Origin of the sequence: Pseudomonas sp. W2Aug9 (assembly GCF_023127755.1) — a bacterium.
GTDB lineage: Bacteria > Pseudomonadota > Gammaproteobacteria > Pseudomonadales > Pseudomonadaceae > Aquipseudomonas > Aquipseudomonas synxantha_A.
On the sequence record NZ_SPKL01000020.1, the window covers coordinates 302,045 to 417,387 of the forward strand.

Below are 115,343 nucleotides of genomic sequence, written 5' to 3' on the forward strand. Positions count from 1 at the left end.
TTCTGCACTTCACCTTGGACGTTTTCAGTGCCCATGCTGCCCAGGACGCCGCCCAGTGCGCCTTTGGAAACGGCGTGGCTGATTTCCTTGCAAGCACGCGCCACCACTTCGATAAGGAAGCGCAGATCGGCAGGCGTGTTGTTGCTGCGGGTCTGCTCGATCAAATAGCGACTCAGGGTAACGCGGGACATGGAAGGCTCCGGAGAATGGGGGGCTGAAAACCCGCGCAGTTTAACGCGAGTCGAGGGTTATTTCCTCTAATCAGAGGATTTAACGCCAATAGAGTTCACGACCTGGCGCCACGACCCTCTCCAACATCGCAGAACCCATGTGGGAAGGGGCTTGCCACCTCCCACATTTTTTAACCGCAGTGGTCAGTCGAGGGCTTTCCAGATCTCGGTGGCGTACTCGCGGATGGTCCGGTCCGAGCTGAACCAGCCCATGCGCGCGGTATTGAGCACCGCCGAGCGCCACCATTCCTTGGAGTCGTGCCAGTGGGCTTCGACCCGCGCCTGGGCATCCCAGTAGGAGTCAAAGTCGGCACACACCAGGAAACGGTCGTAGTCGATCAGCCCATCGATCAGGCCCACATAGCGCCCCGGATCATCCGGCGAGAACACCCCGCCACGGATCGCTTGCAACACGTCGTTCAAGCGATGGGACGCGGCGATGTCCGGCCCGGCGTTGAACTCACCGGCGTGCTTGCGGGCTTCCACCTGCTGGGCACTGAGGCCGAAGATAAACATGTGCTCGGCACCGACCCGCTCGTGCATCTCCACGTTGGCGCCGTCCATGGTGCCGATGGTCAGCGCGCCGTTGAGGCCGAACTTCATGTTGCTGGTACCCGATGCTTCAAAGCCGGCAGTGGAAATCTGCTCCGACAAGTCCGCCGCCGGAATGATGCTCTCCGCCAGGCTGACGTTGTAGTTGGGCAGGAACACCACTTTGAGCAAACCGCGCACGGTCGGGTCGTTGTTGACGGTGCGGGCGATGTCGTTGGTCAGCTTGATGATCAGCTTGGCCTGGTGGTAGCTGGCTGCAGCCTTGCCGGCGAAGATTTTCACCCGTGGCACCCAGTCGGTGCCCGGCTCGGCGCGGATCGCCTGGTACAGCGCCACGGTGTGCAGCAGGTTGAGCAGTTGGCGCTTGTACTCATGAATGCGCTTGACCTGCACATCGAACATCGCCGCCGGGTTGATCGCGATACCCAGGCGCTCATGGATGATCTGGGCCAGTGCCCGCTTGCTGTGCAGGCGCTGTTCAGCGAAGGACTTGCGGAAAGCCTGCTTCTCGGCGAACGGCTCCAATTCGATCAAGCGCTGCTCGGGCTGGTCGAGAATATCCGGCCCCAGGGCTTCCACCAGCATATCGGTCAGCTTGGGGTTGGCCTGGTACAACCAGCGGCGGAAGGTGATGCCGTTGGTTTTATTGTTGATGCGCTCGGGATACAGCTTGTGCAGCTCGGAGAACACCGTGCTGCGCATCAACTGGGTATGCAGGCCCGATACACCGTTGACGCTATGGGAGCCGAGGAATGCCAGGTTGCCCATGCGCACGCGGCGGCCGTTGTCCTCTTCGATCAGCGAGACGGCGCGCAGTACGTCGAAGTCGTGGATGCCCTTGGCGCGCAGCGAGTCGATGTGTTGGGCGTTGATCAGGTAGATGATCTGCATGTGCCGGGGCAACATGCGCTCCATCAGACCTACGGGCCAGGTTTCCAGCGCTTCGGGCAGCAAGGTGTGGTTGGTGTACGACAGGGTTTCGACGGTGACATCCCACGCGGCTTCCCACGGCACGTCATGCAGGTCGACCAGTTGGCGCATCAGCTCGGCCACGGCGATGGACGGATGGGTGTCGTTGAGCTGGATCGCGGCGTGTTCGCCCAGGCTCAGCACCGAACCGTGCATGTTCTTGTGGCGGCGCAGCAAATCCTGCAAAGACGCCGAAACGAAGAAGTACTCCTGGCGCAGGCGCAGTTCCTGCCCCGCTTCGGTGCTGTCGGCCGGGTAAAGCACGCGAGAGATGCTTTCGGCACGGGCTACTTCGGCGACGGCGCCCAAGTGGTCACCGGCATTGAAGCGCTCCAGGTGCAAGTCTTCCACTGCCCGTGCACGCCAAAGGCGCAGGGTGTTGACGCTGGCGCCACGCCAGCCGACTACCGGGGTGTCATAGGCAACAGCCCTGACAGTTTCGTTGGGCGACCACACCTGGATCATCTTGCCGGAGGCGTCCGCCAGGGTTTCGACGCTGCCGCCAAAGCCGATCGGGTAAATCACTTCGGCGCGTTCGAACTCCCAAGGGTTACCAAAATCCAGCCAGCGTTCGGTCTGCTCCTGCTGCCAGCCATCAACGATGGCCTGGCGGAACAAGCCGTGCTCATAGCGAATGCCATAGCCATGCCCGGCAATCCCCAAGGTCGACATGCTTTCCATAAAGCACGCCGCCAGACGGCCCAGGCCACCATTGCCGAGCGCCGCGTCGGGCTCAAGCAGGCGGATGCGCTCCAGATCGACGCCCAACTCCGACAGCGCTTCACGGGCGATCTCCAACACGCCCAGATTGCTCAGGCTGTCGTACAACAGACGGCCAATGAGAAATTCCAGCGAGAGGTAATAAACGCGCTTCTGGCCTTTGCGATAAATACGCCGCGTGTGGTCCATCCAGTGATCGACCATCTGGTCGCGGGCGGCCAGGGCAATGGCTTCGAACCAGTCATGGTCAAAGGCGTGATCCGGGTCTTTGCCCACCGCGTAGGTGAGTTTGGTCAAGACAGCATCGCGGAATGCGGCTACCTCTGCTTCTCGTGCAAGCGGTTCCTGAGACATCGGTGCGACCTCGGGCGAGATTGAAGGAGTTGCTAGAGCCTAGTCGGTCTGACAGACGGTAGACGTGCTGGTTCGGCAGTTTTTTAACTCATTCACCATTGGCTGAATTTGATGCAGGGGTCGTGCCCGATCAGGCCGCGGCGAAGCCTTTGAGCTGAAACCTGCAAAATATTGTTCAAAAAACCACCAATCCCGGTATGATCCCGCGCCCGTATACCGCCCCACCCTGGAACCCTGATGAAGCCTCAACTGATCGCCGCCGCGGAACTCGACCGTCTCGAAACGTGGCAGAAATATTCCGCCCACATGTGCGGCGGCTGCGTGTCCAGCTGTTGCACCCTGCCGGTTGAGGTGAAGATCAAGGACCTGATCCGCATTGGCATCGTCGACGAGTTCGAGCGCGGCGACCCGCCGAAGAACATCGCCAAGCGTTTGCAGAAAGAAGGCATCGTCGAGCGCTACAACAACAAATCCGAGATTTTTACCCTGCAGCGCATGAGCAACAACGACTGCCTGTATCTGGATCGTAAGACGCGCTTCTGCACTATTTATGACAAGCGCCCGGATACTTGCCGCAACCACCCGAAAATCGGGCCGCGGCCGGGGTATTGCGCTTACAAGCCCAAGGAAGTGGTACGCGAGACCAACTTCAAGACTCTCGATAAATTCTGACTCGGGTTTTGTAGTGTTCTGAAGGGCCTCATCGGGGGCAAGCCCCCTCCCACATTTTGATTTGGGAACACATTCAACTGTGGGAGCTGGCTTGCCTGCGATGGAGCCAGTAAAGACGACACACAAACTGCGGGCACAAAAAAACGCCCCCGGCCTTTCGACCGGGGGCGTTTTTCATTCAGCCTGAGTTAACTCAGTTCTTGGCTTTCTTGGCAGCGCGGGTACGCTCGCCTTCGTCCAGGATCTTCTTACGCAGGCGGATCGACTTAGGCGTGACTTCGCACAGCTCGTCGTCCTGGATGAATTCCAGGGCCTGTTCCAGGGTGAAGCGAACAGGTGGGACCAGAGCGATGGTTTCGTCTTTGCCCGAAGCACGCATGTTGTCGAGCTTCTTGCCTTTGGTTGGGTTGACGCCCATGTCGTTGTCACGGCTGTTCAGACCAACGATCTGGCCGTTGTAGATCTCTTGACCGTGTTCAACGAACAGCTTGCCACGCGCCTGGAGGGTTTCCAGGGAGTAGGTCAGCGCCTTGCCGGTTTCTACCGATACCAGAACACCGTTCTGACGGCCGGACATGTCGCCGGACTTCATGGTGTCGTAGCGATCGAAGATCGAGGTCAGGATGCCAGCACCGTTGGTCAGGGTCAGGAACTGGTTACGGAAACCGATCAGACCACGAGCAGGGATGTTGTATTCCAGACGTACACGGCCTTTGCCATCCGGCACCATGTTGGTCAGGTCGCCCTTACGCAGGCCCATCTCTTCCATGACCTTGCCCTGGGATTCTTCAGGGGTGTCGATGGTGACGTTTTCGAACGGTTCCTGCTTCACGCCGTCAACAGTACGGATGATCACTTCCGGACGACCAACACCCATTTCGAAGCCTTCGCGACGCATGGTTTCGATCAGTACCGAGAGGTGCAGCTCACCACGGCCGGAGACCTTGAACTTGTCAGCCGAGTCGCCTTCTTCAACGCGCAGAGCAACGTTGTACAGCAGCTCCTTGTCCAGACGCTCCTTGATGTTACGGGAGGTCACGAACTTGCCTTCTTTACCGCAGAACGGCGAGTCGTTTACCTGGAAGGTCATGGAAACGGTTGGCTCGTCAACGGTCAGAGGCTTCATCGCCTCAACGTTGTCCGGCTGGCACAGGGTGTCGGAGATGAACAGCGAGTCCATGCCGCTTACGCATACGATGTCGCCAGCGAAAGCTTCTTCAACGTCGATGCGGTGCAGACCGTGGTGACCCATCAGCTTCAGGATACGACCGTTACGCTTCTTGCCGTCGGCGCCGATAGCGACAACCGGGGTGTTCGGCTTGACGCTACCACGAGCGATACGGCCAACGCCGATAACACCCAGGAAGCTGTTGTAGTCCAGTGCCGAGATTTGCATCTGGAACGGGCCGTCACGGTCAACTTTCGGCGCGGGTACGTTGTCGACGATCGACTGGTACAGCGGGGTCATGTCTTCAGCCATGTCGGTGTGGTCAAGACCAGCAATACCGTTCAGGGCCGAGGCGTAGATGACCTGGAAGTCCAGCTGTTCTTCGGTGGCACCCAGGTTGTCGAACAGGTCGAAGATCTGGTCCAGAACCCAGTCCGGACGCGCGCCTGGACGGTCAACCTTGTTGATGCACACGATCGGACGCAGGCCGGCTTCGAAAGCCTTCTTGGTCACGAAACGGGTTTGCGGCATAGGGCCGTCTTGAGCGTCAACCAGCAGCAGAACGGAGTCAACCATCGACATTACGCGTTCTACTTCGCCGCCGAAGTCGGCGTGGCCCGGGGTGTCCACGATGTTGATGTGGTAGCCGTTCCAGTTGATGGCGGTGTTTTTTGCCAGGATGGTAATACCGCGCTCTTTTTCCTGGTCGTTGGAGTCCATCACGCGCTCGTCGTTGAGCTCGTTGCGCTCCAGGGTGCCGGATTGACGCAGGAGTTTGTCTACCAGGGTGGTTTTACCATGGTCAACGTGAGCAATGATGGCGATGTTACGTAGATTTTCGATCACTTGTGTATCTCGATCAGAGGATTCGGTGTGCTGACAGGTCGTGGCAGCGATTAACAGTAGAGTCAGGCCTTGCCGTTACAGCTTGACGGCAGAGTCGGGGGGCCGGTGACGCAGGCCACAGGCAAACAGCCCCGGGCTCTTAGCTCGGTCGATAAACGCGCACATTGGCATGCCCCTCACTGAGCAAATGGTGGGCATGCAGGCGACTCATCACGCCTTTGTCGCAATACAACAGGTACTGACGGCTGTTATCCAGTTCCTTGAAACGCGCGTTCAGTGCGTAGAACGGCAGCGTTTGCACGTCGATGCCGGCGATTTCCAGCGGCTCATCCTCAGCGGCATCCGGGTGACGGATGTCGATGACGATCTGGCCGGCCAGGGCTTCGCTGACTTCTTCGATTTTTACATCCTGGCCCAACTCGTCGATCACCCGATCGATTGGGACCAGCTTGGCGTTCTCGAGCGCACGCTCCAGAATCGCCATGTCGAATTCTTTCTCTTCATGCTCCACGCGGTGACGCTTGGCGTGGGTCTTGGGGTTCACCGAGATGACCCCACAGTACTCGGGCATGTGCTTGGCAAAGTCGGCGGTGCCGATTTGCTCTGCCAGGTCGATGATGTCCTGCTTGTGGCTGGCGATCAGCGGGCGCAACACCAGCTTCTCGGTGACGCAGTCGATGATCGACAGGTTCGGCAGCGTCTGGCTGGACACCTGGGAAATCGCCTCGCCGGTCACCAGCGCGTCGATCTGCAATTGATCGGCGATTCGGGACGCGGCGCGCAACATCATACGCTTCAATACCACGCCCATATGACTGTTATCGACTTTGCCGAGAATTTCGCCCAGCACTTCCTCGAACGGCACGCTTACAAATAGCACGCGCTGGGAGCTGCCGTACTTCTTCCAGATAAAGTGCGCAACTTCCATCACGCCCAATTCATGGGCACGCCCGCCCAGGTTAAAGAAGCAGAAGTGGCTCATCAGGCCGCGGCGCATGATCTGGTAGGCCGCCACCGTGGAATCGAAACCGCCGGACATCAATACCAGGGTCTGTTCCAGGGCGCCCAGCGGGTAGCCGCCGATGCTGTTGTGCTGGCTGTGGATCACAAACAACCGTTGGTCGCGAATTTCCATGCGCACTTCAATTTGCGGCGCTTTAAGGGAAATTCCAGCGGCGCCGCACTCGCGACGCAGCTTGCTGCCGACGTATTTCTCGACATCCATGGAGCTGAAGGTGTGCTTGCCGGCACGCTTGCAGCGCACCGAAAAAATCTTCCCTTCAAGCGCACTGCCGTAGTGCTGCTTGCACTTTTCGGTGATGTCGTCGAAGTCGCCCAGCGGGTACTCATCCACCTGCAGGAAATGCGCGATGCCCGGCATGCAGCTCAGGCGCTCGGTCATGTCCTTCAAGGCTTTGGCGTCGGTAATGCGGGTTTCCAGCTCGAGGTTGTCCCACACGCCGTTCACCACCACAGCCGGGTCCAGGTCACGGAGCACGGCACGGATGTTCTTGGCCAACTGACGGATGAAACGCGTCCGTACCGGTCGGCTTTTGATGGTGATCTCGGGGAAGACTTTAACGATTAATTTCATGGAAACAGCGCGCGCCGGGCCTGCTGAAAAAGGGGGGCGCGGATTATAGCGGAAATCGCTCAAGGTTTAACCAGTTAATATGCATCGAACGTGCAACGCACCAAAACAGGTCATTTACACAAATAAACGCTACATTGCAGTGCGCTATTTCTCGCGCTTTGGCCTATTGCACCGCTATAGGGGCCATTTTGAGGCAAAAAGACCATGTTGGCGCACTGGCATGTAATTTGCTCTCTTGTGAGGCAGGTTGCCTTGGCGGAGTATCCGCGCCGGCATCACCCACATTCTAAGGGCTAACTCCACTACCCAAGCCCGAAGCCACCCGGAGGACACCATGTCGAAGTCGGTTCAACTCATCAAAGATCATGACGTTAAATGGATTGATCTGCGCTTCACGGACACAAAAGGCACTCAGCACCACGTGACCATGCCGGCTCGCGACGCGCTGGATGATGCTTTCTTCGAAGAAGGCAAAATGTTCGACGGTTCCTCCATCGCCGGCTGGAAAGGCATTGAAGCTTCCGACATGATCCTGATGCCGGACGACAGCACTGCCGTGCTGGACCCGTTCACCGAAGAGCCGACCCTGATCCTGGTCTGCGACGTGATCGAACCGTCGACCATGCAAGGCTACGACCGCGACCCACGTGCGATCGCCAAGCGTGCCGAGGAATACCTGAAGTCCACCGGTATTGGTGACACTGTATTCGTGGGCCCGGAGCCAGAGTTCTTCATCTTCGACCAGGTGAAGTTCAAGTCCGACATCTCCGGCTCCATGTTCAAGATCTACTCCGAACAAGGTTCGTGGATGTCCGACCAGGACGTGGAAGGCGGCAACCATGGCCACCGTCCAGGCATCAAAGGCGGCTACTTCCCGGTTCCACCGTTCGACCACGACCACGAAATCCGTACCTCCATGTGCAACGCCATGGAAGACATGGGCCTGGTCATCGAAGTGCATCACCACGAAGTGGCGACTGCCGGCCAGAACGAAATCGGTGTGAAGTTCAACACCCTGGTGGCCAAGGCTGACGAAGTTCAGACCCTGAAGTACTGCGTACACAACACTGCCGTCGCTTACGGCCGTACCGCTACCTTCATGCCCAAGCCTCTGTACGGCGATAACGGTTCGGGCATGCACGTTCACCTGTCCATCGCCAAAGAAGGCAAGAACACCTTCGCAGGTGAAGGTTATGCCGGCCTGTCCGACACCGCCCTGTACTTCATCGGCGGCATCATCAAGCACGGTAAGGCCCTGAACGGCTTCACCAACCCGTCGACCAACTCCTACAAGCGTCTGGTCCCAGGTTTCGAAGCTCCGGTAATGCTGGCCTACTCGGCGCGTAACCGCTCTGCCTCGATCCGTATTCCTTACGTGTCCAGCCCGCGCGCTCGCCGTATCGAAGCTCGCTTCCCGGACCCGGCTGCCAACCCATACCTGGCCTTCGCTGCACTGGTCATGGCCGGCCTGGACGGTATCCAGAACAAGATCCACCCTGGCGACGCCGCCGACAAGAACTTGTACGACCTGCCGCCTGAAGAGGCCAAAGAGATCCCACAAGTGTGCGGCAGCCTGAAAGAAGCCCTGGAAGAGCTGGACAAGGGCCGTGCGTTCCTGACCAAAGGCGGCGTGTTCAGCGACGACTTCATCGACGCTTACATCGCCCTGAAAAGCGAAGAAGAAATCAAGGTGCGCACCTTCGTACACCCACTGGAATACGAGCTGTACTACAGCTGCTGATCCGGTAGCGTTGCTAAGGTAGCGTGATGAAAAAGACCTCCTTCGGGAGGTCTTTTTTTTGCCTGGGCGTTATGCAGCTTCAAATCTGCAAACCCAATCAAAAAGGTGGGAGGGGGCTTGCTCCCGATGGCAGAGTGTCAGGCAATATGTGTGTTACTGACACACCGCCATCGGGAGCAAGCCCCCTCCCACAAGGAGATCTGCGTTGAAACATAAATTCGTGTTCGCCCTGCTGTTCGTCAGCGCCGGTGTTTACGCCGCCCCACCTACCTTGGAGCCACTGCTCAACAGCATCGCCGAACGCCTGGAGATTGCCGATCAGGTGGCCTTGAGCAAATGGGACAGCCACAAACCCGTCGAAGACAAAAACCGCGAGCAGGAAGTGATCGCCAGCGTCGTCGCCCAAGCCCCGAGCTACAAGCTTGACCCCGCCGCCGCCGAGCAGTTTTTCTCGGCACAGATCGAAGCGAACAAACTGGTGCAATACACCCACCTGTCCGACTGGCAGTTCCAGGGTAAAGCCCCAGACGAGCCGCGCCCGGACCTGATCAAGCAGATTCGCCCGCAGCTGGATGAGCTGCAAAAACGCCTGCTGCAACAACTGGCCGACTTCACCCCGCACCGTGCCGATCCACAGTGCCCCCAATGGCTGGCCACCGCCGTGCATGAGCCGCTGAATGATCCGCTGCGCCAACTGGCAATGATCCGCGCCACCGCCGAACTCTGCATCTACAAAGGTTAATGACTGCAAACCCGGTAAAAATGTGGGAGCAAGCCCCTTCCCACATTTGGACTGTATGCATTCAGGGCCATCTCTGGCAGCTTCCTGAACAACCTTCACAAAACCGCACTATATTGGTGCGATAGGTTGCACCCTTACTCCAGCCACAGCCCATTTTGGTTCGAATCTTCCCGACAAAGCTGGCAGAACGCCACAGTTTCGCGCCACAAACCCCTATTTCAGGGCTTTAACGCTTCTTTTCGGAGCCTTGGTTTGGTTTTTGCATTTTCCTTGTATCAGCGTGTGCCTCAAGCCTGCGCCTTGCTCCAAAAGAGGTCCCGATGACCATCAGCGATGCACTGCACCGTTTGTTACTCGACAACCTGACCACCGCGACCATCCTGCTCAATGCCGACCTGCGCCTTGAGTACATGAACCCGGCGGCGGAGATGCTCCTGGCCATCAGCGGCCAGCGCAGCCATGGGCAGTTCATCAGCGAGCTGTTCACCGAGTCGGCCGAAGCCTTGAGCTCGTTGCGCCAGGCCGTGGAGCAGGCACATCCGTTCACCAAGCGCGAAGCGATGCTCACCGCCCTCACCGGCCAGACCCTGACGGTCGATTACGCCGTAACCCCCATTCTGAGCAATGGCGCCACGCTGCTATTGCTCGAAGTACACCCCCGCGACCGCCTGCTGCGCATCACCAAGGAAGAGGCGCAGCTGTCCAAGCAGGAAACCAGCAAGATGCTGGTGCGCGGCCTGGCTCACGAGATCAAGAACCCGCTCGGCGGGATTCGCGGCGCCGCGCAGCTGCTGGCCCGCGAGCTGCCCGAGGAGCATCTCAAGGACTACACCAACGTCATCATCGAAGAAGCCGACCGCCTGCGTAACCTGGTGGACCGGATGCTCGGCTCCAACAAGTTGCCGTCATTGGCGATGACCAACGTGCATGAGGTGCTGGAGCGCGTCTGCCAACTGGTCGAGGCCGAAAGCCAGGGCTGTATCACCCTGGTACGCGACTATGACCCAAGCATTCCCGATGTATTGATCGACCGCGAGCAGATGATCCAGGCGGTGCTCAATATCGTGCGCAACGCCATGCAAGCCATCAGCAGCCAAAACGAGCTGCGCCTGGGCCGCATCAGTTTGCGCACCCGCGCCCTGCGCCAGTTCACCATCGGCCATGTGCGCCATCGCCTGGTGACCAAGGTCGAGATCATCGACAACGGCCCCGGCATTCCCGCCGAACTGCAGGAAACCATCTTCTTCCCCATGGTCAGTGGCCGCCCGGACGGTACCGGGCTGGGCCTGGCCATTACCCAGAACATCATCAGCCAGCACCAGGGCCTGATCGAATGTGAGAGCCATCCCGGCCACACCACGTTCTCGATCTTCCTGCCATTGGAACAAGGAGCCCCCACGACATGAGCCGTAGTGAAACTGTCTGGATCGTCGATGACGACCGTTCTATCCGTTGGGTCCTGGAAAAAGCCTTGCAACAGGAAGGCATGACCACCCAGAGCTTCGACAGCGCCGACGGAGTGATGAGCCGCCTGGCACGCCAGCAGCCGGACGTGATCATCTCCGACATTCGTATGCCCGGCGCAAGCGGCCTGGACTTGCTGGCGCGCATCCGCGAGCAGCACCCGCGCTTGCCGGTGATCATCATGACTGCGCACTCGGACCTGGACAGCGCTGTCGCGTCCTACCAGGGCGGCGCCTTTGAATACCTGCCCAAGCCATTCGACGTGGATGAGGCGGTGGCGCTGGTCAAGCGCGCCAACCAGCACGCCCAGGAACAACAGAACCAGGAAGCCCCGCCAACCCTGACCCGCACCCCGGAAATCATCGGTGAAGCGCCGGCGATGCAGGAAGTGTTTCGCGCCATCGGGCGCTTGAGCCACTCCAACATCACTGTGCTGATCAATGGCGAGTCGGGCACCGGTAAAGAGCTGGTGGCCCATGCTCTGCACCGCCACAGCCCGCGTGCGGCCTCTCCGTTTATCGCGCTGAACATGGCGGCGATCCCCAAGGACCTGATGGAGTCCGAGCTGTTCGGCCATGAGAAAGGCGCGTTTACCGGCGCGGCCAACCTGCGGCGCGGGCGCTTTGAACAGGCCGACGGCGGCACGCTGTTTCTCGATGAGATCGGCGACATGCCGGCCGATACCCAGACCCGCTTGCTACGGGTGTTGGCGGACGGTGAGTTCTATCGTGTCGGCGGGCACACACCGGTCAAGGTTGATGTGCGCATCATTGCGGCCACCCACCAGAACCTCGAAACCCTGGTACACGCGGGCAAGTTCCGTGAGGACTTGTTCCACCGCCTCAATGTGATCCGCATCCATATCCCGCGCATGTCGGACCGCCGCGAAGACATCCCCACCCTCGCCCGCCACTTCCTCAGCCGCGCCGCCCTGGAGCTGGCCGTAGAGCCGAAGCTGCTGAAAAGCGAGACCGAGGAATACCTCAAGAACCTGCCGTGGCCCGGCAACGTGCGCCAGCTGGAGAACACCTGCCGCTGGATCACCGTAATGGCCTCCGGGCGTGAAGTGCATATCAGCGACCTGCCGCCTGAGCTGCTGAGCCTGCCGCAGGATTCGGCACCGGTAACCAACTGGGAACAAGCGCTGCGTCAATGGGCCGACCAGGCACTGGCGCGTGGCCAGTCGAACCTGCTGGACAGCGCCGTGCCGGCATTCGAGCGGATCATGATCGAGACCGCGTTGAAGCATACCGCCGGCCGTCGTCGCGATGCGGCCGTGCTACTGGGTTGGGGGCGCAATACCCTGACGCGCAAGATCAAGGAATTGGGGATGAAGGTAGATGGTGGGGATGATGATGAGGGTGATGAGGCCTGATCACACCTCCCAGTTCCACTGAAAGTCTAATGTGGGAGGGGGCTTGCTCCCGATAGCAGTAGTTCAGTCACCACATCTGTGTCTGACCCACCGCTATCGGGAGCAAGCCCCCTCCCACATTTGGATCTCTGCAATTCCACGACTGTGCACCGCTTCAATGCACCATGAACCGGCATCGGGCACGGGCTGGATACGTGGAAGACCGTTATCGCGGGACAACCCTCGCAAGCTGAAACCACCAAAGCCCCGGATTACGGGGCTTTGCGCTTTTTGGAAAAATTTTATGGGTGAAATTGCAAACTCTGGCACGCGCCCTGCAATAACCCTCGTACAACCCAGTTTCGGGGACCTTGGTACAGGCAGGCCGAGAATCCCCTCTTTAACACCGAAGCCTTAGGCTTCACCCCGTTTTGGGAGCCCTGGTACAGGCAGGCCGGGAACTCCCTCTTTTATTGCTCCTGGAGATGGACCTCCAGCCGCCAGCGGTCATCGACCTGCTCGCCTTTCCACTCCCCACGCAACGGTCGCGCCGCCACCAGGTTCAGCAGCAAACCGCCATCGGTCTTGCGCACACGCCAGTTCACGTCCTTGTCATTGACCTTGAGCTGCCCGCTGGCCGCCTTGCCCTGGGCGTCAAACAGCAGCGCCACGGTGCCGTCGATATGCTCACCGTGCAGCTTGGGCTCACGGTTGAACCACACCGCTACACCGTCGACAGCAGGCACCACCTCCAGTAACTGGACTGGGTCTGGCGTGGTCAGGCGACCGATCATCAAACCCACCATCAAGCCGACAATCGCCAACGAGCCCAAAACCCTCGGCAATAGCTTCGGCCTCGGGTCTTCTTCAGGGGTAGAATGCAGCGCATCTTTGCCTTCGGAGCCGTGCATGTTTCACGTCATCCTTTTTCAACCAGAAATTCCGCCGAATACCGGCAACGTTATCAGGCTGTGCGCCAACAGTGGCTGCCACCTGCATTTGATCGAGCCGTTGGGCTTCGACATGGACGACAAGCGCCTGCGCCGCGCCGGGCTGGACTACCACGAATACGCCACCCTCAAGCGTCACGCCGACCTGGCCAACTGCCTGGAAAGCTTGGGCCATCCACGCTTGTTTGCATTCACCACCAAGGGTTCGCGGCCATTTCACGACGCCAGCTTTGCCGAGGGCGATGCCTTCCTGTTCGGCCCGGAAAGCCGTGGCCTGCCGGCAGAGGTGCTCGACGCCCTGCCCGATGGCCATCGCCTGCGCTTGCCGATGCGTGAGGGCTGCCGCAGCCTGAACCTGTCCAACACCGTAGCCGTCGCCGTCTATGAAGGCTGGCGCCAGCTTGGCTTTAAATAACACCGCATAACAAATGTGGGAGGGGGCTTGCTCCCGATGGCGGAGTGTCAGTCGACATCTAAGTGACTGTTCCACCGCTATCGGGAGCAAGCCCCCTCCCACATTGAGTGCTGCGTCGGGTTCGAGATTACTGAACCGTCGGCGCGCCTTCCTGTTGCATGCGCTGCAGCTCTTGGGCGTACAGGGCATCGAAGTTCACCGGAGCCAGCATCAGTGCCGGGAACGAGCCACGGGTGACCAGGCTGTCCAGGGTCTCACGGGCGTACGGGAACAGGATGTTCGGGCAGAACGCGCCCAGGGTGTGGCTCATGGACGCTTCGTCCAGGCCCTGGATCAGGAAGATACCGGCCTGTTGCACTTCAGCGATGAAGGCCACTTCTTCGCCGTTCTTGACGGTGACCGACAGAGTCAGCACCACTTCGTGGAAGTCGCCTTCCAGGGCTTTCTGACGGGTGTTCAAGTCCAAGGCAACGCTTGGGGTCCATTCCTGACGGAAGATCGCCGGGCTTTTCGGCGCTTCGAACGACAGGTCACGCACGTAGATACGCTGCAGCGAAAATTGTGGGCCTTGGTCTTGCGCTGCTTCGGTGTTCTGTTGATCAGTCATCGCAGATCCTTCTTTATCTTGGGGTTCTTAAGGGGTTAGCAGTCAGACGGACAGCAGCGCATCAAGTTTACCGGCGCGCTCCAGGGCGAACAGGTCATCGCAACCACCGATGTGCTTGGCGCCGATCCAGATCTGCGGGACCGACGTGCGGCCGGCCTTCTGGGCCATTTCGGCACGCACCTGGGGCTTGCCATCGACCTTGATCTCTTCGAAGGCAACACCCTTTTTCTCAAGCAGGGCCTTGGCCCGCATGCAGTAAGGGCACCAATCGCTGGAATACACGACAACCTTATTCATGTCACTTCACCAACGGCAGGTTATCGCCACGCCAGCTGCTGATACCACCTGACAGCTTGGCGGCGGTGAAGCCGGTCTTGAGCATCTCGCGGGCGTGGGTGCCGGAGTGCTGGCCTTGGGCGTCGACCAGAATGATGGTCTTGGCCTTGTATTTTTCCAGCTCGGCCAGGCGTGCAATCAGCTTATCCTGCGGGATGTTAAGGGCACCAACGATATGGCCGGCGGCATAATCCTTGGCCGGGCGAATATCGACGACAACGGCCTCATCCTTGTTGACCAGCGCGGTCAGCTCCGACGTGCTCAGGCTGCGACCACCGCGGCTCAGTTCATGTGCGATCAGCAACGCCAGCAGGATGACGAAGGCACCCACGAGCAGGTAGTGGGCAGTGGCAAATGCAATCAGGTGATCAACCATCAAGGAGGTTCCAGGGCGTTAAAATGGCGGTAAGTATACACAGCCGCCAAGGAGGGCCAACCCCCGTAAAGCGGTGACGCGCTCGGAACTTCGCTTTAAACTGCCACTCCCTTTTCCATTGTCTTCCTTTATTACCGCCGCGAGAGGATCTATGACTACCACGCCTAAACCTTTGGTCCTGATAATTCTCGATGGCTTCGGACACAGTGAAAGCCACCACGACAACGCCGTGTACTCGGCCAACAAGCCCGTGCTGGACCGCCTGAGCGCTACCGTCCCCAACGGATTGATCTCCGGTTCCGGCATGGACGTGGGCCTGCCGGACGGCCAGATGGGCAACTCGGAAGTCGGCCACATGAACCTCGGCGCCGGACGAGTGGTATACCAGGACTTCACCCGCGTCACCAAAGCGATCCGCGATGGCGAGTTTTTCGAGAACCCGACCATCTGCGCCGCGGTGGATAAAGCCGTGGCCGCCGGCAAGGCCGTGCACTTCATGGGCCTGCTGTCGGATGGCGGTGTACACAGCCATCAGGACCATCTGGTGGCAATGGCCGAACTGGCCTTCAAGCGCGGCGCCGACAAGATCTACCTGCACGCCTTCCTCGACGGTCGCGACACCCCGCCGAAAAGCGCGCAATCATCCATCGAGCTGCTCGACACCACCTTCGCCGCCCTCGGCAAGGGCCGCATCGCCAGCCTGGTGGGCCGTTACTTCGCCATGGACCGCGACAACCGCTGGGACCGCGTGTCCCAGGCCTACAACCTGATCGTCGACGGCCAAGCCGAATTCAATGCCGCCACTGCCCAGGAAGGCCTGGAAGCGGCCTACGCCCGTGGCGAGAGCGATGAGTTCGTCAAGGCCACCACCATCGGCGAGCCGGTGAAGGTCGAAGACGGCGACGCCGTAGTATTCATGAACTTCCGCGCCGACCGTGCCCGCGAGCTGAGCCATGTGTTCGTCGATGAAGGTTTCAAGGACTTCGAGCGCGCACGCCAGCCGAAAGTCGAGTTCGTCATGCTCACCCAGTACGCCGCCAACATCCCGGCCCCGTCGGCGTTCGCCCCGGGCAGCCTGGAAAACGTGCTGGGTGATTACCTGGCGAAAAACGGCAAGACCCAGCTGCGCATCGCCGAGACCGAGAAGTACGCCCACGTGACGTTCTTCTTCTCCGGTGGCCGTGAAGAACCGTTCCCGGGCGAAGAGCGCATCCTGATCCCATCGCCAAAAGTCGCCACCTACGACCTGCAGCCGGAAATGAGTGCGCCGGAAGTCACCGACAAGATCGTCGATGCCATTGAGCATCAGCGTTATGACGTAATCGTGGTCAACTACGCCAACGGCGACATGGTCGGCCATAGCGGTAACCTGGAAGCGGCGGTCAAGGCCGTTGAATGCCTGGACCTGTGCGTTGGCCGCATTGTCGACGCGCTGGAAAAAGTCGGCGGCGAAGCGCTGATCACCGCCGACCATGGCAACTGCGAGCAGATGTCCGACGAGTCCACCGGTCAGGCGCATACCGCCCACACCACCGAGCCGGTGCCGTTCATCTACGTTGGCAAGCGCGACTTCAAAGTGCGTAATGGCGGCGTACTGGCGGATGTGGCGCCGACCATGCTGATGCTGATGGGGCTGGAGCAACCGAAGGAGATGACCGGGACCTCCATCCTGGTCTGATCCAAAGTACGCCACAAAACAGTGTGGGAGCGGGCTTGCCCGCGATAGCGGCTAATCAGTCGACATCTATGTCGCTGACCCACCGCAATCGCGGGCAAGCCCGCTCCCACATTGGTTTTGTGGTGTTTGATAGATGTCTTTTTGCCATACCACCGCCACTCGGCACCTATCTTGCCGTAACTCCCCAATTGGGCGTTTTTTTTGCAGCGCTTGGCGGGCATACTAGGCCGTCCTTTTCCCCTGGTGTCGCCCGCCTCTATGCTTCGCGCCTTGATAACCCTTGCTCTTGTCTGCCTGCTCCAACCGGCGTTTGCCGATGAGCGCGCACAAACCCAACAACAGTTGGACGCTACGCGTCAGGACATTACCGAGCTGAAAAAGCTGCTCGGCAAGCTCCAGGAAGAAAAATCCGGGGTGCAAAAAGACCTGCGCGGCACGGAAACCGAAATGGGCAAGCTTGAGAAGCAGGTCCAGGAGCTGCAAAAAGAACTAAAGAAGAGCGAGTCGGAACTGGAGCGACTCGACGCTGAGAAAAAAAAACTCCAGAGCGCACGCGTTGAACAGCAACGCCTGATCGCGATCCAGGCCCGTGCCGCCTACCAGAGCGGTCGCCAGGAATACCTCAAGCTGCTGCTCAACCAGCAGAACCCGGAAAAATTCGCCCGCACCCTCACCTATTACGATTACCTGAGCCAGGCGCGCCTGGCGCAATTGAAGGGTTTCAATGAAACCCTGCGCCAATTGGCCAATGTCGAGCAGGAAATTGCCGACCAGCAATCGCAACTGCTCGACCAGAAAAGCGCCCTCGACGTTCAGCGCGACCAGTTGGACAAGGTGCGCAAGGAGCGCCAGCAGGCCCTGGCCAAGCTCAACAGCGATGTAAAAGCCCGCGACGCCAAGCTCCAGGCCCGCGAGCAGGACCAGGCCGACCTGGCCAAAGTGCTCAAGACCATCGAAGAAACCCTGGCCCGCCAGGCACGCGAGGCCGAAGAAGCGCGGCAAAAAGCGCTGATCGCCCAGCAGGAAGCGGAAAAAAAGCGTCAGCGTGAGGCCGAACTGGCTGCCACCAGCGACGCGCCGGCACCGCGCAAACCCGCGCGCGCCAGCCCCGGCCCGCTGGTTTCCAGCAGCGGCGAGTCATTCGGCGGCCCTTTTGCTTCAGCGCGGGGCAAACTTCCATGGCCGGTTGATGGTCGACTATTGGCACGCTTTGGGGAAACCCGTGGCGATGACACCCGCGCCAAGTGGGATGGGGTGATGATCAGCGCCTCAGCCGGCAGCCAGGTCCATGCCGTTCACGGTGGGCGCGTGGTGTTTGCCGATTGGCTGCGGGGCGCCGGTTTACTGGTGATTCTCGACCATGGAAATGGCTATTTGAGCCTTTACGGCCACAATCAGACATTACTCAAGTCGGCAGGTGATGTTGTAAAAGCCGGTGAATCCATCTCCACTGTCGGTAACAGTGGCGGCCAGGACACCCCGGCGCTGTACTTCGCTATTCGTCAGCAGGGTCGCCCGAGCGATCCCGCACAATGGTGCCGTTCCCAAGGATAGGGCCGCATCTACATTAGGAGTTCGTTCGACATGCTGCATTTGTCCCGCCTCACTTCGCTGGCCCTGACGATCGCCCTGGTGATCGGCGCGCCTCTGGCTTTTGCCGACCAGGCTGCACCCGCTGCAATGGCCGCGACCACCAAGGCGCCGTTGCCGCTGGATGAGCTGCGCACCTTTGCCGAGGTCATGGACCGGATCAAGGCAGCGTATGTCGAACCCGTAGACGACAAGACCCTGCTGGAAAATGCCATCAAGGGCATGCTCAGCAACCTCGACCCGCACTCTGCCTATCTGGGCCCTGAAGATTTCGCCGAGCTGCAGGAAAGCACCAGCGGCGAGTTCGGTGGCCTGGGCATCGAAGTGGGCTCCGAAGACGGCCAGATCAAAGTGGTCTCGCCCATCGACGATACCCCTGCGTCCAAGGCCGGTATCCAGGCCGGCGACCTGATCGTGAAGATCAACGGCCAGCCGACCCGTGGCCAGAGCATGACCGAGGCCGTCGACAAGATGCGCGGCAAGCTCGGCCAGAAAATCACCCTGACCCTGGTACGCGACGGCGGCAACCCGTTTGACGTGACCCTGGCCCGCGCGACCATCACGGTCAAGAGCGTGAAGAGCCAGTTGCTGGAGTCGGGTTACGGCTACATCCGTATCACCCAGTTCCAGGTCAAGACCGGCGACGAAGTGGCCAAGGCCCTGGCCAAGCTGCGCAAAGACAATGGCAAGAAACTCAACGGCATCGTGCTCGACCTGCGCAACAATCCCGGCGGCGTGTTGCAGTCGGCAGTTGAGGTGGTCGACCACTTTGTCACCAAGGGCCTGATCGTTTATACCAAAGGCCGTATCGCCAATTCCGAACTGCGCTTCTCGGCCACCGGCAACGACCTGAGCGAAAACGTGCCACTGGCGGTGCTGATCAACGGCGGCAGTGCCTCGGCGTCGGAAATCGTCGCCGGCGCGCTGCAAGACCTCAAGCGCGGCGTGCTGATGGGCACCACCAGTTTTGGCAAAGGTTCGGTGCAGACGGTGTTGCCGTTGAACAACGAACGCGCATTGAAAATCACCACAGCGCTGTATTACACACCGAACGGCCGCTCGATCCAGGCCCAAGGCATCGTGCCGGACATCGAAGTGCGCAGGGCCAAGATCACCAACGAGATCGACGGCGAGTACTACAAGGAGGCCGACCTGCAGGGTCACCTGGGCAATGGCAACGGCGGCGCCGACCAGCCTACCGGCAGTGGCGCCAAGGCCAAGCCGATGCCGCAGGACGATGACTACCAACTGGCCCAGGCACTGAGCCTGCTCAAGGGCCTGAGCATCACGCGCAGCCGTTGATCATGCGTTTTGCCCTGATCATCGCTGTGCTGTGCAGCCTGGCAGGGGTCGCTCACGCGGCCCCTGCCGGCGAACCCCACAAAGCCTACCTGACTCTCATCATCGACGACCTGGGGCAAAACCTGCCGCGCGATCGCCGTGTACTTGCGCTGCCCGGCCCGGTGACCACCGCGATCATGCCCGACACGCCCCATGCCGCCGAATTCGCCCGCGAGGCGCACAAGGCCGGCAAGATCGTGATCCTGCACATGCCCATGGACCCGGCCACCGGCCCCTTCGCCTGGCACCCCGAGCTACCGGTGGAAGAACTCGGCAAGCGCCTGGACGCCGCGTTCCAGGCTGTGCCCTATACCGCCGGCATCAACAACCACATGGGCAGCCGCATGACCGCGCAGCCGCAGGCGATGGCGTGGTTGATGGCCGAGCTACAACGGCGCCACAAGTTCTTCGTGGACAGCCGCACCAGCGCGCAGACCGTCGCAGCCGCCGAGGCGCAGAAAATCGGCTTGGCGCATGTTTCGCGGGATGTGTTCCTCGATGACGAACGCACCGAGGCAGCAATTACCACCCAACTGCAAACCGCAATCAAGCTGGCGCATAAGCAGGGTTCGGCGGTGATGATCGGGCACCCTTACCCACAGACCCTGGCGGTGCTGGAGCGCGAGCTGCCCAAGCTCAAGGCCCAGGGTATCGACTGGATCGATATCAAGCTGATGATCAGCGTGCGCAGTAATCGGGCCATGAGTGCCCACGGCAAAAACGGCATTTACCGCTAAATGAAGGCAGCGAAGATCCAATGTGGGAGGGGGCTTGCCCCCGATGGCGGTGTGTCAGCTGAAAATGTATTGGCTGATCTACTGCTATCGGGGGCAAGCCCCCTTCCACATTTTGACCGCGTTTATTCTGCGCAACTGCCAACTTCAGAGGTAACGCGCCATGATTTCGTCTACACGACCGCTCTTGCGTAACTCATCCAGCGCCGCCTGGAGCTTGGCGACCACCTCATCAGGCACTTCCCTGTTCAACGCCAAATAAAGCTGCGCACTGTTGAACCGCAACACCGTCTTGAGCCCGTTCACACCAACCTGGCGCGCCAGGTAACGCCCGGCGGGATCGCCGGTGGCCCACAGGTCGATCTGGCCGTCCATGAGCTTTTGCGCATTGTCCTGATCGCGCAGAGCGACAATCGGATTAAGCCCCTGTTTCCCCAAGGTTTCCGCAATCGCATCGCCCTTGTAAGCGCCGATCTTGTAGCGGCGGGCTTGCTCAAGCTCGTTGAGCTGGATTGTGCTGTCGGCCTTGGCCAGTAATACCCAATCGTCCGGCCCGATGGGGCCGACCCATTTGAACAAGGCTTCACGGTCCGGCAGCCGCGCCATCACAAATACACCGTAACCAGGCTTTTCCAGGGCGAGTTTGTAGATTCGCTCCCAAGGAAAACGCAACGTAAGGTTGTAGGAAATGCCGGCGCGCTGGAAGGTTTCGCGCACAATGTCCACGGCGATGCCTTCGATGTTCTCGTCCTTGGCGAAGTTCTTGCCGTTTTTCGCCATGTTGTAGGGCGGGAAATTTTCCGTCAGCAGCACCAGAGAGGCGTCAGACGGCTCTTCGGCTTGGGCCGTACCAGCCATGAGCAGCGAGGTACTGGCAAGGGCGAGCAGCAGGTGTTTGAACATGAAGGCTACCGGAATCCATGGCAAGCGCAGAGAGTGCCGCGAGCCTGCCATGGTGTCCAGCAGCGTTTAGCGAACGACGATACCGCGCGCTGCCATGTAGGCCTTGGCCTCGGGTACGGTGTATTCACCAAAGTGGAAAATACTCGCCGCCAGCACTGCGCTGGCATGGCCTTCGATAACACCGTCGGCCAAATGCTGCAGGTTACCGACGCCACCGGAGGCGATCACCGGGATACCCAGTGCATCGCTGATAGCGCGGGTCACGCCCAGGTCGAAGCCGTTTTTCATGCCGTCCTGGTCCATGCTGGTCAGCAGGATTTCACCGGCGCCCAAGCCTTCCATCTTCATCGCCCACTCCACCGCGTCCAGCCCGGTAGGTTTGCGCCCGCCGTGAGTGAAGATCTCCCAGCGCGGGGTTTCGCCCGGGCCGGAGACCTTCTTGGCGTCGATGGCGACCACGATGCACTGCGAGCCAAAGTGTTGCGCGGCTTCACCGACGAACTCGGGGTTGAATACCGCGGCAGTATTGATCGAGACCTTGTCCGCGCCGGCATTGAGCAGGTTGCGGATGTCTTGCACAGTGCGCACGCCACCGCCCACGGTCAGCGGAATAAACACCTGGCTGGCCATGCGCTCGACGGTATGCAATGTAGTGTCGCGGCCATCGACGCTGGCCGTGATGTCGAGAAAGGTAATCTCGTCGGCACCTTGCTCATCGTAGCGACGGGCGATTTCCACCGGGTCGCCGGCATCGCGGATGTTCTCGAACTTGACGCCCTTGACCACCCGACCGTTGTCGACGTCCAGGCAAGGGATGATGCGTTTGGCCAGCGCCATGGTCAGTCCTCAGCCGTTGTAGGCGTCGCAGTAAGCCTGGGCTTGCGCAACGTCCAGGGTGCCTTCGTAAATCGCACGGCCAGTGATGGCGCCGATGATGCCAGGCGCCTTGGCGTCCAGCAGCGACTTGATGTCACCCAGGTTGTGAATGCCGCCGGAAGCGATCACCGGAATCTTCGTGGCCGCTGCCAAGGCTGCGGTGAACGGCACATTGCAGCCCTGCATCATGCCGTCTTTGGCGATATCGGTATAAACAATGGCGGACACGCCGTCGGCTTCGAACCGCCTGGCCAGGTCGATCACCTGCACGGTGCTGATCTCAGCCCAGCCGTCGGTAGCAACGAAGCCGTCTTTGGCATCCAGGCCAACGATGACCTTGCCAGGAAACGCACGGCAGGCTTCGGCGACGAAGGCCGGGTCTTTCACGGCCTTGGTGCCGATGATCACGTAGCTCACGCCAGCTTTGACGTAATGCTCGATGGTTTCCAGGGAGCGAATGCCGCCGCCGATCTGGATCGGCAGGTTCGGGTAGCGCTTGGCAATCGCGGTGACCACCTCACCATTGACCGGCTGGCCTTCGAAGGCACCGTTCAAGTCCACCAGATGCAAACGACGGCAGCCACCTTCCACCCATTTGGCGGCCATGCTCACCGGGTCGTCGGAGAACACCGTGGAATCTTCCATGCGGCCCTGGCGCAGGCGTACACAAGCGCCGTCCTTGAGATCGATAGCGGGGATAATCAGCATCTGGCAAACCTTATTCGATATTCAGCAATGCTTGGGAAATCAGGGCTTCTCAAGCGACCACAAGTCGCTTTCGATGCTTTCGAACCTTTCCTTAAGGAGCGTCTGCGTGTCGAAAATCGCCCTGTTGTAATAGTGCGGTGCCACTTCGGTGGTGAACAGCTCAAGAATCTCGGCGACCTCGAACGAGCCCAGCTTGAGCTCGAAGCGGTCTTCCATGAAACGCTTGATCTTGTCGGTTGCCTCACGCTCCTGCTCGGGCGTGAGGTTCAAGATCGGCGGCTTCGGTTTCCTGGCCATTTACCAGCGACCATCCCACGCGGCGAAGTTCTGCAGCAATTGCAGGCCATGGGTATGGCTCTTTTCCGGGTGGAATTGCACGGCAAAACGTGAACCTTCGGCCAGCGCTGCGGCGAAGTCGACACCATAGTGCCCGCCACCCACCACCTGGCACGGGTTACCGGCAGCGATGTAGTAGCTGTGCACGAAGTAGAAACGCGCCATGTCCGGGATTTCGTGCCACAGCGGGTGGTCGACGGTGCGGCGCACCTCGTTCCAGCCCATGTGCGGGACCTTCAAATGCTCACCGTCTTCATGCAAGTCTTTGCCGAAGAACTTCACCTGGCCGGGAAACATACCGATGCAATCGACGCCGCCGTTCTCCTCACTGCTGTCGAGCAAGGCTTGCATGCCGACGCAGATACCGAGGAATGGACGATCCTGGCTGACCTCGCGCACCAGGCTGTCAAAGCCCAGGCGGCGGATTTCGGCCATGCAATCGCGAATCGCGCCAACACCGGGGAACACCACACGGTCGGCTTCGCGAATCACGTTGGCATCGCTGGTGATCAGCACCTTGCCGGCGCCTACGTGCTCGAGGGCCTTGGCCACTGAGTGCAGGTTGCCCATGCCGTAGTCGATAACCGCGACCGTCTGCATTACAGGACGCCCTTGGTCGACGGCATTTGCCCGCCCATGCGCTCATCGACTTCCACAGCCATGCGCAATGCGCGGCCGAAAGCCTTGAACACGGTTTCGATCTGGTGGTGGGTGTTGGTGCCGCGCAGGTTGTCGATATGCAGGCTGACCAGTGCGTGGTTGACGAAGCCCTGGAAGAATTCCTGGAACAGGTCCACATCAAAGCCACGGCCCACGTTGGCGCGGGTGTAGGGCACGTGCATCTGCAGGCCTGGGCGGCCGGAGAAGTCGATCACCACACGCGACAGCGCTTCATCCAGCGGAACATAGGCATGACCGTAGCGACGGATGCCTTTCTTGTCGCCGATGGCCTTGGCAAATGCCTGGCCGAGGGTTATGCCCACGTCTTCCACCATGTGGTGGTCGTCGATGTGCAGGTCGCCCTTGCCGACGATATCCAGGTCGATCAGCCCATGACGGGCGATCTGGTCCAGCATGTGCTCAAGAAAAGGGACACCGATATCAAATCGGGCCTTTCCGGTGCCATCCAGGTTGATCGAGGCTTTGATCTGGGTTTCCAGAGTGTCGCGCTCGACAGACGCCTTACGTTCGGCCATCACCAGCTCCGCAAAATCATTGGGCGAAAAAGGCAGCCATTATAGGGGCGCGGGCGCCAAACAGAAACATCGAAGGGGATAAGACTGACGGCGTGTCGGGGTTAGACATGTGCATACATGCATAACCAATGTGGGAAGGGGCTTGCTCCCGATAGCGGTAGATCAGTCAACAATGCACTGACTGATGCGCCGCCATCGGGAGCAAGCCCCCTCCCACAAGGGTTTTGCAGTGTTAGTGGAACAGTACCGCGGTTTTCTGCAGGGTCACCCACACACCCCACGCCAACGGAATACCCACCACCAGCCACGCGGCAATCGCCAACGGCTTGCTGGCGGCGGAGGCCTTCCACTCCAGCACGGTGGACGCATCGGCACCCTTGTCATGCCCGAGCGCCTGTTCGGCGGCCAGTTCGGCATCGGTCATGAAGTACTTGTCGGCCACCGGGCGTACCAGCAGGTTGCAGATGAAACCCAGCACCAGCAGACCGGCAAGGATGTACAAGGTGATGTCATACGCCGCGGCGCGTTCAACGCCGATGCTCAGCTGATATTCACGCAGGTAGTTCACCAGTACCGGCCCCAACACGCCCGCAGCAGCCCAGGCGGTCAGCAGGCGACCATGAATAGCACCGACCATCTGGGTACCGAACAAGTCGGCCAGGTAAGCCGGAACCGTCGCAAAACCACCGCCGTACATCGAGAGGATGATGCAGAACGCCGCCACGAACAGCGCCACGTTGCCCAGATGCCCTAGGTTCGGGATCAGCGCGTACAGGGCAAAGCCCAGGGCGAAGAACACAAAGTAGGTATTCTTACGTCCCAGGTAGTCGGAGAACGACGCCCAGAAGAACCGGCCACCGATGTTGAACAGGCTCAACAGGCCGGTAAAACCAGCGGCAATGGCTGCAATGGAGGCAAGCTGACCGGCATCCAGCTGGCCAAATGGCACATCGACACCCAGCAACTTGCCGCCGAACACTTCCTGCAACAGTGGCGAGGCCATGCCGAGGATACCGATACCGGCCGATACGTTCAGGCACAACACCAGCCATACCAGGCGGAATTGCGGGGTTTTCCACGCGACATTCACATGCACGTGGCGATGAGTGATCATCGCATTGCTGGCTTTTTTCGCCGGCGCGGTCCAGCCCTCAGGCTTCCAGCCGGTCGGCGGAACGCGATACAGCAGTGCGCCACCGATCATGAACACGAAGTAAATCGCCGCCATGACCACAAAGCTCTGCCATACACCTACGCTGGTCGGCGAAGAGAAATGGCCCATCAGTGCCGCAGCCAGGGGCGCACCCACCATCGCGCCGCCGCCAAAGCCCATGATCGCCATGCCGGTAGCCATGCCGCGCTTGTCCGGGAACCACTTGATCAAGGTCGAAACGGGCGAGATATAGCCCAGGCCCAGGCCGATACCGCCAATGACACCGGAGCCGATCCACATCAGCCAGATCTGGTGGGTATAGATGCCCAGCGCCGAGATCAGCAGGCCACCGCACCAGCACAACGCCGAGACCACACCTGCCTTGCGTGGCCCGGCATGTTCGAGCCAGCCGCCCCAGATCGCGGCCGAGCAGCCCAGAAAGATGAAGAACAAGGTGTAGATCCAGCCCAGCATGGAGATGGGCCAGTCGCATTGGGACGAGAAGACCTGGGCGATAAAGCTCATGTCTGGCGCGCAGGCGACCGGTGCGGTGATACCCAGCGCTTTGGACAACGGCAGCCAAAACACCGAGAAGCCGTAGGCCATGCCGATGCACAGGTGGATGGCCAGGGCGGCCGGTGGAACCAGCCAGCGGTTGAACCCCGGCTTGGCGATGATGCGCTCCTTGGACAGGAACGCAGGCTGTGCGGCGGCGGTGCCGGCCACAGTGCTAGTGCTCATTGGTGTTTCCCCCAGTTATTGGTATGCGTCCGTCAGGCGCTCTCCTCCTCGGCCTTGCACGCAAAGCGTGGCCGTTTTTTTGAGTGAAGCTCCATTTAAAGCGCGACGATACGTCGCAGAAGGCGGACGAACGTGCAGAGATTAGCATCAGTGGATGACAGAAAAATCAAACTGCCACTACCTTTTTTGGATTATCTGTACTTTTCTGACGTCAAAATCCCATTTCCGAGCCCCTGGATACAATGTAACGATCCGTGAACTGACGCAGGCCGTCGGGCGTTATACTCTTCGGCTAAATTTTGAAATCGACATACAAGGACTCGCCCATGAAAGCGTTCGGCAAAATCCTGGGTCTGGTACTTCTCGGGCTGTTGCTGATCATTGTGGCGCTCGGCTTTGCCCTGACCCACCTCTTCGATCCCAACGACTACAAAGAAGAAATTCGCCAGATAGCCCGCGACAAGGCCCACATCGAGCTGACGCTCAATGGCGATATCGGCTGGAGCCTGTTCCCCTGGCTGGGCCTGGAGTTGCACGAGGCCAGCGTCGCGACCCTGACCGCACCGACTCAACCTTTCGCCGATTTGCAGATGCTCGGCCTGTCGGTACGCGTACTGCCGCTACTGCGCCGCGAAGTGCAGATGAGCGATGTGCGTGTCGAGGGCCTGAACCTGCGCCTGAACCGCGACAAGCAGGGCCATGGCAACTGGGAAGACATCGGCAAGAACGTACCCGATGCGACTGCCGAGGCCCCCGCAGCCGCGCCTGCGCCAGTGGAACCGGTGGCTGAAACCAAGCCGGAGAAACCGCCACAACCGATCCGCCTGGACATCGACAGCCTGACCATCAACAACGCTCGCGTTGAATACACCGATGAACAGACCGGCAAGCAATTGAGTGCCGAGAGCATCCAGTTGAGCGCCGGGGCCATCCACGAGGGCGCCAGCATTCCGCTCAAACTCACCGCGTTCCTGGGCAGCAACCAGCCACTGATGCGCGTCAAGACCGAGCTGAACGGCAACTTGCGCATCCAGCGTGCCCTCAAGCGCTACCAGTTCGAAGACATGCGCCTGAGCGGCGAAGCCACCGGCGAGCCGCTGCAAGGCAAGACCGTGAGTTTCTCCACCCAGGGCCAATTGTTGGTGGATCTGGCGGCCAACGTCGCCGAATGGACCAACCTGAAACTGTCGGCCAACCAGTTGCGCGCCTTGGGCGAACTGAAGGTCAACGACCTGGACAAGACCCCGCAGGTCAGTGGTGCGTTGTCTGTGGCCCAGTTCGATCTGGCCAAGTTCCTTGAGAGCGTCGGCCACCCGCTGCCGGCCATGGCCCCTGGCAGCCTGAGCAAGGTCGAGCTGGTGAGTCGCCTCAAGGGCACGCCCACCAGCGTCGCCCTGGAAAACCTGAACCTGAAACTCGACGAAAGCACCTTCAGCGGCCGTGTCGCTGTCGATGATTTCGCCAAGCAGTCGCTGCGCGTACAGCTCAAGGCCGATACCTTCAATGCCGACAACTACTTGCCGGCCAAATCAGAAGCAGCCAAAGGCGCAACCGCCGCTCGCCAGGCCGAAGTGCAGAACAGCGAGGCCGGTGCGATGGCAGCCGGCGGCAACACGCCACTGCCGGACGCCCCGACCAAAGGCGCCTGGAGCACCGACAAGCTGCTGCCGCTGACCCGCCTGCGCAGCCTGGATATCGACGCCGACCTTGCGTTCGGCCAATTGACCCTGAGCCAGCTGCCGATCCAGAACGCGGCGCTGAAAGCCTCCGGCATCGACGGCCAGCTCAAGCTCGACACCCTGAGCGGTGGTCTCTACAACGGTACCTTCCAGGCCAATGGCACGCTCGATGTGCGCCAGGATCTCCCGCTTCTGGCCATGCAAACCCATATCAAGCAAGTACCGGTTGAGAAAATCCTGCAGGCCCAGGGGAAGAACCCGCCGGTCAAAGGCCAGGTCACCCTGGACAGCAACCTGACCGGGCGTGGCAACAGCCAGAAGGCGTTGATCGACAGCCTCAACGGCACCGCCAGCTTTGTGATCAATAACGGTGTGTTGCTCAACGCCAATATCGAGCAACAGGTCTGCACCGGTATCGCCCTGCTCAACCGCAAGACCCTGGCCAGCACGCCACCGGGCAAGGACACCCCCTTCCAGGAACTGCGCGGCAACCTGACGTTGCGTAACGGCGTGGCCAGCAACCCTGACCTGAAAGTGCGTATCCCGGGGCTGACGGTCAATGGCAACGGCGATGTCGACTTGCGCGTGCTGGGCATGGACTACCGCGTCGGCATCATTGTCGAAGGCGACAAGCGCGAGGTGCCGGACCCGGCCTGCCAGGTCGGCGCCAACTTCCAGGGCATTGAAGTGCCGCTGCGCTGCCGTGGCCCGCTGGAGCTTGGCGCCAAGGCCTGCCGTCTGGACAAGGACGGCCTGGGCCAGGTCGCCCTCAAGGCTGCCGGCAATCGCCTGAACGAGAAGCTGGAGGAGAAGCTCGACAAGGTTAATCCCAAGCTCAAAGACGCATTGAAAGGCCTGTTCAACCGATGAGAAACGAGCAGTTTTCAGCGGCGGTACTCGATTGGTACGACCGCCACGGCCGTCATGACCTGCCCTGGCAACAGGGCATCACCCCGTACCGGGTGTGGGTGTCGGAGATCATGCTGCAACAGACCCAGGTCAGCACTGTGCTCAATTACTTCGACCGGTTCATGGCATCCCTGCCGACGGTCGAAGCCCTAGCCGCCGCACCGGAAGACGAAGTGCTGCACCTGTGGACCGGCCTGGGCTACTACACCCGGGCGCGCAACCTGCAGAAGACCGCCAAGATCGTGGTGAACGAGTACGGCGGCGAGTTTCCCCGCGATGTGGAAAAACTCACCGAGCTGCCCGGCATCGGCCTGTCCACCGCTGGCGCGATTGCCAGCCTGAGCATGGGCCTGCGCGCGCCGATCCTCGACGGCAACGTCAAGCGCGTGCTGGCGCGCTTTACCGCCCAAGAGGGTTACCCGGGCGAGCCCAAAGTGGCCAAGCAGCTGTGGGCCACCGCAGAGCGCTTTACACCCTTTGAGCGCGTCAACGCCTACACCCAGGCGATGATGGACATGGGCGCCACGCTTTGCACCCGCAGCAAACCCAGCTGCCTGCTGTGCCCGCTGGAAAAAGGCTGCGAAGCCCACATGCTCGGCCTGGAGACGCGTTACCCGATCCCCAAACCGCGCAAGACTATCCCGCAAAAGCGCACGCTGATGCCCATGCTGGCGAACGCCGAGGGCGCGATCCTGCTTTACCGTCGCCCTTCCACGGGCCTGTGGGGCGGTTTGTGGAGCTTGCCCGAGCTGGATGACCTGAGCGACCTCGACCACCTGGCCAACCAGCACGCACTCGCACTGGGCAAGCATCAGGAACTGCCGGGGTTGATCCACACCTTCAGCCACTTCCAGCTGGCTATCGAACCCTGGCTGGTCCAGGTCGAGGAATCCGCCCATCACGTGGCCGAGGCCGACTGGCTCTGGTATAACCTCGCCACCCCGCCGCGCCTGGGCCTTGCCGCTCCGGTGAAAAAACTGCTGAAGCGCGCGGCCGACGTATTGAACGCAGGAGTTTCGTCATGACCCGCACCGTTATGTGCCGCAAGTACAAAGAAGAACTGCCAGCCCTGGAACGCCCTCCGTACCCAGGTGCCAAGGGCCAGGACATCTACGACCATGTCTCCGCCAAAGCCTGGGGTGACTGGCTGAAACACCAGACCCTGCTGATCAACGAAAAACGCCTGAACATGATGAACGCCGAAGACCGCAAATACCTGGCCGGTGAAATGGACAAGTTCTTTTCCGGCGAGGAATACGCCCAAGCCGAAGGCTACGTGCCACCTGCTCAATAATTGATCAAAAACCGGGGTCGACACGTAAGCGACGGTAATAATTAAATATTTTTTGAAAACTTGCTTGACGACCCCCTGAAAAACCCGTTTAATGCGCCCCGTTGCCCAGATAGCTCAGTCGGTAGAGCAGGGGATTGAAAATCCCCGTGTCGGCGGTTCGATTCCGTCTCTGGGCACCAAAATACCGAAAAACCCCAAGGAACAATGTTTCTTGGGGTTTTTTATTGCCTGCGATTTAATGGGCTCTGGATCACCCTGGACCCGGATGCCGAGCAGGAGCGCTTTGACTCAGGCAATCAGGATACCGGCACCGACCAAGTCAATCGGCAAAGCCGTCGAGGGAGTGAGCCTTCCAAGCGCCTGGATTTGAAATACTCTGTGGCGCCAGATAGTACGGATGCAAAAAATGCTCAAGGAAATATGTATGAAGTATTGCTGGATCGCACTTGCCCTGCTGCTTGGCGCCTGCGCAAGAACCCCTTCCCCAGAGCAACTGGCAGAACAGCAGCTATGGGAACAACAGTTGATAAGCCATATACAACTGTTCAAATTTTACCCGGCAAACGCCCAGGCGCAGGGGCTGGAAGGCCAGGTCAATATTGAATTCATCATCGATGCCCACGGCAACTTGTTGCGTCAGCGCGTCATCAGTCACTCAGGCTCTGAGCTTTTTGTTGCTGCCGTGCAGGTATCTCTTCCAGCAGCATCGCCAATGCCTGCTCCGCCTGCGTCAGTTCTCAAGGATGGTGAAGTCGAGGTGCGCGCACCCTTTGTGTTTTGCCTGACCCCATCCTGCGCGGGCTAAGCTAAGCCCCAGAGCGATTGAGGCTTGTTTTTCACTGGCTTCAATCGTCCACCCTTTACCCCATTCACAGCTGTAAGGTTTCTTTCATGACACGCCTCTTGCTCTGCTCGCTATTACTGCTGACTGCACTACTCAGTGGATGCGCCACGCAAATGGACGTAGCGATCAACGCGACACCCGATCCGGACTATCACTTCGACCGCCAGGCAACCGTACTGGTGACGTCTGTCGGGGGCAGCGACGAAAACGCACTCAATGCCCGGTATTACCTGCGCGACATGGTCAGCGCCATGAAGGACCAGGGCTTTCGCAATGTCTTTACCGACACCACGCTGCCCAAGAACCATGCACCGATCAAAATGACCATCACCCTTGATGTCGAAAGCAAGCAGGTCACTTACCGCTACACCGCTACCGAGTATGGCCAGGTGGCAAACAGCACCACCACGCAGTGCAAGAAGAATAAGAAAAAGACCGACCAACTGACCTGCACCAGCACCCCGAACACCTCCTATGGCCCGGTAGGCACATCGGAACGCACCGGCTACACCACCCTCACCACCTTCCGGGCTACCGCTCGGGACGAGGCGAGCAGGCGCGCCGTGTACGTGCTTCGAGTATCGTCCTATAACGACGATTGCCAGGCGGCCAAGGTCGAAGCCTTCCTGGTGCAGCAGGGCCTGCAGAACCTGAACTTCCAGGACCGCGTGCAGCGCAATTACACGGTGACGATGCCTGAGGGGTATCGCTGCAAATAGCTTGCTCCCGTCCGGATACAGCTTGGGCACCCTGACCAAAGCCAACCGGACCTAGTTTCATTTGGGATGTTTTTCACTTATCCGAACTGTTTTTTTGAGATAGTGTAGGGTCTCATCAGGCCCCTAACGCCTTCCCTACGGGCATCAAATCAGCCTGCTTTCGAGATAATCAAAATATCAATTGGAGATACTTTCCATATGCCCGAGTTTGCTCATCACGATCTGGAGCTATTGAACCCCTCGTTCGACTCGGGCCTGGTTGATGTTCTGAGCGAGCTGGAACACCTGCGCCGCCTGCAACTGGGTGGCGATACACCGCCTGCTGTTTTTTTCCAGTTGAAAGCCCTGTTTCATACGCTGGAAAGCCTGGGCTCTGCACGTATCGAGGGCAACCACACGACACTGGCCGACTACATCGAAAGCAAAGTCGAAGGGGCAGCCGAGGCTTCAGATCCGTTGCGGGAAATTGCGAATATCGAAAAGGCCATGGACTACGTCGAAAGCATCATGCAGACCGGCGCTGATCTCACGGAGTTTGCGATTCGAGAGCTTCACTCAATCACCGTCCAGGGACTGCAACGCGAAGGTGATCGTACGCCAGGTGCTTACCGCGAGTCCGGGGTCAGCATTGCCCAGTCCGATCACCTCCCGCCCGAGGCGGTGATGGTGCCAGGCTACATGCAAGAACTCGTCGCCTTTGTGAATAAGCAGGATGCCCCCAAGTACGATCTGATGAAAGTCGCGCTGGCCCACCACCGGTTTGGCTGGATCCACCCATTTGGCAACGGCAATGGCCGCGTCGTGCGCCTTCTGACGTACGCAATGTTGATGAAGTACGGCTTCAACGTGAGCGCTGGCGGCCGAGTCCTGAATCCGACGGCAGTCTTCTGTATCGACCGCGAAAAGTATTACTCGATGCTTTCCACCGCTGACACAGGCACCAAGGAAGGCCTTGAGGCTTGGTGTACGTATGTGCTGGCAGGCATTAGAGATGAATTAGAGAAAGTCAGCAGGCTGACGGACTACCGCTACCTGACCAGGCACATTCTTGCCCCCACCATTGCATTGGCGAAAGACCGCGCATGGATAACGCCTCTTGAAGAGAAAATTCTGAGCACGGCGATCCAACTGAAGGTGGTCAAGTCGGGCGATATCGCTGACGCTCTACCGACACTGTCCGCCGCCCAAAGAACCTATCAAATAAAAAAACTGGTCGACCAAGGGATGCTGCTTCCCATCAGTCCAGGCGCTCGGCAGTACACAATCGGGTTCTCAAATAATTATTTGATCAGAGGGGTTATCAAATCCCTGCGCGAAGAAGGCTTTATCCCTGAGCAGCTGGACAAACCTTATCCATGAGGAGGCCCGCCAAGTTGCCCCCTCACTTCAGCAAAAACACCATCAACGGATTGTCATTCAGCCGCCCCGCAAAGCTTGGCGCCAATTGCTCCACCGGCGAGCCCTTCAACAGCGCAGTCTCCTTGCGCGGCACAATCACCCAGGATGGCCGGGGCAGCTCACTCAGTTTCTCAAGCTGGTGACGCCCGACAAACAGTGGCTGCTCATCGTGATCCAGGTTCATCATGTAGCGCACCGCCCAGGTGTCCCGGGCCAGGTCGACAAACACCAAAGGGCCAGGCTGCGACTCACGCAGTGCCTCCACCTGGCTGACAAACCGTCGGGTGTCGAATTGCAGGTCCTTGGCCGGTTCTATCACCGCTACCAGCAGCAACCATTGCGCCGCCAGTGCGATCACGCTGAGCCATACCAAACGCAACGGCCGGCGCCAGGCAATCAACGCCGCGAGTTGCAACACCACCAACGCACCAATCATCAGCGGCAGGGAGATATCCGGCCAATAGCCCTGCTTGTGCCAGGCGTTCCGACACACAAACAACACAACCACGCACAACGCCGGTAACGCTGCGACAAGCCCTTCGTAACAACGGCGCACGCCCAACAGCCAGCCTTGCGCCTGGAGCAGCCCATAGGCCGCGACAGCCGCAAACATCGGCACCATCGGCAAGATGTAATAAGCGCGCTTGAAGTGCGGCACCGACAACCCGAGCAGAATCATCAAGCCACACGCCCCGAGGCGCACCAGCAGTTGCAGCTGCCCGTCGACCCAGCGCTCCGGCCAGCGATGGCGCAGCGCGACCAGAGTGGCTAACGCCAGCGGCACCACCGGGAAGTAACGGTACAAACTCAGCTGGAAATAGAAATAGAACGGCTCACCGGACTCATCCAGGCGCCCGCCGACCTGCATCCTGAACACTTCATCAGCAAAGGCATCACCGCCACTCAATCGCGCAAGCTTCATCAGCAGCCACCAGCACACTGCTAGCAGCACCAGGCCGATAACGCCGTGGATCAGGACTTGCCGGACGCGTTCGCCCGGCCTGCCCAGCGCCCAATACACGCACACCACCCCACAGACCTCAATCAACCCCAGGGGGCCACGAATCGCAAAGGCCAGGACGAACAACGGGAACACCGCCAATTGCCGCAGCCGCGACCCCAGGCGCTCGCCACTGTGCAGCAGATAGAAACTGCCGACACACAGCAGCGCGATCATCTGGTCCAGGCAGACCGAACGCGATTTTTCGAGCAACTGGGTGGTGAGCAGCGTCAGCAGCACCGTCAAAAATGCCCATGGGCGACTGAACGGCGCCAGCAGGCGGTACATCAGTGCGATCACACCGGCCGATGCAAGCGCGGTGGGCAGCACATTCGCCAGGTGGTTCGGCGCATCAAACCAGCGAGCGAATACAAAACTGAAGAAGGTCGCGGTGCCTGGGTAGTCCGCGTAAGGCTGACCGTAAGTGGTGGGGAAAAAACTGGCGCCGTGGCGAAACATTTCCTGCATGAACAACGCCCAACGCCCATCAAAGCCCTGGGGCTGCTGATCCCAGATCCCCAACGTGAACAACAACAGGGCGATCAGAAAGAGGCCCAAGGACTCCAGGCGAAAACGGTTGCGATGATCCATCGGGTGACCTGTCAGGTGGGAAGCGCTGGCGTATGGTGCCGAGCACTGCCCTGAATAGCGCCTGAACGAACCTGAACATTCACGCTTTTATCGACTTGCGGGCCACACCACTGCCGGGATCAGGCGAACGTAGACCAACTCGGCCACCAACTCGACGAGGGTTTGCAGGATCACCGCCGCGGCAGCCAACCCGCGCATGTCCTCCGGCAAGGCCAGCGCCAATGGCAATACCACCAGCGAGTTGCGCGTCGAAGCACTGAACGTCACCGCCCGTGCACTTGGCGCAGGCAGCGCAAACAGTCGCGCAGCCAGGATCCCCATCAACGGCGCCAGCAGTACGAAGCCCAGGTAGATCGCAAGCACTGGCAGCAACAGGTCGAAGTCGCGCATCACCGATGTGATTTGCGACCCGATCACCACGAACAGCACCAGGGCCATCGCCGGCACCGGCAACCACGCCCACGCACTGCTCCATTTGTCGACCAGCCTTGATCGTCGCGCCAGGTAGGCCGTCAGCACAGCCAGCAGCATCGGCACCACGATCAACAACAGGAATGCCTCGATAAACGGGCCGATCTCAACCACCACACCCGAGTGTGCGCCCAGCATAAAACCCAGGTACACCGGCAGCAGTGCCAACTGCAACAGCAACAGCAACGGTGTGGCCGCCAGCATCAACCGCGAATCGCCCTTGCCGATGTGGGTGAACACCACCACGTAATCAATACAGGGCGTCAACAACACCAGTAATGCCCCCACCAACAGCGCGGGATGCCCCAGCAGGCCACGGGTCAGCGCCCACACCAGCAATGGCACCAGAACAAAGTTGGCCAGCAACAACGCCGAGACAAAGCGGATATTGCCCAAACCCTGGCGCAGATCGAGGAAAGGAATCTGCAGGAACATCGCGTACATCAATACCGCGATGGCAGGTGTGATCAATGCGCTCAAACCGTGAGCCACTAGAGGCGCGAACACACCACAGGCAGCGGCCAGCAGGATGGCGACAAAATAGAAGGGGATCTGGTTATGCTCAAGGGCATCGCGGGTCATGAAGACGCTCTGGCAGATGACAAAGGCGTAGCCTATTGATCTATGGCCTGGCGGTCGAGCGCGATAAGCGACCAAACCCCGCCCGGATTTCCTTGGGATTTGCCCCAACCTGCGCTTCAATACTCCACCCCGATCCAGAACCCAAGGATGTTGAGCCCATGGCTTCGCCGAACAAGCAGCAAAAACGCGCCCAGCGGGCAAAGACCAAGGCCAAGCAAAACCGCACCCAGCGCGCCGTCGCGGCCAAGCCGGATGCGTTCGCCGGCGACGACAGCCGCATCGATCTTGAATCGGTGGACTTGACCGAACTGTTCGTCGAGATGCGCACCGCAGGCGAGATCAGCCAGCAGGCACTGTGCGCGGTATTCCTCGCACACCCGCTGTTGGCGCTGGTGCTGGAGCAGGAAGGCGAAGAGGAAGCGACCGACTTCATCCTGGCGGCGCTGATTGAATATCGGCAGTGGGCCACTAACAGCGATGACGAGGCCGCTGCGTTGGCGTGGATCGAATCGCCGCAGTTCCAGGCGGACTATATAGCAGCATCCCAGGCGCTGACAGCCTCAACAGACTGACACATACAAAATGTGGGAGGGGGCTTGCTCCCTCCCACATTTGCACCACATTCCGTCAGTTGAGCACTGCTGCACCTGATTTCTGGGCCTTGCCGCAGCTTGCCACTACCAATACCACCTGCAAGCTCAGCATCTCAGTCGCTGACAACCTCAGCAGACTGACGCGCATCAAAATGTGGGAGGGGGCTTGCTCCCGATGGCAGAGTCTCAGTCGACATCTCAGTGACTGACACACTGCATCGGGAGCAAGCCCCCTCCCACACTTGCATCACATTCCGTCAGTTGAGCACTGCTGCGCCTAGCTTCTGGGCCTTGCGGCGGCTCGCCACGAACAACCCCGCCAGCACTACCAGCAAGCTCAGGATCCCGGTGGCGATGATCTCGACCCGGTGCGCTTCTTGGAACAGCATGATGGTCAAGGTGCCGACGATAAACACCATCACCGCGTAGGTCAGTCCAGGAAACAGCCACATCTTGAACACGATCTGCTCGCCCGCCGCCGCACGCTTTTGACGCATGCGCAGTTGCGACACGGCAATCACCAGGTACACCAGCAACGCAATGGCGCCGGAGCTGGCCAGCAGGAATTCGAACACGGCCGCCGGGGCCACGTAGTTGGCAAATACCGCGAGGAACGCCGCGCCGGTGGACAGCAACACCGCCCAATAAGGTGTACCACTTTTGTTGGTGCGCTTGGCCACCGCTGGTGCATCACCGCGACGCCCGAGGGAGAACAACATACGCGAGGCGGTGTAGAGCGCCGAGTTGAGGCAACTGGTAACAGCCACCAGCACCACCAGGTCGACGATCAGCTTGGCATTCGGGATGCCCATGCGCTCAAGTACCGTCTGGTAGGAACCTACGGCCGCCAGGGTCGGATCGTTCCAAGGCACCAGCGACACGACAATGAAGATCGACAGCAGGTAGAACAAACCAATCCGCCAGATGACCGAGTTGGTGGCCTTGGTGATTTGCTGGCCGGGGTTCTTGGATTCCGCTGCAGCGATGGTCACGATCTCAGTGCCCATGAACGAGAACATGGTGGTCAGGATCGCTGCCAGAACCGCGCCCATCCCATTAGGCATAAAGCCCTGGGTATCGAACAGGTGCGAAACACCGCTGACCTGGCTGGTGGGCAAAAAGCCGAAAATCGCGGCCAGGCCGAGGATTACAAAGCCGACGATGGCCACGACTTTAATCAACGCAAACCAGAACTCGAACTCACCGTAGTTCTTCACGCTGAACAGGTTGGTTGCCGTCAGCAACAACGTAATGACCAGGGTAAACACCCAAATCGCCACGTCGGGGAACCAGGCGTGCAGGATAGTCGCCGCCGCGTTGGCTTCCAACGGAATCACCAGCACCCAGAACCACCAGTACAACCAACCAATGGTAAACCCAGCCCAGTGACCGATTGCGCGGTCGGCATAGGTAGAGAACGAACCGGTATCGGGTGACGCAACAGCCATCTCGGCCAGCATCCGCATCACCAGCACCACCAACGTACCGGCGGCCGCGTAGGCCAGCAGCACGGCGGGGCCGGCGGCAGCAATCGCATGGCCAGAGCCGACAAACAAACCTGCGCCGATTACGCCGGCAATCGACAGCATGGTGACATGCCGCGGCTTGAGCCCCTGTTCGAGGTCATTGGAGCTTTGAGTACTACTCATTGACACACCTTTGCGAGGAATTGCGAAAACGGGTTCGCCCGGCCTGCAGCCTTTCTCGTGAAAAGAATCCAACAGGGCGTTCTTTATTTTTTACGCAAGATTTGCGCCAAAATGTAACAGAGCCGCCATTGACGCGGGCTGTAGGACAATTCATCAGCGCTCGCAAGTCTTTGAGAATCATGGCATTCCGCTATAGCGTTACCGTGCGACTCACCTTCAAGCCAATCAGGCGCACCAAAAACACACATAAAAAGTACGTGACGCCCCATAAACGGGCTGATATGGACCGTTTGCCCGGTTAACCCTTCCAACACCCGGCCAAAGCTGGCACCATCGCGCCCTTTTTTACGCGAAGCCTGTGGATCTTTCCGGTTCAAACGTCTGTAGGTTGTTGATGGCGCGACACGCTACTGCGCCGATGCGACACACTGCCGCAGACCACCAGTTAACCGTCCGCAGCGCTGTTGGCTGTCATCCAAACGCTATGCTAGCTTGGCGCCTCGCCAGGAAGGCGGCCCAACAGCGAAGATCGCAACGAACACAATGAGGACCGCACATGGCCCAGGCCACGCCCGCGCTTGAAATCCGCAACTTGCACAAACGCTATGGTGAGCTTGAGGTACTCAAGGGTATCTCGCTGACCGCTCGCGACGGCGATGTGATCTCGATCCTGGGTTCCTCCGGCTCCGGCAAGTCCACCTTCCTGCGTTGCATCAACCTGCTGGAAAACCCGCATCAGGGCCAGATCCTGGTAGCCGGCGAAGAGCTCAAGCTCAAAGCCGCAAAAAACGGCGAGCTGATGGCCGCCGACGGAAAGCAGATCAACCGCCTGCGCAGCGAAATTGGTTTTGTGTTTCAAAACTTTAACCTGTGGCCGCACATGAGCATCCTCGACAACATCATCGAGGCCCCTCGTCGCGTGCTCGGCCAAAGCAAGGCTGAAGCAATAGAAGTGGCCGAGGCCTTGCTGGCCAAGGTCGGTATTGCCGACAAGCGTCACGCCTACCCTGCACAACTCTCCGGCGGCCAGCAACAACGGGCGGCGATCGCGCGCACCCTGGCGATGCAACCTAAAGTCATCCTGTTCGATGAACCCACGTCGGCGCTTGACCCGGAAATGGTTCAGGAAGTACTTAATGTGATCCGCGCACTGGCCGAAGAAGGCCGCACCATGCTGCTGGTCACCCACGAAATGGGCTTCGCCCGCCAGGTATCCAGCGAAGTGGTGTTTTTGCACCAGGGCCTGGTCGAAGAGCAAGGATCGCCACAGCAGGTGTTTGAAAACCCGCTTTCGGCGCGCTGCAAACAATTCATGTCCAGCAACCGCTAACGGAGCAACATGCATGCAGACCTATAAGAAATTCCTTCTGGCCGCGGCCGTCTCGATGGCGTTCAGCGCCACGGCCATGGCAGAAACCTTGAAAATGGGGATCGAAGCGGCTTACCCGCCCTTCAACAATAAAGACGCCAGCGGCAACGTAGTGGGCTTCGACAAGGACATCGGCGACGCCCTGTGCGCCAAGATGAAAGTCGAGAAGTGCGAAGTGTATGTGTCCGACTGGGACGGCATCATCCCTGCCTTGAACGCCAAGAAGTTCGACTTCCTGGTGTCTTCGCTGTCGATCACCGATGAGCGCAAGCAAGCGGTTGACTTCACCGACCCGTACTACTCGAACAAGCTGCAGTTCATTGCGCCAAAAGCCACGGCAGACTTCAAGACTGACGCCGCTTACCTGAAGGGCAAGGTGATCGGTGCACAGCGTGCGACGCTGGCCGGTACCTACCTGGAAGACAAGCTGCCGGACACCGAAGCCAAGCTCTACGACACTCAGGAAAACGCCTACCTCGACCTGACCTCCGGTCGCCTTGACGGCATCCTCGCCGACAAGTACGTGCAGTACGAGTGGCTCAAGAGCAAAGACGGTTCGGCCTATGAGTTCAAAGGCGACCCGGTGGTAGAAAGCGACAAGATCGGTATCGCCGTGCGCAAGGGCGACCCATTGCGCGAGCGCCTGAACAAAGCCCTGGCAGAGATCAAGGCAGACGGCACCTACAAGAAGATCAACGACAAGTACTTCCCGTTCAGCATCGAATGATCTGAACGGCCTGCCCGGCGCGCTCCTGTGGGCGCGTCGGCTTTTAGCAATGCCTGCCGCGATATGAAAACACCATGAATTTCGATCTCTACGGATTCGGCCCGGCCCTCGCCGCCGGCGCGCTGATGACCGTCAAACTGGCGCTCACGGCCCTGTGCCTGGGGCTGGTGCTCGGCCTTGCCGGCGCCTTGGCCAAGACTTCGCCGTACAAGCCGCTGCAATGGCTGGGCGGTGCGTATTCGACCATCGTTCGCGGTATTCCCGAATTACTGTGGGTGCTGCTGATTTACTTCGGCACCGTCAACCTGATGCGCGCCCTGGGTGAGTTTTTTGGCAACCCCGACCTGTCGCTGAGTGCCTTCGCCGCCGGCGTCATCGCCCTGGGCCTGTGCTTCGGCGCCTACGCCACCGAAGTGTTTCGCGGCGCGATCCTTGCCATTCCCAAGGGCCACCGCGAAGCCGGTGTGGCATTGGGGCTGTCGAAATTTCGGATTTTCACCCGGTTGATCATGCCGCAGATGTGGCGTATCGCCCTGCCGGGCCTGGGCAACCTGTTCATGATCCTGATGAAGGACACCGCCCTGGTGTCGGTGATCGGCCTTGAAGAGATCATGCGCCACGCGCAAATCGGCGTGACCGTGACCAAGCAGCCATTCACCTTCTTCATGGTCGCGGCGTTCATGTATCTGGGCCTGACCGTACTGGCGATGACCAGCATGCACTTCCTGGAAAAACGCGCCGCCCGCGGCTTTGCAAGGAGCACCCAATGAGCGGCGACTACAGCTGGCTATCGCACTTTGACCTGGGCCTGAACTGGGCCGTGATCATCAAGTGGCTGCCGAAGTTAGCCCAGGGCGCCACCCTGACCCTGGAGCTGGTGGCAATCGCCGTGATCGCCGGCCTGCTGCTGGCGATTCCACTGGGTATCGCGCGCTCTTCGCGCCGCTGGTACGTGAGCGCCCTGCCCTATGGCTACATCTTCTTCTTCCGTGGTACGCCGTTGCTGGTGCAGTTGTTCCTGGTCTATTACGGCCTGGCGCAGTTTGATGCGGTGCGCAACAGTTTCATGTGGCCGTACCTGCGCGATCCGTTCTGGTGCGCCACCGCGACCATGACCCTGCACACCGCCGCTTATATCGCCGAGATCCTGCGCGGTGCAATCCAGGCCATTCCGCCGGGCGAGATCGAAGCAGCGCGGGCATTGGGCATGTCCAAACCGAAAACGCTGTTCTACATCATCCTGCCCCGCGCCTCACGCATCGGCCTGCCGGCCTACAGCAACGAAGTGATCCTGATGCTCAAGGCCAGCGCCCTGGCGAGTACCGTGACCCTGCTGGAACTGACCGGCATGGCGCGCACCATCATTGCCCGCACTTACCTGCCGGTAGAGATTTTCTTCGCCGCGGGCTTGTTCTACCTGTTGATGGCCTACGTGCTGGTGCGCGGTTTCAAACTGCTGGAAAAGTGGCTGCGCGTCGATGCGTGCCAAGGACGTTGAGGCACGCTTCCAGGCACTGGATGCATTCCTGATCGAGTACCAAGGGCTGTGGCGACCACGGCCCTTTACTCAGTTGCAGTTGCCCTGGGAAACCGAGCATCTCGAGTTATCCCAGTGGCTGCGTCGGCGTTCGTTGGCCGAAGCTGAAGCTAGTCACAACCACCCCCACGACCTGCCTGCGCCTGCACCGTTTCCACAGCTGGCCGCTCAAGCACTGCGCCTGAGTGCTGTGGATAAGTTACCCGCCCACTCACTGGACCCCGCTCGCCACCGTTTGAATGTGGACGTGCCCGGGCGCAAGTGGCAACAGATCGAAGCCTTCGGCGCCGCACTGACTTTTGCCCAGACGCCTGCCCACTGGCTGGACTGGTGCGCCGGCAAAGGCCATCTTGGCCGCCGCCTGCTGCAACCCGGCCAACGGTTGACCTGCCTGGAATATGACCCGGCCCTGATTGCGTCCGGCCAAGCCCTGAGCGATCACCACGGCTTGCCCGCTGCCCATTGCCTGCAAGACGTGATGGCCGATGTAGCGATCGACCCCGAACACACACCTGTGGCCCTGCACGCCTGCGGCGACCTGCACGTGCGCCTGCTGCAACTGGCCAGCGCCGCTGGCTGCAAACAATTGGCGCTGGCGCCCTGCTGCTACAACCGCATCAATGCCGAGCGCTACCAGGCACTGTCCGCCGCCGGGCGCGCATCCCTGCTAACCCTGTCGATCGACGATCTGGGATTACCCCTGAGCGAAACCGTCACCGCCGGCAACCGCGTGCGCCAGCAACGGGACACCTCCATGGCGCGGCGCCTGGGCTTTGATCGACTACAGCGGCAACTGCGCGGCTGCGACGACTACCTGCCGACGCCCTCCCTGCCCACCAGTTGGCTGGATAAATCCTTCGCCGACTACTGCCGCGAGCTGGCAAACCTCAAGAATTTATCCACAGGTGAACAAGACTGGCCGGCGCTCGAAGCCCACGGCTGGCAGCGCCTGGCCGAAGTGCGAAACCTGGAGTTGGTAAGGGGTTTGTTTCGACGCCCACTGGAAATGTGGCTGGTGCTGGACCGCGCACTTTTTTTGAGCGAAAAGGGCTACAACGTCGAGGTCGGCACCTTCTGCGAACCAACGCTCACCCCGCGCAACCTGATGGTGCTGGCCCAGCGCGAATAAGGTGCAAAATTCGCTGCACGCGCCCTGTGGATAACTCTGTTGATGGAATCTTTGCAGAAGCTGTAGCAATGGGCGCTGAACGCCAAAAGCGAGGCTGGTCATTTTTTGTTCACAAAATAAAACGCACACAAAACAGGCAGTTGCAGCGTGTTGAGAACGGCTGCACAAAATGGCTGTTTCGTGACAACTGTTACCAACCGATTGTGCATAAGCATCAAACGTTAAACGTATAAAGCGGACTTTGCAGGGTGGTTTTTGGCGGTTTCAGCGGGCGGAGAACCTCGTTGGGCGCCGGATCGCTCAGGTGCGCGGGGTAACTGGCATGACGCGGAAGTGACGGCTTTTTACGCTGCTACACCGTGTGGAAAACACGCTAATCGCAAGAAACCTTGGTTTTTGCAAAAATAGTCAGAATTCAGGGGTTTACAGAACCTTTCCAATCGCTATAATCGTCGCCCTAACACGCCGGTATAGCTCAGTTGGTAGAGCAACTGACTTGTAATCAGTAGGTCCCGGGTTCGACTCCTGGTGCCGGCACCATACAAAACGAAGCCTCCACAGAAATGTGGGGGCTTTGTTGTTTCTGGGGATCTATATTCCTCACCTCTGACGCCACCCTTTCAAAGCCTCTGAAATTGCGATGTGCTGTACCAGAAGTCCATTTTTTGAGCTTTATGCTAAATTATGAACTGGCAATAATTATGGCGTATCCATAAAAAGGGATAATTGCATGAGCAGCATATTTCAGCGCCCTGAATTGGCTGAATCGATGGCGAACCAGCTTCTGAACCCAGGCGTGCTTGATGAAGGCTTGCGCTCAGGCCTTTTTCTGTCTGGCCTGCGCCGCACGGGTAAAACGACTTTTCTGAGAAATGACCTGATCCCAGCCCTGGAAGCAGCAGGCGCCCTGGTGATCTACGTCGACCTCTGGAGTGACACGCTGGCCAACCCGGCAACGCTCGTACACAACGCGATCTACAAAACCTTGAAAGAACTACAAACCCCAGGCTCGTCGGCACTGGAGATGCTCAAGCGCGTCAGCAACGTCGACCTCGGCGCAGCAGGATTCAAGTTCGGTTTCAAGCTCGACAGCGTCGGTAACCCAGACGGCCCGACATTGGCTCAAGCCCTGACAGAGGTGGTCGACCAAGCGAAGACTGATCTGGTGCTGATCATCGACGAAGTGCAACACGCCATTTCCTCTGATGACGGGAATCAGCTGCTACTGGCACTCAAGGCTGCACGTGATGCGATCAATCCACGCCCTGATACGCCAGGATATTTCCTCTTTATTGGTACTGGCTCTCATAGGGCGCAAGTAAGTGAGCTAACCGCCAAACGCAATCAGGCATTTTCCGGCGCCACGTCAGCTGCGTATCCGCTGCTAAAAGGTGATTACGTCGAGTTTCTGCTCAATCGTCTTGCGATGACGGTAAAGAAAGAAAAGCTCCCCTCTCTCGAAGTTGCCATCGAGGCATTCAACACCTTGGGGAATAGACCTGAGGAAATGCTAAAGGCCCTGCGCCAACTCTTGCAGCAGGAGGGTGATCCCGACCTTTTCCTCCCCGTGATTGCAAGCACATTACGCTCGGCGGCAGCGAATATTGAGCTTGAAAAAGTCGAGCAACTGGGCAGCCTCGCTCAGGCGATTTTCAACAAAATCGCCGCAACCGAAGGGGATGCCCGCGGGATATTCTCTATTGATGCAGCCGCTGAGTATTCAAAAATGGTCGGCCGCGAGGTGCGGGTTGAAGAGATTCAACCGGTAGTAATTGCACTGGTGGCGGAGAACATCATCATGCGGCGCGGGCATGGAATTTACGCGATTACGGATCAGTTTGTTCAGGAGATTTGGTTGGAGGAGCGGGCGTTGATAGAGGGGAGTTAGGGAGCACTCAAAATAAATCTGTCACCTTTTTCGTCACCTTTTTCCTTCGGCATGGTCAATGCGCACAGTGATGGGTGGCAGGCGTTTGTCTGCGGGTGTCGATTGCCAAGCGGAAGCAAATAGAGTCTTGAAAATGGTCGTATTCGCCAGAGGCACAAGCACACCGTATTCACACGGAAAATGAACGGCAGTTCACCTTGAAATCATCCCGCTCATCGAGCCCCCCCCTAACCCACTACTTGATTTAGTGGATGAGCATCGGCATCTTTGCAAACATTAACGACTGGCCTTTTGCCAGGTCGACGAAAACCAGCTACTGAGGCTGGTAGGTGAGCTATGGAACGCTATTTAGACCCCGATAGGATTTTGTCAGGGGACAAAGACGAAAATTTCTATTTTTTTACAGAGTTCAGAGATCTGCTCGTTCTTCTGATCAACACGTCCTTCAGTAACTTACCAAGCCCTGTCAGGCTCGACAGGAACGGTCGTTTAAAATCGACAGCGGAGGTATTTGGTATTTTAAAAACCAAAGAACTTCACATCAATCACGTAGGTTTTCCCGGAGACTGGGAGGGTGAGGAAATAATAAAAATCCTAGAACACTTCGGTAGCATACGCTTCACCCAATGCCAATTTTACCTAAAAAAAATAGATTTACGGTCGCCCAGAATCTCATTTTTCGAATGTCGATTTAGTGCCACGCACGAGGTTCTCAATGTAAGACTACGCAAAGACCATAGCTATGATGACTGCATTTATCAAAACTGCATATTCGATGGAGATCTGCATTGCGGGATTGATGACGAGAAAGAAAGAACTATAATTCAACACCCTCTATTTTCAAAATGCACGTTCTCAAAAAATTTAAAATTAAGAAATGTAGAACTTGAGGGTTATTTATTTGACCCAGACCAACGGTACCCCACAACACTTCACAGCATTACTGCAACAAACTGCATTTTTCAATCCGGCACATATCTCAACATTAAAAATTTAATGGACGCAGCAGTTTTTCGCTCATGCATATTCAAAGGGAAATTTGAATTCAAACGGAACCGTATCGGAGCATTGATAATTAACAACTGCAACTTCGAAAAAGTTGCCGACTTCCATGGAAGTCTATTTCTACGTTTCAAAATAAACAAAAGTATCTTCAGCACATTTGCAGGATTTGAAAACTGTATCTTTGGTCAAACGCCGCTTGAAGAAAAAAAGGCAACAAAACTAGCGCGAGCCTCGCGAATAGTCGCAGACTTCAGCTATGTAACATTTCTTGAGCACTCAAGCTTTCGAAATGCTGTTTTTGTAACGGGATTAAATATAGAAAAAATAAATACAATTGAGCCGCCAAACTTTCACAACACCCAAGTCTCCTTCGAACACACAAACAGGGAGACATTCAGAATAATAAAGCATGCACTGGATGCTCATGGCTCTCATATAGAAGCAAACAAATACTTCGCTTTAGAAATGAAGAAATTTCAAAAAGAGTTAAGCACAAATTTTTGGGACAGCTTAATCTACAAAATAAACGGGCTCACGTCAGATTTTGGCCAAAGCTATCTACGTGCAACTTCGTGCATTATTATTCTTTCTATCACCTTCAGTTTATTGAGCCTAGGCCAAGAAAATAACATCCTGTACAAAATTTATCCTCCTGCGAATGACATTATCCGTTTCATCTCAAGCTTATTTAACGGCTTTGCATCTGGCTTTCTACCATTCAAACAATTCCTACGCACAGACATGGAATTTATTAGTCTAATATTTTACATAATGTTCGGTATTCTTATTTGGCAAACCATCATAGCAGTCAAGCGGCTTATCAAACGATAGTGCTTAATGAATAGCATATAAAATATATCTCCCGAGACCGTTGCCGAGCGCTTAACCATCAGTAAGCGCTTCATAAACCCGCACAAAAGCCACTACCTAATCTGCGATGCTATGCTCCCGATTCCGTTCCAGCGTTTGCTTTCGGCTCATCAGGAAAGGCAGCTAGTTGCTTGGGCCCCACTCGTTGACCGCTCGGACTTATCCCAAGAGATAGGCGCCGCTACTCTGCGACTCTTTAAGTATCAGCTTCTGGCCGAGGCTGTGTAGAAACGTTTTCTATCGGTGCGCCTAAGCGGAATGCCTAATCTATAAAATTCATAACCGGCCCTTCAATCTCATCTCTCAACACAGAGGGCACACAACCAATCCATTTTCCCGATTGCTCCCCAAGCCCCACCACGCTACCCTCCCTCCTGTCGCTGCCAATTCAGCGACCGGGCCTGAGAACCCGGCAAGATGCAGGCGCACCAAGCGCCCCCAAACCCGATTTGCAGGCGTTTTTTTCGTCCTACAATTCGTGCAATGGCGGCTGTGCGTGGGAGACCTTCGGGTCTGCCGGGTTCCTGTATCTCCGGTTTCTCAGCCTGCGCATAGCTGCCACCCATTCGCCTGAGAACGAACGTGGTAGCTCTCACTAGATACGGGAGTTCTACCAATGACCGCTCCAAATCCATCCGTGTTAACCACCCTCGGCGTCACCCCCTTTTCCTTTCACTCCGACCAACCTCTGTTCCGCGTCAACAGCGGTGTTTCCCTGCATGAAGCCTTGCATCACGTTTCTGACCTGCTCCACCTCGCCAAGCTGCTCGCAGAAGATGCGGCGATGACGAAGGACACGGACCGTTACGCCTGGGCGTCGCATTATTTGCAGGAGATGAGCAAGGCGGTGATTGATGATGTGGTGAAGGTGTTGGAGTCGCCTGGGAATGTTGAGCAATAAAGAAGTCGTGTGGTTCGCGGGCTGACGTCATCGCGGGCAAGCCCGGCTCCCACAGAGGAAAGCCCTGGCCTGAATAGGTCGGGGCTTTTTGCGAAAGGCGAGCCAAAGGCAATATGGCACTTAGCCACTTATTCGATTGACACCCCCTCCCCACTCCTTTAAAAACCCCGCCTTGCTTGCGCTTTTAATCGAGACATGGATGTTGTCCAACCCCCCGCTGTTCAAATACCGCCGCTATTGGCTGGCGGCTCTCATCGTGTTGCTGGCGATTCTTGATCCTTTCGGCCTGGCGAGTTCCAGCGACAAGGCGTCGGCGCAGTGGCTCAATCGGATGTTCGCCAGCCACTACCCGAGCCTTGGGCAGCAGCGGGTGGCGGTGGTGTTGATCGATGATGCCTACCTGATGCGTAACGACACCTCTTGGCCAATGCCCTACGGCGAGCAGAGCAAGTTGTTCAAGCGTTTGCTGGCGTACAAGCCGCGGGCGGTGTTTGTGGATTTGCTGTACAGCCATGACCACTCGTTGGGCGACCCGACGCGGGGCAGTCAGTTGCTGGCGAATGTGTTTGAGCGTTATCAACGCCAGGGCATCCCACTGTGGTTGGCCAATACCGGGTTGACGCGTGCGGAGGCGGGCCAGGCCAATACGCTGGCGCCTTTTATGCAGGTCAGCCGCCCAGCGCTGGTGGTATGGGAAGGGGTGGACGACAAGTACCCGCTGGCCATGCACACACAGGCGGGGCTTTTGGAAACCCCAGCGATGGCGCTGTACCGCGAGTTTTGTGCCACGCAACATTGCAAACTGCCACCGGTGGATGCGCAGACCGCTGCGCAGCGCCAGCCCATTGCGGTGCAGTGGGGGCTGAAGTTGGCGGCGGAACAGGCGCGGATTGCCGATATCAGCCACTGCGCGCCCGCGCGACATTTTTTGCTGGATGGGGTGGCGCAGTTCTTTCAGGCCGTGTTCTGGAAGCTTGATGACTCGGCCCAGGCACGGTGCCCTTATACGCTGACATTGTCGGCCAGTGACCTGGAGGTCAGCGACCCCGACGACCAGGCATTGATTGCAGAGTTGCTGCGCGACCGCCTGGTGCTGGTGGGCGCCAATATCGCGTCCACGGGGGATCTGGTTGAGTCGCCGGTACATGGCCAACTCCCCGGCGTGTACTTGCACGCCATGGCCCTGGATAACCTGATCAATTCAGGCATGGACTACGACCATGAACCGGCCGACTTCCCCCGCTTGCCCTTCAATTGGCTGGACCTGCTCGAGCTCGGGCTGCTGGCGTTGATTGCCGTGCTCAAGGCGCTGCACGCACGGCGCCTGGCGGGCCATCGCACCTGGAGCCGCTGGCGGCGCCAGGAAATCTGGTTTTTTACCTCGCCGTGCCCATCGTGGCTGTTGGTGATGTCGATGTTGGCGGCGGTCAGTGTGTTGCTGAGCCTCAATGACATCACTCCGGTCAACGTGCTGGGCATTGTATTGCTGTCGTTGGTGTTGTTCAGCGAGCGGATCGAAGCCTTCTTCGACCGCGACCGCTGAGTGTGCCGTTTTGTCATTTGACTCAAGGAATTCAAGGATGAACAGAAGTCTCATCGTTTTGCTCACCGCCCTCTTCACCCAGGGTGCCTGGGCGGAAACTCACAGTATCAAAGCGTTCCTGGCCGACCCGGTGACCGTACTGGACGAGCAAGGCAAGCAACAACGTGAGTTGGCGAAAAAGGATGCGCCCACCCAGCCCGTACCGGTGTTGCAGTACAACCAGGCGCTGGACCTGGTGCAGGTCGAGCTGGCGGGCCAGAAGGTCTGGCTGGACACCATGGACCTGCGCATCGAACCACCGCTGAACGTCGTCGACCTGCCCTGCCAGGGCCTGACCAAAAGCCAGGCCAAAGACAGCCGCAATAACTCCACCATTGGTTTTGGTGCCGGTTGCAATCAATAAAAGGAGCGGTGCGGTGAAGGGATATCTAGTCGCGGCCAGCCTATTGGCCAGTTCGGTGCTCAGCGGTTGCGCCACCTTGAAGGGCGCGGACCAGGCGTTCCTGAACCTGGTGGGGCCTTCGACCCAATCCCGGGTCCAGGGCCACTACGTGGACAACACTGACGTACGCCAGTACTACAAGCTCGACCCACAGCGCCAGAGCCAACAGCGCCTGAGCTACGATGGGCGGGCGGTGCCGGCTGCCGAAGCGCGTCAGCAGAACCTGGTGGATATCCCGATGCTGCAAGCCTACTTGCAGGGCATTGTCACGCGCTTGTCCAAGGGCTGGCCGGGGGAGTTGCCGCCGCTGCAGGTGAAGATCACCGACAGTTATGGTTTCGGGCCATCGGCAGACCCTTACGGCAACCTGTTCGTGCCGCTGGGTATGCTGGACAACGTCGCCAGCGAAGACGAAATCGCGGCGATGCTTGGCCATGAAATGAGCCACGTGTTGCTGCATCACCATGACCGCATGGCTGCCTTCCAGCAGCAGAAAGACATGTTCACCACCGTCGCCTCCACGGTCGCCTTGGCCACCATGGCTGCCGATACGGGCGTCGACCGCAGCTCCGGGACGATGAAACTGTTCAGTAAAGACCCGGCCGGCACGCAAAAGACCATCGGTAACACCGTGCTGTACACCGCACTGGCCAATACCTTTTCCGATCAGGTATGGAGCACCGCCTGGGGCCGCAGCCAGGAAGACCAGGCCGACCTGCTCGGCACCGACTTGATGATCCGCGCCGGTTACGCCCCGCGTGCCGCCACCCATAGTCTGGAGCGCCTCAACGACTTCCAGGGCAAGCAGAAACCCTTGCTCACGGGCTTCCTCACGGCGCGCAAGAATGCCATGCAGGATTCGCTGCAGCAGTTCAATCTCAACCAGTTCACCAAAGAGCTGGACGTGCTGGTCAAGGACGGCTTGACCACCGGCATCAACGCAACCACGCAATACTTCAACCGCTCGCACATGTCGGCGATGGACCGTGACACCGAGCTGCGCCAGTACTTGCAACGCGAATATCGCCAGGAACGCCGCGCTCGGGTCAACCCACAAAGCTGGTCGAAGATGAAGACTACACCGCAAGTGGCGAAGGCCTTACAGGGTTATAAAGACGCGTACTTCGCCATCGATGCCCTGGAGAAAAACAAAGTGCCGGATGCTGAAGGGTTTATCCGCAAGGCCCTGGCATCACCGGTCAAGGACCAGCCGAGCATTCGGCGCACGGCCTATACCGTGCGCCTGGCCCAGGGCAAAAACAGCGAAGCGGTGAAAGAGTTGCAGGCGATCAAGGACTGGTCCCTGGCCGGCCCCTCCACCTATGACTTGATGATCAGCTACCACCTCAAGCGGGGTGATGGGCAATCGGCCCTGGCGATGATCGACAAAGCTGAACGCAATCTGGGCTCGGAGGAGCTGTTCATCACCGAAAAGCTGTTGGCCAACCAGCAACTGCAGAATGCGCAGCAGGTGCAAACGGTGTTGCGCAAATGCGAGCAGTACCCGACACGCAAGGAAAACTGCAAGAAGCTCGCACCGGCCAAGGCCTAGGCGGCAACATTTGCTCCTGGCATAAAAAAACCCCGAACCAGTCGGGGTTTTTTATTGCCTGGCATCAGGCACGACGCTCGATCAATTAGAAAACGTTGATCGGGTAGTCGGCGAACAGACGGATTTCGTTACCGCCTACGTTGTAGTTGCTGGCGTTGTTGGAAACGCGCAGCCACGAGGCGCGAGCACGCAGGCTCAGGTCTTTGGCTGGGCCGCTCTGTACGACGTACTTGAACTGGTTCCAGATTTCACGCTCGGTGCCATCGCCACGGCCGGTGCCGTCGTCGATGTTGGTGCCACGCACGTAGGCAATGTTGTAGGTCAGGCCCGGTACGCCGAAGGTGGCGAAATCGATGCCGTAACCTGCTTGCCAGGAACGCTCGTCCTTGCCGTTGAAGTCAGACCAGTAGGAGTTGGCCAGCAAGATGGTATTGCCGCCGTCGCCGATGCCGCCAGCGTTGCGGTAGCCGCCGTACAGGTAGCCAGTGTCGCCGGTGCTGCGCTGGTGAGCGATGGTGAAGCTGTGCGCACCAACGGCCCAGGTCGCGCCCAGGCTCCAGATCTTGTTGTCACGCGCGTCCGCATCACCTTGGTTTTCCAGGGCGAAACTGCGATCAAGCTTGGTTTTGTAGCCGTTGAAGTCAAACGTCAGCGATTGCTTCTCTGGCAGGGCCAGCACGTAGTTGACGTTGACGTATTGCTTTTTCAGCACGTCCTGCATGTCGGAGGCATACAGGGCAGCCGACAGGCTTTCGGTGAATTTGTAGCTACCGCCGATGTAGTTGATGCTCTTCAAGCGGCCGCTGTCGCTGCCCTCGGCGCTCTTGCGAGCTTCCTTGGTGAAGTGACCGGCGTCCAGTTGCAGGCCGGCGATCTCTTTGGAAACAATCGAGGTGCCCTCATAGGTCTCCGAGAGCAAGCGCGAGTTATCGTATTGCAGGACCGGTACGGCCGGCATTTGCTGGCCGTATTTGATCACGGTGTTGGAGATACGCGCCTTGACGGCCGCGCCGCCTTTGGCCAGGTCGTTGGCGGCTTCACCGCTGTCACCTTGCTTGAAGAAGTCGATACCGCCAGCGCCGCTGCGGCCTTTACCACCGTCCAGGCGGATAGCGTATTGGCCAATCACGTCCACACCCACACCGACGGTGCCTTGGGTGAAGCCCGATTCGAACTTGCCGATGAAGCCTTGGCCCCATTCAGCTTTGTCCTGCTTGCCGTTTTTGTAGTCACGGCTGATGTAGGCGTTACGTGCGGCGATGTTCAGGTGGCTATCTTCAACAAACCCCTTGGATTGCTCCTGGTCGTTTGCCATTGCTGTCGATGCGCTCAAAATCCCCAGAGCGATCAGACTCATCCGTTGCTTCAACATATTCTTATATTCCTTATTACGGGTTGAGTACGCGCTGTGACACCAGGCTCCATGTTGCTATTTCTGGTGTCGACCTTTGCCGCAAAAAGAAAGCCCGCGGACGACTGAACTGCCGCGGGCCTTTTTTTATTGGAGTAAGTCATGGCGGTGAGCCACAGGCGTTGGGCGCAATCCTATGCGGGCGTTGAACTATGTGTCAATTTCGTGAATCGTCTGTATTTAGGCGATATTCGTCTAAGGGGCGAGCTAAAGCACTACGCTGAAAACGATTGAATGACCTACGGCACCGATAAAAAACACATCAAGTAACAAATCTGCCAGCGACACGACAGGGAATAGATAACACGCGCAAATGCAAAGCATTACCATTCGCGCAAATTTCCTGCCCAACTTGTTGGATACACCCCCATGCCCACCCCTTGCCTGACGCCCATCGCCCTTGGGCTCTCCATGCTGCTGTCTGCCGGTTTTGCCTGCGCGACTACGGTATTGCCCGAGACCTCGATCAATGCCGAAGCGGATGAAGACGACCCACGAGTCAAAGAGACCAACACCGCCACGCGCACCGCGACCTCCGTACGCTATGTGCCCCAGGCGATCGACTCGGTGAAAACCGACAACTTGCGGTCCTACGGCACCAACGACCTGGGCCAGGCGTTAAGCGGTATTCCCAACGTCAGCAGCGGCGCCGACACACGCTTCGACAGCCTGCGCATACGCGGTTTCGACGCCAGCAATGACTTCTATCTGGACGGCATTCGCGACGACAGCCAGTACGTGCGCGACCTGCACAACATCGAGCGTATCGAAGTGCTCAAGGGCCCGGCCGCCGTGCTGTACGGGCGAGGTGGCCAGGGCGGTATCGTCAACCGCGTAAGCAAATTGCCCACGCCGGGCCATAAGTCGAGCATCGAAGCCCAAGGCGGCAGCAATGATTTGCGCAGCCTGTATGCCGACCTGAGCACCGATCCGACTGACACCATCAGTCTGCGCCTGAACATGGGCAACCAGGACAACAACAGCTTTCGCGATGGCGTCAGCGGCAACCGCCAGTTGTTTGCGCCGTCGATGAGCTGGCAGCTCACGCCCGACCTGAACTGGCTGGTGCAATACGAATACAGCCGCTACAACCGCACGCCGGACCGCGGCATTCCCGGGGTCAACGGGCGCCCGGCGGATGTGAGCCGCAGCACCACTTATTTCGATCAAGGCGACTACATCGACGATAAATCCCAGTCACTGCGCTCCAAGCTCGCCTACGAGCTCAACGCCAACTGGCAACTGCGCCACACCCTCGGTGTGTTCAAGCTCGACAGCGATTTCGACAACACCTACCAGACCGGCTACGACGCGAAAACCAACAGCGTCAGCCGCCAACACTGGCAGCAAGACCTGACCACCCGCAATGTTTTCAACAACCTTGAGCTGGAGGGTGGTTTCGACACATTTGGCCTGGAGCATCGCCTGCTCACCGGTATCGAGCTGGGCAGCCAGCGCCGCGATCCGAAGCTGTACTCGGCTCGGGATGCCAGGACGGTCCCCAGCCTGGGCCTCAACCAACCCAATCGCCGCCTGAGCCACACAGGGAGCATGCGACTGTCGAGTTACAACCACACTGAAGTCGAAAGCAGCGCGCTGTACGTGCAGGATCAACTGCGCCTGAACGACCAGTGGCAACTTTTGGGCGGGCTGCGTTACGACCGCTTTGAAGTGGACACCACCAGCAAGGTGCTCAACACCCAGGAGAACGTGAAGAGCCACAGCACCAGCCCGCGCGTCGGCCTGGTGTGGACGCCGCTGGAGCATCATTCGTTCTATGCCTCGTGGAGCAAGACCTTCTCGCCAGCGGGCGGCGGCCTGATCGGTATCACGCCGAACGCCGCCGGGAACGTCAACGACCTTAGCCCGGAGCTGACCAAGCAGAAGGAAATCGGCGTGAAGAGCGACTGGTTCGACGACCGCCTGAGCACCACGCTCGCCGTGTACGAGCTGGAACTCTACAACCGCCGCACCAGCGACCCGCTGGACCGCACCATCACCCTGCTCACCGGCGAGCAACGCTCACGCGGCGTGGAGCTGACGGCTACCGGCAAGATCATCGACAACTGGTACGTACGCGGCGGTGTAGGCCTGCAGGACGCCAAGGTGGAGAAGGACAACAACGGCTTTGAAGGCAAACGTATCAGCGACGTGGCCAAGCGCAATGCCAGCGTGTTCATCACCTGGAAACCGGAAATGGGCTGGTACGCCGAAACCGGTTTGACCCTGGTGGGTGATCGCTACGCCGACAGCCTCAACACCGTGGTACTGCCGGGATACGGGCGCTGGGACGCGCTGGCCGGGTTCCGTCAGAAAGAGTGGGACGTGAGGGCGGCGCTGAACAATATTGCCGACAAAAATTACTACGCCTCGGCGACCAGTGCGGCGCAGATTCAACCAGGGGAGCCGCGTAGCCTGGTGGTCACCGGTACCTACAGTTTCTAATATTTCATCTGGCACACTGACTGCAGTGTGCCTTCACTTACTCATCAACTCGCATAACGCCTGCACTTCATCCTCCGTGAACAACCCCACCGGGTAGCGTTCTCTCATCACCCTGCGCAAGTCAGGCACCTGCCTGACCTGGCGCGAGCGGTTTGCCTTCAACCACAGCGCCAACGCATGGATCGCATCGCCGTTGACTCGCAAGGGGTGAAACGTGCGCATGTTCATCAGGTGGATATCGGCATTCATTTCAGCGCTCTCTCCTGCTGCGTGAGCGGCTAACTTACTCAAGGTTTGTGACAGAACTGCGCAGTCATCGCACAGATTCACTGTGCCGACAGCGATACAAGAGCTATGCCAATGTGCCGTTCGCCTTGGCATTCAGATACAAAAAAGCCCGCGACCTGGCTGGGTCGCGGGCTTGGCTGGAGCACTGCGGTTACGCAGCGCACACGCGCCCTCAAAGCACCGTTACAACTGCACTCAATTTCTGTGCGGTGCGGGCTGCTGTTGGGTCAGGCAATGAATATTGCCTCCCCCCAGTAACAGTTCGCGACCCGGCACCATCACCACTTCATGCTGCGGGAATAGGCTCTGCAGGATTTGTTTGGCCTGGTGGTCCAGCGGGTCATCGAAACTCGGCGCGATGATGCCGCCGTTGACGATCAGGAAGTTGACGTAGGACCCGGCCAACCGCACGCTCGGGTTACGTTCCTGGCTGCCGTCCACCGGGTCGACACCGGCGCATTCTTCCTCGGTGGCATACAGCGGTCCCGGGATCGGCATTTTATGCACGATGAACGCGCGCCCCTTGGCGTCGGTGCTGTTTTGCAGCACATCCATGGCTGCGTGGCAGCGCGAGTAGTTCGGATCTTGCGGGTCATCGGTCCAGGCCAGCAACACTTCGCCCGGGCGCACATAGCAGCAGAAGTTATCCACATGGCCATCGGTTTCGTCGTTGAACAGGCCATCCGGCAACCAGATGATCTTATCCACCGCGAGGTGATCAGCCAGTACAGCTTCAATGGCGGCACGATCCAGGTGCGGGTTGCGATTGCGGTTCAACAGGCACTCTTCGGTGGTGATCAGGGTGCCTTCGCCATCCACATGGATCGAACCCCCTTCAAGCACGAAGCCTTGGGTGCGATAGCGCGGCGCGCGCTCGATCTCGAGGATCTTGCCGCCTACCTGGGAGTCACGGTTCCACGGTGCATACAGGCCACCGTCAAAACCACCCCAGGCATTGAAATCCCAATTCACGCCCCGCACCTCGCCGCTGTCGTTGATCACGAACGTGGGGCCCGTATCGCGGACCCAGGCATCGTCGGAAGACATTTCCACCAAGCGAATATTGGGTACATCCAGGCGTGCACGGGCGTTCTCGTACTGGCCGGCGGAAACCGCAACGGTCACGGGCTCAAAGCGGGCGATGGCCTTGGCCACAGCCACGTGGGCGGCCTGCGCAGGCTTGCCGCCCAGACGCCAGTTGTCGGGGCGCTCGGGCCAGATCATCCAGGTTTGGGTCTGTGGCGCCCATTCGGCAGGCATATGGAAGCCATCGGCGCGAGGTGTGCTGTGCAGGGTGGTCATGGCGTTCAAAACTCCGAATGGGGTGAAGACCGACTTGATATGGATAAAAATCGGCTTTGGAAGCACTTAACGATTATAGATCCCGAATATTACACAAAATAGCCGATAACAATCGATCTATCACAGCTGCTCATCCAGTACTTTCGACAACATGTCGACAAAGAAGTCCACGCTTTGCCGGGTGGTCACCATCGGCGGTTTGATCTTGAGAATATTCAGGTAGTCACCCGTAGGCTGCATGAAAATCCCCAATTCCCGAAGACGATCACATAACAGCGCCGTCTCTTGCGTCGCTGGTTCCAGGGTGTGTCGGTCACGCACCAGTTCCAGGCCCAGATAGAAGCCCGAACCGTGTACCGCTCCGACCAGCGGATGGCGGTCGATCAGCGCTTGCAGCCGAGCCTTGAAATGCCCGCCAACCACCTGGGCGTTTTCCCAGAGTTTCTCTTCTTCCATCACGTCCAGCACCGCCATGCCGATTTGACAACTGACCGGGCTGCCCCCCGATGACGAGAAGAAATACCCTTCGGCCTCCAGCGCCTCGGCAATTTCTCGACGGGTGATCACCGCCCCCAAAGGCTGGCCGTTGCCCATGCCTTTGGCCATGGTGATGATGTCGGGCACCACGCCCTGCTCTTCAAAGCCCCAGAAGAAGTGGCCCATGCGGCCGTAACCTACCTGCACCTCATCGGCGATGCACACGCCCCCCTGGGCACGGACCAAGCCATACACCTGCTGTAAATAACCCGGCGGCAGAGAGATGCCCCCGGCATTGCCGTATACCGGCTCACAGATAAATCCGGCCAATTGGCGCTGGCTTGCGGCAATTTTCGCCAGGTTGTGTTCCACGCTTCGCACGTAGTCCGGTGCGCTGTCCGGCCCGCGGAATTCGCCGCGGTAGGTATTGGGTGCTGTCACCGGGTGCACCCAGTCCGGGCGGCTGCTCAATGCCTGGGGGTTATCGGCAATTGATGTGGACACGGCGTCTGCCGCCACTGACCAACCGTGGTACGCCTCCAGCACGCTGAGCATGTCGCGCCCACCGCTGTAGGCCCAGGCCAGGCGAATCGCCAGGTCATTGGCTTCGGTGCCGCTGTTGACCAGGAACACGCGGTCCATGCCCTTGGGCGCCAGCGCCAGCAACCGTTCGGAAAACTCGGCAATCGCAGCATAGTGAAACCGCGAGTTGGTGTTGAGCAGTGACCACTGCCGCGCTGCCACCGCGGCCATGCGCGGGTGACCATGGCCCAGCACGGCTACGTTGTTGAGCATGTCCAGGTAGGATCGGCCCTGCATGTCGATCAGGTGGTTGCGCCAGCCCCGCTCGATACGTGGCGGGTCCACGTAGTAATGCTTCTGGGAGCGGGCGAAGCTGGCATCACGCCGGGCCAGCAGAGCCTGCGGGTCCAGTTCCGGCTCGGCATCGCAGGCCAGCCCCAACAGCGCCGCCGGTGACGGGCACAACGCCTGCCAGGCCGAGGCTCGGGAGGGCGTACAGAACAGTGGCGGTTCAAGGTCGGCGCTGCATAACTGCACAGTCAACGGCGCGTGAACCTCCCCCATTACTTGCCCTTTCACCACCAACGCTCCAGGCGTGAGTGACGTTTTTAAGCCCCACACACGCAGGCTCAGCCTAGGGTCGTGCAAGCACAGCAAGCCATCGGCGCCTTCACGCAGCGTGCCTGCAAAGGGGGCTTGCAGCACGCTGCCGTGGGGCAGGTGCAGTTCGACATGGAGGGGCAAGGTCTGCGGCTCTACCGCGCTGTCGGCACAGGTACGCGACAAGCGGTATTGCCCATACCGGCTGGCCGCCAGCCCATGTACTGCCGCTGCTTCAGCCAGCAACCGCCGATCTATTCCCGGGGTTTCCCAATTACCGGCCTCCCAATGCGGGCTGAGTACGCCCAGGTCGATCAGCGCGAACTCGCGGCCCACCAGGCCCGGCAACAAGGGTGCAAAGTCATGGCTGGCAACCGGTGGCAACGTCTCGCCAACGCCAGTGAGAATCGCCGCTTGCATCAGCGCAAACGGCACCGCCGTCGCAACATGGAAAATTTCCCACTCGTGCTCAGCGTTTTTCTTTAAATACGTGTTATCCGGGTCCAGGCGTTGCTGCTGTTCACTGCTGAGCACCAGCACCGCCGCGCGTGCGACGATCAGCGGCCACAACACTTCCAGCTCTTCGCGCTGTAACGGCATCACCGCGTGACAGGCCTGGATTGCCGGCAGAATCGCAAACGGGTCACCGTGAGCGTGGTGCAACAGGGACGCGCAGGTTACCGACAGGTCAGCAATCCGCCAGGTGTGCACCAAATCGCCGAAATCAATCACGCCGTGGATACGCCAGCGCCGCTGGGCATCACGCTGGCACACCACATTGTCATCGGTGATGTCCAGATGTACCGCTTGCCACGGCAGGCGTGGTGCCAACGGTTGGACATACGCCTCGACCTGCGTGGCTACGTGCTCCAATACGGCGCGTTGCGGCAGGTCAGGCAAGGTTGCCAGCAGATGAGTGATCAACGCCTGCGCATGGCGCGGATCCCATTGCAGGGTGCGCGCAAGGCCCGGATGCTCGAAACCTTGCAGCGCGAGGCTCATCTGTGCGCACAGCTCACCGAAGCCTGCGATCACATCGCGGCCCAGGTGCGGTAAATGCGTGAGGGGCTGGCCGTCGATGTACTCCAGTAGCCGCAGGTGCAGGGTGTGCCCGTCGACGCTTACCGTCAGCAGCTCATTACCATCCAACGCTTGAATCACCTTGGGCACGCGCAGATGGACATGTGCTTGCAGACTATTGAGGGCCGCGTGTTGGGCCTCGAGTTCAACGGCGGCGTAGTCACCGCGGCAGATTTTGAGAACAAAACGGCCCTGGGCGTTGTCAATCTTGTAGTTGAGGTCTTGTTGACTGCCCAACGCTTGCAGCACACCGCTCATCCCATAATGCCGCTCGAGCAGGCTTGCCGCCTGGTCGGGGCTTACTTGTGGGCAAGGTAAACTGGCGCGGTGGGTCAATGTGGCTAACGACATTGTGACGACCTTTGTTTTTTCAGACGTCTATATCGCCATTGTTCCGGGTCACAAGGCAACCCCCAGTAAACGCCGGACTTGCACCACCCGGCCCACACAACTCAAGCTATGCTTCATTCGCTTAATGTCCATCTAAGGAAAGGGCCCTCCGATATGCGCATTCTCGTTACTGGCGGCGCTGGCTTTATCGGCTCAGCCCTGATCCGCTATTTGATTCAAGATACCGAACATGAAGTGCTCAATCTGGACAAGCTCACCTATGCCGGCAACCTTGAATCGCTGACCAGCATCGCGTCCAACAGCCGCTATGAGTTTGTCCAGGCCGATATCATCGACCAGTCCGCCGTCAGCGCCGTACTCGCACGCTTTGAACCTGATGCGATCATGCACTTGGCGGCCGAATCCCACGTTGACCGCTCCATTGACGGTCCGTCGGATTTTATCCAGACCAACATCGTCGGCACCTACAGCCTGCTGGAAGCCACACGGGCTTACTGGCAGAAGCTGGCAGAACCGGCCAAAAGCGCGTTCCGCTTCCACCACATTTCCACTGACGAAGTGTATGGCGACCTGCACGGCGTAGACGACCTCTTCACCGAAACCACGCCTTACGCGCCCAGCTCTCCCTACTCCGCGAGCAAGGCGGCATCCGACCACCTGGTACGCGCCTGGCAGCGTACATACGGCCTGCCGATACTGCTGACCAATTGCTCGAACAACTACGGGCCATTCCACTTCCCCGAAAAATTGATCCCGCTGGTTATTCTCAACGCCTTGGCGGGCAAGCCACTGCCTGTCTACGGCGACGGTTTGCAGGTACGTGACTGGCTGTTCGTCGAGGATCATGCCCGTGCACTGCTCAAAGTGGTCACCACTGGGGTGGTGGGCGAGACCTACAACATCGGTGGTCATAACGAGCAGAAGAACATCGACGTGGTACGTGGCATTTGCGGCCTGCTGGAAGAGCTGGCGCCGCAGCGCCCCGCCGGCGTGGAAAAATTCACTGACCTGATCACCTTCGTCAAGGATCGCCCTGGCCACGACCAGCGCTACGCCATCGACGCCAGCAAGATCGAACGCGAACTGGGCTGGGTCCCGGAAGAAACCTTTGAGACAGGACTGCGCAAAACCGTGCAGTGGTACCTCGATAACCTGGAATGGTGCCGCAGGGTCCAGGACGGTAGTTATCAGGGCGAACGATTGGGCAACACCGACTTGAAGGATCTAATCGCATGATGAAGGGCATCGTATTGGCTGGCGGCTCCGGCACCCGCTTGCACCCCATTACTCTGGGAGTGTCCAAACAGCTGTTGCCGGTGTACGACAAACCCATGATCTACTACCCGATATCCGTGCTGATGCTTGCCGGGATCAAGGACATCCTGGTGATCTCCACGCCGGTAGACTTGCCACAGTACCGAAACCTGCTGGGAGATGGCAGCCAGTTTGGCGTGCATTTCACCTATGCCGAACAGCCGTCTCCAGACGGGTTGGCTCAAGCATTTATCATTGGCGAAGAGTTCATCGGTGATGACGCCGTGTGCCTGATTCTGGGGGACAACATCTTCCACGGCCAACATTTTAGTGATCAATTACGCACTGCAGCCGAGCGTTCATCGGGCGCTACGGTATTCGGCTACTGGGTAAAAGACCCGGAGCGCTTCGGTGTGATTGATTTCGATAAAGAGGGCCGCGCCCTGTCCATCGAAGAAAAACCGGCGAAGCCCAAGTCACCCTATGCCGTCACCGGCCTGTATTTCTACGATAACGACGTGATCAAGATCGCCAAGGCCGTCAAGCCTTCGCCGCGCGGCGAGTTGGAAATCACCGACGTCAACAACGCCTATCTTCAGCGCGGCGACCTGCATGTAGAACGCTTCGGTCGCGGTTTTGCCTGGCTCGACACCGGCACCCATGACAGCCTGCTGGAGGCCTCGACTTACGTGCAGACCATCGAGCACCGCCAGGGCTTGAAAGTGGCTTGCCTGGAAGAGATCGCCTACGAAAACGGCTGGATCGACCGCGACTATCTGCTGGAACGCGCCAAATACTTCGGCAAGACCGGCTATGGCCAGTACCTGTATTCCCTCGCCGGAGAGACCCAGTGAACGTAGTTGAAACCACACTACCCGGCGTGCTGATCCTTGAGCCAAAGGTATTCGGTGACGAGCGCGGTTTCTTCTACGAAAGCTTCAACGCCCGCGCTTTTGAAGCAGCTACCGGGCTCAAGCGTGATTTTGTGCAGGACAACCACTCGCGCTCGCAAAAAGGCGTACTGCGGGGCTTGCACTATCAGCTTGAGCACACTCAAGGCAAGCTGGTGCGTGTCACTCACGGCGAAGTGCTGGATGTAGCCGTCGACATCCGTCGCAGCTCCCCAAACTTCGGACACTGGGTGGGTGTACGCCTGTCGGCACAGAACCATCGTCAATTGTGGGTGCCGGAAGGTTTTGCGCATGGTTTCGTGGTGTTGAGCGACCACGCAGAGTTCCTGTACAAAACCACCGATTACTACCAGCCAAGCGCCGAGCGCAGCATTCTCTGGAATGACCCAACGCTGGCTATCGACTGGGAGCTGGTCGAGCCGCCGCAATTGTCTGCCAAAGACCAGGTCGGAAAACTGCTGATGGAAGCCGACCTGTTCCCATGAAAATATTAATCACCGGCCAACACGGCCAAGTCTCCCTGGAGCTGCAACAGCGGCTCCAGGGTCTTGGCGAACTCGTCATCCTGGGCCGCGACCAGCTTGACCTGGCCGACGCTGACCTCATCCGCCAACAGGTACGCGCCCACCGCCCTGGCCTGATCATCAACGCGGCAGCTCACACGGCCGTGGATCTGGCCGAGAGCGAACCGGACGCAGCCTTTGCGATCAACGCCATCGCCCCCGGCATCCTCGCCGAGGAAGCCAAGGCACTGGGCATCCCGCTGATTCATTACTCGACCGACTACGTGTTCGATGGCAGCAAACCTGCCCCTTACATCGAAAGCGACACACCCAACCCTTTGGGTGTCTATGGTCAGAGCAAACTGGCGGGTGAACAGGCGATTGCTGCCGTGGGTGGCGAACACCTGATCTTGCGCACCAGTTGGGTGTATTCGAGCCATGGCAAGAATTTCCTGCTGACCATGCAGCGCCTGCTGCAGGAAAAACCGCAGATGCGCATCGTCGCCGACCAGATCGGCGCGCCGACCTGGGCCGGGACCATCGCCAGCAGCACCCGCGCGCTGATTCAGCAGTGGCAGGCTGGCAAGGCCGGGGACTGGGGGGTTTACCACCTCACCGCACAAGGTGAGACCTCGTGGTTCGGCTTTGCCCAAGCCATTGGCGAGCAATTGCGGATCGAAGGCAAAGCCTGCGCCGAACTGGAGCCGATCCCTTCCAGTGCCTACCCCACCCCCGCCAAGCGCCCGCTGAACTCGCGCCTGGATTGCTCGCGTCTGCAACAGCAATGGCACGTCAGCCAGCCCCATTGGCAAGATGCATTGCACGAGTGTCTTGCCAAGCAGCACTAGGCATAATGCGCCTTTACCCACAGGCGCACACTCCCCATGACTCCACCCCTTCCGCGAAGACCCCGCTGGCGCAGCCTCGCCCTGCTGGCATTGTGCTTGGCACCGCTGCTGTGGCCGCTGGAGCATTTGGCCGAGCGCTACTACCGCAGCGAATTGGCCGGGCAAAACCGCCAGACTCTCGACCTGTATGTCGCCAACCTGTTGGGCACCTTGCATCGCTACGAAGTATTGCCGCAAATCCTCGGCGATTTGCCGGCCCTGCGCGTCGCCCTGGACGCACCTCACGTCAGTACCAACCTGGCCAATGCCAACCTGTTGCTCAAGGATGTCGCCGCCCAGGCGGGTGTGGAAGTGATGTACCTGATGGACACCACCGGCAAGACCCTTGCCGCTTCCAACTGGGACAAACAAGACAGCTTCGTCGGGCGCAATTTCTCCTTTCGCCCCTATTTCAGCGAAGCCATGGCCGGGCGCCTGGGTCGGTTTTTCGGCCTGGGCACCACCTCAGCCAAGCGCGGCTACTTCTTCGCCGCCGCGGTGCGTGACGGCGACACCATCATCGGCGTGCTGGTGGTCAAGGTCGACCTTGATCACACCGAAAGCCTGTGGGGCAATACCCCGGAACAACTGCTGGTCACCGACCACAACGGCGTGGTGATCCTCACCTCGCGCCCGCAATGGCGATTCCGCGCCACGCGGCCACTGACCGCCGAAGAGCGCCAGGCCATCATCGCCATACAGCCCTACCCCACCCGTGACCCGCAGCCGCTGAGCCTGAGCAGCAGCGCCTGGCTGCGCCAATCCACGGCCATCGCCGAAACCGGCTGGAATGTGGAAATCCTGGCGCCACGCTCGCTGATCAACCGTCCGGTGCGCACGGTTGTCGCCGTGGGCGGTGCCACGTTGTTGGTGCTGATGCTGTTGCTGGGATTGCTGATGCAGCGCCGTCGGCACTACCTGGAACGCATCGCTTTCGAAGCCAAGGCCCGCCGTGAGCTGGAAATGCGCGTGGCCGAGCGTACCAGCGACCTGGAGGGCCTGAACCGGCGCCTGAAACAGGAAGTGCTGGAACGCGAACACGCCCAGCAGGAACTGGTGCGCGCCCAGGACGACCTGGTCCAGGCCGGTAAACTCTCGGCCCTGGGCACCATGTCGGCGAGTATCAGCCATGAGCTGAACCAACCGCTGGCGGCGATTCGCAGCTATGCAGAAAACGCCGAAATCCTCCTCGACCATGAGCGCACCAGCGATGCCCGCGGCAACCTCAAACTGATCAGCGAGCTGACCGGGCGCATGGCCTCGATCATCGCCCATTTGCGTGCATTCGCTCGCCGTGATCGTCACGCACCGGAGAGCGTAGCCTTGCAACCGGCCCTGGACGACGCCCTGGCGTTGCTGGCCAAGCGGCGGCGCTCGATGGAAGTGGAATTGATCCGCGACCTGCCGGAGGCAACTCTGTGGGTGCAGGCCGGTGAAACCCGCCTGCGCCAGGTACTGGGTAACTTGCTGGCCAACGCCCTGGACGCCCTCACTGAAAAAGGCCCGCCGCGCAAACTCTGGCTGAGTGCCGAAACCACGCCCCAGGGCGTCAACCTGTACATTCGCGACAACGGCCCAGGCTTTTGCATGGAAGCCCTGGGCCGCGCCAGCGAGCCGTTCTACACCACCAAGACGCGCACCCAGGGCCTGGGCTTGGGCCTGGCAATCTGCGACACCCTGATGCGCGCTTTTGGTGGCGAACTGTTGTTCGCCAACCACAAGGAAGGCGGCGCGCTGTTAACCTTGAAATTGCGTGCCGGCTCGCCGGGCGTCAGTCTGCAACCGTCCGAGGACCGCAGTGTATGAGCATCGACAACCAGATTCAGGTGGTGTTGATCGACGACGATCCACACCTGCGTCAAGCCCTGTGCCAAACCCTGGACCTGGCCGGACTCAAAGTCCTGCCCCTGGGCGAAGCCACCGGCCTCACCGCACGCCTGTCCCGCGACTGGCCTGGAGTGGTGGTCAGCGACATCCGTATGCCCGGCATGGACGGCCTGGAGCTGCTGGCCGAACTGCATGGCCAGGACCCGGACCTGCCGGTGCTGCTGATCACCGGCCACGGCGACGTACCGTTGGCGGTGCAGGCCATGCGTGCCGGCGCGTATGACTTCCTCGAAAAACCCTTCGCCAGCGACGCACTGCTCGACAGCGTGCGCCGCGCCCTGGCCTTGCGTCGCCTGGTGCTGGACAACCGCAGCCTGCGCCTGGCTCTCAGCGATCGTCAGCAACTGAGCACGCGCCTGGTGGGGCACTCCCCGCAAATGTTGCGCCTGCGCGAGCAGATTGGCGCCTTGGCCGCGACCAAGGCCGATGTGCTGATCCTGGGCGAAACCGGTGCTGGCAAAGAAGTCGTCGCCCGCGCCCTGCATGATCTTTCAAGCCGCCGCAGTGGCCCATTTGTGGCGATCAACGCCGGGGCGCTGGCCGAATCGGTGGTAGAAAGCGAACTGTTCGGCCATGAGCCGGGGGCGTTCACCGGCGCGCAGAAACGCCGCATCGGCAAGTTCGAGTTCGCCAATGGCGGCACGCTGTTTCTCGATGAAATCGAAAGCATGAGCCTGGATGTGCAGGTCAAGTTGCTGCGCCTGTTGCAGGAGCGCGTGGTGGAGCGCTTGGGCGGCAATCAGCTGATTCCGCTGGATATCCGCATTATCGCCGCCACCAAGGAAGACCTGCGCCAAGCCGCTGACCAGGGCCGTTTCCGTGCCGACTTGTATTACCGCCTCAACGTCGCACCGCTACGCATCCCGCCTCTGCGCGAGCGCGGTGAAGATGCATTGATGCTGTTCCAGCACTTCGCCGACGAGGCCAGCAGCCGCCACGGCCTGCCCCTGCATGAGCTGCAACCGGGCCAACGCGCGCTATTATTGCGCCATAGCTGGCCGGGCAATGTGCGGGAACTGCAAAACGCCGCTGAGCGTTTCGCCCTGGGCCTGGAGTTGGCGCTCGATAGCGCCCAGGACAATCCCGCCGCCGGCGTGCTGACGTCCACGCCCGGCGGCTTGAGCGAGCAAGTCGAGCAGTTCGAAAAAAGCCTGATCGCCGCCGAACTCACCCGCCCTCACAGCTCCGTGCGCAGCCTCGCCGAAGCGTTGGGCGTGCCGCGCAAGACCTTGCACGACAAGTTGCGCAAACACGGTCTGAACTTCGCCGACAGCACCAGCCACAGCGCCGACGACGAATGAATCCGCCTACCACCAAGAGACCGCTATGAGCCGCGACAGCCGTTACCTGGAAGCCGTCCTTCACCACGACATTCCCCTCACCCGGGAGATGGGTCTCAAGGTGCTCGACTGGCGACACGACCAACTGCAGCTGTACCTGCCCTTGCAAGCCAATATCAACCACAAAAGCACCATGTTCGGTGGCAGCCTCTACTGTGGCGCCGTACTGGCAGGCTGGGGTTGGCTGCACCTGAAGCTGCGCGAAGCGGGGATAGAAGACGGTCATATCGTGATTCAGGAAGGGCAGATCAGCTATCCGCTGCCGGTGACGCAGGATGCGACGGCCATTTGCGCGGCGCCGGAAGAAAAAGTGTGGAAGCGTTTCCTGGCGACGTACAAGCGTTATGGACGCGCGCGGTTGGCGCTGCAGACATGGATTGTGAATGAAGGCAGTGAGGAGCGTGCAGTGGCCTTTACCGGCCAGTACGTCCTGCACCGCTAGCAGCCATTACATAAAATAAAAGTGGGAGCTGGCTTGCCTGCGATAGCGGTGGATCAGCCAATACCTGTATGACTGACACTCCGCCATCGCGGGCAAGCGATGCTCCCACATTTTGCTCTGCAGTGATCTTAAGATCTGGCCAGGGTCAACAGGCGCTCACGCCATGCAGCCTTGGCTGGCAGCGCCAGAAAGAACGGGTTCAATAGCGATTCCCGCGCCGGGTAGCTGAACGGCTGACCGTTCAACTCCAACACTTCACCTCCCGCGCCTTCCAGTACGCCCTGTGCCGCAGCGGTATCCCACTGTGAGGTCGGTGCCAGGCGCGGATAGCAGTCAGCACTGCCTTCGGCCAGCAGGCAAAACTTCAACGAGCTGCCGATATTCGCCAGCTTCAGCGCGCCCAAACCTTCGCTCAAGCCATCCAGCAGGCGTTCCTGCTCAGGGCTGGTATGCCGACGACTGGCGACCACAGTAAAGGCTTCGCCCACGGCCGGGGTCTGGCGTACCTGGATCTGCTTGGGTGCGGCCTTCACATCTGAACGCCATGCCCCAAGGCCCGCGCCACCGAAGTAGCAACGGCCAGTGGTCGGCATCGACACTACGCCGAACACCACGCGGCCCTGTTCGATCAAGGCAATATTGACAGTGAATTCTTCGCTGCCGGAAATGAATTCCTTGGTGCCATCCAATGGGTCCACCAGCCACCAGCGCTGCCACTGGGCACGCACGCTCAGATCGATATCGGCGTCTTCTTCGGAGAGTACCGGAATACTCGGATCGAGCGCGGTCAGGCCCGCGAGAATCAGATGGTGAGCGGCCAGATCGGCAGCCGTCACCGGCGAATCATCCGCTTTGGAGGTCACGGCTACATTGGCGCGCCAGTAGGGCAGGATAGCTTCGCCGGCCTGGCGGGCCAGCTCAATCACGGGGGCGATAAACGGGTGGCCTAAAAACAGTTCGCTCATGCGTTGAACGCTCCACGCTGGGTCAACAGATCGCGTACCAGGTACAGCGCGGCAAGCGCTCGGCCCTCGCTGAATTGCTCGTTTTGCGCAAGCGCAGAAAGCTCCCGCAGGTTGACCCTGTCCACGCGCATCGGCTCAGGCTCATCGCCCTCCAGGCGCTCTTCGTAAAGGTCGGTGGCCAGTACTACCTGAATTTTCTGGCTCATATAGCCCGGCGATAACGACAGCTCGGTGATGTGCTCCAACTGCCGTGCGCCATAGCCAGCCTCTTCCTTGAGCTCGCGGTCCGCCGCCGCCAGCACGTCCTCGCCGGGCTCGATCAAACCTTTGGGCAAGGACAATTCATATTCGTCAGTGCCACCGCAGTATTCTTCGACCAGCAATGCATGATCCTCGTCGATCATCGCCACAATCATCACCGCGCCGTAGCCCGCGCCGCGCCCCACCAGGCGCTCGTAGGTCCGTTCAACGCCATTGGAAAAGCGCAACTGCACTTCCTCCACGCGGAACAAACGGCTACTGGCGACTATTTCGCGGGCGAGGACGGTGGGTTTCTGGCGCATAAGCGGCTCCTTGGCGTGATCGGGTTACTATACCGTGGCTTTTCCGATTGTCTGTGTCGGATATCTTTACTTACATGAGAACGCACCATGCCCTCTTTGCCCTGGCACGCCATCGACACCGTCCTGCTGGACATGGACGGCACCCTGCTCGACCTGCATTACGACAACCATTTCTGGATGGAACATCTGCCCCACCGATACGCCGAACTGCACGGCGTGAGCCGGGCCATGGCCGAAATGGAGTTGCAGCCGTTGTTTGAGCGTAACGCCGGACAGTTGCAATGGTATTGCCTGGATTTCTGGAGCACTGAACTGGCGATCCCGGTGCGCGAACTCAAGTTGGAAACCGCCCACCTGATCGCCCTGCGCCCGGATGCCGATACTTTTCTGAAGGCGATCAAACAGGCCGGCAAGCGCGTGATCATGATCACCAACGCTCATCGTGATTCGCTGTCATTGAAGTTGGAACGCATTGAACTGGCGCCGTATTTCGAGCGATTGATCAGCTCCCATGACTACGGTTTTCCCAAGGAAAACCCACAGTTCTGGGAAGCGTTGCAAGCCGATATCCACTTTGACCCGGCCCGTAGTCTGTTTATCGATGACACCTTGCCGATCCTGCGCAGTGCCCGGGATTTCGGCGTGGGGCATTTGCTGGCAGTCAAAGAGCCTGATAGCAAGAAAGGCCCGAAGGACACCGCAGAGTTCGCGGCAGTAGAGGATTACCGCAATCTCATTGTCGGGCTCTGAACCCATGTGGGAGGGGGCTTGCTCCCGATGGCGGTGTATCAGCCAAGTATCAGGTGCTGAACCACCGCCATCGGGAGCAAGCCCCCTCCCACATTTTGTCCTGCGTATTACTCAGGGATACGCAGTGTCTGGCCTGGATAGATTTTGTCCGGGTGCGACAGCAGCGGCTTGTTAGCCTGGAAAATCTTGTCGTACTTATTCGCGTCGCCATAAACCGTTTTAGAGATTGCGCTGAGAGTGTCACCGCTTTTCACAACAACAAAGCGTGAAGCCACGACTACTGGACCAGTTACAGTGATCTGGTCGTCTACGCTTGCCACGCCAGCAATGTTACCCAGCGCCAAAAGGATCTTTTCTTTCTCTTCCTGGCTCGCCACTTCACCAGTCACAGTGACCTTGTCGCCATCCACCGTGGTCTGCACGTTTGGATTACCCAGGCCCACCTTGCTCACATGCTCCTTCAGCTGCTCACTCGCATTCGCATTACCCGGCGTCAACAGATCGATCAACTTCTCGCCAGCTTCCTTCACAAAACTTAAAAGACTCATGGTGCGCTCTCCTTGGGATTTAATTTCCAGATGCCCAAGACTAGACCAGTCCAGCAGACTTGGGTTCCAAACCGGCTAAAGACTCAAAAGTATCCAGATCCGCCGTCCCTGGAATAAGCCCCCGGCGAAATGGGCGGGAACCTTGATCGACGCCATCTATCAATACATCAATACTGGCAATTAGACGCGACCCTTTGTCGCGCCTAGTCTGAACACTGATCAATCCGTCGGTGGTACTGCCCCATGAACGCCAAGCGCCCAACCTGCGCGGCGCCCGCCCTTGAAACGCCCGCGCCCGCCGCCAGCCAGAGCTACCAATACTGCAATCTTGAACACACTGAAGTCGGCAGCACTGCGTTGGCCGAAGAGGTGGCGTTGGCCATTGCCTATAACGACATCAGCCAGGCAGTCATGTTGGTCACACCGACTGATCTTGAGGATTTTATCGTCGGCTTCAGTCTCGGCAGCGGGATTATTGCCGACGTTAGCGACATTTATGATCTCAAAATCAGCGGCGCGGGCTCCGCTCAGTATGCTCAGGTACAGATTTCCAGCAGGGCCTTCTGGAACCTCAAGCAGCAGCGCCGCCAATTGGCGGGCACCAGCGGCTGCGGCCTGTGCGGTGTAGAAGCGGTTGAGCAGGCCCTGCCCGACCTTCAAGTGCTGCCCGGCGCGCCCTTGCCGCCAGCGCAATGGCTCGACGGCCTGCGCCAGCGCATCAGTGCGTTCCAACCGTTGGGCCAGTACAGCGGTGCAGTGCACGCAGCGGTGTTTATGAACGATCAAGGCGAATTGCTGTTGGGCCGTGAAGACATCGGCCGGCATAACGCCTTGGATAAATTGATCGGCGCGTTGATCCGCCAAAAGATTCCGACCGACGGCGGCCTGGCGATTGTTACCAGCCGCTGCAGCCTTGAATTGATCCAGAAAGTCTTGCGTGCAGGCATCCAAACCCTGGTCAGCCTGTCGTCGCCCACCGGCCTGGCCTTGCAATGGGCGCGCCGGCATAACCTCAATCTCATCCACCTGCCGCAGAAAAGCGCGCCACGGGTCTACAGCCCAGCGATGGAGCACCAGCCATGAGCCTTCACCACCAAGCCGACCAAACCCCAACTCCGCGCTACAAGCCTTATAAAGGCCCGGCCGGCGGCTGGGGCGCCCTGATCAGCGTGGCACAAGCCTGGCTGACCAGCGATAACGCGCTTAAAAACCTGCGCATGATGCTCAAGACCAACCAGAACGGCGGCTTCGACTGCCCGGGCTGCGCCTGGGGCGACTCGCCGGAAAGCGGCATGGTCAAGTTCTGCGAAAACGGCGCCAAGGCGGTCAACTGGGAAGCCACCAAGCGCCGCGTCGATGCAGCCTTCTTCGCCAAGCACAGCGTCACGGCATTGCTGGAGCAAAGCGACTATTGGCTGGAATACCAGGGCCGCCTGACCGAGCCGATGCGCTATGACGCACAAACCGACCGCTACACCCCCATCAGCTGGGATGCGGCATTTGACCTGGTCGGCAAGCACCTCAACGCCTTGCCCAGCCCGAACATGGCAGAGTTCTACACCTCGGGTCGCGCCAGCAACGAAGCCGCCTACCTGTATCAGCTGTTTGTGCGCGCCTACGGCACCAACAATTTCCCGGACTGCTCGAACATGTGCCACGAAGCCAGCGGCGTAGCCCTGGCGCAGAGTGTGGGCGTGGGCAAAGGCACCGTGACCTTTGACGACTTCGAACATGCCGACGCTATTTTCGTCTGGGGCCAGAACCCCGGCACCAACCACCCGCGCATGCTTGAACCGTTGCGCGAAGCGGTGAAGCGCGGCGCCCAGGTGGTGTGCATCAACCCCCTGAAAGAGCGCGGCCTGGAGCGCTTCCAGCACCCGCAACACCCGCTGGAAATGCTCACTAACGGCGACAAGCCGACCAACACTGCCTACTTCCGCCCGGCCCTGGGCGGCGACATGGCGATCCTGCGCGGCATGGCCAAGTTCCTGCTGCTGTGGGAACGCCAAGCACTGGCCGAAGGCAAGGAAGCGGTATTCGACCATGACTTTCTCAATGAGCACACCGCCAACGTACTGGAGTATCTGGGCCAGATCGACGACACCTCATGGGAAGAAATCGTCGAGCAATCCGGCCTGACCCTGGTCGAGATCGAGCAAGCGGCGCGCATGTACGCCAAAGGCAAGAACGTGATCATGTGCTGGGCAATGGGGATTACCCAGCACCGTCACTCGGTGCCGACCATCCAGGAAATCGCCAACCTGATGCTACTGCGTGGCAATATCGGCCGCCCTGGTGCCGGCCTGTGCCCCGTGCGCGGTCACAGCAACGTGCAGGGCGATCGAACCATGGGCATCAACGAGCGCCCACCGGTGGCGTTCCTTGACGCGCTGGAGCGTCGTTTCCAGTTTCAGGTGCCGCGAGACAATGGTCACAACGTGGTGGAAGCGATTCACGCCATGCTCGAAGGCCGCTCCAAGGTGTTTATCGGCCTGGGCGGCAACTTCGCCCAAGCCACGCCTGACAGCCCGCGTACCTTCGAAGCCCTGCGCAATTGCGACCTGACCGTGCAAATCAGCACCAAGCTCAACCGCAGCCACCTGATGCACGGTAAAGACGCACTGATCCTGCCGTGCCTGGGCCGTACTGATATCGACATCCAGGCCGACGGCCCGCAAGCGGTGACGGTGGAAGATTCGTTCAGCATGGTCCATGGCTCCAATGGCCAACTGCAACCGCTGTCGGCGCTGATGAAATCCGAGCCCGCGATCCTCGCCGGAATTGCCGCCGCCACCCTGGGCAGCACACCGGTGGACTGGAACTGGCTGGTAGCCGACTACGGGCGCATCCGCGACCTGATCGCCGACACCATCCCGGGCTTCAAGGATTTCAACGAACGCATCAAGCACCCAGGTGGTTTTTACCTTGGCAACTCGGCCGGTGCACGTCGCTGGAACACGCCGTCGGGCCGCGCCAATTTCCGCCCTAACATCCTGCCCAAAGACCTGATCCACGAACGCACCCACGCCACGGGCCGGGTACCAGACCTGATCATGCAGTCGATGCGCTCCCACGATCAGTACAACACCACTATTTACGGCCTGGACGACCGTTACCGTGGCGTCAAGGGCCAGCGTGACGTGCTGTTCGTCAACGAAGCCGACATCATCCGCCTGGGCTTCAAGCCAGGGCAGAAGGCCGACATTGTGTCGCTGTGGGAGGACGGCCGTGAGCGCCGGGTGAAGGGCTTTACCTTGCTGGCGTTTGATATTCCGGCCGGACAGGCGGCAGCGTACTACCCGGAAGTGAACCCACTGGTGCCGTTGGAAAGCACCGGCGACGGCAGCCATACGCCGACGTCGAAGTTCGTCGCAATTCGTCTGGAGGCGGCGAGTGATACTGGGTTGATCATGGCGCGCTCGGCCTGACCCGGGATCTTTGTTGTTTGAATGACCGCTTTCGAGGCCCGCACAATCTCTACATATTCTACGGGCACAAAAAAGGCCGCTTTTGCATAAAAGCGGCCGTTCCGAAGTAACTAAAGACCTGTAAAAACAATTTAAGTTCCCCATACAAAACAGCAACTTAGCAAATTGTATACAACCTCTGCCGCCGGTCGGATTTCGATTGTCAGCGACCCGATACAACCTCAGGATCGCGCCGTCATCCCCTTGAGGTTTCCCTGAATGAAGTTCTCCTCGATTCTCTTGTTGTCCCTTGGCCTGGTCAGTGGCGCAGCCATGGCCGGTGGCACCACCGAAGCCGGTGTAGGCGGCGCATTGGGCGGGGTTCTAGGTTCTGTTGTCGGCCAGCAGCTGGGCGGCAATACCGGTTCGACCATCGGCGCGGCCCTGGGCGGCGCGGGTGGTAGTGCGGTCGGCGCCGACAAGCGCAGCCGTGGCGAAGCCGCCATTGGCGGCGCACTGGGCGCAGCTGGCGGCAACGTCGTGGGCCGCAGTGTCGGCGGCAGTACCGGCGCACTGATCGGCTCGGCGGCCGGCGGTGGCGCGGGCGGTGCACTGGGCAACTACATGGGTAACGAAAGTGACCGCGACGACCGCCGTTATCGCGACCGCGACCGTGACGACCGTCGCTACTACCGCGATGGCCATCCAGGCCGTGGTCATGCCTATGGGCATCGCAAGAACAAGCACCACTACCGTCATCGGTAAGCTCTGAAGAGCACCTCAGTACTAATGTGGGAGGAGCAAGCCCCCTCCCACATGGGGTGCCGCAAGGTCAGACCACCAGTCGCTGCAACGCCTCGCGCAACATCCCCGGTATCGGCACAGGCTGGTTCGAGGCCCGATCCACAAACACATGCACAAAGCGCCCCGCCGCACAGGCTTCTTCTTCGCCTGCCTTGAACACCGCCAGCTCATACTGCACCGAACTGTTGCCCAACTTGCCCACTCGCAGGCCGATTTCAATGCGCTCGGGAAAGGCCACCGAGGCAAAATAGTCACAGGCCGAACTCACCACAAACCCCACCACTTCACCGTCATGAATATCCAGCCCGCCCTGTTCAATCAGGTAGGTATTCACCGCCGTATCGAAGAAGCTGTAGTAGGTGACGTTGTTCACATGGCCGTAGGCATCGTTGTCGTGCCAACGCGTGGTGATCGGCTGGAAGTAGCGGTAATCGGCGCGCAGGGGCGTTGAGTCAGGCATCGGCAAGTCTCTTCAGAGTAGGTCTAATTGAGCGCGGGCCCATTCGCGCACTTCGGCGTAGGGGTAGTCCTCCAGCGCGGCGAAACCGGGAATGCCCCGCGCCTTCAACTTGGTAAACAACGGCACGCTGATACCGCCAAGAAACCGCGTCAGCCGCTCGGCACTGGGTAGCTCGCCAGTGTGCTCATGATGCCTGTGGATAAAATCGCCGCACAGCCCCATGAAGCTTTTATCCACAAGCGGCGGCAGGCTTGGCGAAGGCGGCAGATACGCGACATGGCCGTGGCACACCGAACAATGTCCACAACGCTGGGGAGCGTTTTCATCACCAAAGTACTGCGCCAGGCGCTGCCCCAGGCAGTGCTCGGTGGCGAACAGGTCGAGCATGGCGTGAATCCGCGCCACCTCCGTTACTTCATGCTGCTTGAAGCCTGTGTATAACTCGGCGCTCAACACCACCGGATCGAAATCGGTGTCGAGCAAACTGTAGACCTCGGTCATCTGTTTGCTTTCCAGCTCGATCAGGCCCTGCTCCTGGAAGTAATCCAGCGCCTTGACCACCCGGCTGCGCTCGGCATTGTGCTGTTGATACAGCGCGTCGAAATCCACCGTTGCCCAGGTTTTCGCACGCTTGCACACCTGGATGATCGCCGCGACGAACTGCTGCCGCTCGCCGGAAAAACGTGCGAGCAAAGCGTCGGGCTCGACCAGGTACTTGAAACGGTATTCGGCATAAAACGCGTAGCGCGGCGCGATCACACCCTTGAGTTCCAACTGCACCAGCAGCGTCTTGAGTGGCAGCTCGCGAATATTGCTGTGATCGGACAACGACCTGAGCAGGAACTCCCACTGCCCTTCACTGCGTGCGGCCTGCAACTCCTCGAGGACACGGCCAATGCCCTCTTGCTCCGGCGTGTCGCCGTAGACGAAATTTTCCAGCACATTGAGGCTGTCGCGATTGGCCAACACCAGGCAATCCGATGGTTGCCCGTCACGCCCTGCACGGCCGATTTCCTGGCTGTAGTTCTCGATGGACTTTGGCAGGTCGAAGTGCACCACATTGCGGATATCGCTTTTATCGATGCCCATGCCGAACGCGATCGTCGCGACAATGCAATTGGAGCGCCCACCCATGAAACGCTGCTGGATGCCTTCGCGTTTATCGTGGGGCAGCCCCGCGTGGTAAGCCTCGGCCTGAATGCCGTGGCGGTTCAGATGCTCGGCAATCTGCTCGGCGGTTTTCTGCAAGGTGACGTAGACAATGCTCGGCTGGTTGGGCCGCTCTCTCATCCACTCCACCAGCCGGCGACGTTTGTCCTGGCCGCTGACCGGCTCCACCAGCAGGTTGAGGTTGGGCCGGTAGAAGCCTGTGGTGACCACGTCACCCGGAGCAATCGCGAACTTGGCCTGCATGTCGGCAATCACCTTGGGCGTGGCCGTAGCTGTCAGCAGCAACGCTTGCGGGATATTGAACTGACGCTGGTAGTCCGGCAGCTTCAAGTAATCCGGGCGGAAGTTATGGCCCCATTCGGAGATACAGTGCGCTTCATCCACCACCAGCAGTGAGATCTGCACGCTGTGCAGGAAGTTACGAAAGCGCTCGTTCTTCAAACGCTCCACCGAAATCATCAGGATTTTCAACTCGCCCGAACGCGCACGGGCCATCACATCGTTGGCCTCATCACGGCTCTGGGCCGAATCGATACTGCCTGCCGAAATGCCATGGCGCTGCAGAAACCCCAATTGATCCTGCATCAACGCCAGTAAAGGCGACACCACCAGCGTCAGGTGCGGCAGCAACACCGCCGACAGCTGGTAGCACAAAGATTTACCCGACCCCGTAGGGAAAATTGCTGCTGCCGAACGCCCGGCCAGGACGGCGCTGACCGTCTCTTCCTGGCCCAGGCGAAACTGTGGATAACCAAAGACCTGCTGGAGGGTGTCGTGCATAAGGCTGTCACTCCATTGACCGCTGAACGTGGCTTAAAAACGTAGCCCAGTAAGTTCGGCGAATCGAGAAAGGTCGCAAGGAAATAAGAGACAGGATGATACACAGGCAGGGGATGGCCCAGGGCCGACGGGGAATATTGCGAAAACTCACATTGAATTAAGATCTTCGGCGGGATTTTGATACAGGTTACGACTTGGTTTTTATACTGCCTTCCCCCTGAAGCATTGCGCTACAATCACAGCCTTGCTACCCAGGAGTACGCTGCAATGAGCGAACTGACGTTTGAGCAAAAGCAGGATCACTATCACAAGATCCGCCGTTCCAATTACCTGGCCAGCCTGCGCCTGGAAGGGTTCGATACCCAACCGACCGATGTCGACAAGCCCCTGCCGACCCGCGAAGCCGTCCTGGCCAAATACCGCAATACCTCACGCTGATGCTCGACAAATACGGGGTGGGCCAGGACCCGTACTGCTACCCCGGTAGCAGCGTCCTGCGCAACCGCCTCGATTTGCTCGATGAACACCGCCTGCACGAGGCAGAGCGGGAGTTATCCGAGATTGCAGTAGGCAACCTTCCGCTTTTTCCGCCGCCCTACGACCTTGATCGTCTGCAACACATCCACCGCGTCCTGTTCGGTGACATCTACGATTGGGCCGGTGAACTGCGCAGCGTCAACATCCAGAAAGGTGAGACGCTGTTCTGCACCCCGGAGCGCATCCCGCCGGAAGCGGCGAAGATCATTCGGCATATGCAGGAAGCCAATTGGTATACCGGCGCGTCCCAGGCCGATCTCGTTCACCACATCGCTGAAGCTTATGGCGATCTGAATGTCATCCATCCCTTCCGTGAAGGTAATGGACGGGCTCAGCGGATCCTCTTTGAACAGATCATCGTGAATGCGGGATTTTCGGTGAATTGGTGGCTGGTGAAACACGCGGCATGGATACCCGCGAATATTGATGCGGTGGCGTGTGATTATCGGGGATTGGAGGCGATTTTTGGGCGGTGTATCAGTAAGCCTCCCAGAGCCTGATCGAACCGCGAACGACTAAACCATATGTTTATTGCTCGAGAACAACCTCACTTCTAAGGTTCAGTTCGTCGCTGCCAATTCAGCGACCGGGCTTGGTCACCCGAAAAACAGCAGAGACAAACGTGCCAGCTCCTCTGGCGTATTTCTTTGAATCTGTATTGGAACACTGTGATGACATCCAATCCGCCGCCCACCAGCGTATCCGCGCCGCCAGCGATTTAGTGGAAACCTTCTCTTGCCTGACCTTCGAACACGCCGACCTCAAAGACATTTCTCACATCATCAATGCGCTGTACCTGCTCGTTCAGGACGGCTGTGATTTGCTCGAAGCTACTCAACACGTGCAAATGCGACCAGCGGCCGACCAACCAACACAAAGCGATCCGCTACACAGCTAAACGTGTGGGAGCTGGCTTGCCTGCGATGGCGGCGTATCGGGCTATATTTTTTAAACCTGACGCACCGCCATCGCGGGCAAGCCCGGCTCCCACTTTTTGCCAGTTCAGCCTGCCAAATCGGTATCAAGCCGTAAACCCAGGAAACCACTGTAAGAAACCACCAAATGGCGCGACGTCCGCTTCCCAAACTGCTTCAAACAATCGCTCGCCCTCTACGGAAATGCCTTTCGCCTGAGCGAAACTAGAGCCCTCTCCAAGCTCTGTCGGCATAAATTTGTGAACATCGAAAGGACTCAATATGTCGGTCACTATGGCATCACTTTCACGGTAATTCGACTCACCGTGATGCCAAACAATCGACAAGAGCTAGCCACACTTTGCTTGCTGGAAGCAAAAGCTTCAGCGATAGAGGTCCGCTTGCGGCTTCAGAAGTTGTACGAAAAGATGCTCGCCCGAGATCTACCCTGCGTCATGACAGTGGCCGTCTCAAAGCCACTGACCAGGAAGCAGGCAGATAGCTTGAACAATCGGAACAACCTCATAAAAGAAATCATTTCTGGCGCAGTTGCAGCCCCTGTCGGGATCATATCCAGCAAAGCAGAATCGATAATCGAGAACGCTATCAGCGATTTGATTTCTCACAGGATCCGCAACTTCCACAGCGCAGACATCGTCATTGGCCTGGATGCTCAGGTCAGCGGTGGCATAGGCCCGCAGCGCTCAAGCGTCTCAATGCATGTGTACTCCAGATGAACTTTAGTCAATGGCTTTACCTACAAACAGCGCTATTATTCGCTCTCCATCTGCTGCTGTATTACAAAATCACTGACTGCACGTTAAGAACGCGCTTCGCCGTTACCTTCATCGTAACGGGACTGCTTCTGTTGTTCTGGCTACCCTACATCGCCATTGTCCTGAACATTCAACTTCTTCCCCTGGCCTTGTTCTTGATAGGCTTGGCTCTCTTCATCACGCGAAACAAATACCGCCTGCACCGTAAAAGGCCCCCTCACCCACTCCTACGCACCCCCACCATGAACCTGGCCCCCCACTTCCCCGAAGACCCCGTCATGCAGCAGCTCCTGCAATTGCTGCATGAAGAAATCGGCTTGCCGAAACACAAGACCATTAGCCTGCAAACCTCGCTCAACTTCGACCTTGCTTGCGATGGCGTTGAGGCCAAGCAATTCATGGAGGCGCTGGAACAGGATTTTGGGGTCGACCTAAGCGACTACGACGCTTATCGTTACTTTCAGCCGCCGATGTTCGACGTATTCTTGAAGCGGCGCGCCAAAGGCCGTGGCGACAAAATACCGCTGACCATCGGTATGCTCTACCTGGCGATCAAGACCCAAAGGTGGGACACGCAGACCTTGGAAAACCTGAGCTGATCCCAAGAGCACTGAGATCCAAATGTGGGAGGGGGCTTGCCCCCGATTGCGGTGGGTCAGCTATAGATAAGCTGACTGATTCACCGCCATCGGGAGCAAGCCCCCTCCCACATTGGTTCTGCGTTAATCTGGCGAGCGGTATGCATAACAAGGACCTTACATGGACGTACTAATGGGCCTGCTGGCCGCCCTGCTCTGGGGTGGCACGGACTTTCTCGTGGGCCTCAATGCCCGCGCCGTTGGCGTTAAACGCGCGGTGTATTTTGGCCAAGCCCTTGGCTTTCTGATCATGACTCTGCTGCTGGTCATTTTCCCGGCCTTCCTGTTCAAATCCCTCGATGCGCCGTTGAGCGTCTGGCTCCTGGGCATCGCAGCGGCCCTGCTGACCGTCTCTGGAGCCCTCGCGCTGTCCAAGGCTTTCGCCCTGGGCAAAGCCGCCATCGTCGCGCCATTGGTCACGTCCTATGGCGTGGTGACCACCCTGCTGTCCTGGGCCAGCGGTGAGCACATCAGCCTGATACAACTGGGCTGCATCGCCCTGTGCGTGATCGGCGTGGTCCTGTCCAGCATCCACAAGGACAACGGCACGCCCCACAACAACCCGCGCCTGTCCATCGCCTACGCCATGCTCGCAGCAACGCTGTACGGCACCAGTTTCTGGCTGCAAGGTCGCTACACACTACCGGCACTGGGGCCGATCACCATGTTGTGGTTGGGGTACCTGGTGGGCCTGTGCGTGCTGGTGGTGATGGTGCTGAAGATCAAGGACGGTCTGAAGATCCCACCGCTGAAAAATTGCGCGACGTTGACCGGTGCGAGCCTGATGAACCTCGGCGGGTTCTCGGCGTTTTCGTGGGGCGCGATGGCCGGCTCGGTTTCGGTGGTAACGGTGATCAGTACGCTCTCTGGAGGGATTGCGGCGATCCTGGGGTTTGTGTTTTTCAAGGAGCGCTTGTCGGCAGTACAGGTGCTCGGGGTTGTGCTGGTGCTGGTCGGCGCGGTGCTGCTGCACATCGCCCACTAACCCTGCGCGCACAAAAAAGCCGCCTGCAAAAGGCGGCTTTTTCACAACAGCTGAGTCTTACAACTTAGGACCCGCAGCCTTGATCGCATCGCTCACTTCAAACTTCTTGAAGTTCTCGATAAACAGACCAGCCAGCGCCTTCGCGGCTTCGTCGTAGGCAGCTTTGTCAGCCCAGGTGTTACGTGGGTTCAACAGGCCGGTTTCAACGCCCGGTACGGCCAATGGCACGTCGAGGTTGATGGTGTCCAGGTGTTCAGTTTGCGCACCGATCAACGCGCCGCTCTGGATCGCGGCGATCACGCCGCGAGTAGTCGGGATGTTGAAGCGCTTGCCAACGCCGTAGCCGCCGCCGGTCCAGCCGGTGTTGACCAGGTAGACCTTGGAGCCGAAACCACGGATACGCTTGATCAAAAGCTCAGCGTATTCGCCGGCCGGACGCGGGAAGAACGGCGCGCCGAAGCAGGTGGAGAAGGTCGACTTGATACCGCTGCCGGAACCCATTTCAGTCGAGCCCACCAACGCGGTGTAGCCGGACAGGAAGTGGTAGGCCGCTTGTTCTTCGCTGAGGATCGACACTGGCGGCAGTACGCCGGTCAGGTCGCAGGTCAGGAAGATCACTGCGTTTGGCTCGCCGCCCAGGTTCTTCTCGGAACGCTTGGCAACGTGCTCCAGCGGGTAGGCGGCACGGCTGTTCTGGGTCAGGCTGACATCAGCGTAGTCGGCGTGCTTGGCCTCGTCGATCACGACGTTTTCCAGCACGGCGCCGTGCTTGATGGCTTTCCAGATAACCGGCTCGTTCTTCTCCGACAGGTCGATGCACTTGGCATAGCAACCGCCTTCGATGTTGAACACTACGCCTTCGCCCCAGCCGTGTTCGTCGTCACCGATCAGGTAACGGCTTTCGTCGGCCGACAGGGTGGTCTTGCCGGTGCCGGACAGGCCGAAGAACAGGGTCACGTCGCCTGCTTCGCCAATGTTGGCGGCGCAGTGCATCGGCAGTACGTCGGCGGCCGGCAGCAGGAAGTTCTGCACCGAGAACATGGCTTTTTTCATTTCACCGGCGTAACGCATACCGGCGATCAGCACTTTTTTCTGTGCGAAGTTGAGGATCACGCAACCGTCGGAGTTGGTGCCGTCGCGCTCTGGCACACACTCGAAGTTGGCCACGTTGAGCACTTGCCACTCTTCACGACCGGCCGGGTTGTACTGGGCCGGGTTGATGAACAGGCAACGACCGAACAGGTTCTGCCAGGCAGTCTGGGTGGTCATTTTCACGGCCAGGTAGTGGTCTTCTGCGGCCCCTACGTGAACATGGGAAACGAAATGCTCTTGCGCGTTGTTGAACGCCTCGACGCGAGCCCACAGGGCATCGAACTTGTCGGCCGGGAACTTGCGGTTGATCGGGCCCCAGGCAATGGCGTCCTGGGTGGAAGGCTCTTCAACGATAAAACGGTCGACCGGCGAACGACCGGTGCGGTGACCGGTTTCGACAACCAGCGCACCAGTATCGGCAAGCACGCCTTCACCGCGCTGCAGGGCTTCTTTGACCAGATCGTCAACACTCAGATCGGTGTATACGGCGTTATTGGCTTGCGTCATGAGGTTCCCCGTCGGCCTATGGCCGAGTGCTCCAAACGTTTTGTAGTAGAAAGTTGCGCACTACTACCGCGAAAAAAGTGGGCCGGATTATGCCAGAAAAGCCCAAAAAGAGTAGGGCCCTCCCGTCAGAACACCTCTAATCCGGCGTTTGTCAGGTGATTTACCTGTGCTTAAACGTTTTAGTGGCGGGTGTCGGAAGGGGTGTCGATGCCCGCTCCGGCGAACAATTGGGCTACATCAGCGGCATCGAACAGGTAGCGCTGGTTGCAGAACTGGCAATCAATCTCGATATGGCCGCCGTGTTCCACCACCAGATTTTGCGCATCTTCCAGGCCCAGGCTGACCAAGGCGTTGCCTGAACGCTCGCGCGAACAGCTGCAATGAAAGTGCAAGGCTTGCGAGTCAAACAACCGCACAGCCTCTTCATGGTAAAGGCGGTGCAGGATGGTTTCGTTGTCCAGGCCCAGCAGTTCTTCGGCCTTCAACGTATCAGCCAAGGCGATGATATGCCGCCAGCTTTCGGCACGATCATCCTCATCCTTGATGCGGTCGGCCGGCAATTGTTGCACCAGCAAACCACGGGCACGTTTGCCGTCGGCGTTAAGCCAGAACTTGGTGCCCACCTGCTGGGACATTACGAAGTAGTTGGTGAAGCACTCCGACAGGGTTTGGCCATCGAGGTCGACAATGCCCTGGTAGCGTTGGCCTTCGGTCGGGTCGACGGTGAGTGCCAGGACGCCATTGGGCATCAGGTCGGCCAGGGTGGCGTCCGCGGCGATCTGGTCGGCTTCATAACGGGCCAGGCCACGGATTTCGCGCTCGCTGGAGCACTCGATCATCAACATGGGCACCGGCCCTTCGGAACGGGCCTGCAAGATCAGCAACCCGTCGAACTTCATGGTGCCAACCAGCAGCGCCGCGGCGGCCATCAGCTCGCCGAGCAATTGCGCGACCGGCTCCGGATAGGCGTGCTTGGCAAGGACTTCGGCATAGCTGAGCTCCAACGACACCATCTCGCCGCGGGCATCGCTCTCATCGAAGATGAAGCGTTGGGTGAAGTCGGTATCCGGTAGATCAGTCATAGGTCTGGGTATCTGAAGTGATGACAAAATGATTACAAGGTTTATAAAATTAAACGCTTTAGCACCATCTTGGTGCGACTTCTCCTGAATTCAAGGAGCTGAATAGAGCGATGAGGGACAGTTTATGAACAATCCGGGTTTGTTCCAAGCCAACTGGAACCTCCGGCGATGGGCTCTTTGCAATCTACTCGCTATCGGACTGCTGTGTTTTTGGCTGTGGCCCACGGGCCAGATGCTGTGTGTGATTTTCGACGAGTGGCTGTTTCATCTGCTCAATGGCCCGCTAGCCACCAATTCGACCTGGCTGCATGTGTGGGCCGTGGCCAGTCTGCGGCCGTTTGATGCAGTGGTCGGCGTTATTTTGCTGACGCTGCTGATCCGCGGCGACTGGGTGTTCAAGGCCGTGCAGGTGCGCCAGGCGTTCTTTGGTTTCCTCGGCATTCTGCTGCTGTTGCTGTTTATTCGCATGTTGTTCTCCAAACTCGCGGCGCATATGGGCTGGCAGCACAGCAGCCCGTCCATGGTGATCGGCGGCGCGATTCAGATGAGTGATTTTTTCCCGGGACTGGAGAAAACCTGGGAGTTGAAGGACCGTTCCAGCCAGAGCTTCCCGGGCGACCATGCGTCGGTGCTGTTGATCTGGGGGATGTTCATGACCGTATTTGCCAAGCGTATCGGCCAGGTGCTGGTGATCTGGGGCCTGGCGCTGCTGTTCATGATGCCGCGCCTGGTTGCGGGCGCGCACTGGGGTCAGGACGATTACATAGGTGGCGTATTGCTGGCGCTGTTGGCGCTGGGGTGGGGGTATTACACGCCGTTTGCGGCGAAGGTGTCGGGGTTCCTGTTGCGGGTAACCGCGCCGGTGTTCGGGTTGCTTGGAAAACTGCCGGTGATCGGGCGATTGAGCGTCATACGCACCGCTCCTTAAATACGCGGGTTAAATGTGGGAGGGGGCTTGCTCCCTCCCACATTTTGATCTGCTGCCGGCAGGAGATTCGTAATCAATCGTCGTTGCCGCTGCCGCGGAACTTGAATAGATCGCGGCGCTGCTTCTTGCTTGGCTTGCCATCGGTGGTCATTCCAGTCGCTCCCGCCTTGCGCATGGCCGCTGCGTTTTCGCGCTTGGCGATACTCGCTTCGGTCTCGGTGTACAGCGCCTGCGCTTCGGGTGCCCCACGGCGCACGACAGAAAGCGCCTGCACCACGACGGTCTTTTCATCAAACCCTGTACGAATCTGAAACTCATCGCCGATACGTGGCTCTTTGCCCGGCTTGCAGCGCTCGCCGCGATGATGAACCTTCCCGCTTTCGATTGCGGCCTTGGCCAGGGCACGGGTTTTGTAGAACCGCGCGGCCCACAACCACTTGTCCAGTCGGACCTTTTCTTCCTCTTCCTGTTTTTGACCCACTTGAATTCCTCGCTCTGAAAAATGTCGCAACCTTACCGTTGAAACCCTTCGACGCATAAACCCCAAGGCTCACCTAAGATACGCCAGGTAGCACCCTGTTTTCGCGAGGATACGCTGTGACCGACTTCCCCCTTTCACTCACCTCGCCCAACCAGCGGTGCGTGGGTTGCCAGCAAAGCGAGCCTCTGGGGTTCGACTTTGCGTTCGCCTACCAGCCTATCGTAGACCTGCGTGACCACTCGATATTCGCCAACGAAGCCTTGGTACGCGGTACCCAGGGAGAAGGCGCACTCTCGGTGCTGGCCCAGGTCAACGAAACCAATCGCTACCGCTTCGACCAGCGCTGCCGAACCAAGGCCATTGCCGGTGCCGCAGCGCTGGGCATGCAGACTCACCTTTCCATCAATTTCATGCCCAATGCCGTATACCGTCCGGAACTGTGTATTCGCAGCACCCTGGAGGCCGCCCGGGCGCACAATTTCCCGCTGGACCGGCTGATTTTCGAGACCCTGGAAAGCGAGCATGTAGATAACTATCGCCATTTGACGAATATTCTGCGTGAATATCGCGAATTCGGCTTCAAGACCGCCATCGACGACTTCGGTGCGGGCTATTCGGGGCTGAACCTGCTGGCCGATTTCCAACCCGACCTGATCAAACTCGACATGGCGTTGATTCGCGATGTCGATCAAGACCGTGTCCGTCAGGTGATCGTCCGGGGGATTGTCACAATCTGTGAGCAGTTGGGAGTTACTGTCATCGCCGAAGGCATCGAAAGTGCTGGCGAGCGGGATTTCCTCTCCGACTGTGGAATATTTCTGATGCAGGGTTTTTGGTTCGCCAAACCTGCATTCAATGCCCTGGCCAAGGTTTCTCCTCAAGCCTGGGCAAATTGACCGGTACCCATATTGAAGACATTTGACCATTTGACCGTTGTGGGTCTGCGTGAATGGGTGGCACTTCCCGACCTGGGAGTGGCGGGCCTGCGCGCGAAGATCGACACCGGTGCCAGCACCTCAAGCCTGCATGCCACCGATATCGAGCCGTTTGAGCGCGACGGTGAAAAGTGGGTGCGCTTTACCGCGCACCTGGGCAGCGTGGTGCAACTGCGTCACCGTCGCTGCGAAGCGCCCCTGGTGACGATGAAAACCATCAAGAGCTCCAACGGCCATGCGCAGGTGCGCTACGTGATCAGCACCACCCTGGCGCTGGGTGACCGGGTATGGCGGGTGGAATTCACCCTCGCCTGTCGCAAAGCCATGCGTTATCGCCTGTTACTGGGCTCCAAGGCGTTGATTGACGGCCAGTTGGTCGTCAATCCAGGCGTCAAGTACGTTCAAGACAAGCCGGTGTTCCCGGTCTCCACTATTTCTGCCCCAGGTGCTGCATGAAGATTGCTGTGCTGTCGCGAAACCCGCGTCTGTATTCCACCCGCCGCCTGGTCGAGGCCGGCACTGAACGTGGCCATGAAATGGTGGTGATCGACACGTTGCGTGCCTACATGAACATTGCCAGCCACAAGCCGCAGATCCACTACCGGGGCAAACCCCTGGAAGGCTTTGATGCGGTGATCCCGCGTATCGGCGCTTCGGTGACGTTTTATGGCTGCGCGGTGTTGCGTCAGTTTGAAATGATGGGGGTGTTTCCTCTCAACGAATCCGTGGCCATTGCCCGCTCGCGGGACAAACTGCGTTCGCTGCAGTTGCTGTCACGCCGGGGTATCGGCTTGCCGGTCACCGGCTTTGCCCACTCCCCGGATGACATCCCTGACCTGATCGAGATGGTCAATGGTGCACCGCTGGTGATCAAGGTACTGGAAGGCACCCAAGGCATCGGTGTGGTGCTGTGTGAAACGGCGACGGCAGCTGAATCGGTGATCGAGGCGTTCATGGGCCTCAAGCAGAACATCATGGTGCAGGAGTACATCAAGGAAGCCGGCGGCGCGGATATTCGCTGCTTCGTGGTGGGCGACAAAGTGATCGCGGCGATGAAGCGCCAGGCCAAGCCCGGTGAGTTCCGCTCCAATCTGCACCGTGGCGGCAGCGCCAGCCTGATCAAGATCACACCGGAAGAACGCATGACCGCACTGCGGGCAGCCAAGGTGATGGGCTTGAGCGTGGCAGGCGTGGATATCCTGCGCTCCAATCATGGGCCGCTGGTGATGGAAGTGAACTCATCGCCGGGCCTGGAAGGGATCGAGACCACCACCGGCAAGGACGTGGCGGGGATCATCATTCAGCACTTGGAGAAGAATGGTGGGCCGAATATGACTCGGACCAAGGGCAAAGGCTAAAAGCCTATTTTAATCCCGACATGAAACCAATGTGGGAGGGGGCTTGCTCCCGATAGCGGTGTCACAGTCACTGAACTTCTTGACTGAAAGACCGCCATCGGGAGCGAGCCCCCTCCCACATTTTTGATATTTGTTGTTTGTCAGACCGCATCTCTAGGCAGCATCAGCCCAAGCGGCAAGCGCACCCGCGCCTCCAACCCGCCTTCTTCACGGTTGCGAAGTTCGACATTGCCGCCATGCATCGAGGCGATTCGCCGCACGATCGCCAACCCCAACCCGGTGCCCTTGCCACCTCGGGCTCGGTCGCCACGGGTGAACGGGTTGAAGATACCCTCAAGCTCGGCAGGGTCGATCCCCGTGCCACGGTCCATCACGCTCAGCACCACGTAAGGCGCGGCACTGTCACCGGAGACATACGCCGCCACCTCCACATCGGAACCGGCATGATGCAAGGCGTTGCCGATCAGGTTGTTCAGCAGGCGCTTCATCGAGACCCGGCGCAATGCAAACGGCTGGATCGGCTCCAGCCGCATGCGCACCTGCTCACCGTTCTGGTTATAGGGCGCAACCACCTCACGCACGAGGTCCGTGAGGTCCACCTCCTCAACCACTTCATCACGCCCGTCGCGGATGAAGGCCAGGAACTGGTCCAGGATAGCGTCCATGTCCTCGATATCGCGCACCATGTCATCGGTGAGGTCGGTATGGTCCCCCATCAGCTCCAGGGACAGGCGCAATCGCGTCAACGGTGTGCGCAAGTCATGGGACACACCTGCCAGCATCAGCTCGCGCTCGCGCCCGGCCTGCTCGACGTCTTCCGCCATCTGGTTGAACGCGCCGTACACCTCGGTCATCTCACTGGGCGTGTCGCTGACCGGCAGGCGCACACTGCGCCCCTGGCCCAATTGGCGAGCGGCAAATACCAGGCGCTTGAGTGGTTGGTTGAGCTGACGGACGAAGATCCACGCGGAGGCCGTTGAAAGCAAGCCGATGGCCAGGAACCAGCCCAGCACGTTCCAGATTTTCTGCCCGCGCAGCGGGTGCGGATAAAGCGGCACCTTGATCCAGGCATCGCCCAGGCTAGGTGCCCGCACCCATAACGCCGGTGAAACATGCATGCGCAGCCTCACCTCGGTGTCGGCGCCCAGTTCGGCCTGCATCTGGCGCTGATAGATCTCGCTGTAAGGCCAATGCTGCTCGCCTTCAGGCACGCCGGCCCCATCAACCCGAGTCAAGGTCGACGCCTTGGCCACCTTTTCTCGGTTCTCAGGGTCTACGGCCCAATAGCCCCGCAACGTCAGGGCCACACCGTGGCTGTACTGCCGATCCACCAGCACGTCTTCGTTCATCAACAGATAAACCAGCGTGAGCGCCTTGGAAAACAGAACGACAATAAGCACCAGCCAAAGGGTGCGAGAGAAGAAACTTTGTGGGAACCACAGCGGGGTTTTCATAGATGAAAGCTGCACACCTTGCAGGAACGAGCGGTGCTCGCAGAATTGCAGACGCCGGGCATCCCGTCGACTCTTATGGAGTCAAACGCCGGATACCCGCCCCTGCAAATCATCGGTCACTTGGTTGCGGTACCATCCGGCACAAACACATAACCCACGCCCCACACCGTCTGGATATACCGCGGCTTGGAGGGGTCCGGCTCAATCATCCGGCGCAGTCGGGAAATCTGCACGTCGATGGAGCGCTCCAGGGCGTCCCATTCACGGCCACGGGCCAGGTTCATCAGCTTGTCACGGGTCAGCGGCTGACGGGCGTTCATCACCAGAGCCTTGAGCACCGCAAACTCGCCGGTGGTAAGCATGTGCACTTCTTCGCCACGCTTGAGCTCACGGGTGGCCAACGACAGTTCGTAGTCGCCAAAGGTGACGCTTTCGTCTTCGCTGCCCGGTGCGCCCGGCACGGCCGGTGCCTGGCGACGCAATACGGCCTTGACCCGCGCCATCAGCTCATCAGGGTTGAACGGCTTGGCCAGGTAGTCATCAGCGCCCAGTTCAAGGCCCTTGATGCGGCTCAACTCATCGCCCTTGGCGGTGAGCATGATGATTGGAATCTGGTTGTTGGCACCACGCAGGCGCTTGCAGGCGGTAAGGCCGTCTTCGCCGGGCAGCATCAGATCGAGCACGACCAGGTTGAACACTTCACGCCCCAACAGGCGGTCCATTTGCTCGGTGTTCGGCACCGCGCGGGCACGGTAGCCCTTGGAGTTGAAAAAACGCTCCAGCAGGCTGCTCAGCCCCGGATCGTCATCAACGATGAGAATTTTTTCGCCTTCAGCAGTTTGTGCGGTGCTGCTCATTGGATGCTCCTCTTATCTCGGCGCGCATTATGGCGTAGCTGCCGTTATACGCACCGTGTGCATTGTTAGCAGATTTTTCATCTACTGCCAGCGAACCCACGCCCTACAACCTCCGGCGCAGTACCCCCCAATAGCAGAACGCTGGTTATAATGCGGCGCCTCCGTGCAGGGCAACGTCAGATCGTTACCGTTTGCTGCCGGGCTTTTTTTACCCGCTTGTCGTGAATTTTTCGATTTCGAGGGTCAATAGGCAGCCTCTTGACCCAGGCAGCGGCGCCAGTCGGGCCGCTCAACCAGCCTCGCCGGGCCTTGTTTTTACGGGCCGGCGCGCTGATTTTAAGAATTTCAGGTGGTTTTATGGACAGCATCAACAGCCGCATCGCCGAGGAACTCGGTGTACGCCCACAACAGGTCGAAGCGGCCGTCGCTCTACTGGATGAAGGCTCCACGGTGCCTTTCATCGCCCGTTACCGAAAAGAAGTGACCGGCAGCCTCGACGACACTCAACTGCGTCACCTGGAAGAGCGCCTGCGCTACCTGCGAGAACTCGACGAACGGCGTATCAGCATCCTCGCCAGCATCGAGGAACAGGGCAAGTTGACCCCTCAACTGGAGCGCGACATCAAACTCGCGGACACCAAGACCCGCCTCGAAGACCTTTACCTGCCATACAAACAGAAACGTCGTACAAAGGGCCAGATCGCTCTGGAAGCCGGCCTGGGCGATTTGGCCGATGGCCTGTTCAACGACCCATCGTTGACGCCGGAAACCGAAGCCGCTCGCTTCATCGACGCGGAAAAAGGCGTCGCCGACGTCAAGGCTGCCCTCGAAGGCGCCAAGTACATCCTGATGGAGCGTTTCGCCGAAAACGCCAGCCTCCTGGAAAAACTGCGTACCTACTTGAAGCAGGAAGCCATCCTCAGCGCCCGCGTCATCGCCGGCAAAGAGGAGGAAGGCGCCAAATTCCGCGACTACTTCGAACACGACGAGCCGCTCAAAAGCATGCCGTCCCACCGCGCCCTGGCGATTTTCCGCGGCCGTAACGAAGGCATTCTCAGCTCCGCGCTGAAAGTCGGTGACGAACTGCCAGGCACCATGCACCCGTGCGAAGGCATGATCGGTCAACAATTCGGCATCCAGAACCAGAATCGCCCTGCGGACAAGTGGCTCGGTGAAGTCGTGCGCTGGACCTGGAAGGTCAAGCTCTACACCCACCTGGAAACCGACCTGCTGGGCGAGTTGCGCGACGGCGCCGAAACCGAAGCGATCAACGTGTTCGCCCACAACCTGCACGACCTGCTGCTGGCCGCACCGGCCGGCCCGCGTGCCACCCTGGGCCTCGACCCGGGCCTGCGCACCGGTTGCAAGGTCGCTGTGGTCGATGCCACCGGCAAGCTGCTGGACCACGCCACCGTGTACCCGCACGTTCCGCACAACAAGTGGGACCAGACCCTGGCGATCCTTGCCGCCCTGTGCGCCAAGCACGCGGTAGATCTGATCGCCATCGGCAACGGCACTGCCAGCCGCGAAACCGATAAGCTGGCCGCTGAGCTGATCAAAAAATACCCAGCCATGAAGATGACCAAGGTCATGGTCTCCGAGGCGGGTGCTTCGGTGTACTCGGCTTCGGAGCTGGCGTCCAAGGAGTTCCCGGACCTCGACGTGTCGATCCGTGGCGCCGTCTCCATCGCCCGTCGCCTGCAAGACCCGCTGGCCGAGTTGGTGAAGATCGACCCCAAATCCATCGGCGTCGGCCAGTACCAGCACGACGTGTCGCAGCTTAAACTGGCACGCGGCCTGGATGCGGTGGTGGAAGACTGCGTAAACGCCGTGGGCGTAGACGTGAACACCGCTTCAGTAGCGCTGCTGGCGCGAATCTCGGGCCTCAACGCGACCCTGGCGCAGAACATCGTCAGCCATCGCGACGAAAATGGTGCGTTCAAAACCCGTGCTGCGCTGAAAAAAGTCGCACGCCTGGGTGAAAAAACCTTTGAACAAGCGGCCGGCTTCCTACGCGTGATGAATGGCGATAACCCGCTCGACGCCTCGGCGGTTCACCCGGAAGCCTACCCGCTGGTGCAACGCATTGCCGCCGAGACCGACCGTGATATCCGCTCGCTGATCGGCGACGCCGCCTTCCTCAAGCGTCTGGATCCAAAGAAGTACACCGACGAAACCTTCGGTGTGCCGACCATCACCGACATCCTGCAAGAGCTGGAAAAACCTGGCCGCGACCCACGTCCCGAGTTCAAGACCGCCGAGTTCCAAGACGGCGTCGAAGACCTCAAGGACCTGCAACCGGGCATGATCCTCGAAGGTGTAGTGACCAACGTGACCAACTTTGGCGCCTTTGTGGATATTGGCGTGCATCAGGACGGTTTGGTGCATATCTCCGCGCTTTCGGAGAAGTTCATCAAGGACCCGCGTGAAGCGGTCAAAGCCGGTGACGTGGTCAAGGTCAAGGTCATGGAAGTCGATATCCCGCGTAAACGCGTGGGCCTGTCGATGCGCATGAGCGATACCCCGGGCGAGAAGATCGACGGTGCTCGTGGCGCTCGCCCAGGTTCGGCACCGCGCCAGTCGCAGAACAACGCGCCGCGCAAGGAAACTACGACTGCCGCGCCGAGCAACAACGCCATGGCATCGCTGTTCGCCAATGCCAAACAGTTGAAGAAGCGTTGATGGAAATCCCGGCGGGTTTGACCCAGAGCGCGTTCAGCGAGCTGATCGGCTGCCGCCTGCAACGCCTGGATGAAGGCGTTGCCGAGGTGGCCCTGACCCTGGAGCCGCACCTGCGCAACCGTGCAGGCAAGCTCCATGGCGGGGCGATTTTCAGCCTGGTGGACATCACGATGGGCCTGGCCTGTTCCAGCGCCCATGGTTTCGACCAGCAGAGCGCCACCATCGAATGCAAGATCAATTATATTCGCGCCGTCGAAGACGGTGACGTGCTGTGCACCAGCCGGGTAATTCACGCCGGCCGGCGCACGTTGGTGGTCGAAGCCGACGTGTACCAGGGCGAAAGACTTGTCGCAAAAGCGCAGGGCACGTTCGCTGTCCTATAGCTCCCTACCCTCGATTTGAGTTAATTTCGGCGCTGCGATAACAGCGTCGGAATTTTCTCGCTGCGCTGTAGCCCAATTCATGGAGTGAAGTCGGCATTTTCAGAGCGGGTCAAATCGACTCAGAACCAGGCGATCACGCCAGTTTCCACTTCACCCTTGTAGACCGTCCTGCCCACCCCCATATTGGGGCGACTGACGCGTGAAGGAATCCAACTTGAGCGAACTTCTCAACCGCCGCCTGGCCCTGCTCGGCAAGCGCGAACACCTCTCCCTGCTAGAGCAGTGCTTGCACGGCATCGAGCGCGAATGCCTGCGCGTCACCAGCGAGGGTCGCCTGGCGCAAACGCCGCACCCTGAAGCCCTGGGCGCTGCGTTGACCAACGAACAGATCACCACTGACTATTCGGAATCGCTGCTGGAGTTCATCACCCCAGCCCTGCCCAACCCGGCCGAGACCCTGGGCAGCCTGGACAAGATCCATCGCTTTGCCTACTCCAAGCTGGGCAGCGAATACCTGTGGAGCCCCTCGATGCCGTGCCCGTTACCGGCCGAGGAAGATATTCCGATCGCCTACTACGGCACCTCCAATATCGGCCAGCTCAAGTACGTGTACCGCAAGGGCCTGGCCCTGCGCTACGGCAAGACCATGCAGTGCATTGCCGGCATCCATTACAACTTTTCGCTGCCGGAACAGCTGTGGCCGTTGCTCAAGGAAGCCGAAGGCTTTGTCGGTACCGACCGTGACTATCAGTCCACGGCCTATATCGCGCTGATCCGTAATTTCCGTCGCTACAGCTGGCTGTTGATGTACCTCTTTGGTGCCTCGCCAGCCCTGGACGCCGGTTTCCTGCGCGGCCGCTCGCACCAGCTTGAAGTCCTGGATGCCGACACCCTGTACCTGCCCTACGCCACGAGCCTGCGCATGAGCGACCTGGGTTACCAGAGCAACGCCCAGGCTGGCCTGACGCCTTGCTACAACGACCTGGCCAGCTACACCGACAGCCTGCGCGAAGCGGTGGCAACGCCCTACGCGCCGTATGTTGAAGTCGGCACGCACAAGGATGGCGAGTGGGTGCAGCTCAACACCAACATCCTGCAGATCGAAAACGAGTACTACTCCAACATCCGTCCCAAACGCGTGACCTACACCGGCGAGCGGCCGATCCAGGCGCTGATGGCCCGCGGTATCCAGTACATCGAAGTACGCTGCCTGGATATCAACCCGTTCCTGCCGATGGGGATCGACTTGCCGGAGTCGCGATTCCTCGACGCATTCCTGCTGTATTGCGCGCTGAACGACAGCCCGCTGTTCGCCAACAACGAGTGCGGCAACGCCACCTCCAACTTCCTCAGCGTGGTCAAGGAAGGTCGGCGTCCGGGCCTGCAATTGCAACGTGACGGCCAGCCGGTGGACATGAAGGAATGGGCTGCGCAGTTGCTGGAGAAGATTGCACCGTTGGCTGCCTTGCTCGACGAGAGCCAGGGCATGACCGAACACAGTGAAGCGCTGGATGCCCAACTGGCCAAGGTCAAGGACCCGTCCCTGACGCCGTCGGCCCAGGTGTTGGCGGCCATGGCTGAACGCAAGGAAAGCTTTGCGCAGTTCTCTCTGCATCAAAGCGAAGTACATGCCGAATACTTCCGCAAGGAGCCTTTGGCGCCTGAGGAACAAGCGCACTTTGAAGAATTGGCCCGTGTGTCGCTGGCGCAACAGGCGGAGCTTGAGCAGAACGAGGTGGGCGATTTCGATGTGTTTGTCGGGTCGTACCAGGCCAGCATCCTCGCCATCAGCAACTAACCGGAGCTCTACTCAGTTCCAATGTGGGAGAGGGCTTGCTCCCTCCCACATTTGGTCATCACCGGTACAAAGATTTGCTTCAACCTTTCTACTCATAAGCTAATTCGAAAAGGTTATTTATTTTCGAGTTCTTAGATCATTTAGTCTCCTCACACGCCGACTCTCGGCCGCCTGATTGAGGAGCTTCCCCTTGAAACTGCTGACCCCTCTGCGCTTGCTGGCCGCGTTGTCCCTGGCCGGTGCCAGTCTGTTTGCCCAGGCGGCGGACGTGACTATCGCTTACCAGACCACCGTCGACCCGGCAAAAGTCGCCCAGGCTGACGGGGCCTATGAAAAAGCTACCAACGCCAAAATCGACTGGCGCAAATTCGACAATGGCACCGACATCATCGCCGCCATTGCCTCCGGCGACGTGCAGATCGGCTACCTCGGTTCCAGCCCGCTGACCGCCGCGGTAACCCGCAAAGTCCCAGTAGAAACCTTCCTCGTCGCCACCCAGATCGGCGGGGCCGAAGCCCTGGTGGCGCGCAACGGATCGGGGATCAACAGCCCGCAGGACCTGATCGGCAAAAAGATCGCCGTGCCCTTCGTCTCCACCGGCCACTACAGCCTGCTTGCCGCGCTGAAACACTGGAACATCGACCCGGCCAAAGTCACCATTCTCAACCTGGCGCCTCCGGCCATCATCGCCGCGTGGAAGCGCGGTGATATCGACGCCACCTACGTGTGGGACCCGGCTCTGGGCGTAGCCAAGGAAAACGGCAAGGTGCTGATCACCTCCGGCGAACTGGCCAAGTTCGGCGCGCCAACATTCGATGCCTGGATCGTGCGCAAGGATTTTGCCGAGAAGCACCCGGACATCGTCACCGCCTTCGCCAAGGTCACCCTGGATGCCTACGCAGCCTACCGCAAAGACCCACAAGCCTGGCTCGCCGACACCGGCAACGTCGACAAACTGGTGAAACTCTCCGGCGCCAAGGCCAGCGATATTCCCTTGCTGCTGCAAGGCAACGTCTACCCGCTGGCCGCTGACCAGGTGACCCTGCTGGGCGCGCCGACCACCAAGGCAGTCACCGACACTGCTGTGTTCCTCAAGGAACAAGGCAAGGTCGATGCCGTACTGCCCGACTACGCCCCTTACGTCAGCGCCAAGTTCATTTCTAACTGATCCAAGGAGTTCATCGCGATGGCCTTGCTACAGCTGGAGCGCATCAGCGCACAGTACCCAGGCGCCCCGGAACCGGTACTGTCCGATATTTCACTGGAGCTTGGGCCCCAGCAGCTGCTGGTTGCCCTGGGCCCGTCCGGCAGTGGCAAGACATCGCTGTTGAACCTGATTGCCGGTTTCGTCGAGCCTTCTGCCGGGCGTATCACCCTCGACGGTGTGCCGGTCAAAGGGCCCAGCGCCGAACGCGGTGTGGTGTTCCAAGACGACGCCCTGTTGCCCTGGCAGGACGTGCTGGCCAACGTCGCCTTCGGCCTGGAACTGGCCGGCGTGCCCAAGGCGCAGCGCGACGTACGCGCCCGCGAAATGCTCGCGCTGGTGGACCTGGCCGGTTTCGACAGCCGGCGCATCTGGCAACTCTCCGGCGGCCAGAAGCAACGCGTTGGCCTCGCCCGCGCCCTGGCGGCCGACCCTCGCGTATTACTGATGGACGAACCCTTCGGTGCGCTGGACGCCTTCACCCGCGAACAAATGCAGGAGTTGCTGCTGCAAGTGTGGCGGCGCACGGCCAAGCCGGTGTTCCTGATTACCCATGACATTGAAGAAGCGGTGTTCCTGGCCACGGACCTGATCCTGCTGGCGCCCAACCCCGGCCAGATCGTCGAACGTCTGCAGCTGGATTTCGGCCAACGTTACGCCGCCGGTGAATCAGCCCGCGCAATCAAGTCCGACCCGCGCTTTATCGAAACCCGCGAGCACGTGCTGGGCAAAGTGTTCTCCCAACGGCAGGTGTACGCATGAGCAGCTACGAACTTCCCGCCACCGCCAGCAAGCCGGTGGCACCCGCCGTTATCCCGTTACGCCGCAGCCTGAGCACACGCTGGATCAGCGTACTGACCCTGGTCGCTCTGCTTGCCTTGTGGTGGGCGGTGACCGCCACCGGTTTGATCGAACCTTTGTTCCTGCCGCCACCGTCCGCCGTGTTGCAAAAAGGTTGGCTGCTGGCGACCACCGGCTACATGGATTCCACCTTGTGGCAGCACCTGGGCGCGAGCCTGAGCCGCATCGGCCTGGGCCTGGGTTTTGCAGTGCTGACCGCCGTGCCGGTGGGGATTGCCATCGGTGCCAACCGCATTGCCCGAGGCATTTTCGATCCGTTGATCGAGTTCTACCGGCCGATTCCGCCGCTGGCCTACCTGCCGCTGATCGTGATCTGGTGCGGCATTGGCGAGCTGTCCAAGGTGCTGCTGATTTACTTGGCGATTTTCGCCCCGATCGCCATCGCCACCGCAACCGGGGTGCGCACCGTCGACCCGGCCAAGCTGCGAGCTGCGCAGTCGTTGGGCGCCACCCGTGCGCAACTGATTCGCCATGTGATCCTGCCCAGCGCCCTGCCCGATATCCTCACCGGTGTGCGTATCGGCCTGGGTGTGGGCTGGTCGACCCTGGTCGCCGCCGAGTTGATTGCCGCCACCAGCGGCCTGGGTTTCATGGTGCAGTCGGCGGCGCAGTTTCTGGTCACCGATGTGGTGGTGCTGGGGATCCTGGTGATCGCCCTGATCGCCTTCGCCATGGAAATGGGCCTGCGCGCCCTGCAGCGTAAATTAGTGCCCTGGCATGGCCAGGCACACTGAGTGAAGAATCTACAATGAGCAGCCTGACCGTTACCCCATTAAGTACCGCCCTGGGCGCCCAGATCAGTGGCGTCGACATCACTCAGCCGCTGGCCCCTGAACAGCGCGACGCCATTGAACAGGCGTTGCTCGACTATTCGGTGCTGTTCTTCCGTGATCAGCCAATCACCCCGCAACAACAGGCACGGTTCGCGGCCAATTTTGGCGACCTGCACATCCACCCGATCTACCCCAACGTGCCGGAACAGCCCGAAGTGCTGATCCTCGACACCGCGGTCACCGACGTGCGTGACAACGCCGTTTGGCACACCGACGTGACCTTTCTGCCCACGCCTGCCCTGGGCGCTGTGCTCAGCGCCAAGCTGCTGCCAGCGTTCGGCGGCGATACGCTGTGGGCCAGTGGTATTGCGGCGTATGAGGCGCTTTCCGAACCGTTGAAGGTATTGCTCAACGGGCTCACCGCCACCCACGATTTCACCAAATCTTTTCCGCTGGAGCGTTTTGGCAATACCGCCGAAGACTTGCTGCGTTGGGAGCAAACTCGCCGCAAGAACCCACCGTTGTCGCATCCGGTGGTGCGTACCCATCCCGTCAGTGGGCGCAAATCGCTGTTCGTCAGCGACGGTTTCACCACCCGAATCAATGAACTGGAAGCGGCCGAAAGCGAGGCCATTCTCAAGCTGCTGTTCGCCCACGCCACCCGCCCGGAATTCACCATCCGCTGGCGCTGGCAAGAGAATGACGTGGCGTTCTGGGATAACCGCGTGACCCAGCATTACGCCGTGGATGACTACCGGCCACAGCGGCGGGTGATGCACCGGGCTACGATTCTTGGGGATGTGCCGTTCTAGTCGCCACACCGAAAACCAAATGTGGGAGGGGCGGTTCGACGATTCGACTTGCTCCCGATGGCGGTGGTTCAGTCAGCTCATCCGTAGCTGACCCACTGCTATCGGGAGCAAGTCGAATCGTCGCACCGCCCCTCCCACATTTTTGACCCAGTTGTGTCAGTTATTCAGCGGTGGATGGCTTTTCCCACAGGTTGATCCCGCCTTCCTGCGCAAACCGATCAATCTGCGCCAGTTCCTCAGCACTGAAGCTCAAGTTCTGCAACGCCCCGACGTTCTCGATGATCTGCTCCGGCCGGCTCGCGCCGATCAGCGCGCTGGTCACCCGTGGATCACGCAGGGTCCAGGCCAGCGCCAATTGCGCGAGGCTCTGGCCGCGACGCTGGGCGATTTCATTCAGGCCGCGTACATGGGCAATGTTGGCCTCGGACAGGTGCTGGGCCTGCAACGAACCGCCACCCGGACGATTGACCCGTGCATCGGCCGGTATGCCATTGAGGTACTTGTCGGTGAGCAAACCCTGGGCCAGCGGCGTGAAGGCGATCACCCCAGCGCCAAGTTCTTCGGTGGTGTCGAGCAGGTCCTTTTCCACCCAGCGGTTGAGCAGGTTGTAAGCCGGTTGGTGAATCAACAGCGGCACTTTCCACTCTTTGAGCAAGGCTGCGATTTCGCGGGTTTTCACCCCGGAATAGGACGATATACCGATGTACAACGCCTTGCCTTGTTGCACAGCGGTGGCGAGGGCGCTGGCGGTTTCTTCCAGGGGCGTGTCGGGGTCAAAACGGTGGGAGTAGAAAATATCCACGTAGTCGACGCCCAGGCGTTGCAGGCTTTGATCCAGGCTCGCCAGGATGTATTTGCGCGAGCCACCGCCCTGGCCGTAGGGGCCGGGCCACATGTCCCAACCGGCTTTGCTGGAGATGATCAATTCGTCGCGGTAGTGCTTGAAGTCTTCGCGCAGCAAACGGCCGAAATTGATCTCGGCGCTGCCGTAGGGCGGGCCGTAGTTGTTGGCCAGGTCGAAGTGGTTGATACCCAGGTCGAACGCCGTGCGCAGCAAAGCGCGCTGGGTGTCGATCGGGGTGCTGTCGCCAAAGTTGTGCCACAGCCCCAGGGACAGTGCCGGCAGCACCAACCCACTGCGGCCTACGCGGCGATAGGGAATAGATTCATAGCGGTTTTCGGCAGCAATGTACGTCATCGAATCCTCTCTGGACTGAGGGTTGAAAGGCCCGGGAATAAGGTTATTCCCAAGCCTTTTAACCCGCTGAATCGCTTAAGTCTGCCTCTTCCTTTTACAGCAAAGACCTACTTGAGAGGAACGGTATCAGCGCACCAAATGCAGGAACTGCAGATGGCGCTCGTACTGGTCGAGGATGTCGTTGATGATCTGCTCCTTGGTATAGCCCACCAGGTCATAGTCCTGGCTGCCCTCACTCAAGTGCACCTCCGCACGATAGTAACGGCGGTTGTTGATCTCTTTGGAACCCATGCCACCGCGGGCAAACGACGGCGTGAAATAGCCGCGCATCTGCACCTGGTAGATGAACGGATGCTCCTCGCCATGGCCGATTTCCAGGCTGACGCTGTCGTTGGACGGGTCCGGCTGAGTGACTACATTCAGGCCCTTCTCGACAAACACCGCCGTCACTTCTTCGATCGCCGGGCGCACCGTCGATTCAAGGAAGCGGTACACCTCATCACGTGACGGGAAATGCACCGCCTGGCTTAAGCGCTGGCGCCAGCCGCCACGGCCTTTGCGTGAAGCCGATATTGGCGCCAGGGAATGCAACTGCGCGATCTGCTTTTGCGACTCCAGGTAAAACGCCTTGTGCAGCCCCCACATCATCAGCAGCAGAATCAGCGAGAACGGCAGCGAGGTCAGCACCACCGCAGATTTCAACGAATCGATACTGCCGGCGAACAGCAGGGCACTGGTCACCAGTGCTGTCATCGCACCCCAGAACACCCGCAGCCACTTCGGCCCGTCTTCATCAGCGTTGCCGCCTTTGGACGACAGGGTGGACAGCACCACCGTGCCTGAGTCCGCCGAGGTCACAAAGAACACAAAGCTGATAAACACCGTGACCGCAATCACCGTCTTGCTCCACGGGTAGGTTTCCAGCAGCAGGTAGAGGCTCATCGACGGGTCATCGATGGCCGACTGGCCCAGCGCGGCCATGCCATGGTTGAGCACTTGGTCGATGGCGCTGTTACCGAAGATCGACATCCACGCCAGGGTAAAGCCCAGCGGAATCAGCAGCACGCCAAACACGAATTCGCGGATGGTACGGCCACGGGAGATACGCGCAATAAACAGACCTACGAACGGCGACCATGCGATCCACCAGGCCCAGTAGAACACTGTCCAGCCGCCCAGCCAGTCGCTTGGCTTGTCGTAGGCGTACACATCGAAACTCTTGGTCGGCAGCGCGCCCAGGTAGTCCCCGATGTTCTGGATCAAGGTGTTGAGCAGGTGCTGGGTAGGCCCGGCGAATAACACAAACAGCAACAGCGCACAGGCCAGCAGCATGTTGATGTCGGACATCACCCGTACGCCCTTGTCGACGCCGGCTACCGCAACAATGATCGCCGCGCCCATCATCAACGTGATCAGGCCCACCTGGATCCACTGGGTGTGAGCAATGCCAAACAGGTAGTCCAGGCCGGAATTGAGGTGCAACACGCCAAAACCCATGTCAGCGCCCAGGCCGAACACCGTCGCGATGATACCGAAGCCATCCACCGCATAACCGATAGGGCCATTGATGCGCTTGCCGATCAGCGGGTACAGCGCCGAACGCAATGCCAGCGGCAGGTTATGCCGGTAGGCGAAATACGCCAGGGCCATGCCCACGAACGCGAACACACCCCAGCCATGCAGGCCCCAGTGCAGGAACAGCACCTGCATGGCCTGGCGCGCTGCATCAGCGTTCATCGCTTCGCCCTGGGGCGGCTGCACCAGGTGCGTCAACGGCTCCGAGACGCAGAAGAAAAACAGCGTGATGCTGATCCCGGCGGCGAACAACATGCCGGCCCAGGACAGGTAACTGAATTCGGGCTCGTCGTGGTCGGCACCGAGTTTTATCTTGCCGTAGCCCGATAGCGCGGTGACCACCACGAAGACCAGATACAGGGTCATCGCCAGCATGTAGTACCAGCCGACCGTATTGGCCGCCCAGTTTTGCGCCGCCAGCAGCCAGGCTCCGGCCTGTTGCGGGATAGCGATAACCGTGATGCCAAACAGCAGGATGAAGGTGGCGGCAAAGTAGAAAACGGGCGCATTCATGCGCACCATGCCGCTGGAAGGGGTGGACGATGCACTCATGAACGATGCACCTCAAGGTTGCGGGATATGGCTGTAAATAACGGACTCAGCAAAGGTAAGCCTCCTGTTGTGAGCGGGCAGCGAACCACCGGGTTTAACTTGAACGAACATTCAAGTTAAACATGAATAGGCGGTCTGGGACTAATCGCAGGGCTGAGTGGTCGATGATTCCTACACTAGCTCAAGGATTGGTATGACGGATGAAGAAGGCAAATCGTTCAGCGACCCCACGTTGAAATACATACGAAATGTGGGAGCTGGCTTGCCTGCTCCCACACGGGTCGGCGGTTGGCTCAGGTATTACTTCTGCGCCCCATCGTCATGCTGCAAGTTCGCCTGAGTGATATTCGCCCCCGCCGGCACACTGCGGGTCAGCCACACATTACCGCCAATGGTCGAGCCCTGGCCGATGGTGATCCGCCCCAAAATCGTCGCCCCGGCGTAGATCACCACATCATTCTCAACAATGGGGTGGCGCGGATGGCCTTTTTGCAGCTGCCCATCCTCATCGGCTGGGAAGCGCTTGGCGCCCAGTGTCACCGCTTGGTAGATACGCACGCGCTCGCCGATGATCGCCGTTTCGCCAATCACTACGCCAGTCCCGTGATCGATGAAGAAACTCGGGCCAATCTGCGCGCCGGGGTGGATATCAATGCCAGTGGCCGAGTGGGCGATTTCTGCACTGATGCGCGCCAGCAGCGGCAAACCTGCGCGGTACAGGTGGTGGGCCAGGCGATGGTGAATCACCGCCAGGATGCCCGGGTAGCACAGCAGCACTTCATCCACACTGCGTGCAGCCGGGTCGCCGTGGTAGGCGGCCAGTACGTCGGTATCCAACAGGCTGCGCAGAGCCGGCAATGCCAGGGCAAAATCCTGGATCAGCCGAATGGCATGGGCATCCACATCGCTGTCGTCGCCGCCGCCCTGGCGTGCGGCGTAGCGCAACTCCAGGCGCGCCTGGGCGAGCAAGGCGTTGAGCGCCACGTCGAGGGTATGCCCCACGTAGAAGTCTTCGCTTTCTTCACGCAGGTCCACCGGGCCCAGGCGCATGGGAAATAGTGCGCCGCACAAGGCTTCGAGGATTTGCGCCACCGCCTCGCGGGACGGCAATTCACGGCCACCGTGCTCGCCGCTCAAGCGACCGTTGCGCGTTCGCCACTGGTCCCGCGCGCCGCGCAGCTGGCTGACGATGGTCTGCAATTGCCAATGACTGGAACGCTCACTCACGGTATTCACTCCTGACGAAATGGCCATCACTTTACGGTATGCACCCTGGCAGCTCTTAAGAACCAATGGTGTGATCGTAAGAACTATTGTTCATAAGCGATTGACGGTTGCCCGATGAAAAGTGCCTGCCTATAGTCCTCCCCATCATTCAGTCACCGTGCGTAGCCATGATCAAACAACAGCTCGAGCGCTTTAACCGTCTGGAACTACTGGGCGGTGCCACCGCTCTGGAAAAACTTGAACGGCTGTCGGCCTGGCTAGGCAGGGACATTTACGTCAAGCGCGATGACACCACGCCCCTGGCCATGGGTGGCAACAAGCTGCGCAAACTCGAATACCTGGCGGCCGACGCCATTGCCCAGGGCGCCGACACCTTGGTCACCGCCGGCGCGATCCAGTCCAACCACGTCCGCCAGACCGCCGCACTGGCCGCCAAACTCGGCCTGGGCTGCGTTGCTCTGCTGGAAAACCCTACTGGCACCGAAGACGCCAACTACCTGGCCAATGGCAACCGCCTGCTGCTGGAGCTGTTTGACGCCAAAGTGGAACTGGTGGAAAACCTCGACAACGCCGACGCCCAACTCGCCGCCCTCGCCGACCGCCTGCGCAGCAATGGCAAGAAGCCCTACCTGGTGCCTATCGGTGGCTCCAATGCACTCGGCGCTTTGGGTTACGTGCGCGCAGGGCTGGAACTGGCCGCGCAGATTGAAGACAGCGGGATTGAGTTCGCCGCCGTGGTGCTCGCCTCAGGCAGTGCCGGCACGCACAGCGGCCTGGCCCTGGCCTTGAGCGAAGCACTACCGCAGTTGCCGGTGATCGGCATCACCGTGTCGCGCACCGAGCAAGCGCAGTTGCCCAAAGTGCAAAGCCTGGCAGAACGCACTGCCGAGTTGCTCGGAGTGGCTATTCCCGACGCCTTCAAAGTGATCCTGTGGGACGAGTATTTCGGCCCCCGTTATGGCGAACCGAATGCCGGCACACTTTCCGCGATCAAACTTTTGGCCAGCCAGGAAGGTCTGCTGCTGGACCCGGTCTATACCGGCAAGGCCATGGCCGGTTTGCTGGACGGCATCGGGCGCCAGCGGTTTGAAGAGGGGCCGATCATTTTCCTGCATACCGGTGGGGCGCCGGCATTGTTTGCCTATGACTCAGTATTCAATTGATTGAATACGCATATATTCTCAAAAGAAATATAAAATTGTTTTTTTATTATTTTCAAGTCTTAAAAACCCGCTTTATCATCGCGCCGAAGGCGAAGACGCGCTTCGCGCTTTAAGGCAGGATACGACTACTGCGTCACCTGCTTCGCTCACCATAAAAACACAGGGGCTCTTCATGACTATTTCTGTATTGCGTCGCACGCTGCTGGTCAGCACTTTGGGCCTGGCGCTTGGCGCCGGTTGGTTGGGCCAGGCGGTTGCCGGCGAGCAGTTGAACACCATCAAGAAGGCCGGCGAGATCAAGATCGGTCTGGAAGGCACCTACCCACCGTTCAGCTTCGTCGACGAAAGCGGCAAGCTCAGCGGTTTCGAAGTGGAACTGTCCGAAGCACTGGCCAAGGAGCTGGGCGTCAAGGTCAAGCTGCAAGCTACACCGTGGGACGGCATTCTCGCCGCACTGGAATCCAAGCGCCTGGACGCAGTGGTCAACCAGGTGACCATCTCTGAAGAGCGTAAGAAAAAGTACGATTTCTCCAAGCCATACACCGTGTCCGGCATCCAGGCACTGGTGCTGAAAAAGAACGTCGACTCGATCACGAAAGCCGACGACCTGGCCGGTAAAAAGGTCGGCGTGGGCCTGGGCACCAACTACGAACAATGGCTCAAGGACAATCAACCCAAAGCCACTATCAAGACCTACAACGACGACCCAACCAAGTTCCAGGACCTGCGCATCGGCCGTATCGACGCGATCCTGATCGACCGCCTGGCCGCCCTCGAATACGCCAAGAAAGCCCCCGACACTGCCGCTGCCGGCGACGCCTTCTCCCGTCAGGAGTCCGGTATCGCCCTGCGCAAAGGCGAGCCTGAATTGCTCGATGCGGTCAACACGGCCCTCGACAAACTGCGCGCCGACGGCACCTTGAAGAAGCTGTCCGAGAAGTACTTCAACGCTGACGTCACTCAATAATGGAAGCAGGTCTTCAACTCGCGCTGGACTCCGCGCCCTTTCTGCTCAAGGGCGCGTACTACACGGTAATCCTCAGCCTGGGCGGGATGTTTTTCGGCTTGCTGCTGGGCTTCGGCCTGGCCTTGATGCGCCTGTCGCGCTTCAAGTTGCTGAGCTGGACGGCCCGAGTCTACGTGTCGTTCTTTCGCGGTACGCCGTTGCTGGTGCAGCTGTTCCTGATCTACTACGGCTTGCCGCAAGTGGGCATCGAGCTGGATCCGATCCCGGCGGCCATGATCGGCTTTTCGCTGAACATGGCCGCTTATGCGTGTGAAATCCTGCGGGCCGCCATCGCCTCCATCGAGCGTGGCCAGTGGGAAGCCGCCGCCAGTATTGGCATGACCCGCGCGCAAACCCTGCGCCGGGCCATTCTGCCGCAAGCGATGCGCACGGCATTGCCGCCCCTGGGCAACAGCTTCATTTCGCTGGTCAAGGACACTGCGCTGGCCGCCACCATCCAGGTGCCCGAGCTGTTCCGTCAGGCCCAACTGGTATCGGCGCGGACCTTCGAAATTTTCACCATGTATCTGTCCGCAGCCCTGATCTACTGGATCCTGGCGAGCATCCTGGCGCATCTGCAAAATCGTCTGGAAGACCGGGTCAACCGGCATGACCTGGAGTCCTGAAGCATGATCGTGGTTGAAAAACTGACCAAACAATTCAACGGTCAAGTGGTGCTTGACGGCATCGACCTTGAGGTCAAGGAAGGCGAAGTGGTCGCCATCATCGGCCCCAGCGGTTCCGGCAAGACCACCTTCCTGCGCTGCCTGAATTTCCTCGAAGAACCCACCAGCGGCCGCATCAAGGTGGGGGATATCCAGATCGACGGCAGCAAGCCGCTCAACCAGCAACAGGGGCTGGTGCGTCGTCTGCGCCAGCACGTGGGCTTTGTGTTCCAGAACTTCAACCTGTTCCCCCACCGCACTGCGCTGGAAAACGTCATCGAAGGCCCGATTGTGGTCAAGAAGATGCCACGGGAAGCGGCCACCGAACTGGGGCGCAAGCTGTTGGCCAGGGTCGGCCTGGCGGGCAAGGAGGCGTCCTACCCAAGGCGGCTGTCCGGCGGCCAGCAACAGCGTGTGGCGATTGCCCGTGCGTTGGCCATGGAGCCGGAGGTGATTCTGTTCGACGAACCCACCTCGGCTCTCGACCCGGAACTGGTGGGCGAAGTGCTGGCGACCATTCGCAGCCTGGCCGAAGAAAACCGCACCATGGTCATCGTGACCCACGAAATGAGCTTTGCGCGGGACGTAGCCAACCGAGTGATCTTTTTCGACAAGGGCGTGATCGTTGAACAGGGTGAAGCCAAAGCGTTGTTCGCCAACCCCAGGGAAGAACGCACCCGGCAGTTTCTGAGCAAATTCCTCGCCCACTGACCCACCCTCTGTAGGAGCGAGCTTGCTCGCGAAAAACGCCCAGGCAACTCGGTCGATCTGAATCACCGCGTTACCGTTTACGTTCTTCGCGAGCAAGCTCACTCCTACAACGGGTTACCATTTCAGCGCATAAAATACCCCCGCCGTCCCCCCCTTAAAATCCCCCTCCCCGTCAGACCCTTCTGAATATCCTCAAACCCGCCGTTTAGCCTTTTGCCTCCATTGACGCTCCCCGGCCAACCCTCTTATCTAGCGCCTTGAGGATTGGATCCCATCCCGGCTACTGACTGAATCGTTCCTTTCGAATCGCCCTGTGCCTATGCGCCGAAGGTTCGGAACGATGACTGCTGGCTGCAACAAGGAGATTACTTATGACACATACCCAAACCCTGGCCATGCTGCCTGCCCCGAAGCTGCCCCAGGCGGTAGGAAACGGCATCAGCGCCCTGGCCTCCACCCATCTGCAGGTCGACATATCCCCCTACTCGGGCATGGAGGAAGGCGACCTGATCGAACTGTTCTGGAACAACTGCTTTGCCGCCTCGCGCAAGGTGACGGCGTGCAAGATCGGCACGTTCACTCATCTGTGGGTACCGGAAAGCTTCGTGCAGGACGGGCCGGCACGCGTCCACTACCAGGTCCTGCAAATCGGCCATGGCCCGATGCGCTCGGCCGTCGCCCTGGTGCGGGTCAAGACCAACTACCCCGGAGGCCAGCCTGCGCCATGCCTCAACCACGAAAGTGATGAAAACCAGAATCTCGCCCCCGTGGGTTTGCCCGAGACGATCCGCCGCCATGGCGTCAATCGCAACCAGGTTCGGCGCGGCATTCCGCTGACCATCGAACCTTACTTGAACATGAGTGCCGGCGATGCCATCACACTGCGCTGGGGTGATGTGCGCCTGGACCTGCCGAAAATCCAGGACAAAAACGTTGGCCTGGCAGTGCAGGTGTGGGTACCGTCCCAGATCATTGTCGAAGCGGGCGACGACTGCCGATTGGAAGTCACGTACTGCATTCTCGATCGCGTGGGCAATAATTCACGCTGGGCACCGGCCCGCACGCTACGTATCGCCGCTTGCACGCCAGTCGTGCCAACCCCACCTGCCTCGCCCGCGCCGGGCTATCAACCGCGTCGCTTCGGCTCACCCTGTGAACCGGGGTGACAGCCCTTCTATGCATATTCCTAAAAGTTAGTTTATTTAAAGAATTAACACGCTTAGGGTATATGCACCGGACCACCGGACATTCCTGATTTTTCTGTTTTTATTTCATTGAATGCGAGGTCGGTATGGTCAGAATTACCCCGGTGCATAACGCCAGGGCATTGCGTGCAGCCAAGGAGCGGCGCTGATGTCTAACTTGGCTCTAACACCCCCCCAGAGTGATCTGGACGTAGCCCCCCTGTTGTTGCCCGCAACGGTGCTGCGCAACGACGCCCAGGCACTGAGTGCGGCTCATGAGCTGGCCCAGGCTGCGCGCCTGCAGGCCGCTACGCGCGACCAGCAGCGCAAACTGCCGTGGGCGCAACTCGAACAATTCACCCGCAGCGGCCTGGGCAGTATTTCCATTCCCCGCGAATACGGCGGCCCACAGGTGTCGTTTGTGACCCTGGCCGAAGTCTTCGCGATCATCAGCGCAGCCGACCCGGCCCTCGGGCAGATCCCGCAGAACCATTTCGGCATCCTGCACGTGTTGCAGGGCACCGCGACCGAGCGCCAGAAAAAGCAGCTGTTCCAGAGCGTGCTCGACGGTTGGCGCATCGGCAACGGCGGCCCGGAACGCGGTACCAAAAACACGCTGGAGCTCAAGGCACGCCTCACGGCCGAAGGCGATGGGTTCGTGGTCAGCGGCCAGAAGTTCTACTCCACCGGCGCACTATTTGCCCACTGGGTCGCGATAAAGGCATTGAACGATGACGGCAAGCAAGTCATGGCCTTCGTGCGGCGCGGCAGCGAGGGGTTGCGCATCGTCGATGACTGGTCGGGCTTTGGCCAACGCACCACCGCCAGCGGCACCGTGCTGCTCGACCGGGTGGCGGTAGACCCGGAGTTGGTCATCGACAACTGGCGCCTGGGCGAAAGCCCGAATATCCAGGGTGCCGTGTCGCAACTGATCCAGGCAGCCATTGACGCCGGCATCGCCCGTGGTGCCCTCGACGACACTATCGCCTTTGTACGCGAGCGTTCACGCCCCTGGATCGACGCCAAGGTCGAGCGGGCCAGCGATGACCTGTATGTGATCGCCGATATCGGCAAGTTGAAGATCGAACTGCACGCTGCCGAGGCACTGTTGCGCAAGGCCGGTCAGGTGCTGGACCAGGTCAGCGCGGCGCCGATCACCGCGCAGTCCGCCGCGCGCGCCTCGATTGCCGTGGCCGAGGCCAAGGTGCTCACCACCGAAGTGGCATTGCAGGTTACCGAAAAGCTCTTCGAACTGGCCGGCAGCCGCGCCACCCTCGCCGAATTCAACCTTGACCGTCACTGGCGCAACGCGCGGGTGCATACCCTGCACGATCCGGTGCGCTGGAAGTATCACGCCATCGGCGCGTATCGACTGAACGGCACCTTACCTGCTCGTCATTCCTGGATTTAACCGACCAGAACACTTTTTCCACGAGCTTCTGGAGAAACTCATGACCCTTTCTCACCACGTCGCGGTTATCACCAGCGATGAGCAAGCCCTTATCGTCGCCAGCGACCTCGCTGAAGATTTGCGCCGCGACAGCGCCCAGCGCGACCGCGAACGCCGCCTGCCGTGGCCCGAGCTGGACGTGTTTTCGCGCTCCGGCCTGTGGGGTATCACGGTGCCCAAGGCATTCGGCGGCGCGGGCGTATCCAATGTCACCCTGGCCAAGGTGATTGCACTGATTTCCCAGGCCGATGGTTCCTTGGGCCAGATCCCGCAAAATCATTTTTATGCCCTTGAAGTGCTGCGCGTAAACGGCAACCCCGAGCAGCAAAAGCGCCTGTACGCCGAGGTGCTGGCCGGTCAGCGCTTTGGTAACGCCTTGGCGGAACTGGGCACCAAGACCGCCCATGACCGCGTGACCAGCCTCACCCGCGACGGCGACGGTTTTCGCATCAACGGGCGCAAGTTCTACGCCACCGGCGCGATCTATGCCCAACGCATTCCCACCTCGGTGGTGGATGAAAACGGCATCCAGCAACTGGCGTTCGTACCCCGTGACAGCGAGGGCCTGACGGTCATCGACGACTGGAGCGGCTTCGGCCAGCGCACCACTGGCAGCGGCTCAGTGGTATTCGATAACGTGTGGGTCGCAGCGCAGGACGTGATCCCATTCCAGAGCGCCTTCGAACGCCCGACCACCGTGGGCCCCTTGGCGCAGATCCTTCACGCCGCCATCGACACCGGCATCGCCCGCGCAGCGTTTGAAGATGCGTTGCATTTTGTGCGCACCAAGACCCGCCCGTGGATCGATTCCGGCAACGACAAGGCCACCGAAGACCCGCTGACTCTAAAGAGCTTCGGCCACCTGAGCATTCGCTTGCACGCCGCCGAGGCGTTGCTGGAGCGCTCCGGCGAATTCCTCGACCGCGCCCAGGCCGACAGCAATGCCCAGACCGTCGCCGCCGCGTCCATCGCCGTGGCCGAAGTGCGCGCCCTGAGCACCGAGATTTCCCTCGCAGCGGGCAGCACCTTGTTCGAACTGGCCGGCAGCCAGGCGACTTTGGCCGAGCATGGCCTGGACCGCCATTGGCGCAACGCCCGGGTGCACACCCTGCATGATCCGGTGCGCTGGAAATATCATGCGGTAGGCAACTATTACCTCAACGATGAAAACCCGCCGCTGCGGGGGACCATCTGATGAGCAAGAAAAAGATCCTGCTCAATGCCTTCAACATGAACTGCATCGGGCATATCAACCACGGTTTGTGGACTCACCCACGGGACAACTCGACCGAGTACAAGAGCCTCGAATACTGGACCGAATTGGCGCAGATCCTTGAGCGCGGGTTGTTCGATGGTTTGTTTATCGCCGATATCATCGGCGTCTATGACGTGTACCAGAACTCGATTGACGTGCCGCTCAAGGAGTCCATCCAACTACCGGTCAACGACCCGTTGCTGCTGGTCTCGGCCATGGCCGCCGTCACCCGGCACCTTGGCTTCGGCCTTACCGCCAACCTGACCTACGAGCCGCCCTATCTGTTCGCCCGGCGCATGTCCACGCTCGATCACCTGAGCCGTGGCCGCGTCGGCTGGAACATCGTCACCGGCTATCTCGATAGCGCCGCCAAAGCCATGGGCCTCACCGAACAGGTCGAACATGACCGGCGCTACGACCAGGCCGATGAATACCTGGAGGTGTTGTACAAACTCTGGGAAGGCAGCTGGGAAGACGACGCGGTGCTCAACGACCCGCAAACGCGGGTGTATGCGCAACCGGGCAAGGTGCACAAGGTGGAGCACCACGGTGAGTTTTATCAGGTAGAGGGTTATCACCTGTGCGAGCCATCGCCGCAGCGTACGCCAGTGTTGTTCCAGGCCGGCAGTTCCGAGCGCGGGCTGCTGTTCGCCGGGCGCCACGCCGAGTGCGTGTTCATCAGCGGGCAGAACAAGGCCGCGACCAGGCTACAGGTGGACAAGGTGCGCGCCAGCGCAGTGGAGGCTGGGCGCAACCCGGATGACATCAAGGTGTTCATGGGCCTCAACGTGATCGTGGGCGCCACCGAGGAGCTTGCATGGGCCAAGCACGCCGAGTACCTGAGCTATGCCAGTGCGGAAGCCGGTGTGGCGCACTTTTCGGCGTCCACGGCGATTGATTTTTCTACCTACGAACTGGACGAACCGATCCAGTACGTGAAGAGCAACGCGATCCAGTCGGCCACCAAGAACCTGCAAAACAACGACTGGACCCGGCGCAAATTGCTCGAACAGCACGCCCTGGGTGGGCGCTATATCACCTTGGTGGGCTCGCCTGAACAGGTTGCCGATGAGTTGGAATCCTGGATCAGCGAAACCGGGCTGGATGGTTTCAACCTGACGCGCGTTGTGACGCCGGAGAGCTATGTGGATTTCATTGACCTAGTGATACCGGAACTACAACGACGTGGGTCGTACAAGACCGCCTATGAGCAGGGCACCCTGCGGGAAAAAGTTTTCCACGGCACCGCTCGGCTACCCGAACAACACACCGGCGCCACCTACCGTCACTGATCAAAAAATGTGGGAGGGGGCTTGCTCCCTCCCACATTGGATCTCCATTGTTTGTGCCTATACCTTATGACTGGAAATTGATTATGAAAAAAACACTGCTCACCCACCCAGTCAAAGCACTGGCCCTGGCCTTCGGGTTATTCAGCACAGCGGTCTTCGCCGCCGACCCTCCCCTGAAAATCGGCACCACCGCCGCCTTCGCCATTCCGCTGGAAGCGGCCGTTGAAGAGGCCGGCAAACAGGGCCTGAAAGTCGAACTGGTCGAGTTCAGCGACTGGATCGCCCCCAACGTCAGCCTCGCCGCCGGCGATATCGACGTGAACTACTTCCAGCACATTCCCTTCCTGGAAAACGCCAAGGCCGCCGCCGGGTTTGACCTGGTGTCTTACGCACCGGGCATCATCAACAACGTCGGCCTGTATTCGAAGCAATACAAAAGCTTCAACGACCTGCCCGAAGGCGCCAGCGTGGCCATTGCCAACGACCCGATCAACAGCGGGCGCGGCCTGCAACTGCTGGCCAAGGCCGGGTTGATTACCCTCAAGCCGGGCGTGGGCTACAAGGCCACCGAAGAAGACATCGTCAGCAACCCCAAAAAGCTCAAGATCCTGCAGGTGGAAGCCGTGCAACTGGTACGCGCCTACGACGACGCCGACCTGGTGCAGGGCTACCCGGCGTATATCCGCCTGTCCAAGACCTTCGATGCGCAATCGGCGCTGCTGTTCGATGGCCTCGACCACCCGGAGTACGTGATTCAGTTCGTGATTCAGCCCAAGAGCAAGACCGACCCACGAGTGATCAAGTTCGTCGACATCTACCAGCACTCGCCGGTGGTACGTGCCGCATTGGATAAATCCCTGGGCAAGCTCTACCAAGTCGGCTGGGAAGATAAAAAATGACCGCCGCCAACGCCCAACTGCGCGACCTGGGCCATGCGCCCAGGGACGCCGAGCAGACTGAACTGCACCCGGACCTCAATCGCGCCCACGTGCGTTTTATCAACCTGGGCAAAACCTATGGCGGCACCGTACACGCCCTGCAAGGCATCGACCTGGCGATCCAGCGTGGCGAAGTGTTCGGCATCATCGGCCGCAGCGGTGCCGGCAAGTCATCGCTGATCCGCACCATCAACCGCCTGGAACAACCCAGCAGCGGGCGCGTGCTGATCGATCAGGTGGACATCGGCGGCTTCGATGAAGACCACCTGGTAGCACTGCGCCGGCGCATCGGCATGATCTTCCAGCACTTCAACCTGATGTCGGCCAAGACCGTGTGGCAGAACGTCGAACTGCCTCTCAAGGTCGCCGGCGTGAACCAGGCACAACGCGTGCGTAAGGTGCATGAACTGCTGGAGCTGGTAGGTCTGCAAGACAAGCACAAGGCGTATCCGGCGCAGCTTTCCGGAGGGCAGAAACAGCGCGTCGGCATCGCCCGCGCGCTGGTGCACGACCCCGAGATTCTGCTGTGCGACGAGGCCACCTCGGCCCTCGATCCGGAGACTACCCAGTCGATCCTCGGCCTGCTGCGTGAGATCAACCAACGCCTGGGCCTGACCATCGTATTGATCACCCATGAGATGGCGGTGATCCGCGAAATCTGCGACCGCGTGGTGGTGCTGGAACACGGGCGCATCGTCGAGCAAGGCCCGGTGTGGCAAGTGTTCGGCAACCCGCAGCATGAGGTCAGCAAGACCCTGCTCGCACCGCTGCAACACGGCCTGCCGCCCGAATTGCAAAACCGCCTGCAACCGACACAAACCTCGGCTGATGCGGCGCTGGTGCTGCGCTTGCAGTTCACCGGCAGCGATACCGATGAGCCGGACCTGGCCGCACTGTTCAGCGCCCTCGGCGGCCGCGTGCGTTTGCTGCAAGGCGGTGTGGAGCGGATCCAGGGGCACGCTCTGGGGCAATTACTGCTGGCGGTGAATGGGTCGCCGCACAATGCCGAAGAGCTGCGTAACCGCGCCGGCAATTGGGCACACCGGGTGGAGGTGCTGGGCTATGTGGTTTGATCGTTTAGTACAGGGCGCTATCGACACCTTGTTGATGGTCGGTGTGTCGTCGCTGATCGCCTTGCTGGTCGGTATCCCGCTGGCGGTATTGCTGGTTACCAGCGACAAGGGCGGCATCTACCAGGCGCCGACGCTTAACCGCGTGCTGGGGGCGTTCGTCAATCTGTTCCGCTCCATTCCGTTCCTGATCCTGATGGTGGCGTTGATCCCGTTCACTCGGCTGATCGTCGGCACCACCTACGGTGTATGGGCGGCCGTGGTGCCGCTGACCATCGCCGCCACACCGTTCTTTGCACGCATCGCCGAAGTCAGCCTGCGCGAGGTCGACCAAGGCCTGATCGAAGCGGCTCAGGCCATGGGTTGCCGGCGCTGGCACATCATCTGGCATGTGCTGCTGCCGGAAGCCCTGCCGGGGATCGTCGGCGGGTTCACCATCACCCTGGTTACCATGATCAACTCATCGGCCATGGCCGGTGCGATTGGCGCCGGTGGCTTGGGCGACATTGCCTACCGCTATGGCTACCAGCGGTTTGATTCGCAGATCATGCTCACGGTGATTGTGTTGTTGGTGGTGCTGGTGGCGGTAATTCAACTGAGTGGGGATCGCTTGGCGCGGGTATTGAACAAGCGCTGAACTCACGGGCATTCGTCCAACTGCGCGACGCTGGCATGGGGCACGAAGCTGACGGTTTTTTCCTTGGCCTGCCAGGGGCGCACGATGTAGCTGCCGTCCGAGTCTGCCATTACCCGCAGTTTTACACTGCGCTGCGGGTTGTCGGCGTCTACCAGCACGCGAAGAACCTTGGCGTCGTCCGACCAGGTCATCAGCGTACACACGCGCCCTCCGGAGGCGGAGCCTTGCAATGGCAACCCACCCAGCTTCGACCCGCTTGCCGGGATCAGCCCGAGGAAGACGATGAGTGCAAAGGCTGCCAGTGATGCGAAGGCAACCGGGTTCTTGTGATCGCGCATGTACACCACAAGGCAGGCCCCACAGCCCTGGACCAGGAACAGTACGACCACCTCGGCAAACATGAACGGTGCAAAGAGCACAGCGCTGTCGGAATACTCAAGGAAGGCGCGGGAGACCGGCACGGTTACCATCAGGATTACCAGCATTTGAACCGCGCCAGCACCCACACTGGCCAGCCAGAACTCGCCGGATATGTCACGCAATCCAACCTGAGCAGGGCGTGCGCGCATGATGATGCCGACATAGGCGAGTACCGCCACCACGATCGCCACAATCCAACTGACAGTCAGCAAAGGCCCACTTTCGGCGTTCACCGACAGGTACACGGCGCACATCCAGAAGATGGCCATGACGACCAGGCTGGCAGCCCAGTGCAACAATAAACGCCGGTGCTGGGCCGTCAACTGAGGGGAAAGCGGACTGAGATTCAGCTGATCACTAAGGCGCACGCCCGTGTCGTTAAGGCGTTTGAACAAGATGAATGTAGGGATCAGGATCGACGCGCCCATCATGCCGATGACGAATACCAACATGGCGAACATGGCCGGCAATGCGGTGAACGCCGCGGCCGACAAAATACTCAGGGGTACCTTTTCCACCTGGATGTACTGGTACAAATACAAGCCTGCCACCGACAGGATCCCCACCGTCAGCGGCCAGGCGCGTTCATTGAGCCAGAGCAGGCCGCTGCTGAGTTTCGTGGCGTATTGGTCCACCTTGTTTGCAGTGAATTTCTGACCCTCACGTGAACGTTTTTCTTCTTCCATGAATGTACAACCCTCTTTGAATGAGGGCCGAATCTTACCCAGAATCCTGCGGGGCGGTCTGTCGGATTCTCCCAACACGCACACAATGAACCGCCCTACACCAGATACACGTCTTTCAACTCAAGGGTGAGCCTGAGGTATAGTCCGACCACCTCAACCGCAGCGGTGCGCCACACCATGAAACTCGCCCCCGACGACCTCAACCAGATCACCGCCACCACCCTCGGCCATTACAACAAAGTCGCCGAAGACTTCCGTGAAGGCACCCGCGATCACGATGTGAGCCAGAACATCGACGCGCTGTTGCGACATATCCAGGGCTCGGCGCCGTTTACCGTGCTGGATTTCGGCTGCGGGCCGGGGCGGGATTTGCAGACTTTTACGCGCATGGGGCATATCGCCGTGGGGCTGGATGGCTCCGAGCGGTTTGCGCAGATGGCGCGGGACGACAGCGGCTGTGAGGTATTGCAACAGGATTTTCTCAAGCTGGACCTGCCACCCGAGCGCTTCGATGGCGTGTTTGCCAATGCGGTGCTGTTTCATATTCCCAAGCAGGAATTGCCGCGGGTTCTCAAGCAGTTGCATGGCACATTGAAGCCTGGGGGCGTGCTGTTCAGCTCCAACCCTCGAGGTGAAAACCAGGAAGGCTGGAATGGGCCGCGGTATGGCTCTTATCACGACCTGGAAGCGTGGCGGGGCTTGCTGACCGAGGCCGGATTTGAAGAGCTGGAGCACTACTACCGGCCGGCCGGGTTGCCGCGGGAACAGCAGCCTTGGTTGGCGAGTGTGTGGCGTAAAATTTAGTGCCGCATCGCCTGTACCGGCCTCATCGCAGGCAAGCCAGCTCTCACATTCGGAATGCATTTCACTGTGGGAGCCGGGCTTGCCCGCGATGGCGCCGTAACGGGCAGCGTTATTTCACCTGATACACCACCGGCTCCTCCCCCTCCACCAGCGCCGTCACACTGCGCCCGGCATACCCATCTTTCTGCGCGTCCGAAAAATTCGCCACCAACCGCGTCCCATCGGCGAAGGTGGTTTGCTGCAACAGTTTGTCCGCTGTCAGCCATCG

Annotated in this window: 106 protein-coding genes and 2 tRNA genes (2 of these 108 running past the window's edge); 71 read left to right on the top strand and 37 right to left on the bottom strand. The window is 59.5% G+C overall.

Features of this window, described 5'->3' with window-relative positions:
* Together E3O56_RS14995 and E3O56_RS15000 are read right to left on the bottom strand one after the other, a co-directional pair.
* A protein-coding gene (locus E3O56_RS14995; protein ID WP_032878350.1) for a class 1 fructose-bisphosphatase crosses the window boundary here: on the bottom strand, nucleotides 1–191 show its beginning. 820 nt of this gene lie to the left of the window's left edge; 191 of the gene's 1,011 nt are visible here — the first part of the coding sequence; its start codon is at nucleotides 189–191; the stop codon falls past the left edge of the window.
* Between the two features lie 183 nt (nucleotides 192–374).
* Nucleotides 375–2,825, bottom strand: a complete 2,451-nt coding sequence (locus tag E3O56_RS15000) for a glycogen/starch/alpha-glucan phosphorylase (protein ID WP_078820070.1) — start codon at nucleotides 2,823–2,825, stop codon at nucleotides 375–377.
* 237 nt (nucleotides 2,826–3,062) lie between these two features.
* On the opposite strand from E3O56_RS15000, the gene E3O56_RS15005 reads away from it, so the two are divergent.
* Entirely contained in the window at nucleotides 3,063–3,497 is a 435-nt protein-coding gene (locus E3O56_RS15005; RefSeq protein WP_003187815.1) for a YkgJ family cysteine cluster protein, read from the top strand.
* Between the two features lie 193 nt (nucleotides 3,498–3,690).
* Here E3O56_RS15005 and typA read toward each other — a convergent pair whose 3' ends face one another.
* Nucleotides 3,691–5,511 (bottom strand): translational GTPase TypA, encoded by a 1,821-nt coding sequence (gene typA / locus E3O56_RS15010; protein ID WP_005783945.1) that lies wholly within the window; start codon nucleotides 5,509–5,511, stop codon nucleotides 3,691–3,693.
* Nucleotides 5,512–5,650: 139 nt separating this feature from the next.
* Entirely contained in the window at nucleotides 5,651–7,105 is a 1,455-nt protein-coding gene (gene thiI, locus E3O56_RS15015; protein ID WP_005783943.1) for a tRNA uracil 4-sulfurtransferase ThiI, read from the bottom strand.
* A 334-nt stretch (nucleotides 7,106–7,439) separates the two neighbouring features.
* Here thiI and glnA point away from each other — a divergent pair, with 334 nt between their 5' ends.
* The 4 genes from glnA (at nucleotide 7,440) to ntrC (ending at nucleotide 12,427) form a co-directional block, all read left to right on the top strand.
* A complete protein-coding gene (gene glnA, locus E3O56_RS15020) occupies nucleotides 7,440–8,846 on the top strand; it encodes a type I glutamate--ammonia ligase (protein ID WP_005783941.1) in 1,407 nt (468 codons plus the stop codon).
* 205 nt (nucleotides 8,847–9,051) lie between these two features.
* Nucleotides 9,052–9,588, top strand: a complete 537-nt coding sequence (locus E3O56_RS15025) for a chorismate mutase (protein WP_032878353.1) — start codon at nucleotides 9,052–9,054, stop codon at nucleotides 9,586–9,588.
* A 320-nt stretch (nucleotides 9,589–9,908) separates the two neighbouring features.
* Nucleotides 9,909–10,994 (top strand): nitrogen regulation protein NR(II), encoded by a 1,086-nt coding sequence (gene glnL / locus E3O56_RS15030; protein WP_005783937.1) that lies wholly within the window; start codon nucleotides 9,909–9,911, stop codon nucleotides 10,992–10,994.
* The gene (gene ntrC / locus E3O56_RS15035) at nucleotides 10,991–12,427 is read left to right on the top strand and encodes a nitrogen regulation protein NR(I) (protein WP_003187806.1); all 1,437 of its coding nucleotides are present in this window, start codon (nucleotides 10,991–10,993) and stop codon (nucleotides 12,425–12,427) included. The genes glnL and ntrC overlap by 4 nt, the downstream gene beginning before the upstream one ends.
* A gap of 449 nt (nucleotides 12,428–12,876) precedes the next feature.
* On the opposite strand, the gene E3O56_RS15040 is transcribed toward ntrC, so the two are convergent.
* Entirely contained in the window at nucleotides 12,877–13,317 is a 441-nt protein-coding gene (locus tag E3O56_RS15040) for a hypothetical protein (protein WP_078820069.1), read from the bottom strand.
* Here E3O56_RS15040 and E3O56_RS15045 point away from each other — a divergent pair.
* The gene (locus tag E3O56_RS15045) at nucleotides 13,316–13,771 is read left to right on the top strand and encodes a tRNA (cytidine(34)-2'-O)-methyltransferase (RefSeq protein ID WP_248128481.1); all 456 of its coding nucleotides are present in this window, start codon (nucleotides 13,316–13,318) and stop codon (nucleotides 13,769–13,771) included. The genes E3O56_RS15040 and E3O56_RS15045 overlap by 2 nt on opposite strands.
* Before the next feature lie 127 nt (nucleotides 13,772–13,898).
* Here E3O56_RS15045 and secB read toward each other — a convergent pair whose 3' ends face one another.
* From secB to E3O56_RS15060, 3 genes are read right to left on the bottom strand one after another with little or no spacing between them, the layout of a single operon-like run.
* On the bottom strand, nucleotides 13,899–14,378 hold the full coding sequence (gene secB, locus E3O56_RS15050) for a protein-export chaperone SecB (RefSeq protein WP_005783933.1): 480 nt from the start codon (nucleotides 14,376–14,378) through the stop codon (nucleotides 13,899–13,901).
* Nucleotides 14,379–14,420: 42 nt separating this feature from the next.
* Nucleotides 14,421–14,675 (bottom strand): glutaredoxin 3, encoded by a 255-nt coding sequence (grxC, locus tag E3O56_RS15055; RefSeq protein WP_078820067.1) that lies wholly within the window; start codon nucleotides 14,673–14,675, stop codon nucleotides 14,421–14,423.
* Nucleotide 14,676: 1 nt separating this feature from the next.
* A complete protein-coding gene (locus E3O56_RS15060) occupies nucleotides 14,677–15,090 on the bottom strand; it encodes a rhodanese-like domain-containing protein (RefSeq protein WP_003187796.1) in 414 nt (137 codons plus the stop codon).
* A 151-nt stretch (nucleotides 15,091–15,241) separates the two neighbouring features.
* Between E3O56_RS15060 and gpmI the strand changes: the two genes are divergently transcribed.
* From gpmI to E3O56_RS15080, 4 genes are all read left to right on the top strand, one after another.
* Entirely contained in the window at nucleotides 15,242–16,768 is a 1,527-nt protein-coding gene (gene gpmI / locus E3O56_RS15065; protein ID WP_148853058.1) for a 2,3-bisphosphoglycerate-independent phosphoglycerate mutase, read from the top strand.
* A gap of 258 nt (nucleotides 16,769–17,026) precedes the next feature.
* Nucleotides 17,027–18,322, top strand: a complete 1,296-nt coding sequence (locus E3O56_RS15070; protein ID WP_005783927.1) for a murein hydrolase activator EnvC — start codon at nucleotides 17,027–17,029, stop codon at nucleotides 18,320–18,322.
* A 30-nt stretch (nucleotides 18,323–18,352) separates the two neighbouring features.
* On the top strand, nucleotides 18,353–19,660 hold the full coding sequence (locus tag E3O56_RS15075; RefSeq protein ID WP_248128482.1) for a S41 family peptidase: 1,308 nt from the start codon (nucleotides 18,353–18,355) through the stop codon (nucleotides 19,658–19,660).
* A gap of 2 nt (nucleotides 19,661–19,662) precedes the next feature.
* Complete coding sequence (locus E3O56_RS15080; protein WP_216090616.1) at nucleotides 19,663–20,436, top strand: divergent polysaccharide deacetylase family protein; 774 nt, start codon at nucleotides 19,663–19,665, stop codon at nucleotides 20,434–20,436.
* 144 nt (nucleotides 20,437–20,580) lie between these two features.
* On the opposite strand, the gene E3O56_RS15085 is transcribed toward E3O56_RS15080, so the two are convergent.
* The 7 genes from E3O56_RS15085 to E3O56_RS15115 all read right to left on the bottom strand — a co-directional run bounded on the left by E3O56_RS15085 (nucleotide 20,581) and on the right by E3O56_RS15115 (nucleotide 26,346).
* Nucleotides 20,581–21,336 carry an ABC transporter substrate-binding protein gene (locus E3O56_RS15085; RefSeq protein ID WP_248128483.1) on the bottom strand — a complete coding sequence of 252 codons (756 nt, stop codon included), beginning with the start codon at nucleotides 21,334–21,336 and terminating at the stop codon, nucleotides 20,581–20,583.
* 66 nt (nucleotides 21,337–21,402) lie between these two features.
* Nucleotides 21,403–22,173 carry an imidazole glycerol phosphate synthase subunit HisF gene (gene hisF, locus E3O56_RS15090; RefSeq protein WP_003171107.1) on the bottom strand — a complete coding sequence of 257 codons (771 nt, stop codon included), beginning with the start codon at nucleotides 22,171–22,173 and terminating at the stop codon, nucleotides 21,403–21,405.
* Between the two features lie 9 nt (nucleotides 22,174–22,182).
* Nucleotides 22,183–22,920, bottom strand: a complete 738-nt coding sequence (gene hisA / locus E3O56_RS15095) for a 1-(5-phosphoribosyl)-5-[(5-phosphoribosylamino)methylideneamino]imidazole-4-carboxamide isomerase (RefSeq protein ID WP_248128484.1) — start codon at nucleotides 22,918–22,920, stop codon at nucleotides 22,183–22,185.
* A 39-nt stretch (nucleotides 22,921–22,959) separates the two neighbouring features.
* Nucleotides 22,960–23,217 carry a DUF2164 domain-containing protein gene (locus E3O56_RS15100; protein ID WP_032878360.1) on the bottom strand — a complete coding sequence of 86 codons (258 nt, stop codon included), beginning with the start codon at nucleotides 23,215–23,217 and terminating at the stop codon, nucleotides 22,960–22,962.
* The gene (gene hisH, locus E3O56_RS15105) at nucleotides 23,218–23,856 is read right to left on the bottom strand and encodes an imidazole glycerol phosphate synthase subunit HisH (RefSeq protein ID WP_032878362.1); all 639 of its coding nucleotides are present in this window, start codon (nucleotides 23,854–23,856) and stop codon (nucleotides 23,218–23,220) included.
* A complete protein-coding gene (hisB, locus tag E3O56_RS15110; protein ID WP_003187781.1) occupies nucleotides 23,856–24,452 on the bottom strand; it encodes an imidazoleglycerol-phosphate dehydratase HisB in 597 nt (198 codons plus the stop codon). Before hisB ends, hisH begins: the two co-directional genes overlap by 1 nt.
* Before the next feature lie 232 nt (nucleotides 24,453–24,684).
* Nucleotides 24,685–26,346: an OFA family MFS transporter gene (locus tag E3O56_RS15115; RefSeq protein WP_005783912.1), complete on the bottom strand. Its 1,662-nt coding sequence runs from the start codon at nucleotides 26,344–26,346 to the stop codon at nucleotides 24,685–24,687.
* Between the two features lie 326 nt (nucleotides 26,347–26,672).
* Between E3O56_RS15115 and E3O56_RS15120 the strand changes: the two genes are divergently transcribed.
* From E3O56_RS15120 to E3O56_RS15150, 7 genes are all read left to right on the top strand, one after another.
* Nucleotides 26,673–28,895, top strand: coding sequence for an AsmA family protein (locus tag E3O56_RS15120; RefSeq protein WP_228309245.1), 2,223 nt, complete (start codon nucleotides 26,673–26,675; stop codon nucleotides 28,893–28,895).
* On the top strand, nucleotides 28,892–29,959 hold the full coding sequence (gene mutY, locus E3O56_RS15125; protein ID WP_248128485.1) for an A/G-specific adenine glycosylase: 1,068 nt from the start codon (nucleotides 28,892–28,894) through the stop codon (nucleotides 29,957–29,959). Before E3O56_RS15120 ends, mutY begins: the two co-directional genes overlap by 4 nt.
* Complete coding sequence (locus tag E3O56_RS15130; protein ID WP_017529562.1) at nucleotides 29,956–30,228, top strand: oxidative damage protection protein; 273 nt, start codon at nucleotides 29,956–29,958, stop codon at nucleotides 30,226–30,228. The genes mutY and E3O56_RS15130 overlap by 4 nt, the downstream gene beginning before the upstream one ends.
* A gap of 103 nt (nucleotides 30,229–30,331) precedes the next feature.
* Nucleotides 30,332–30,407, top strand: a tRNA-Phe gene (locus tag E3O56_RS15135).
* A 227-nt stretch (nucleotides 30,408–30,634) separates the two neighbouring features.
* Nucleotides 30,635–31,033, top strand: coding sequence for a TonB family protein (locus tag E3O56_RS15140; protein ID WP_236648040.1), 399 nt, complete (start codon nucleotides 30,635–30,637; stop codon nucleotides 31,031–31,033).
* 86 nt (nucleotides 31,034–31,119) lie between these two features.
* Nucleotides 31,120–31,791, top strand: a complete 672-nt coding sequence (locus E3O56_RS15145; RefSeq protein ID WP_005783902.1) for a hypothetical protein — start codon at nucleotides 31,120–31,122, stop codon at nucleotides 31,789–31,791.
* Between the two features lie 198 nt (nucleotides 31,792–31,989).
* Nucleotides 31,990–33,150 (top strand): Fic family protein, encoded by a 1,161-nt coding sequence (locus tag E3O56_RS15150; RefSeq protein ID WP_032878370.1) that lies wholly within the window; start codon nucleotides 31,990–31,992, stop codon nucleotides 33,148–33,150.
* Nucleotides 33,151–33,172: 22 nt separating this feature from the next.
* Here the strand turns inward: E3O56_RS15150 and E3O56_RS15155 are convergent, their stop codons facing one another.
* Together E3O56_RS15155 and E3O56_RS15160 are read right to left on the bottom strand one after the other, a co-directional pair.
* Nucleotides 33,173–34,780: a membrane protein gene (locus E3O56_RS15155; protein ID WP_032878371.1), complete on the bottom strand. Its 1,608-nt coding sequence runs from the start codon at nucleotides 34,778–34,780 to the stop codon at nucleotides 33,173–33,175.
* 87 nt (nucleotides 34,781–34,867) lie between these two features.
* Entirely contained in the window at nucleotides 34,868–35,833 is a 966-nt protein-coding gene (locus tag E3O56_RS15160; protein WP_032878372.1) for an arsenic resistance protein, read from the bottom strand.
* Between the two features lie 158 nt (nucleotides 35,834–35,991).
* Here E3O56_RS15160 and E3O56_RS15165 point away from each other — a divergent pair, with 158 nt between their 5' ends.
* Nucleotides 35,992–36,405, top strand: a complete 414-nt coding sequence (locus tag E3O56_RS15165; RefSeq protein ID WP_248128486.1) for a hypothetical protein — start codon at nucleotides 35,992–35,994, stop codon at nucleotides 36,403–36,405.
* A gap of 278 nt (nucleotides 36,406–36,683) precedes the next feature.
* Here the strand turns inward: E3O56_RS15165 and gabP are convergent, their stop codons facing one another.
* Nucleotides 36,684–38,075, bottom strand: a complete 1,392-nt coding sequence (gabP, locus tag E3O56_RS15170) for a GABA permease (protein ID WP_103733963.1) — start codon at nucleotides 38,073–38,075, stop codon at nucleotides 36,684–36,686.
* Nucleotides 38,076–38,631: 556 nt separating this feature from the next.
* On the opposite strand from gabP, the gene E3O56_RS15175 reads away from it, so the two are divergent.
* From E3O56_RS15175 to E3O56_RS15230, 12 genes are all read left to right on the top strand, one after another.
* Nucleotides 38,632–39,405 carry an ABC transporter ATP-binding protein gene (locus E3O56_RS15175; RefSeq protein ID WP_003187760.1) on the top strand — a complete coding sequence of 258 codons (774 nt, stop codon included), beginning with the start codon at nucleotides 38,632–38,634 and terminating at the stop codon, nucleotides 39,403–39,405.
* 13 nt (nucleotides 39,406–39,418) lie between these two features.
* The gene (locus E3O56_RS15180) at nucleotides 39,419–40,171 is read left to right on the top strand and encodes an ABC transporter substrate-binding protein (protein WP_005783892.1); all 753 of its coding nucleotides are present in this window, start codon (nucleotides 39,419–39,421) and stop codon (nucleotides 40,169–40,171) included.
* Between the two features lie 74 nt (nucleotides 40,172–40,245).
* Nucleotides 40,246–40,941, top strand: coding sequence for an ABC transporter permease (locus E3O56_RS15185; RefSeq protein ID WP_005783890.1), 696 nt, complete (start codon nucleotides 40,246–40,248; stop codon nucleotides 40,939–40,941).
* Between the two features lie 38 nt (nucleotides 40,942–40,979).
* Complete coding sequence (locus E3O56_RS15190; protein ID WP_032803763.1) at nucleotides 40,980–41,669, top strand: ABC transporter permease; 690 nt, start codon at nucleotides 40,980–40,982, stop codon at nucleotides 41,667–41,669.
* Nucleotides 41,650–42,837 carry a methyltransferase gene (locus E3O56_RS15195; protein WP_248128487.1) on the top strand — a complete coding sequence of 396 codons (1,188 nt, stop codon included), beginning with the start codon at nucleotides 41,650–41,652 and terminating at the stop codon, nucleotides 42,835–42,837. The genes E3O56_RS15190 and E3O56_RS15195 overlap by 20 nt, the downstream gene beginning before the upstream one ends.
* Before the next feature lie 464 nt (nucleotides 42,838–43,301).
* A tRNA-Thr gene (locus E3O56_RS15200) sits at nucleotides 43,302–43,377 on the top strand.
* A gap of 190 nt (nucleotides 43,378–43,567) precedes the next feature.
* Nucleotides 43,568–44,725, top strand: coding sequence for an AAA family ATPase (locus tag E3O56_RS15205; protein ID WP_148853104.1), 1,158 nt, complete (start codon nucleotides 43,568–43,570; stop codon nucleotides 44,723–44,725).
* A 336-nt stretch (nucleotides 44,726–45,061) separates the two neighbouring features.
* A complete protein-coding gene (locus E3O56_RS15210; RefSeq protein ID WP_148853106.1) occupies nucleotides 45,062–46,561 on the top strand; it encodes a hypothetical protein in 1,500 nt (499 codons plus the stop codon).
* A gap of 655 nt (nucleotides 46,562–47,216) precedes the next feature.
* Nucleotides 47,217–47,501 (top strand): DUF3077 domain-containing protein, encoded by a 285-nt coding sequence (locus E3O56_RS15215; protein WP_248128488.1) that lies wholly within the window; start codon nucleotides 47,217–47,219, stop codon nucleotides 47,499–47,501.
* Between the two features lie 199 nt (nucleotides 47,502–47,700).
* Nucleotides 47,701–49,044 (top strand): CHASE2 domain-containing protein, encoded by a 1,344-nt coding sequence (locus E3O56_RS15220; RefSeq protein ID WP_248128489.1) that lies wholly within the window; start codon nucleotides 47,701–47,703, stop codon nucleotides 49,042–49,044.
* A gap of 37 nt (nucleotides 49,045–49,081) precedes the next feature.
* On the top strand, nucleotides 49,082–49,447 hold the full coding sequence (locus tag E3O56_RS15225) for a hypothetical protein (protein ID WP_032878382.1): 366 nt from the start codon (nucleotides 49,082–49,084) through the stop codon (nucleotides 49,445–49,447).
* A gap of 13 nt (nucleotides 49,448–49,460) precedes the next feature.
* Entirely contained in the window at nucleotides 49,461–51,038 is a 1,578-nt protein-coding gene (locus tag E3O56_RS15230) for a M48 family metallopeptidase (RefSeq protein WP_248128490.1), read from the top strand.
* A gap of 85 nt (nucleotides 51,039–51,123) precedes the next feature.
* On the opposite strand, the gene E3O56_RS15235 is transcribed toward E3O56_RS15230, so the two are convergent.
* On the bottom strand, nucleotides 51,124–52,410 hold the full coding sequence (locus tag E3O56_RS15235) for an OprD family porin (protein ID WP_148853114.1): 1,287 nt from the start codon (nucleotides 52,408–52,410) through the stop codon (nucleotides 51,124–51,126).
* A 408-nt stretch (nucleotides 52,411–52,818) separates the two neighbouring features.
* On the opposite strand from E3O56_RS15235, the gene E3O56_RS15240 reads away from it, so the two are divergent.
* Nucleotides 52,819–54,894: a TonB-dependent siderophore receptor gene (locus E3O56_RS15240; protein WP_248128491.1), complete on the top strand. Its 2,076-nt coding sequence runs from the start codon at nucleotides 52,819–52,821 to the stop codon at nucleotides 54,892–54,894.
* 33 nt (nucleotides 54,895–54,927) lie between these two features.
* Here E3O56_RS15240 and E3O56_RS15245 read toward each other — a convergent pair whose 3' ends face one another.
* From E3O56_RS15245 to E3O56_RS15255, 3 genes are all read right to left on the bottom strand, one after another.
* A complete protein-coding gene (locus E3O56_RS15245) occupies nucleotides 54,928–55,143 on the bottom strand; it encodes a hypothetical protein (RefSeq protein ID WP_248128492.1) in 216 nt (71 codons plus the stop codon).
* Between the two features lie 234 nt (nucleotides 55,144–55,377).
* The gene (gene aguA / locus E3O56_RS15250) at nucleotides 55,378–56,484 is read right to left on the bottom strand and encodes an agmatine deiminase (protein WP_032878387.1); all 1,107 of its coding nucleotides are present in this window, start codon (nucleotides 56,482–56,484) and stop codon (nucleotides 55,378–55,380) included.
* Between the two features lie 120 nt (nucleotides 56,485–56,604).
* Nucleotides 56,605–59,514: an aminotransferase gene (locus E3O56_RS15255; protein ID WP_248128493.1), complete on the bottom strand. Its 2,910-nt coding sequence runs from the start codon at nucleotides 59,512–59,514 to the stop codon at nucleotides 56,605–56,607.
* A gap of 153 nt (nucleotides 59,515–59,667) precedes the next feature.
* Between E3O56_RS15255 and rfbB the strand changes: the two genes are divergently transcribed.
* Genes rfbB through E3O56_RS15290 form a run of 7 tightly spaced genes read left to right on the top strand, consistent with a single transcriptional unit; the run spans nucleotide 59,668 to nucleotide 66,738 of the window.
* Nucleotides 59,668–60,750 carry a dTDP-glucose 4,6-dehydratase gene (gene rfbB, locus E3O56_RS15260; RefSeq protein WP_248128494.1) on the top strand — a complete coding sequence of 361 codons (1,083 nt, stop codon included), beginning with the start codon at nucleotides 59,668–59,670 and terminating at the stop codon, nucleotides 60,748–60,750.
* Nucleotides 60,747–61,622, top strand: coding sequence for a glucose-1-phosphate thymidylyltransferase RfbA (gene rfbA, locus E3O56_RS15265; RefSeq protein ID WP_005783860.1), 876 nt, complete (start codon nucleotides 60,747–60,749; stop codon nucleotides 61,620–61,622). Before rfbB ends, rfbA begins: the two co-directional genes overlap by 4 nt.
* Nucleotides 61,619–62,164 carry a dTDP-4-dehydrorhamnose 3,5-epimerase gene (gene rfbC, locus E3O56_RS15270; protein ID WP_032878390.1) on the top strand — a complete coding sequence of 182 codons (546 nt, stop codon included), beginning with the start codon at nucleotides 61,619–61,621 and terminating at the stop codon, nucleotides 62,162–62,164. Before rfbA ends, rfbC begins: the two co-directional genes overlap by 4 nt.
* Complete coding sequence (rfbD, locus tag E3O56_RS15275) at nucleotides 62,161–63,030, top strand: dTDP-4-dehydrorhamnose reductase (protein ID WP_148853126.1); 870 nt, start codon at nucleotides 62,161–62,163, stop codon at nucleotides 63,028–63,030. The genes rfbC and rfbD overlap by 4 nt, the downstream gene beginning before the upstream one ends.
* Before the next feature lie 36 nt (nucleotides 63,031–63,066).
* Nucleotides 63,067–64,875, top strand: coding sequence for an ATP-binding protein (locus E3O56_RS15280; protein ID WP_103733976.1), 1,809 nt, complete (start codon nucleotides 63,067–63,069; stop codon nucleotides 64,873–64,875).
* Nucleotides 64,872–66,257, top strand: coding sequence for a sigma-54 dependent transcriptional regulator (locus E3O56_RS15285; RefSeq protein ID WP_032878393.1), 1,386 nt, complete (start codon nucleotides 64,872–64,874; stop codon nucleotides 66,255–66,257). Before E3O56_RS15280 ends, E3O56_RS15285 begins: the two co-directional genes overlap by 4 nt.
* A 25-nt stretch (nucleotides 66,258–66,282) precedes the next feature.
* Entirely contained in the window at nucleotides 66,283–66,738 is a 456-nt protein-coding gene (locus E3O56_RS15290) for a thioesterase domain-containing protein (protein WP_103733977.1), read from the top strand.
* Nucleotides 66,739–66,866: 128 nt separating this feature from the next.
* Here the strand turns inward: E3O56_RS15290 and cysQ are convergent, their stop codons facing one another.
* Together cysQ and nudE are read right to left on the bottom strand one after the other, a co-directional pair.
* The gene (gene cysQ, locus E3O56_RS15295) at nucleotides 66,867–67,703 is read right to left on the bottom strand and encodes a 3'(2'),5'-bisphosphate nucleotidase CysQ (RefSeq protein WP_005783847.1); all 837 of its coding nucleotides are present in this window, start codon (nucleotides 67,701–67,703) and stop codon (nucleotides 66,867–66,869) included.
* Nucleotides 67,700–68,266, bottom strand: coding sequence for an ADP compounds hydrolase NudE (gene nudE / locus E3O56_RS15300; protein ID WP_005783845.1), 567 nt, complete (start codon nucleotides 68,264–68,266; stop codon nucleotides 67,700–67,702). Before nudE ends, cysQ begins: the two co-directional genes overlap by 4 nt.
* An 87-nt stretch (nucleotides 68,267–68,353) precedes the next feature.
* On the opposite strand from nudE, the gene yrfG reads away from it, so the two are divergent.
* Nucleotides 68,354–69,016 (top strand): GMP/IMP nucleotidase, encoded by a 663-nt coding sequence (gene yrfG, locus E3O56_RS15305; RefSeq protein WP_103733979.1) that lies wholly within the window; start codon nucleotides 68,354–68,356, stop codon nucleotides 69,014–69,016.
* Between the two features lie 107 nt (nucleotides 69,017–69,123).
* Here yrfG and lysM read toward each other — a convergent pair whose 3' ends face one another.
* Nucleotides 69,124–69,564, bottom strand: a complete 441-nt coding sequence (gene lysM / locus E3O56_RS15310; RefSeq protein WP_103733980.1) for a peptidoglycan-binding protein LysM — start codon at nucleotides 69,562–69,564, stop codon at nucleotides 69,124–69,126.
* Nucleotides 69,565–69,807: 243 nt separating this feature from the next.
* Between lysM and fdhD the strand changes: the two genes are divergently transcribed.
* From fdhD to E3O56_RS15325, 3 genes are all read left to right on the top strand, one after another.
* On the top strand, nucleotides 69,808–70,647 hold the full coding sequence (fdhD, locus tag E3O56_RS15315; protein WP_005783839.1) for a formate dehydrogenase accessory sulfurtransferase FdhD: 840 nt from the start codon (nucleotides 69,808–69,810) through the stop codon (nucleotides 70,645–70,647).
* Nucleotides 70,644–72,992: an FdhF/YdeP family oxidoreductase gene (locus E3O56_RS15320; RefSeq protein ID WP_032878400.1), complete on the top strand. Its 2,349-nt coding sequence runs from the start codon at nucleotides 70,644–70,646 to the stop codon at nucleotides 72,990–72,992. The genes fdhD and E3O56_RS15320 overlap by 4 nt, the downstream gene beginning before the upstream one ends.
* Before the next feature lie 258 nt (nucleotides 72,993–73,250).
* Nucleotides 73,251–73,736, top strand: a complete 486-nt coding sequence (locus E3O56_RS15325) for a glycine zipper domain-containing protein (RefSeq protein WP_005783837.1) — start codon at nucleotides 73,251–73,253, stop codon at nucleotides 73,734–73,736.
* A 67-nt stretch (nucleotides 73,737–73,803) separates the two neighbouring features.
* Here E3O56_RS15325 and E3O56_RS15330 read toward each other — a convergent pair whose 3' ends face one another.
* Both E3O56_RS15330 and E3O56_RS15335 read right to left on the bottom strand, forming a co-directional pair.
* Nucleotides 73,804–74,235: a thioesterase family protein gene (locus E3O56_RS15330; protein WP_103733982.1), complete on the bottom strand. Its 432-nt coding sequence runs from the start codon at nucleotides 74,233–74,235 to the stop codon at nucleotides 73,804–73,806.
* Nucleotides 74,236–74,247: 12 nt separating this feature from the next.
* Nucleotides 74,248–76,185 (bottom strand): RecQ family ATP-dependent DNA helicase, encoded by a 1,938-nt coding sequence (locus E3O56_RS15335; protein ID WP_103733983.1) that lies wholly within the window; start codon nucleotides 76,183–76,185, stop codon nucleotides 74,248–74,250.
* 267 nt (nucleotides 76,186–76,452) lie between these two features.
* On the opposite strand from E3O56_RS15335, the gene E3O56_RS15340 reads away from it, so the two are divergent.
* The 6 genes from E3O56_RS15340 to E3O56_RS15365 all read left to right on the top strand — a co-directional run bounded on the left by E3O56_RS15340 (nucleotide 76,453) and on the right by E3O56_RS15365 (nucleotide 80,035).
* A complete protein-coding gene (locus E3O56_RS15340; protein WP_003187692.1) occupies nucleotides 76,453–76,623 on the top strand; it encodes a YhfG family protein in 171 nt (56 codons plus the stop codon).
* Entirely contained in the window at nucleotides 76,623–77,222 is a 600-nt protein-coding gene (locus E3O56_RS15345; protein ID WP_248128495.1) for a putative adenosine monophosphate-protein transferase Fic, read from the top strand. Before E3O56_RS15340 ends, E3O56_RS15345 begins: the two co-directional genes overlap by 1 nt.
* 122 nt (nucleotides 77,223–77,344) lie before the next feature.
* Entirely contained in the window at nucleotides 77,345–77,620 is a 276-nt protein-coding gene (locus tag E3O56_RS15350; protein WP_032878404.1) for a hypothetical protein, read from the top strand.
* A gap of 276 nt (nucleotides 77,621–77,896) precedes the next feature.
* Entirely contained in the window at nucleotides 77,897–78,373 is a 477-nt protein-coding gene (locus tag E3O56_RS15355) for a hypothetical protein (protein WP_124398985.1), read from the top strand.
* Between the two features lie 281 nt (nucleotides 78,374–78,654).
* Nucleotides 78,655–79,011, top strand: a complete 357-nt coding sequence (locus tag E3O56_RS26860) for a DUF1493 family protein (protein WP_228309229.1) — start codon at nucleotides 78,655–78,657, stop codon at nucleotides 79,009–79,011.
* Nucleotides 79,012–79,171: 160 nt separating this feature from the next.
* Nucleotides 79,172–80,035, top strand: a complete 864-nt coding sequence (locus E3O56_RS15365) for a DMT family transporter (protein ID WP_248128496.1) — start codon at nucleotides 79,172–79,174, stop codon at nucleotides 80,033–80,035.
* 57 nt (nucleotides 80,036–80,092) lie between these two features.
* On the opposite strand, the gene E3O56_RS15370 is transcribed toward E3O56_RS15365, so the two are convergent.
* A complete protein-coding gene (locus E3O56_RS15370) occupies nucleotides 80,093–81,634 on the bottom strand; it encodes a phosphoenolpyruvate carboxykinase (RefSeq protein ID WP_005783824.1) in 1,542 nt (513 codons plus the stop codon).
* Between the two features lie 179 nt (nucleotides 81,635–81,813).
* A complete protein-coding gene (gene hslO, locus E3O56_RS15375; RefSeq protein ID WP_005783822.1) occupies nucleotides 81,814–82,716 on the bottom strand; it encodes an Hsp33 family molecular chaperone HslO in 903 nt (300 codons plus the stop codon).
* Between the two features lie 124 nt (nucleotides 82,717–82,840).
* Between hslO and E3O56_RS15380 the strand changes: the two genes are divergently transcribed.
* Nucleotides 82,841–83,644, top strand: a complete 804-nt coding sequence (locus tag E3O56_RS15380; protein ID WP_228309227.1) for a phosphatase PAP2 family protein — start codon at nucleotides 82,841–82,843, stop codon at nucleotides 83,642–83,644.
* Nucleotides 83,645–83,717: 73 nt separating this feature from the next.
* On the opposite strand, the gene E3O56_RS15385 is transcribed toward E3O56_RS15380, so the two are convergent.
* Entirely contained in the window at nucleotides 83,718–84,125 is a 408-nt protein-coding gene (locus E3O56_RS15385) for a S4 domain-containing protein (RefSeq protein WP_005783819.1), read from the bottom strand.
* Nucleotides 84,126–84,241: 116 nt separating this feature from the next.
* On the opposite strand from E3O56_RS15385, the gene E3O56_RS15390 reads away from it, so the two are divergent.
* Genes E3O56_RS15390 through rimK form a run of 3 tightly spaced genes read left to right on the top strand, consistent with a single transcriptional unit; the run spans nucleotide 84,242 to nucleotide 86,418 of the window.
* Nucleotides 84,242–85,021, top strand: a complete 780-nt coding sequence (locus E3O56_RS15390; protein WP_078820035.1) for an EAL domain-containing protein — start codon at nucleotides 84,242–84,244, stop codon at nucleotides 85,019–85,021.
* A gap of 30 nt (nucleotides 85,022–85,051) precedes the next feature.
* Nucleotides 85,052–85,516 (top strand): ATP-dependent zinc protease, encoded by a 465-nt coding sequence (locus tag E3O56_RS15395; RefSeq protein ID WP_169986753.1) that lies wholly within the window; start codon nucleotides 85,052–85,054, stop codon nucleotides 85,514–85,516.
* Nucleotides 85,513–86,418 carry a 30S ribosomal protein S6--L-glutamate ligase gene (gene rimK / locus E3O56_RS15400; protein ID WP_003187674.1) on the top strand — a complete coding sequence of 302 codons (906 nt, stop codon included), beginning with the start codon at nucleotides 85,513–85,515 and terminating at the stop codon, nucleotides 86,416–86,418. The genes E3O56_RS15395 and rimK overlap by 4 nt, the downstream gene beginning before the upstream one ends.
* Before the next feature lie 140 nt (nucleotides 86,419–86,558).
* On the opposite strand, the gene E3O56_RS15405 is transcribed toward rimK, so the two are convergent.
* Entirely contained in the window at nucleotides 86,559–87,872 is a 1,314-nt protein-coding gene (locus E3O56_RS15405) for an ATP-binding protein (RefSeq protein WP_005783812.1), read from the bottom strand.
* Nucleotides 87,873–87,988: 116 nt separating this feature from the next.
* Nucleotides 87,989–88,729: a two-component system response regulator OmpR gene (ompR, locus tag E3O56_RS15410; protein WP_003187669.1), complete on the bottom strand. Its 741-nt coding sequence runs from the start codon at nucleotides 88,727–88,729 to the stop codon at nucleotides 87,989–87,991.
* Nucleotides 88,730–89,086: 357 nt separating this feature from the next.
* On the opposite strand from ompR, the gene E3O56_RS15415 reads away from it, so the two are divergent.
* The 7 genes from E3O56_RS15415 (at nucleotide 89,087) to tauD (ending at nucleotide 97,242) form a co-directional block, all read left to right on the top strand.
* The gene (locus E3O56_RS15415) at nucleotides 89,087–91,411 is read left to right on the top strand and encodes a Tex family protein (protein WP_054896653.1); all 2,325 of its coding nucleotides are present in this window, start codon (nucleotides 89,087–89,089) and stop codon (nucleotides 91,409–91,411) included.
* The gene (locus E3O56_RS15420; protein ID WP_050549370.1) at nucleotides 91,411–91,794 is read left to right on the top strand and encodes a PaaI family thioesterase; all 384 of its coding nucleotides are present in this window, start codon (nucleotides 91,411–91,413) and stop codon (nucleotides 91,792–91,794) included. The genes E3O56_RS15415 and E3O56_RS15420 overlap by 1 nt, the downstream gene beginning before the upstream one ends.
* A gap of 214 nt (nucleotides 91,795–92,008) precedes the next feature.
* The gene (gene gshA, locus E3O56_RS15425; RefSeq protein WP_248128497.1) at nucleotides 92,009–93,592 is read left to right on the top strand and encodes a glutamate--cysteine ligase; all 1,584 of its coding nucleotides are present in this window, start codon (nucleotides 92,009–92,011) and stop codon (nucleotides 93,590–93,592) included.
* A gap of 190 nt (nucleotides 93,593–93,782) precedes the next feature.
* Complete coding sequence (gene tauA / locus E3O56_RS15430; RefSeq protein WP_248128498.1) at nucleotides 93,783–94,760, top strand: taurine ABC transporter substrate-binding protein; 978 nt, start codon at nucleotides 93,783–93,785, stop codon at nucleotides 94,758–94,760.
* Nucleotides 94,761–94,778: 18 nt separating this feature from the next.
* Nucleotides 94,779–95,558, top strand: a complete 780-nt coding sequence (gene tauB / locus E3O56_RS15435) for a taurine ABC transporter ATP-binding subunit (RefSeq protein WP_003187659.1) — start codon at nucleotides 94,779–94,781, stop codon at nucleotides 95,556–95,558.
* Nucleotides 95,555–96,391, top strand: a complete 837-nt coding sequence (gene tauC / locus E3O56_RS15440; protein ID WP_078820031.1) for a taurine ABC transporter permease TauC — start codon at nucleotides 95,555–95,557, stop codon at nucleotides 96,389–96,391. Before tauB ends, tauC begins: the two co-directional genes overlap by 4 nt.
* Before the next feature lie 14 nt (nucleotides 96,392–96,405).
* Nucleotides 96,406–97,242, top strand: a complete 837-nt coding sequence (tauD, locus tag E3O56_RS15445; protein ID WP_216090593.1) for a taurine dioxygenase — start codon at nucleotides 96,406–96,408, stop codon at nucleotides 97,240–97,242.
* Between the two features lie 160 nt (nucleotides 97,243–97,402).
* On the opposite strand, the gene mgrA is transcribed toward tauD, so the two are convergent.
* From mgrA to epsC, 3 genes are all read right to left on the bottom strand, one after another.
* Nucleotides 97,403–98,440, bottom strand: coding sequence for an L-glyceraldehyde 3-phosphate reductase (gene mgrA / locus E3O56_RS15450; protein WP_103733990.1), 1,038 nt, complete (start codon nucleotides 98,438–98,440; stop codon nucleotides 97,403–97,405).
* A 126-nt stretch (nucleotides 98,441–98,566) separates the two neighbouring features.
* On the bottom strand, nucleotides 98,567–100,528 hold the full coding sequence (gene betT / locus E3O56_RS15455) for a choline transporter BetT (protein WP_164366000.1): 1,962 nt from the start codon (nucleotides 100,526–100,528) through the stop codon (nucleotides 98,567–98,569).
* A gap of 339 nt (nucleotides 100,529–100,867) precedes the next feature.
* Nucleotides 100,868–101,794 (bottom strand): serine O-acetyltransferase EpsC, encoded by a 927-nt coding sequence (epsC, locus tag E3O56_RS15460; protein ID WP_103733991.1) that lies wholly within the window; start codon nucleotides 101,792–101,794, stop codon nucleotides 100,868–100,870.
* A gap of 167 nt (nucleotides 101,795–101,961) precedes the next feature.
* Between epsC and E3O56_RS15465 the strand changes: the two genes are divergently transcribed.
* The 11 genes from E3O56_RS15465 (at nucleotide 101,962) to E3O56_RS15515 (ending at nucleotide 113,165) form a co-directional block, all read left to right on the top strand.
* Nucleotides 101,962–102,957, top strand: coding sequence for a D-cysteine desulfhydrase (locus E3O56_RS15465; protein WP_032878418.1), 996 nt, complete (start codon nucleotides 101,962–101,964; stop codon nucleotides 102,955–102,957).
* 172 nt (nucleotides 102,958–103,129) lie between these two features.
* Entirely contained in the window at nucleotides 103,130–103,924 is a 795-nt protein-coding gene (tcyJ, locus tag E3O56_RS15470; protein WP_103733992.1) for a cystine ABC transporter substrate-binding protein, read from the top strand.
* Nucleotides 103,924–104,589, top strand: coding sequence for a cystine ABC transporter permease (gene tcyL, locus E3O56_RS15475; RefSeq protein WP_032878420.1), 666 nt, complete (start codon nucleotides 103,924–103,926; stop codon nucleotides 104,587–104,589). The genes tcyJ and tcyL overlap by 1 nt, the downstream gene beginning before the upstream one ends.
* 3 nt (nucleotides 104,590–104,592) lie before the next feature.
* On the top strand, nucleotides 104,593–105,339 hold the full coding sequence (tcyN, locus tag E3O56_RS15480) for an L-cystine ABC transporter ATP-binding protein TcyN (protein ID WP_005783788.1): 747 nt from the start codon (nucleotides 104,593–104,595) through the stop codon (nucleotides 105,337–105,339).
* 371 nt (nucleotides 105,340–105,710) lie between these two features.
* Nucleotides 105,711–106,505, top strand: coding sequence for a hypothetical protein (locus tag E3O56_RS15485; RefSeq protein ID WP_103733993.1), 795 nt, complete (start codon nucleotides 105,711–105,713; stop codon nucleotides 106,503–106,505).
* Between the two features lie 187 nt (nucleotides 106,506–106,692).
* Complete coding sequence (locus E3O56_RS15490) at nucleotides 106,693–107,934, top strand: SfnB family sulfur acquisition oxidoreductase (protein WP_032803216.1); 1,242 nt, start codon at nucleotides 106,693–106,695, stop codon at nucleotides 107,932–107,934.
* Between the two features lie 40 nt (nucleotides 107,935–107,974).
* A complete protein-coding gene (locus tag E3O56_RS15495; RefSeq protein WP_005783783.1) occupies nucleotides 107,975–109,168 on the top strand; it encodes an SfnB family sulfur acquisition oxidoreductase in 1,194 nt (397 codons plus the stop codon).
* On the top strand, nucleotides 109,168–110,520 hold the full coding sequence (locus E3O56_RS15500; RefSeq protein ID WP_248128499.1) for an LLM class flavin-dependent oxidoreductase: 1,353 nt from the start codon (nucleotides 109,168–109,170) through the stop codon (nucleotides 110,518–110,520). The genes E3O56_RS15495 and E3O56_RS15500 overlap by 1 nt, the downstream gene beginning before the upstream one ends.
* A gap of 83 nt (nucleotides 110,521–110,603) precedes the next feature.
* Entirely contained in the window at nucleotides 110,604–111,419 is an 816-nt protein-coding gene (locus E3O56_RS15505; protein ID WP_103733995.1) for a MetQ/NlpA family ABC transporter substrate-binding protein, read from the top strand.
* On the top strand, nucleotides 111,416–112,531 hold the full coding sequence (locus tag E3O56_RS15510; RefSeq protein WP_248128500.1) for an ATP-binding cassette domain-containing protein: 1,116 nt from the start codon (nucleotides 111,416–111,418) through the stop codon (nucleotides 112,529–112,531). Before E3O56_RS15505 ends, E3O56_RS15510 begins: the two co-directional genes overlap by 4 nt.
* Entirely contained in the window at nucleotides 112,521–113,165 is a 645-nt protein-coding gene (locus E3O56_RS15515; protein WP_248128501.1) for a methionine ABC transporter permease, read from the top strand. Before E3O56_RS15510 ends, E3O56_RS15515 begins: the two co-directional genes overlap by 11 nt.
* A gap of 2 nt (nucleotides 113,166–113,167) precedes the next feature.
* On the opposite strand, the gene E3O56_RS15520 is transcribed toward E3O56_RS15515, so the two are convergent.
* Entirely contained in the window at nucleotides 113,168–114,271 is a 1,104-nt protein-coding gene (locus E3O56_RS15520; RefSeq protein ID WP_248128502.1) for a hypothetical protein, read from the bottom strand.
* 177 nt (nucleotides 114,272–114,448) lie between these two features.
* On the opposite strand from E3O56_RS15520, the gene E3O56_RS15525 reads away from it, so the two are divergent.
* Complete coding sequence (locus E3O56_RS15525; RefSeq protein ID WP_248128503.1) at nucleotides 114,449–115,075, top strand: class I SAM-dependent methyltransferase; 627 nt, start codon at nucleotides 114,449–114,451, stop codon at nucleotides 115,073–115,075.
* Between the two features lie 109 nt (nucleotides 115,076–115,184).
* Here the strand turns inward: E3O56_RS15525 and E3O56_RS15530 are convergent, their stop codons facing one another.
* Nucleotides 115,185–115,343, bottom strand: partial view of a glycoside hydrolase gene (locus E3O56_RS15530; protein WP_248128504.1) — the end only. It continues 2,031 nt past the right edge of the window; the window shows 159 of its 2,190 coding nt (coding positions 2,032–2,190); the start codon falls outside the window, past its right edge; the stop codon is at nucleotides 115,185–115,187.

Coding starts and splice junctions, on each gene's coding strand:
- E3O56_RS15000 (WP_078820070.1), bottom strand. CDS start 2,825: ATGTCTCAGGAACCGCTTGCACGAGAAGCAGAGGTAGCCGCATTCCGC.
- E3O56_RS15005 (WP_003187815.1), top strand. CDS start 3,063: ATGAAGCCTCAACTGATCGCCGCCGCGGAACTCGACCGTCTCGAAACG.
- thiI (WP_005783943.1), bottom strand. CDS start 7,105: ATGAAATTAATCGTTAAAGTCTTCCCCGAGATCACCATCAAAAGCCGA.
- glnA (WP_005783941.1), top strand. CDS start 7,440: ATGTCGAAGTCGGTTCAACTCATCAAAGATCATGACGTTAAATGGATT.
- glnL (WP_005783937.1), top strand. CDS start 9,909: ATGACCATCAGCGATGCACTGCACCGTTTGTTACTCGACAACCTGACC.
- ntrC (WP_003187806.1), top strand. CDS start 10,991: ATGAGCCGTAGTGAAACTGTCTGGATCGTCGATGACGACCGTTCTATC.
- E3O56_RS15045 (WP_248128481.1), top strand. CDS start 13,316: ATGTTTCACGTCATCCTTTTTCAACCAGAAATTCCGCCGAATACCGGC.
- E3O56_RS15040 (WP_078820069.1), bottom strand. CDS start 13,317: ATGCACGGCTCCGAAGGCAAAGATGCGCTGCATTCTACCCCTGAAGAA.
- secB (WP_005783933.1), bottom strand. CDS start 14,378: ATGACTGATCAACAGAACACCGAAGCAGCGCAAGACCAAGGCCCACAA.
- grxC (WP_078820067.1), bottom strand. CDS start 14,675: ATGAATAAGGTTGTCGTGTATTCCAGCGATTGGTGCCCTTACTGCATG.
- E3O56_RS15060 (WP_003187796.1), bottom strand. CDS start 15,090: ATGGTTGATCACCTGATTGCATTTGCCACTGCCCACTACCTGCTCGTG.
- gpmI (WP_148853058.1), top strand. CDS start 15,242: ATGACTACCACGCCTAAACCTTTGGTCCTGATAATTCTCGATGGCTTC.
- E3O56_RS15070 (WP_005783927.1), top strand. CDS start 17,027: ATGCTTCGCGCCTTGATAACCCTTGCTCTTGTCTGCCTGCTCCAACCG.
- E3O56_RS15075 (WP_248128482.1), top strand. CDS start 18,353: ATGCTGCATTTGTCCCGCCTCACTTCGCTGGCCCTGACGATCGCCCTG.
- E3O56_RS15080 (WP_216090616.1), top strand. CDS start 19,663: ATGCGTTTTGCCCTGATCATCGCTGTGCTGTGCAGCCTGGCAGGGGTC.
- E3O56_RS15085 (WP_248128483.1), bottom strand. CDS start 21,336: ATGTTCAAACACCTGCTGCTCGCCCTTGCCAGTACCTCGCTGCTCATG.
- hisF (WP_003171107.1), bottom strand. CDS start 22,173: ATGGCGCTGGCCAAACGCATCATCCCTTGCCTGGACGTCGACAACGGT.
- hisA (WP_248128484.1), bottom strand. CDS start 22,920: ATGCTGATTATCCCCGCTATCGATCTCAAGGACGGCGCTTGTGTACGC.
- E3O56_RS15100 (WP_032878360.1), bottom strand. CDS start 23,217: ATGGCCAGGAAACCGAAGCCGCCGATCTTGAACCTCACGCCCGAGCAG.
- hisH (WP_032878362.1), bottom strand. CDS start 23,856: ATGCAGACGGTCGCGGTTATCGACTACGGCATGGGCAACCTGCACTCA.
- hisB (WP_003187781.1), bottom strand. CDS start 24,452: ATGGCCGAACGTAAGGCGTCTGTCGAGCGCGACACTCTGGAAACCCAG.
- E3O56_RS15115 (WP_005783912.1), bottom strand. CDS start 26,346: ATGAGCACTAGCACTGTGGCCGGCACCGCCGCCGCACAGCCTGCGTTC.
- E3O56_RS15120 (WP_228309245.1), top strand. CDS start 26,673: ATGAAAGCGTTCGGCAAAATCCTGGGTCTGGTACTTCTCGGGCTGTTG.
- mutY (WP_248128485.1), top strand. CDS start 28,892: ATGAGAAACGAGCAGTTTTCAGCGGCGGTACTCGATTGGTACGACCGC.
- E3O56_RS15130 (WP_017529562.1), top strand. CDS start 29,956: ATGACCCGCACCGTTATGTGCCGCAAGTACAAAGAAGAACTGCCAGCC.
- E3O56_RS15140 (WP_236648040.1), top strand. CDS start 30,635: ATGCTCAAGGAAATATGTATGAAGTATTGCTGGATCGCACTTGCCCTG.
- E3O56_RS15145 (WP_005783902.1), top strand. CDS start 31,120: ATGACACGCCTCTTGCTCTGCTCGCTATTACTGCTGACTGCACTACTC.
- E3O56_RS15150 (WP_032878370.1), top strand. CDS start 31,990: ATGCCCGAGTTTGCTCATCACGATCTGGAGCTATTGAACCCCTCGTTC.
- E3O56_RS15155 (WP_032878371.1), bottom strand. CDS start 34,780: ATGGATCATCGCAACCGTTTTCGCCTGGAGTCCTTGGGCCTCTTTCTG.
- E3O56_RS15160 (WP_032878372.1), bottom strand. CDS start 35,833: ATGACCCGCGATGCCCTTGAGCATAACCAGATCCCCTTCTATTTTGTC.
- E3O56_RS15165 (WP_248128486.1), top strand. CDS start 35,992: ATGGCTTCGCCGAACAAGCAGCAAAAACGCGCCCAGCGGGCAAAGACC.
- gabP (WP_103733963.1), bottom strand. CDS start 38,075: ATGAGTAGTACTCAAAGCTCCAATGACCTCGAACAGGGGCTCAAGCCG.
- E3O56_RS15175 (WP_003187760.1), top strand. CDS start 38,632: ATGGCCCAGGCCACGCCCGCGCTTGAAATCCGCAACTTGCACAAACGC.
- E3O56_RS15180 (WP_005783892.1), top strand. CDS start 39,419: ATGCAGACCTATAAGAAATTCCTTCTGGCCGCGGCCGTCTCGATGGCG.
- E3O56_RS15185 (WP_005783890.1), top strand. CDS start 40,246: ATGAATTTCGATCTCTACGGATTCGGCCCGGCCCTCGCCGCCGGCGCG.
- E3O56_RS15195 (WP_248128487.1), top strand. CDS start 41,650: ATGCGTGCCAAGGACGTTGAGGCACGCTTCCAGGCACTGGATGCATTC.
- E3O56_RS15205 (WP_148853104.1), top strand. CDS start 43,568: ATGAGCAGCATATTTCAGCGCCCTGAATTGGCTGAATCGATGGCGAAC.
- E3O56_RS15210 (WP_148853106.1), top strand. CDS start 45,062: ATGGAACGCTATTTAGACCCCGATAGGATTTTGTCAGGGGACAAAGAC.
- E3O56_RS15215 (WP_248128488.1), top strand. CDS start 47,217: ATGACCGCTCCAAATCCATCCGTGTTAACCACCCTCGGCGTCACCCCC.
- E3O56_RS15220 (WP_248128489.1), top strand. CDS start 47,701: ATGTTGTCCAACCCCCCGCTGTTCAAATACCGCCGCTATTGGCTGGCG.
- E3O56_RS15225 (WP_032878382.1), top strand. CDS start 49,082: ATGAACAGAAGTCTCATCGTTTTGCTCACCGCCCTCTTCACCCAGGGT.
- E3O56_RS15235 (WP_148853114.1), bottom strand. CDS start 52,410: ATGTTGAAGCAACGGATGAGTCTGATCGCTCTGGGGATTTTGAGCGCA.
- E3O56_RS15240 (WP_248128491.1), top strand. CDS start 52,819: ATGCCCACCCCTTGCCTGACGCCCATCGCCCTTGGGCTCTCCATGCTG.
- E3O56_RS15245 (WP_248128492.1), bottom strand. CDS start 55,143: ATGAATGCCGATATCCACCTGATGAACATGCGCACGTTTCACCCCTTG.
- aguA (WP_032878387.1), bottom strand. CDS start 56,484: ATGACCACCCTGCACAGCACACCTCGCGCCGATGGCTTCCATATGCCT.
- E3O56_RS15255 (WP_248128493.1), bottom strand. CDS start 59,514: ATGTCGTTAGCCACATTGACCCACCGCGCCAGTTTACCTTGCCCACAA.
- rfbB (WP_248128494.1), top strand. CDS start 59,668: ATGCGCATTCTCGTTACTGGCGGCGCTGGCTTTATCGGCTCAGCCCTG.
- rfbA (WP_005783860.1), top strand. CDS start 60,747: ATGATGAAGGGCATCGTATTGGCTGGCGGCTCCGGCACCCGCTTGCAC.
- rfbD (WP_148853126.1), top strand. CDS start 62,161: ATGAAAATATTAATCACCGGCCAACACGGCCAAGTCTCCCTGGAGCTG.
- E3O56_RS15280 (WP_103733976.1), top strand. CDS start 63,067: ATGACTCCACCCCTTCCGCGAAGACCCCGCTGGCGCAGCCTCGCCCTG.
- E3O56_RS15285 (WP_032878393.1), top strand. CDS start 64,872: ATGAGCATCGACAACCAGATTCAGGTGGTGTTGATCGACGACGATCCA.
- E3O56_RS15290 (WP_103733977.1), top strand. CDS start 66,283: ATGAGCCGCGACAGCCGTTACCTGGAAGCCGTCCTTCACCACGACATT.
- cysQ (WP_005783847.1), bottom strand. CDS start 67,703: ATGAGCGAACTGTTTTTAGGCCACCCGTTTATCGCCCCCGTGATTGAG.
- nudE (WP_005783845.1), bottom strand. CDS start 68,266: ATGCGCCAGAAACCCACCGTCCTCGCCCGCGAAATAGTCGCCAGTAGC.
- yrfG (WP_103733979.1), top strand. CDS start 68,354: ATGCCCTCTTTGCCCTGGCACGCCATCGACACCGTCCTGCTGGACATG.
- lysM (WP_103733980.1), bottom strand. CDS start 69,564: ATGAGTCTTTTAAGTTTTGTGAAGGAAGCTGGCGAGAAGTTGATCGAT.
- fdhD (WP_005783839.1), top strand. CDS start 69,808: ATGAACGCCAAGCGCCCAACCTGCGCGGCGCCCGCCCTTGAAACGCCC.
- E3O56_RS15320 (WP_032878400.1), top strand. CDS start 70,644: ATGAGCCTTCACCACCAAGCCGACCAAACCCCAACTCCGCGCTACAAG.
- E3O56_RS15325 (WP_005783837.1), top strand. CDS start 73,251: ATGAAGTTCTCCTCGATTCTCTTGTTGTCCCTTGGCCTGGTCAGTGGC.
- E3O56_RS15330 (WP_103733982.1), bottom strand. CDS start 74,235: ATGCCTGACTCAACGCCCCTGCGCGCCGATTACCGCTACTTCCAGCCG.
- E3O56_RS15335 (WP_103733983.1), bottom strand. CDS start 76,185: ATGCACGACACCCTCCAGCAGGTCTTTGGTTATCCACAGTTTCGCCTG.
- E3O56_RS15340 (WP_003187692.1), top strand. CDS start 76,453: ATGAGCGAACTGACGTTTGAGCAAAAGCAGGATCACTATCACAAGATC.
- E3O56_RS15345 (WP_248128495.1), top strand. CDS start 76,623: ATGCTCGACAAATACGGGGTGGGCCAGGACCCGTACTGCTACCCCGGT.
- E3O56_RS26860 (WP_228309229.1), top strand. CDS start 78,655: ATGAACCTGGCCCCCCACTTCCCCGAAGACCCCGTCATGCAGCAGCTC.
- E3O56_RS15365 (WP_248128496.1), top strand. CDS start 79,172: ATGGACGTACTAATGGGCCTGCTGGCCGCCCTGCTCTGGGGTGGCACG.
- E3O56_RS15370 (WP_005783824.1), bottom strand. CDS start 81,634: ATGACGCAAGCCAATAACGCCGTATACACCGATCTGAGTGTTGACGAT.
- hslO (WP_005783822.1), bottom strand. CDS start 82,716: ATGACTGATCTACCGGATACCGACTTCACCCAACGCTTCATCTTCGAT.
- E3O56_RS15380 (WP_228309227.1), top strand. CDS start 82,841: ATGAACAATCCGGGTTTGTTCCAAGCCAACTGGAACCTCCGGCGATGG.
- rimK (WP_003187674.1), top strand. CDS start 85,513: ATGAAGATTGCTGTGCTGTCGCGAAACCCGCGTCTGTATTCCACCCGC.
- E3O56_RS15405 (WP_005783812.1), bottom strand. CDS start 87,872: ATGAAAACCCCGCTGTGGTTCCCACAAAGTTTCTTCTCTCGCACCCTT.
- ompR (WP_003187669.1), bottom strand. CDS start 88,729: ATGAGCAGCACCGCACAAACTGCTGAAGGCGAAAAAATTCTCATCGTT.
- E3O56_RS15415 (WP_054896653.1), top strand. CDS start 89,087: ATGGACAGCATCAACAGCCGCATCGCCGAGGAACTCGGTGTACGCCCA.
- E3O56_RS15420 (WP_050549370.1), top strand. CDS start 91,411: ATGGAAATCCCGGCGGGTTTGACCCAGAGCGCGTTCAGCGAGCTGATC.
- tauB (WP_003187659.1), top strand. CDS start 94,779: ATGGCCTTGCTACAGCTGGAGCGCATCAGCGCACAGTACCCAGGCGCC.
- tauC (WP_078820031.1), top strand. CDS start 95,555: ATGAGCAGCTACGAACTTCCCGCCACCGCCAGCAAGCCGGTGGCACCC.
- tauD (WP_216090593.1), top strand. CDS start 96,406: ATGAGCAGCCTGACCGTTACCCCATTAAGTACCGCCCTGGGCGCCCAG.
- mgrA (WP_103733990.1), bottom strand. CDS start 98,440: ATGACGTACATTGCTGCCGAAAACCGCTATGAATCTATTCCCTATCGC.
- betT (WP_164366000.1), bottom strand. CDS start 100,528: ATGAATGCGCCCGTTTTCTACTTTGCCGCCACCTTCATCCTGCTGTTT.
- E3O56_RS15465 (WP_032878418.1), top strand. CDS start 101,962: ATGATCAAACAACAGCTCGAGCGCTTTAACCGTCTGGAACTACTGGGC.
- tcyJ (WP_103733992.1), top strand. CDS start 103,130: ATGACTATTTCTGTATTGCGTCGCACGCTGCTGGTCAGCACTTTGGGC.
- tcyL (WP_032878420.1), top strand. CDS start 103,924: ATGGAAGCAGGTCTTCAACTCGCGCTGGACTCCGCGCCCTTTCTGCTC.
- tcyN (WP_005783788.1), top strand. CDS start 104,593: ATGATCGTGGTTGAAAAACTGACCAAACAATTCAACGGTCAAGTGGTG.
- E3O56_RS15485 (WP_103733993.1), top strand. CDS start 105,711: ATGACACATACCCAAACCCTGGCCATGCTGCCTGCCCCGAAGCTGCCC.
- E3O56_RS15490 (WP_032803216.1), top strand. CDS start 106,693: ATGTCTAACTTGGCTCTAACACCCCCCCAGAGTGATCTGGACGTAGCC.
- E3O56_RS15495 (WP_005783783.1), top strand. CDS start 107,975: ATGACCCTTTCTCACCACGTCGCGGTTATCACCAGCGATGAGCAAGCC.
- E3O56_RS15500 (WP_248128499.1), top strand. CDS start 109,168: ATGAGCAAGAAAAAGATCCTGCTCAATGCCTTCAACATGAACTGCATC.
- E3O56_RS15505 (WP_103733995.1), top strand. CDS start 110,604: ATGAAAAAAACACTGCTCACCCACCCAGTCAAAGCACTGGCCCTGGCC.
- E3O56_RS15510 (WP_248128500.1), top strand. CDS start 111,416: ATGACCGCCGCCAACGCCCAACTGCGCGACCTGGGCCATGCGCCCAGG.
- E3O56_RS15515 (WP_248128501.1), top strand. CDS start 112,521: ATGTGGTTTGATCGTTTAGTACAGGGCGCTATCGACACCTTGTTGATG.
- E3O56_RS15520 (WP_248128502.1), bottom strand. CDS start 114,271: ATGGAAGAAGAAAAACGTTCACGTGAGGGTCAGAAATTCACTGCAAAC.
- E3O56_RS15525 (WP_248128503.1), top strand. CDS start 114,449: ATGAAACTCGCCCCCGACGACCTCAACCAGATCACCGCCACCACCCTC.